Origin of the sequence: Janthinobacterium sp. 75 (assembly GCF_004365495.1) — a bacterium.
Classification (GTDB): domain Bacteria; phylum Pseudomonadota; class Gammaproteobacteria; order Burkholderiales; family Burkholderiaceae_D; genus Janthinobacterium.
The window spans coordinates 850,838-963,643 of sequence record NZ_SORD01000001.1 but is presented as its reverse complement, the minus strand read 5'-3'; the positions used below and the strand labels follow the sequence as shown (position 1 = coordinate 963,643).

The following is a 112,806-nucleotide window of genomic DNA, read 5'->3' as shown; positions in this document are numbered from 1 at the left end:
CGAAGCGTCGGCCGTGCAGGAACAAGTCGCCGAACGCGTGCTGTCCAAGCTCAGTGGTTTCTCCGAACGCCGCTTGCCGCAACTGGCACCCGCGTGGACCGCGCCGCAGGAAAACATCGTTAAAATTCCTTCGCAGGAAGCGCGCGACGACGAATTCGGCCTGCAATTTGCCTGGCTGATGGGCGAATCGAGCGACCCTATCGCCTATTACCACGCGCATCTGCTGTCGCACGGTTTGCTGGGTGAGTCGTCGGCGCCCGTCATGCGCGCCATGGAATCGGCCGGCTATGGCCGCCCATCGGACATGAATGGCCGCGACGCGGGCATCCGCCAGATGGTGTTCCACATCGGCATGGAAGGTTTGACCCAGGAACAGATCGCCGATGCGCACCAGCGCATCTGGACGGCCCTGGAAGAAACAGCGGAAGAGGGCATACCCGCCGCCGTGCTGCACGCGGCCTTGCGCGACATCAAATACAGCCAGCGCGAAATCAGCAGCGGCCGCATGCCTTACGGCCTGGGCCGCTTGCTGCACGCCTTGCCGCTGGCCATGTATGGCGGCGACGTGATGGACGCCTTCGACAATGCGGCCATCCTGGAAACCCTGGAACAGCAGATCGAAGACCCGGAATTCTTCAAGCAACTGGTGCGCGAGCTGATCGCCAATCCGACCCGTTTGACCACGCACGTGGTACCCGACAGCGCCTACTTCACGGACCGCGCCGCGCAGGAAGACGCCAAGCTGGCGGCCCTGCAAGCGCGCCTGACGGACGCCGAACGCGAACATATCGTGGCCGAGTCCGCCGCCCTGGAAGCGCATCAGCAACTGCCATCGAATTCCGAAGTCTTGCCGCGCATCCGCCCTGGCGACGTCAGCGCCTCGCCGCGCCCGGCCCTGCCGATTCCGCCCGCCGTCGATGGCGCCGTGGCGTTTTCCATCGCCTCGAACGGCATCAGCTATGCCAACGTGCTGTACGACGTGTCGAGCTTGCCGGAAGCATCGTGGCCCTGGTTGCGTTTGTACACGGACCTGGCGCCGGAACTGGGCGTGGGCGACATGTCGTTCGACGACGCCAGCGCCTGGCGCCAGAGCATGGTGCCTTCGTTCCACATCGGCCTGGAAGCCATTCCCCGCCCACAGCAAGCGATGCGCGTGGAACTGTCGTTCTCGGCCAGCGGCTTGCGCGAGGAACATGCGGCGATTGCCGCCGTGCTGTCGGCCTGGATCGCCAAGCCCCGCTTCGATGAAGAAGAGCGCCTGGCCTTCCTGATCGAAAGCCTGGTGCAAGACAAATTGAGCAGCCTGGCCGAATCGGGCAACCGCTACGCCATGCTGGCCTCGGCAGCACCGCTGTCGCCCACGCGCCGATTCGACGACATCGTCGGCGGCCCTGCGGCATTGCCGTTCTACCGCCGTTTGCAGCAACTGAGCAAGAGCTCGGCAGGCTTGCAGGAAATCGCCCGCGAACTCGACACCCTGCACGCGCACATCATCGCCCAGGCGCCAACCGTGCTGTGCGCGGGCCTGGAGCAGGATGGCATCGCCCTGGCCCGTTTGCTGGAATTGCCAGCGGCCAGCGTCGACACCGCTGTCCCTGCGGACACGGAAATGCCAGCGCCAGCAGCATTACCGCTGGCCAACACGGCCCTGCATGCGACGAGCCAGATCAACCATTGCTTCGTTTCGTGGGCCGTGCCCGGCGTGCACAATCCGGACGCCTCGGCCCTGGCTGTCGCCGCCGAACTGATGACCAACCAGGTGCTGCATACGGCCCTGCGCGAAAAAGGCGGCGCGTATGGCGGCAGCGCCAGCTATGCGGCCGGCGCCGGCACGTTTACCCTGAGTTCCTACCGCGATCCGCGCCTGGCCGGCACGTTTGCCGACTTCGGCACGACCCTGGATCAAATCCTCGACGGCGATTTCTCGCAAGAGCAAGTGGAAGAGGCCATCATCTGCGTCATCAAGGGCCTGGACAAGCCGCACTCGCCGTACGCGGAAGCGCTCACAGCGTGGAACATGCAGCAGCGGGGCACGACAGAAGCCGTGCGCCAGCAATTCCGCAGCGGCGTGCTCAATTGCACCCTGGCGCAGATCAAGGACGTGACGCGCACCTGGCTGAAAAACGGCCAGCAGAGCCGCGCCGCGTTTGCGGGCAACACGACGCAAGACCTGGCCGGGCTGGAAGTGGTCGATTTATTGGCGCTGGCCAGCTAAGGCGTGGGCTTAACAAGTGTTTTGACTTGGCTGTTGCAACGCCTGACAAAACCGTAGCGAGCGGCAGTGATTTGTGGCCGAGAAGCGCAACCGTACTCTGTACGGGGGCGCCGAGCCGGTGAGCATCGCCGGCTGCAAAGCGCGACCCGCAGTAGGTTTGGTCAGGCGTTTCCAGGTACGGCGCTCGGCTCCATGAACATCAACTCCCATTGATGACCATCGGGATCCTGGAAACTGTGGCCATACATGAAGCCGAAATCGATCGGCTCCTTGTAGATGCTGCCGCCCGCCTGGACGGCCTTCGCCACCAGGTCATCGACTTCGCCGCGGCTCTCGGCCGACAAACACACGAGCACTTCCGTCGCCACCTTGGTATCGCACAGCTGCTTGGGCGTGAATTGCTTGAATTTGTCGTGCGTCAACAGCATCACGAAAATGTCGTCGGTGACGATCATGCACGTCGCCGTTTCATCCGTGAAATGGGCATTGAAACTGAAGCCCAGCGCCGTGAAAAAGGCCACGGAACGCTCGAGCGACTGGACGGGCAGATTGACAAAGATTTTGCGGGCCATCATGTCTCCTTGAGTTGAGATGAAAAATGCTGCCCGCCGATTCTACACCGGCTTTTCAGCCCCTCGCGCGCGCCACGGTCTTGGGCGCGTAGCCGAAATGGCGGCTGAACGCGGCGCTGAAATTGGCCGGGTGACGGTAGCCCGTTTGCCAGCCCGCCTGCGCCACCTGGCAACCATTTTCCAATAACAACTTTGCCCGCTGCATGCGCAGCGCCAGCAAGGTGCGCTGGGGACTGTCGTTGTAGCGGTAGCGCCATCCCTGCTTGAACTTGAACAAACTCAGCCCCACTTGCGCGCACAGGTAATCGAGCGTGAGTGCCTGCGCCATCTGCTCCTGCATCAGCGCATACGCGCGCTCCAGTTTGACAATGTCGGCCTCGAACCAGCGCGGCGCGGACGCGGGCGCTGGCCGCAGTACCCGCAGCTGTTCCGCCAGCAGGCTGAGCACACCGATATGCACGGCCAGCGGGTCCGTCGCGCGCAGCAGCGACCGAGCGTGCAGGGCGGAGGCAGCCGTGGTGGCGGCATGCGCCAGCTGGCGCGCGCCGCCGTTGGGCAGCAGGGAAGTCAAGCCCGCCGGCCAGTAGCGCGCCAGCGCATCTTCGTCGACCAGCACGCGCAATTGCGCCGCCTTTTGATTCGCCTCAAAACGGCGCTCGCCGCTCGTATGGCGAAACGCCGTCACTGTCGTATGGCCGCCCCGGAAACGCAATTGTTCGCCATCGCGCGTGGTGTAGCCGGACGCGCCTTCCAGGCCAATGGTGATGACCATGCCGCCCGCATCGTCATGCTTCGATTGCTCGACAAGCGCGAGCCGCGGACGGTAATCGGAATGCACGAGCAGCAAGCCCTGGTCGACCTGCCTCTGGTCGGCGCGGCACTCGCCGATCCCGGGGTCCAGCTGGCGCCGCGTCCAGCCTGCCGCTTCCCTGTCCTGTTCCCTCATCGCTCCTCCCTGTCCTGGCGCACCGTCGCGCATACGAAATGCACCGTGTCGCATACAAATGCAAATGATAATTATTCTCATTGTTGCATAAAATAGCGTTCATGCACACCTCAATGCCCACCTCGCCGAAAGGAAGCACCATGACGTTCACATCGCAACACACTTTGCAGCCCTACTGGGACCTGGCCGTTGCGCCCGTCCAGGCAGATGGGCTGGCCGCCGCCCTGGAACTGGGCGTTTTCGAGGTACTGGCCACGCCGCACACGCCGGCACAGCTGGCCGCAGCCCTGTCTCTGCATGCGCCGCACACGGCCCTGCTGATGGAATTACTCTGGAGCATGCAGGTGCTGGAACGCGATGCGAACAATGACGAGACACAGCGCTACCGCTGCACAGCCGCCACCTTGCAGTACTTCTGCCGCAACTCTGTTTCTTATTGCGGCGACGCCTGGCTATACCGGCTGCATGCGCTGCGCCATTTCGCCACGCAGTTAGCTACCCTCGTGCGCGACGGCGGCAAAGCGGCGCCATACAACACGGCAAATGCGGTCAACTGGGCTGTTGCCGCGCAGCAGCAGATCGGCCAGGAACAACGCGCCGTCACCATGCGCGCGGCCCTGTCCGTGATGCAGCGCATTGCCCCATTTGCGGACGGCAACACACCGCTGCGCCTGCTCGACCTGGGCGGCGGGCCGGGCTGGGTTGCCATGGCGCTGGCGCAAGCCCATGCGGGCTTGCACGGCTGCGTTTTCGACTGGCCGGAAACGGTGGCCGTGGCAGCCGCGAACATCGCCCATGCGCAACTATCTGACCGCCTGGAAACCTTGGGTGGCGACCTGGACAGCGACGATATCGGCAGCGATTACGATCTGATCTGGTGCTCCTCCGTGCTGCATTTCGTGCCCGACATGGCAGCGGCCTTGCGCAAGATCCATGCGGCACTGAAACCCGGTGGCGTGTTCGTCTGCGTGCAGGCGGAAATCGCGTCAACGCCCTTTGATGCCGCGCGCGTGCTGCCGTATTACTTGCCGATGCGCATGCTGGGCCGGACGGTGACACGGCAGGGTGAACTGGCGCAACTGCTGCGCGACACGGGCTGGCGGCAAGTGGAACAATACAGCGCCAGCGATTTCCCCATGGCGCCCGTACAAGTGCTGATTGCGCGTAGCTAACGATTATCATTTAATAATTATCATTTTTATAGTGGATGGCAACACAAATGCGCTAAGCTATACCTGCAGCGTGGCCGCTGCCTGACGTGGCTCGCCAGCATTGATCGATGTCATCCGCAGCACTCCGCTGCCTCCACAGGGAATTCATCATGAGTCAAACAATTGCAGGGAAAGTCGTCGTCATCACCGGTGCCAGCAGCGGCCTGGGCGAAGCCACCGCGCGCCACCTGGCCGCGCTGGGCGCCTTTGTCGTGCTCGGTGCGCGGCGCATGGATTTGCTCAATACCATCGCCGAGGAAATCACGGCCGCCGGCGGCCAGGCCGCCATTGCCGATACCGACGTCACGGTGCCTGCCGACGTCAAGAATCTGATCGACACGGCGCTGGCCGTATTCGGCAAGGTCGACGTGCTGATCAACAACGCGGGGCTGATGGCCATCGCGCCGATGAGCGCCTTGAAGGTCGATGAGTGGAACAAGATGATCGATATCAACATCAAAGGCGTGTTGAATGGCATCGCCGCCGTCCTGCCATATTTCCAGGCGCAAAATAGCGGCCACTTCATCAACATCTCGTCGGTGGCAGGACAAAAAGTCTTCAGTCCGGGCGGCACCGTCTACAGCGGCACCAAGTTTGCCGTCAGCGCGATTTCGGAAGGCTTGCGCCATGAACTGGCCGCCAGCGGCGGCACCATCCGCACCACCACCATCCTGCCGGGCGCCATCGACACGGAATTGACGGGCGGCAGCAGCCACGCGGAAAGCGCGGCCGGCCTGAAAGAGTTTTACAAGCAAGCCATCCCCGCCGACGCCGTGGCACGCGCCGTGGCGTATGCGATCGGGCAGCCGGACAACGTGAGCATCAATGAAATCGTGCTGCGTCCCACGGTGCAGGAGTTTTAAGCCCCATCTTGCTGCAGCGCCTCGATGATCAGGCTAGAGAGCCGCTCGACGGGCGGCCTGGACACGCTGGAGGCGCGCAGCAGTTCCAGCGACAACGGGGGCAGGGCGGGCAAGCCCGCCGCCACGTGATCCAGCGCGCACACGGAAGAAGGCAAGCCCAGGCTGGTGCGTACCGTTACGCCCAGCCCGGCTGCGGCCGCTGCCCACAACCCTGCCAGGCTAGGACTGGTAAACGCCGTGCGCCAGGCGATGCCGGCCCCATCGAGCGCCTGCGTGGCGCAGCGCTGGAACAGGCAATCGCGGTCGAACGTAATGAGCGGCAAGGGCTCGCCCGATTCGGGACGCCAGGCCAGGCTGGATGAGGCGATCCAGCGCATGGACGGTTCGGCAATATGCTGGCGCTGCTGCAGCGGATACTCAGCCACGTCGGCGCTGCAGGCGCCACCCCACAGCAGGGCCAGGTCCAGCTGTCCCATGGACAGGCCTTGCATCAAGGCCGTGTTGCGCGCCACGTGCGCCTCGATGCGCACTTTCGGATGCGCGCGGGCAAAGCGCCCCAGCACGTCGGGCAGCAAGGCTTCGCCAAAATCCTCTTGCAAGCCGAGCCTGATCCAGCCTTCCAGTTCCGCGCCGCGCAGGGCGACGGCCGCCTCGTCATTGAGTTCCAGCAAGCGGCGCGCATAGCCAAGCAGCACTTCGCCGGCCGGCGTCAGCGCCAGCCCCCGTCCATCCTTGCGGAACAGGGGCATGCCCGCCTGTTCCTCAAGTTTTTTCAGCTGCGCGCTGACGGCCGAGGTGGAGCGGCCTACCTTGTCCGCCGCGCGGGCAAAGCTGCCCAGGTCGATGCCTGCCACATAGCTGCGCAGGAAGGCGATGTCGAAATTCAGCAGGCTCATGGCATCAATGCAATCGTCCGATTTTATGGGATTGTTTATCGTAAATTATCTGATATTCAGAATGATCGTAGCGCGCAACACTGTCAGGGTCAACCACTTTCCTTTCCCTGCCATGACCACCAGCTGCCCTGCCGTTTCCCTTCCTGTCACTCCGCCCGCGCTCGGCGATGCCCACCGCTGGAAAGTGCTGGCCGTGGGCGTGGCGGCCAACGCCAGCTTTTCTGCCGCCGCCAACGGCATGCCCACGACGGCCATCTGGCTACGCAGCGGCTATCACCTGAGCAATACAGAACTGGGCGTGGCGCTGGGCGCCATGGGCCTGGGAGTGGCCCTGACCGAATTGCCATGGGGCATGGCCACCGACCGCTGGGGCGACCGTCCCGTGCTGCTGACGGGCTTGCTTGGCACCATGCTGGCCTTGCTGGCCCTGCTGCTGTGGATTACGCCCGCTGGGGGCACGGTGCCGCCGTTATGGGCACTGGCGGCGGGGCTGGCATTGGTCGGCGTGCTGGGCGGCAGCGTGAACGGCGCCAGCGGCCGCGCCGTGATGCGCTGGTTCGGCACGGGCGAACGGGGTTTCGCCATGAGCATCCGCCAGACGGCCGTGCCGCTGGGCGGCGGCCTCGGCGCCCTCATCCTGCCCAGCCTGGCATCGCGCTACGGCTTCATGCCCGTGTTTGGCGCCCTGGCCCTCGTATGCGGCCTGTCGGCGTTTTTTACGTGGCGCTGGATGCATGAGCCCGATTTCTCTGCCGAGGCCGCCACGGCCCCGCAAAACGCATCCACGGGCCTGATTGGGGTCAAGCCTGCACCGCCCTTGCAAGGTCCACTCAAAAACCGCAAAGTCTGGCGCTTGGTGGCGGCCATCGGCTTGCTGTGCGTGCCCCAGTTTGCCGTGCTCAGCTACGCCACCGTATTCCTGCACGACCATGGCCACCTGGGCCTGGCCGCCATCACGGCCGTGATGGTGGCCCTGCAGGCGGGCGCCATGGTGATGCGCATCTGGAGCGGACGCCACACGGACCGCCACGCCAACCGGCCCGCCTACCTGCGCGGCTCGTCCCTGGTGGCGCTGGCCTCGTTCGTCTTGTTGGGATGCATCGCCTGGACGGATGCGCCGGGCTGGCTGTTGATGGCCGCCGTGGTGGCCGCCGGCATCGCCGTATCCGCCTGGCATGGCGTGGCCTACACGGAGCTGGCCACGGAAGCGGGCGGCGCCAATGCGGGTACGGCCTTGGGCATGGCGAATACGGCCGTCTACGTGGGCCTGTTCCTCACGCCGATGGCCATCCCGCACCTGCTGGCGGCCAGCAGCTGGCCCGTCGTGTGGTGGCTGGCAGGGCTGGTGGCGCTGTGCACGTGGCCCCTGTTTCCCAGGGCTCAGGGCAGCGGCGAAATCCGGTAGATGCACCGCATGGCGTTCGTCAGCAAATGCTGCTCGCGCACGATGCTCGCGCCCGGCCCCACCACTTCCTGGAACAGCTGCAGTTCGGAGCGGCAAAAGCCCTGGCAGGTACGCGCAGCGGCGCAGATGGGGCAGTGGTCTTCGATCAGCAGCCAGTCGTCGCCATCCGCTTCCACGCGCGCCATATAACCCTCTTCATCGCGCACGGCCGCCAGTTGCTGCAAGCGCGTGGGCAAGTCCGGTGCCGAGCACGCCAATGCATACGCGCTGCGGCTTTCCTCTTCGCGCTGGGTGATGAGTTTATCCAGCCCCGCTTCGCCGAACAGCTGGCGCACCGAACCGATCAGCTTGATCGTCAGCTGCGCATGCGTATCGGGAAAGCGCGCATTGCCCGCTTCCGTCAAGACCCAGTTCTGGCGCGGCCGGCCCGCGCCCGCCTGCGCTTCCTGGCGCCCCTCGATGAGGCCCGCCGCCACCAGCTTTTGCACTTGCTGGCGCGCCGCCTCGCCCGTCATGTCCAGGGTCTTGGCCAAGGTCGCCGTGGAGACGGGTCCCTTGGTCTTGATGAAATACAGAATGCGCTCCGTCGTTTGCGGCGCTTCGCTATTATCCAAACGTTTACTTGTGTAATTCATTTCGCTCAACTATCATGGGGCAAGTTAACCAACTAATCGCTTGCATAATAGGCCGCTAGCTCCCCGCTGTCGAGGAGTTTCCACGTCCGCATGCCGGCAAGACATTCTCTAGACTGGATTTCCCATGCAGCTGCAGCACTCCATCTGGCTGTTTCACGCCATTCTCGCCACCGGCCTGGCCATCTGGCTGACCCTCGCCACCGTCAACAACCTGCACGCCTTCCACGGCGCCGTCTGGGCCATCGGCAACACCATGCGCATGGACCCGCTGCGCCAGGATCCGACCATCCAGACGCCGCTGCTACGCCGCGCGCTCACCTCACTGGCCTTGCACCGGCTATCGCTGGGCGTGGTACTGGCACTGCAACTGCTGGCAGCCATCACCGCCTGGACGGGCGTGGCGCTGTTCTTTGGCGCGTCACTGGCCGATGCGCTGCCCTGGCTAAACCTGGCCTTGTGCGCCATGGCCGCCTTTTTGCTGCTGATGCACCTGGGCGGCCTGTGGTTCGGCTACTGGATCGTCCAGGAAGGCTTGCAGACGACGCACTTGGTGCTGCTGCTGTGGACCATCGGCCTGTTTGTACTCTTTAATTTTCACTTCTAATGCGCAGCGGACCTGACCAGCCTCCGCTGCGCCTCTTCTTCCCGTTGTCTTTATCCCTTTGATTGCTGTAAAGGACTTCATCATGAATACGAAACTCGTCGGCGCTTCCGCGCTGGCCATCACCCTGGCCGTCGCGGGCGCCGTGCTGACCCCGCGTGCTGATTCACAAGCCGCTGCGCATGCGGCCGATGCCGCCTATCCCGCCACCAAGGTGGCGCTGGTCCCCGTCGTGCTGGGCACGCAGGAGCGTTTCTTTGCGGGCGTGGGAGAACTGGAAGCGGCGCGCCAGGTGCAGGTGGCGGCCGAAACGGGCGGACGCGTCACGCATATCCGCTTCGAATCGGGGCAGAGCGTAGCGGCCGGCGCCGTGCTGGTGCAGCTCAATGACGCCACAGAACAGGCGGCCCTGCTGCGCCAGCGCGCGCAGCTGAAAAACGCGGAAAGCAGCCATGCCCGCACGGTGCAGATGGTCAGGGAAAAGGCGGCCACGCAGGAGCAATTGGATAGCGCCCTGGCCGCGCGCGACGCGGCCTTGGGCGACGTGCGTCAGACGGAAGCGCTGATCGCGCAAAAGACCATCCGCGCGCCATTCGCCGGGCAGCTGGGCATCCGCAAGGTCCACGCGGGCCAGTACCTGAATGCGGCCGACACGGTGTCCAGTTTGATCGACACGAAGTCGCTGCTGGTGAACTTCGCCCTCGATGAGCAGAGCAGCGCGAAGCTGGCGCCGGGCCAGGCCGTGCAAGTGCTGGTGGACGCCTACCCCGGCGAAGTTTTTACAGCCAGGATCAACGCCATCGACCCGCTGATCGCCCGCTCACGCATGGTGCAGGTGCAGGCGACGCTGACAAATCCGCGTGGCGCCTTGAAGGCGGGCATGTACGCCAATGTGCGGGTGGCGCGCGAAGCTGGCCAGCAGCTGACGGTGCCGGAAACGGCGGTGACCTACAGCGCGTATGGGGACACGGTCTTCGTGGCGCAGCAGGAGGGCAAGCAGCCGCTCACCGTCAAGCGCGTGGGCGTGAAACTGGGCGAGCGGGCTGGCGGCCGCGTGGCTATCGTTGAAGGCTTGCGGGAGGGCCAGCGCGTGGTCGCTTCAGGCCAGCTGAAACTGGCCGACGGCATGGCCGTGCAAGCGGTGGCCAATACACTGGACGAGGCCAAGCGCGCCGCGCCCAAGGCCGGTTCGTAAGGGAAGGCCGCCACCATGAAATTTACCGATTTATTCGTACGCCGCCCCGTGCTGGCGCTGGTCATCAGCACCCTGATATTGATGCTGGGCGTGATCGCCATCAAGCAGTTGCCGATCCGCCAATATCCGATGCTCGAATCGTCCACCATCACCGTCACCACCAATTATCCGGGCGCCTCGGCGGAACTGATGCAGGGCTTCGTCACGCAGCCGATCGCCCAGGCCGTGTCGTCGGTGGAAGGAATCGATTACCTGACGTCGTCGTCGGTGCAGGGCAGCAGCACGGTGACCGTGCGCATGGAATTGAACCGCGATTCCACGCAGGCCTTGACGGAAGTCATGGCCAAGGTCAACCAGGTACGCTACAAGCTGCCCGAAGGCGCCTTCGATCCTGTCATCGAGCGCTCGGCCGGCGATTCCTCGGCCGTCGCCTACGTCGGCTTTGCCAGCGAGAGCGTGTCCGCGCCGGCGCTGACGGACTACCTGGCGCGCGTAGTGCAGCCGATGTTCGCCACCATCGACGGCGTGGCGAAAGTGGACGTGTATGGCGGCCAGCAACTGGCCATGCGTCTGTGGATCGACCCGGCCAAACTGGCGGCGCGGAGCTTGACGGCGGCCGATGTGGCCGACGCCGTGCGGCGTAACAACTACCAGGCGGCACCCGGAAAAGTGAAGGGCCAATTCGTCGTCTCGAACATCAGCGTTAACACGGATCTGACCAGCGTGGCGGAGTTTCGCGACATGGTCATCACCAAGGGCGGCGATGCAAAAGACAGCGCCGCCCTCGTGCGTTTGAAAGACGTGGGCACGGTGGAACTGGGCGCGGCCGCGACGGAGACGAGCGGCATCATGGACGGCGTGCCGGCCGTGTACCTGGGCCTGTCACCCACGCCGGGCGGCAACCCGCTGGTGATCGTCGACGGCATCAAGAAGCTGCTGCCGGAAATCCAGAAAACCCTGCCACCGGGCGTCAAAGTCGAGCTGGCGTTCGAAACAGCGCGCTTCATCCAGTCCTCCATCGACGAGGTGGCGCACACCCTGCTCGAAGCGCTTCTCATTGTCGTCATCGTGATCTACCTGTGCATGGGTTCCTTGCGCTCGGTGCTCATTCCCGTCGTGACAATTCCGTTGTCGATGCTGGGCGCGGCGGCGCTGATGCTGGCCTTCGGCTTCAGCATCAATCTGCTCACTTTGCTGGCGATGGTGCTGGCCGTGGGCCTGGTGGTCGACGACGCCATCGTGGTGGTGGAAAACGTGCACCGCCATATCGAGGAAGGCAAGACGCCCGTGGCCGCCGCCCTGGTGGGCGCGCGCGAAGTGGCTGGTCCCGTGATCGCCATGACGATCACCCTGGCGGCCGTGTACGCCCCCATCGGCATGATGGGAGGATTGACGGGCGCGCTGTTCAAGGAATTCGCGCTGACGCTGGCCGGCGCCGTGGTGGTGTCGGGCGTGGTGGCGCTCACCTTGTCGCCCGTGATGAGTTCCTTGCTGCTGCAGCCGAAACAGGCGGAAGGGCGCATGGCGCGCGCCGCCGAACACTTCTTCGAAGGCTTGACCACGCGCTATGCGCGCCTGCTGGACCGTTCCTTGCACCACCGCTGGTGGAGCGCCGGCTTCGCCGCGCTGGTGATGGTAAGTTTGCCCTTTTTGTACCTGCTGCCGCAGCGCGAACTGGCGCCGGCGGAAGACCAGGCAAGTGTCTTGACGGCCATCAAGGCGCCGCAGCACGCCAATCTCGATTACGTCGAACGCTTCTCGTACAAGCTCGATGACATCTACAAAAATATCCCCGAAACGGCGTCGCGCTGGATCATCAATGGCGGCGAAGGCCCGGCGTCCAGCATCGGCGGCATCAACCTGACGCCATGGGCCGAGCGCACGCGCAACGCGGCCGTCATCCAGGCCGAATTGCAGCACGCAGTGGGCGACGTGGAAGGCACCAGCATCTTCGCCTTCCAGCTGGCGCCCTTGCCAGGGTCGAGCGGCGGCTTGCCCGTGCAACTGGTCTTGCGCAGTGCGCAGGATTACGCCACCCTGTTCCGCACCATGGAAGACGTCAAGCAGCGCGCACGCGATAGCGGCCTGTTCGCCGTCGTCGACAGCGACCTCGATTACAACAACCCCGTTGTGAAAGTGCGCGTGGACCGTTCAAAAGCCAATAGCCTGGGCATTCGCATGCAGGACATCGGCGAATCGCTGGCCGTGCTGGTGGGCGAGAATTACCTGAACCGCTTCGGCATGGATGGCCGCGCGTATGACGTCATCGCGCAAAGCCCGCGCGAACAGCGATTGACGGCGCAAGCCCTGACGCAGCAGTACGTGCGCGCCGACGATGGCAGCCTGCTTCCCCTGTCGGCCGTCGTGTCGGTGAGCGAGCAGATCGAGCCGAACATGCTGACGCAATTCAACCAGCAAAATGCGGCCACCTTCCAGGGCGTGCCGGCGCCCGGCGTGACCCTGGGCGACGCCGTGGCCTTCCTCGACGGCGTGGCCAAGACTCTGCCACCGGGCTTCAGCTACGACTGGCAATCGGATGCGCGCCAATTCGCCACGGAAGGCAATGCGCTGCTGCTGGCCTTCCTCGCGGCCGTCATCGTGATTTACCTGGTGCTGGCAGCCCAGTATGAAAGCCTGACGGATCCCTTGATCATCCTGATCACCGTGCCCCTGTCGATCTGCGGTGCGCTGATTCCGCTGGCGCTGGGCTACGCCACCGTCAACATCTACACGCAGATCGGCCTCGTGACCCTGATCGGCTTGATCAGCAAGCACGGTATTTTGATGGTGGAATTTGCCAACGAACTGCAGGCGCATGAACAGCTGGACCGCCTCAGCGCCATCCGCAAAGCGGCGCAGATCCGCTTGCGCCCGATTCTGATGACGACGGCCGCCATGGTGGTGGGCCTGGTGCCGCTGCTGTTCGCTTCCGGCGCGGGCGCCAACAGCCGCTTCGGCCTGGGCGTGGTGATCGTGTCGGGCATGTTGATCGGCACCTTCTTCACCCTGTTCGTGCTGCCCACCGTGTACACCTTTTTGGCCCGCCGCCATACGGCCGACCATGCCACGCCACGCGCCCGCGAGCTGTCGCAGGCGCTGAAGGAATCCATATGAAAAATTACCGCTATCTAGTTTCCCTTTTGCCCGTGCTGGCCGGCTGCGCCGTCGGTCCCGCCTACGTCACGCCGGGCACGCCGGCCATCCATCTGGCCAGCCCCCAGCAGGCACAGTTTGCGCCCGCTCAAACGGCGTCCATGAGTGCCGCCTGGTGGACGTTTTTCGATGATGCGCGCCTGTCGCAGCTGATCGCCAGCGCGCTCGAACACAACCTTGATATCGCGCAGGCGCAGGCGAATCTGCTGGCCGCACGCGCCATTTTCGACGAGCGCCGCCTCGACGAACTGCCTGCTGTCACGGGCCATGCGGACTGGCAGCGCCAAGTGCGGCAAGACACGCCCAACAGCCGCGCCGCCAGCGCCAGCACGCGCGTGGGTTTCGACGCGCAATGGGAGATCGACCTGTTCGGCCGCCTGGCGCACATGAGCCGCTCGGCGCAGGCGCGGGCCGACGCGGTGCAGGCGGACTTGCGCCAGGCGCAGCTGACGATCGCCGCCGAAGTGGCACGCAATTACTACGAGGCGCTGGGCTACCAGCAAAACCTGGCGCTGACGCAGGCGCAGGTGCACAGCTGGCGCGATACGGTGGCCCTCATCGATGCGCGCATTCGCGCCGGCAGCGGCTTGCCGGAAGAGCGCCACAACGCGCTGGCCAACCTGGCGCGCAGCGAGGCGGCCATTCCTCCCTTGCAGGCGGGCTTGCGCCAGGCGCAGTACCGGCTCGATGTCTTGAATGGCCAGCAACCTGGCACAGACACTGCGGGCGCCATCGCGCTGGCCACGACGGCACGGCAACAGGCGCCGCTGGCGGGCCAACTGCCCTTGGGCGACGTGAACCAGTTGATCAAGCAGCGCCCCGACGTGGTGCGCGCCGAACGCCTGCTGGCCGCTTCCAGCGAGGACGTGGGGGCCGCCACGGCGGACCTGTATCCGCGCCTGAGCCTCGGTGGCTTCCTGGGATTCTTTGCGTTGCGCGGCAGCGGCGTGTTCGACGGCGGCGCGCGCGCCTTCGAGGTGGCGCCTTCCGTCAGCTATCCGGCGTTTCGCCTAGGCAGCGTGAAGGCACGCTTGCGCGGTACGCAAGCCGAGGCCCAGGGCGCGCTGGCGCGCTATGAGCAAGCGCTGTTGGTGGCGCAGGAAGAGGTGGAAAACGCCGTCACGCAGCTGGCGGAAAACCAGACGCGCCTGGCCTCCTTGCTGCAGTCGGCGCGCCACGGCGATGCGGCTCTCGGCATCGCCAGCACGCGCTATCAGGGTGGCTCCGGCAGCTACCAGGCGGTACTGGAAAACCAGCGCGCCTTGTTCGATATCCGGCGCGAAGCGCTGCTGGCGGAGACAGCGTCCTACATCGATGCGATTGCCCTGTACAAGGCGCTGGGATGGGGGCAAACTATGTGATCTTTTTAGCTTGGAAAGGGGCGCGATGTTCACGCAAGGCAGCTGGCTGAATCCACCGGAAACATGGTCCGCCGACGACGCGCAATTGCGCGTGACGACGGATGAAAAAACCGACTTCTGGCGCAAGACTCAATATGGTTTTATACGCGACAGCGGCCACTTTTTCGGCACTGGCATCGATGGTGATTTCACGGCGCAGCTGCACGTGGCGGCGCAGTATTCGTCGCTGTACGACCAGGCCGGCATGATGGTGCGCATCGACGAACAGAACTGGATCAAATGCGGCGTCGAATTTTCCGATGGCCAGCTGTTATTGAGCACCGTGCTCACGCTGGAAAAATCGGATTGGGCCGTCAGCATCGCCCCCGCCATGCCGGACGGTTTCTGGCTGCGCGTAACGGTGGCGCAAGGCGTGATCCGCGTGCAGTATTCCACCGATGGCCAGCGCTGGCCGCTGCTGCGTCTGGCGCCATTTCCCGAGGCCGCTAGCTACCGCGTCGGCCCCATGTGCTGCACACCGGAACGCGGTGGCCTGGAAGTGGTTTTTTCCCGGTTTTCCATCGCTCCGGCGCAGCAAAAAGACTTGCATGATTTGAGCTGAATCAAGCCACCCAGGTCTCGTGCAAATGGCGCCACAGCAGGGCGCCAGCTGGTGTTTTTTCATATACGACGGTCGACAAACGCTCGGTATTTTCTGCGCTCGGCAGCGACTGGAATTCGCGGTAGGAGACGGTAGCGCCGGCGGCGCTTTCCTGGATTAAAACGAGGTCGGAAATTCGCATCTGCAAGCCCGGTCGGCTGCCGCCGGCTGCGCGGAAAAATGCCGTCAAGCCAGCGCTATCGAGCTGCTTGCCGCCTGGCGCCACCATCGTGAAAGCGGGTGAAAAACGCGCCAGCAATTCGGCGCAATGTGCTGGCGCCGCCGCCTCGCCAGAGAGCCATGCACGGATCAGTATATGCGTGGACAAGACGTCGTCAAAATAGGGGTTCGTTGCGTTCATTTTTTGCTTGCTTCATGGTGATGTAAAAGGTCGAGAACGGCACGGTTATCGATGCGCGAGCACAGTGCCAAAGGCAGCACGCACGAGGCTGCGGCGAGGGCAAAACACCAGTGAAAAACCTGGACCGCGCGCAGGTGCTGGGCGGGGTCGTCGAGCGACGCAATGCCCTGCGCCGCCAGCAAGCCATTCAGTAGTACGCTGAGCAGCGCCACGCCCAGGCAAAAGCCCAGCTGACGGTTGATATTCCACAAAGCGCTGGCCTGGCTCAGTTGCCCGTCCGGCGTGCGCAAGAAAGCCGTGCTTTGCGCCGTGCTGCTGCACAAGCCGCCGCCAAAACCCATCACGGCATATGCCCAGGCCAGCCAGAATACCTGGCCCGCAGAGTCCACCCGCAGCAGCATCAGCATGCCCGCCGCCTGCAGCAGGGCGCCAGCGATGAACAAGGGTTGCGGACCCACGCGGCGATAGCTCTTACCGGTGAGCGAAATGGCCGCAAACGAGGCCAGCGCCCACGGCAGCATCAGCGCGCCGGCCGTCGACGCCGGCATGCCCAGCACGCCCTGCAGGTACAGCATGGCCAGCAGGCTCACGCCCATGAAGACGCCCGGCACCAGCAAATACATGAGCATGGCAATGCGCAGCAGCGGTTCGGCGGCCAGGCGCAGCTTGAGCAGCGGCGTGGATTTGCGCAGCGCGCCACGCACATAGCCCCAGGCGCAGACGGCGCCCAGCGCCAGCACGCCCGCGCCGGCAGCCAGCTCGTCCGGCGTGCCCAGCATGGTCAGGCCCAGCAACAGCAGCAAAATCGCCGCGCTGCCCGCCACAAGGCCACCCGTGTCGAGCCGGGGTACGGCCGCGCGCGGCGGATCGGGGCGCAGCCAGCAGGCGGCCAGCAGCAGGGCCAGCGCGGCGAATGGCACGTTCAGATAAAAAATCCAGCGCCACGAGAGGCTGTCGACGATTACGCCACCCAAGGCGGGCGACAGCGCGGGCGCCAGCAAGCCCACCAGCATGATGACGGAGGACAGGCCGGGGCGCTCGGCCGGCTTGTATAACTGGTAGGTCATGCTTTGCCCCAGCGGAATGAGCAAGCCGCCGCCCAGGCCCTGCACGCAACGCCAGGCGATCAGTGCCTCGATGGACGGCGCCAGGCCGGCGCCGATGCTGGCGCATAAAAAAGTTAGCAACGATGCCATGAACACGGTTTTGCTGCCATAATAGGCAGCAAGCCAGGCGCTGGCGGGAATGACGATGGTCAGGCCGAGGATGTAGGCGGTGCTGATCCAGGCCAGCTGCGCCACCGAAGCGTGCAGGGCATGGCCGATGTCGGGGTAGGCGACGCTGGTGATGAACATGTTGATCAAGTCGACGAAAAAACCCAGCAGATAAATGGCCGCGACCTTTTTGCGATAGTCCATGGTGCTCCGAATGGCAAACGGCCAGCTTAAGCGTCTATCGCCATTTGCGTAACGGGCCAGCCCCGATTACACTGTCAAATTAATTTTGACAAACCTCTACAACCCGCATGCCTCCTCATTTTTATTTATGATCAGTCTTGACCGTTTGGGTATTTTCATCGCCATCGTCGACGCCGGTTCACTGACGGCCGCCGCCGCCGTGCTGGGCCAGAGCAAGGCCGTCGTCAGTTTTAATTTGAAACAGCTCGAGGCGGAGCTGGGCGTGTCGCTGCTCACGCGCAGCACGCGCAGCCTGGCGCTGACCGATGTGGGGCGGCGTTTTTACGAAGATTGCCAGCGCGTGCTGAGCGAGGCGCAGGGCGCCATCGAGACGGCGCGCCAGGGACACCAGGGCTTGCGCGGCACCCTGCGCCTGACCACCACCGTCGAATATGGCAGCCGCACGGTGATCCCCGCGCTGATCGCCTTTGCCGCCACCCATCCGCAACTGCAGATCCAGCATTCCTCGTCGTCCTCGCATGAAGACCTGATCTCTGGCGGCTATGATCTGGCCATCCGCATGGGTTCGCTCAACGATTCGAGCCACCGCGCCGCGCTGGTCGAGCCATATGCAATCTGGCCCGTCGCCTCGCCCGCCTACCTGGCCAGCCTGCCCGCCAGGGACATCGCCACCTTGCCCGACTTGCAGCGCGCGCGCTGGCTGGCGCACAGCCGACTCAGCACGCCGCTGCGCTGGGAGGTGCAAACGCCAGACGGCCCCGCCGCCTTTGCCGCGCAGGACGATGCCGCCATCCATTCCGACTCCGCCTCGGCCCTGCTGGGCTTTGCCCTGGGCGGCTGCGGCGTGGCCCTGCTGCCGCAGTGGCTGGTGGAAGGGGAAGTGCGCGCGGGACGCCTGCGCCGCCTGCTGCCCGATGTTGTCTTCCCGGAGCAGGGCGTGTATGCCGTGTATCCGAACACCCAGCATATTGCGGAAAAGGTGCGCGCCTTTATCGACTTTTTGCGCGCTTTCGTGGGCACGCCCGCCTGAGCATGCACCTTGCCCCACGGCGCACATATCACGTCGTCAATACTTGTTGAACAAAACGATTTCCAAGGGGCAAACGGGCGCCCCTTTCGTTTTTCACGGCCTACACTGAAAGGACGTTGTTCACCGATTGGAGACCATCATGACACATACATTGGCAGCAGTTTTCGTCCTGCGCGACATGGCCGAGCGGGCCCGGCACGACCTGATCACGGCGGGCTTCCCCGGCGCCAGCATCCGCCTGCACGATGCGGGCAGTGATGATATTTCCGCCACGGAAAACATCCGCCGCGACGACAGCGACAGCCTGCTCGACAACATCAAGCATTTCTTTACGGACCTGTTCGGCAGCCACGCCGACCGCCACATCTATGCGGAAGCCGTACGGCGCGGGCATGTCGTGCTGACACTGGAAGGGGCGAGCGACGCCGATATCCAGCGCGCCACCGACCTCGTCGAGCGCTATGCGCCGCTTGACATCGATGCGCACGCCGACCACTGGCGCGCTGGCGGCTGGCAAGGCGCGCCGCAAAGCGACAGCGCGATGCGCCAGGGCGCCAGCATGCAGTCAAGCGCGCCATCGCAGCAAGGCACGTTCGCCGGCAACCTGAACGAGGCGGCAAGGTCCCAGCAATTTGCAGGCGGCATGGCAGCGCCGCCACCCTCCGGCGTGGGCGCCAACGTGCGCCGCTATCCCGGCGCCGACAACCTGCCAGGCACCAGCGACGACGACGAGCAGTATTATCGCAACCACTGGAGCAGCCAGTATGCGTCCGGTGGCGGGCGCTTCGACGACTACGATCCCGCCTATCGCTATGGCCATTCGATGGCGGGCAGCGACAGCTACCGGGGGCAAAGCTGGGAGCAGGTCGAGCTTGAACTGCGCAGCACCTGGGAACACACGTATCCGCAGTCGGCGTGGGACGACTTCAAGGCGGCCGTCAAGCATGGCTGGGAACGTATGACGTCCTGAGCGCAGCGGGGCGCTGCGGGCTTTCCCCGGATCTTCAGCGCCCCTCGTGCGTCAGTTGCAGGAAGTGGTTCAGGATATGAAAGTGGTCTTCGAAGAATTGCTCTTCCATATCCGGCAGCGAGGCCACGGGCACCCACTGCGCCAGTGCCGCGTCGTCGGCTGCCGTCACGGCCGGCAGCTGGCGCGTCTTCAGGTCAAAATAGTGCGCATGCGTGATGGTGCGCCCGCGCTGGCTGCGGTCAGGATGGTCGAACACGGCCACGCCGACCAGCGCCTCGACGAGGGTGGGTGCCAGCACGCCCAGCTGGGTTTCTTCCGCCAGTTCGCGCAGGGCGCCCTGCAGCAAGCGTTCGCGCGGCTCCAGGAAGCCACCCGGCAAGGCCCACAAGCCCTTGCCCGGATAGCCGCCGCGACGCACGAGCAAGACGTGGCCCCCCGTCTGCACCAGCGCATCCACGGTGCAAAAGATGGGCGCATACGGCGCCGTGCGCCAGCGCGCCTTGTAGGCCTCGATGGCGCGGTATTCCTGCACCAGCGGCGCGTACCACGGCAGCAAGGTCCACGCCTTCAGATACTGGCCGATGGCCGCCGGCAGCAGCTGCGCCACGGCGCTCAACGACACATCGACGTCCTCGGCCTCGAACAGCACGTTGCGGATGGCCGTCGCGCCGATGGGCGCACCGGGATCGATCTCCAGATTGAGTAACTGCCAATGAGGGAAGTGGTGCAGGTAATAACTGGTGGCGTCCTTGAAGCAGGCCACCAGGGTCACGCGCTGCAGCGCAGGCACGGCGCCCGCCACGGCGCGCCGCACGGCATCGGCCCACAAGCCATCGTCGTAGTAATCGCGCACGGCCACGTAATGCACGCGCGCGCGCTGCGCCTCAGGCAGGGTGGCGGCGATCATGGCGGCCCGTTCCTGCCACGTAAACGGGTTCTTCGGACTGCGCGCATGGAAGGCGGAGCCGAGCACCACCACCACCTGGGCGGCGGTGGCCAGCGCCGTTTGCAGCAGGCCGGCATGGCCATTATGAAATGGCTGGAAGCGGCCGATCAGGATGGCCGCATCGGCGGAATAGGCGAGGGTCATGCGTCGTCTCCGGTAGGGTAGTGGGCGGCGATCGGCAATTGGCGCCCGCTGCCAAAAGCGCGCGAACGCACGCGGATGATGGGCGCCGCCTGGCGCCGCTTGTATTCGTTGCGGGCGACCATGCCGAGGATGCGCCGCACCAGGGTGCGCCCGTCGTCCGTCTCGCGCAGCTGGTCGACCAGGCTCAAAGCTTGCGCGCTTTCCGCCTCCGGCAGGCGCTTGCCCTCGATATGCCACTTTAAAATTTCATCGAGCACGGGATATGGCGGCAAGCTATCGGTGTCGCGCTGCCCCGGCGCCAGTTCCGCCGACGGGGGCTTGTCCAGCACGGCGACGGGTATCAATTCGCGCCCGGCGCTGGCGTTGATGTGGCGCGACAGGGCGAACACCTCGGTTTTATACAGGTCGCCGATCAGCCCCAGTCCCCCATTCGTGTCGCCGTACAGGGTGCAATAGCCGACCGAGATTTCGCTCTTGTTGCCGGTGGTGAGCAGCAGGGCGCCGAAGGCGTTCGAGTATTCCATCAGGATGGTGCCACGCACTCTGGCCTGCAGGTTTTCCAGCGGCAGTCCCTCGAGCTTGCCGTCGAAGGCCTCCGCGTAGCCAGCCTCGTACTGCGTCACGATGTCGCGTATCGGATGCGTGTGCAGGGCGATGCCCAGGTTGGCGCACAGGGCCACCGAATCGGTGACGGAACCGGCGCTCGAAAAGATGGACGGCATGGTAATGGCCACCACGTTGCAAGCGCCCAGCGCTTCAACGGCCAGGGCCAGGGTCAGCGCCGAATCGATGCCGCCCGAGCAGCCGACAACGACTTTCGTAAAACCGCAACGGCGCGCGTAGTCGCGCAAACCGAGCACGATTTGACGCCGCGCAAACTCCACGGCGGGGATGCCTTCCGGGTCCGGTACGGGAAACGCCGAGCCATCGGTCCGGGTAAAACGCCCATCGGCAAAGCGCAGCAGTTGACAGTCTTCGACGAAGCGGGCCGATTCGAATTGCACGCCGTCAACCGGTGAAATGGCGAACGAGGCGCCGTCGAACACGAGTTGATCCTGGCCGCCCACCTGGTTGACGAACAACAGGGGCAAGTGCACGCGCTTGCAGGCGGCGCCAAACACGGCGTGGCGCTGCGCGCGCTTGCCAATGTCGGAAGGGCTGGCGTTGATGCTGACGACCAGGTCGGGCCGCGCAGCGTGCAGGGAGTCGAAAGGGTTGACGGCGTAGGCGCGGCCGTCGTCGTTCCAGCCATCCTCGCAAATCATGAAGCCGACCTTGCAGCCGGCGATGGACAAGGTGCAGGCGCCGGACGGGCCAGGCTCGAAATGGCGGCCCTCGTCGAAAATGCCATACGTCGGCAGCAGCTGCTTGTAGTATTCGGCGACGATGCACCCGTTGCGCAGCGCCAGCAAGGCGTTGTACAGGGGCTTGCCGACGCCAGAGTTCGGCCGCGCCGTGCCGATGACGGTGACGAGTTCCGGCCAGCGCGTGGATGCTTGCAGCAGCTTATCGAGCGCCTGCTGCATGTCGCGCAGGAAGGCGGCATCCTCGAACAGGTCGCCAGGGTAATACGCGCACAGCGACAGTTCAGGGCATACCAGCAAGTCGGCGCCATCGCTGCTGGCGCGCTGCATGCGCGCGATGATGGCGGCGACATTGGCGTCGAAGTCGCCCACGGTAGGATTCATCTGGGCGAGGGCGATGGTCAGCATGGCGATCCTTTATTGCTTGCGCTTGAAACCACTATCCTGCCTGAAATTTTACGCATCGTACTGATGCAATCGTGCAAGCCCGCCGATCAGGGTGCTACAAGGTCTTGAGCCAGGCCCGCAAGCGCGTGCGCGCGTTCGCATACGGCGAGGAGGTATTGAACTGAATCATGCGTCCCATCGTGTAATGCGTGTACCAGGGCTGGCCATACAATTGCGCATCGTCATGCGCTTCGATCAGCGCCAGCAACTGGTTTTTCGCCTGTTCCAGGCGTTGCAGCAAGTCATCCACGCCCAGTTCAGCATAGTCCCCATAGAAGCGCTGCGCCAGGGCGCCCAGAGCGTTCCACGTGAAACCTTCGGCGGGAAAGGCGATGTCTTCGATGCGTTTGCCGTCGCGCAGCTGCGCGTGCCAGTGCAAGACCAGCTCGTTCCACCCCACCAGGTAGGCGAGCAAATCGCACACGCTCATGCGCGTGCCCTTGACCTGCCCTTCCAGCACGGGCTCACGCGCCAAGGCCGGTGGCACACGCGCCAGCTCCTGCGCCAGCTTGGCGTACGTGGTGCTAATCGCCTCGACCAGTTCCTGCTTGCTGTTGGGAATCGCCATCACGCCGCCTTGACGACAGGCAAGCCGGCCGCCTGCCAGTCGTCGTAACCGCTACCGAGACGGCGCGCATGCAAGCCCTGCTGGCGCAGGGCGGCAACGGCCTGCACGGACAGCACGCAATACGGGCCACGGCAGTAGGCGGCGATTTCTGCGTTCGCCGGCAATTCGCCCAAGCGGCGCTGCAAGTCATCAAAAGGAATATTGATCGCACCGGGCAGATGGCCGGCAGCAAATTCCTGCGCGGGCCGCACGTCGAGCACGGTGATGCTGGCTTCCTGCATGCGCCCCAGCAGCTCGTCGCCCGTGATCGCTTCCACATGATCGCCCCGGGTCAGCGCCTGCAACTCGCTGCGCTGATGCTGCGCATACACGTCCAGCGCGGCCAGCAGTTGCACGATGGGGCCGCTGCCCAGCCGGTACAGCACGCGCTTGCCGTCGCGTCGCGCCTGCACGAAACCGGCACGCCGCAACTGCTGCAAATGCTGGGAGGTATTTGCCACTGACAGGCCCGTCAACTCCACCAGCTGCTCCACCGCATATTCGCCCTGAGCGATCTGCTCTAGCAGGCGCAAACGCGGTGCGCTGCCTAAAATATGGGCAAACGCGGCGGAACCGGTGAGACATTCGATATCGGCATTTTTCATTGACACGATGCTAGCACCCTTATAACATTCAAGCAATCAATTGAATGTTATAAGGTGACAACGATGCAAATACTCTGGCTCGATGCCCTGGCGATCGGCGTGGGCGCGACGGCGGTGATGGATGTGTGGGCGGTGGCCTTGAAACGCTTCTGGTGCATACCCTCGCTGAACTTTGCGATGGTGGGACGCTGGCTGGGCCACCTGCCACGCGGCACCGTGAGCCACGTCAATATCGCCCAGGCGGCGCCCGTACGCGATGAAGCCATCCTGGGCTGGACCGCCCATTATGTGATCGGCGTGCTGTTTGCGGCCGTGCTGCTGGCGCTGGTGGGGCAGGAGTGGGTGCAAGGGCCAACGTTCGCGCCGGCCTTGCTGGCTGGCCTCGTGAGCGTGGCCGCGCCGTTCTGTATCTTGCAGCCGGGCATGGGCGCCGGCCTGGCCGCCAGCAAGACGCCGCATCCGACGGCCGCCCGCCTGCGCAGCCTGATGGCCCACACGGCGTTCGGCATCGGCCTGTACCTGGCGGCGTTGCTGTGGTCGACGGTGCGTTAAGACGTCAGCGGCGGCACGGGGGCGGGCGCCGGTGCGGGTACAGCCGCCGAGATGGCCGGCGTCTCCGGCTGCGCCGGCACGGTGCTCAGCACCATCGTGCTGGGCTTGGCAATCGCGATATGCGCCTCGTCCAGGCGCTTGAGCAGCTCGAACAGCAGGGCGCTGCGGATGCCCGACGTCAGGCGCGGCGACGAGGCATAGCCGGTAGCGTTGAACAGCAAAAAGCCGTTGTCGATACCGTCGAGCTGCACGCTGGGCGCCGGCGTCTCGAGCACGTCAGGATTGTCGACAAAGGTGGACAGGATCAGCGCGCGCGCCGCTTGCGCATCCGTGCCCAGCGGCAGCGGCAGCTTGACCTGCACCAGGCCCAGCGGATTGGCCAGGGTGACGTTGCGCACCGTCTTGGTGATGAATTCCGAGTTCGGTACGATCACCGTGGAACGGTCGCCCAATTGAATTTCCGTGGCGCGTACATTGATGCGGCGAATGTCGCCTTCCACGCCGCCCAGCGAGACCCAGTCGCCCACTTTCACAGGACGCTCGGCCAATAAAATCAGGCCGGACACAAAGTTCTGCACCACCGCCTGCAAGCCAAAACCGATACCCACCGACAAGGCCGACGCCACCCACGCGATCCGTTCCAGGCCGATGCCGGCCGCCGACAGGGCCAGTGCCACGGCCAGCACGCCGCCGATATAGCCAAACAGGGTAATGAACGACACTTGCATGCCGGAGTCGAGATTGGTGGTCGGCAAATAACTGTTTTGCAGCCAGCGCTTGAACAGGCCCAGCGCCACAAAGCCCACCACCAGCACCAGCAGGGCCTGGATCAGCGCGGCAGGGCGGATCGCTACCTCGCCGATGGCCAGGCCATCCTGCAGCTTGCCCACGCGCTGGAACAGCTCGCCCGGACCTTCGCCGAACGGCGCCAGCAGCAGCATCAGGGCCAGCAGCACGACGATGGCGCGGCCGATGCCCGACAGCAGCACGGCCGCCTGGTCGCGCGCCTTGGGCGTGGCCAGCACGGGATGGGCGGCGTCCGGTGGCGGCGGCGTGGAGGCCAGCAGCATGCAGATATCGTCGACCAGCACCGTCAGCAGATAGGTGCTGCCCACCACCACGATGACCCAGGCAATTTGCTTGGCGATAAAACTGCCGAACGCCACATAGCCGACCAGCAAACTGATGACGCTCGACGCCAGCGCCAGCCACAGCAGCACCGTGATGCAGCGCAGCCACAGCGGCGTGACCAGGGTGGCGGGATCGGCCTCGCGCAACAGGCGCCAGCAGCGCTCGGCGCGCATCAAGCCATAAGCGATGGTCGTGCTCATCACCAGGGCGACGATGCAATTGACGGCCACGGCCGTCGACAGGCCCGCATTAATGACGATGGTGACGCGTTCCGTGGCCCACACCAGCACCACGATGAAGGCAAACGTCGATGGAAAATGGCGCAAGCGATGCGCCAGCGCGTCGGGCAGGGGCAGCAAGCGCCACGACACGCGCCAGGGCGACAGCAGCGCGTGGCCCAGGCCCGCCGTAAAACCGGCAAAACAGATGATGCCGATCAAGCTGCCAAGGAAAGTCGAGGTTTTTTCAGACAGGCCGCCATCCCAGCGCAAACCCATGGCCAGCAATTCGGCCACCAGGCCCGGCGTGGCCGCCGCCAGCACCAGCACGGCCAGCGCATGCAAGGAGCGGCGCAAGCGGCCATGCGGCACGCGCGTGGCCGTGATCACCAGCAGATAGCGCGAAACCCAGACGCTGGCGCCGATCACGGCCACGATGCCGGCCAGCAAGCCACCCCAGGCCGACCACGGCGTGGCACGTGCCGCGTTGGCCAACTCCAGCTCCAGCGCCCGTAGGCGCTGCAAATTCTGCGGCAATTCCGCATGCAGCTGTTTCCAGAAGGAACCGGCCAGGATGGACGCAGTGCGCTCGCCCAGGCGCGCCTGCAGCTGCGCGCGGCGCGCCGTCGACACCTGCTCGGACGCCTGCGTCGCTTCCACGGCCAGCAAGCGCGCCAGCTTCACTTGCGCATCGAGCGCGCTGCTGGTGCGGTCCAGCTGGCTGCGCTGCGCCGCCACGTCAGGGGCCTCTTTCGTGCCCGCCGCCGGCTTGCCCAGCTCGGCCAGCCGCGCCTGCACGCTGGCGAGCGTGGGCGCGAGCGCATCGGCCACCTTGTCCGCTTCGGCGCTGGCCGCCAGCGCATCGGCGCGCATCTGCGACAGAGTCGCGTCATCGAGATCGGCATCGCCATCGAGCGCCTTCTGGATCGTGGTGATCTGCTTGCGCAAGCCATCGAGGCGCTGGTCGGCCGTGGCGGCATCATCGACGGGCTGCGCCCAGGCGGGCGGCGCCGATAGCGAGCACGCCAGCAGCAGGGTCAATAGCAGCGGCAATAGCCAGCCACGCCAGGGCTGGCGCGCGGAAAAGAAATGGGGGGTACGGAATGAAATCATGCGGTCCTATCGGCCAGGTCAATACGGGTGAAAGCGAGACGGCATCGCGCCAGCAGGCGCTGCGGCAAAGAGCAGCGGCGGGGCGATGGGTGTTACGGGAGTTGCTTAACTGTACGGCAAACAGCGACAGCCTAGCGCACTCAAGCGATAGATGGCGGAAATTTTCGTGCGGCAATAATGACGGCCAGGCACGCGCATGGCATCGGCGCTACGGCAGTTCGATTTGATGCACTTGCTTATCGGAAGCAATAGAACGCGGCCGCCATGGCGGATTGATGACGGTGATGTCCTTCACGCCCAGCTTGGCAAAGTCGTCAGCGGAAAAGGTCCACCCGATCACCTTGCTGTCGGCATCGAAGCGGCGGGCCAGTTCGGGCGTCTGGCCCATGGTCGTGATGCGCTGCTGGACACCTATCTGCGCAAAATACTGGCGTTCGGCCTCCCGCTGGGGAGCCAGCCATGTTTGTATCTCCGCCTGCAACTGCTGACGCATGGCTTGCCGCTCGGCTGCCGGCAAGGCCGCCAGCATGGCTTCCTGTTGCTCATCGACGGCAAACGTGGCGCTACTGAGGCCGCCGTGATAACCGACCACGGCAAAGTTGCTGACGATCTTGCGGGGCGCGGCGGTAAAAACGTAGTTGGCGCACGAGGAAAAACAATACTCGAGCACCTTGACCGTCAATGCCTGCGCCCGCACCCAGGTACCCAGCGCCATGCCGGCCTGCGTCGGGCCGCCCTTGCTGCGGATGGCCAGCACGCGCGGCTTGGTTTCCTCGGAGGCGAACAGTGCCAGCGCACGCTGATTCGCCTCGGCCGAAATGCTGCCGACATAGTTGAGCTCGCCGTTATCCAGATAAACCTGGGTACCGGTTTCTGCAAGCGCCAGCGGCGCATACAGTGTGGCAATAAGCAGAGGCGCGAGGCAGGCAGTCATGTGCATGGCAAATGGCGTGAGGAAATGGAATTACAAACCGCAGCAGGTCCGGCGGGTATCAGCTCATTGTAAGATATTTTGTAAATAAAATAAGGTTTGCCATTTCTTCCAGGCCAGCGTTCGCGCCGGCACCGTGTGAGAAATTGTAGAAGAGTGCGGTGGCGGCATCCTGGTTCCAGTTTATTCATGAACATAAGATTGGATAACGGAGCGCTTGCCGGTGATGCCGGGGCACTTGGGCAAGACACCGGCATAAAGCGACTGTTTAGAGCACCTTCTACAAGGGAAAACTCAGCTGTCCGGTATCTCAGCAGCCGGCTAGGTCGAGAGTTCTCCTCGAATGATTTCTGCGCCTGCACTGAGCGCATGCAATTTTCCTCTTGCTACCCGACGAGACAGGGGCGCCATGCCACAGTTAGTGCTCGGATAGAGTTTGTCGGCATCGACAAACCGCAGCGCTTTGCGCAGGGTGTTGGCGACTTCCTCCGGCGTTTCGATGGTATTGCTTGCCACGTCAATGGCCCCTACCATCACTTTTTTGCCACGAATGAGTTCAATCAGGTCAATGGGAACACGCGAGTTGTGGCATTCCAGCGAGATAATATCGATATTCGATTGCTGCAGCTTGGGAAAAGATTTTTCGTATTGACGCCACTCGGACCCCAGCGTATTTTTCCAATCCGTATTGGCTTTGATGCCGTAGCCATAGCAAATATGCACGGCAGTTTCGCATTTGAGCCCTTCGATCGCCCTTTCCAGGGTGGCAATCCCCCAATCATTCACCTCATCAAAGAACACATTGAATGCGGGTTCATCAAACTGGATGATGTCGACGCCGGCAGCCTCCAATTCTCTGGCTTCCTGATTGAGTATCTTGGCGAATTCCCAGGCCAGTTTTTCGCGGCTCTTGTAGTGGCTGTCATACAGCGTATCAATCATCGTCATCGGACCTGGCAGCGCCCATTTGATGGGTTGCTTGGTTTGCTGACGCAAAAACCTGGCGTCTTCCACAAAAACCGGCTTCGGGCGGCTCACGGCGCCAACGACGGTCGGCACGCTCGCATCATAGCGGTCACGAATTCTGACGGTCTCACGTTTGTCAAAATCAACGCCGCTGAGGTGCTCAATGAACGTGGTGACAAAGTGCTGACGGGTCTGCTCGCCATCACTGACAATATCGATGCCTGCCTGCTGCTGCTCCTGCAGTGACAAACGTAAAGCATCTTGTTTGCCCTCGATTAATTCCTCGTCCTGTAATTTCCAGGGCGACCAGAGTTTTTCGGGTTGCGCAAGCCAGGAAGGTTTGGGCAAGCTGCCGGCAGTGGATGTAGGCAATAATTTTTTCATGATAACTGGTTTCGTATTTTGATTAAGCGGAGAGCGTGGTCGCAGCCCATTGTTCAAGAATATTTTTGTATGGTTTGATGAAGTGCTCTTCCGTATATTTGCCCTGCTTGACTGCCAGCTGGCTGCGCTCTTCCCGGTCATAGACAATTTGCGTCAACGAATAATCCTGGTTCTTCAGGCTGGGTTGATAAAGTCTTCCCGCCGCAGAATTGGCGTTATAAATCTCGGGCCGGTAGATCTTTTGGAACGTTTCCATCGTGCTGATGGTGCCGATCAGCTCAAGATTGCTGTAGTCGCCCAGCAGGTCGCCGATAAAATAAAATGCCAAAGGTGCCGCACTGTTTGGCGGCATGAAATAGCGCACCTGCATCCCCATTTTCTCGAAATATTCATCCGTCGAGGAGAACTCATTTTGTTGATACTCAACGCCCAGGATGGGATGCTGGTTTTCAGTGCGCTGATAGGTCTTGCTGCTCGAGGCGCTGATGCAGATGACCGGCGCCTTGCTGAAGTGCGCTTTGTAAGTAGTTGATCTGACAAAGTGCTTGAACAGCTTGCCATGAAAATCGCCGAAATTGTCCGGTGTGCCAAAGGTGGATTTATTATTGTTGTGCTCTGGCAGCAGCACGCTGAAGTCGTAATCGCGCACATAGGACGAGAAGTTATTCCCAGCGATGCCGTCGATGCGCTCTCCTGTTTTTTTATCCAGGATATTCGGCTTCAATATCTCGATCAGTGGAATATTCCCGCCTGCGGCATCCATATTCAACGCGACGGAAATGATTTCAAGCTCGACTGAGTAGCGGTCTGCCTTCGGGTTATCCCAATGCGCCAGGTTGTTGAAGCGGCTGTCGATCATTTTCAGGGTGTTGCGCAAGTTCTCCTGGCGACGCTCTCCCCTGGCCAGATTGGCAAAGTTGGTCGTCAGGCGCGTATTGTCCGATGGATGATAGTTTTCATCGAAAACAATGCTCTTGATGCTGAATACAAAATCTTGGCTCATGGTGATCTGGTGTCCTGATTGCTGCGAAAAGATGAATGTGTTGATTGCTTGCTGAGCGTGGCGATGCGTATCAGGCCGCGACCAGCGCTTCAGCGGCGGCAGATTGCGCATGGCGCGTCAAGCCGACCAACGGCAATGCCCGTTGGACCGCCAGTGTGGCCCGCTGGATCAGGGCCGCGTCCTGCAGACGGTAGTCGGCGAAATCCTTGTCGGTCGCGTAGACGCCCAGCGGCAAGGTGCGTGCCTGGAAAAAGCTGAACAGCGGCCGCAATTGGTGGTCGATCATCAGGGCATGGCGCTCGCTGCCGCCGGTGGCCGCCAGCAAGACGGGCTTGTCGATCAAGGCATCCTGATGAATGAAGTCGAAGAAGTGCTTGAACAGTCCCGTGTAGGAACCGCGAAAGACCGGTGTTGCCACCACCAGGATGTCGGCTTGCTCGACCGCCGCAAGTTCCCGCTCCACCGTATCGGGCAGGTGGGAGCGCCAGGTCGCGCCGGCGAGCTGGGGGGCGAGCTGGCCCAGTTCGACCAGACGTTGTTCGCACAGCACTTCGTCGGCGATCAGGTCCATCAGGTGCTCTGCCAGGGCTGCCGCCTTGGAAGGGCGTTGCAGCCCGCCGGAGACGGCGACTAAACGCAGGGGACGTGTCATGTTTGCTTTCATAGGGATGGATGCGCCGGGGCCGAAAAATGCCAACAACAAGGACATCGATGATAGCGGCGGGAATCGATGAAGTATAATGGTCTTATTTCATACATCCATGAATGTGGCTCATTTCAATGCTTGAACGCATCCACCTCAGCATCGTCCAGCAGGTCGAAAAACAAGGGTCGTTGACGGCCGCCGCAGGCGTGCTGCACCTGACCCAGTCGGCCCTGAGCCACAGCATGAAGAAGCTGGAGCAGCAACTGGGCACCGACGTCTGGCTGCGCGAAGGGCGCAACCTGCGCCTGACGCAGGCCGGCCAGTATCTGCTGGCGGTGGCGAACCGGGTACTGCCGCAACTGGACCTGGCCGAAGAGCGCCTGGGTCAATTCGCGCAGGGCGAGCGCGGTGCGCTGCGCATCGGCATGGAATGCCACCCTTGCTACCAGTGGCTGCTCAAAGTGGTTTCCCCCTATCTGGCCGCATGGCCAGACGTGGATGTGGACGTCAAGCAAAAGTTCCAGTTTGGCGGGATCGGCGCGCTCTTCGGCTACGAGATCGACCTGCTGGTCACGCCCGACCCGCTGTACAAACCGGGGCTGACATTCGAACCCGTGTTCGACTACGAGCAGGTGCTCGTCGTGGCCAAGGGCCATGCCCTGGCTACCGCGGCCTATGTGCAGCCCCAGCAACTGACCCAGGAGGTGCTCATCAGCTACCCCGTGGATATCGAGCGCCTGGACATCTATAACCAGTTCCTGTTACCGGCCGGTGTCACGCCCAAGCGCCACAAAGCCATCGAAACCACCGACATCATGCTGCAGATGGTGGCCAGCGGACGCGGTGTGGCCGCCCTGCCGCGCTGGCTGGTCGAGGAATACGCGGCCAAGATGGACGTCGTGCCTGTGCGGCTGGGCGTGCGCGGCATCGCCAAGCAAATCTTCCTGGGGGCACGCGAGACGGACACCGCCATCGACTACGTGCGTGCCTTCATCGAACTGGCCCGCCAGCCTGCCATCGTCATGGCGCAAGGAAGCGATGCTAAAACCCTTGATGCATCCCGCTAAGCCCAGGCCCGCCAGCAGCATCACGCACGCCTATACCCTGGGGCCAGCCTGCTGCGCGCTTTCCATGGATTCCACTGCGTCGAAAATATGCGCCAGCGCGCTTTCCATGGCGCCGGCGGTAGCGTCGCCGCTCTGGTTGGTGATGATGAAGACCCCAAGCTGATATTTGGGAACGACGTAGGCGTAGCTTTGCGCACGTGGCACGCCGCCATGGTGTACATAATGCGTGCCCAACTGGCGATTGCTACCGATGTTCCAGAAATAGCCAATGCTGAAGTCATCCTGAAAGCGCGCCAAAGGCTTGTGCGATTCGACGACCGCAGGATGGGCGCCCAATTGCAGGCGCAGGTACTTCGCCATATCCGGCATAGTCGACTTCAGGTTGCCGGCTGCCCCCCAGGGCAGTTGTGGCATCGGCGTTGTTACGACGGGATTGTCGCTGTGGTAGCCGGGCGCTAGCCGGCCGGTATCCCTGGCCGTGATTCTCAGCTTGGTATCCTGCATGCCGGCTTCGCGCGCAAGGAATTGCGCGAGCAGGACTTCATAGGGTATTCCGTAGATTTTTTCGAGAGTGTGCGCAATGAGTTCGGTACCTGCGCTTGAATATGCATAGTCCTTGCCTAGCGGACCTTTGATGCTGACTGTGTGCAAGTCCTGCCAGAATTGCTGTTGTCCGTAGCTGGCGTAGGCTGCATTGAGCTTTGCCGGCGTGGCGTGTGCAGTGAAATCCTTCAATATGGTGTTCACCTGCAATGGCAGCATGCCCGGCATATTGCTGGTGTGCGTGATCAAATGGCGCAAGCGAACCGGCTGGCCCTGCGACTGCAGGTTCGGGTAGGCGGCCGCCAGGTACTTTTGTATGGGATCGTCGAGCGCCGCCTTCCCATCAAGCACAGCGTTCGCCAATAGCAGGCCAGCAAAAGTTTTGCTGACTGAGCCGATTTCATACAGCGTTGTATCGTTCGGCGGATTGGCTTTGCCCGTCTCCAGCTCGCCTTGATGCAGAATGAATTCCTTGCCGCGATACACGACAGCAATCGAGGTCGCGTGTAGAAACTTTGACTGCAGCAGCGCGGTCGCTGTCTGGCGCATTGCCGCAGGAATGTCATGCGCAGGTGCTGTGGCAGCGGGCTTGCAAGCTGCCAGCACCAGTGTCATTCCAGTTATGATTGCGGCGAATTTGCTCATCATGCGCACCATCCAGGGGGGAGGGGGCATTCTCGCACAATGGGTTCGGCGGTGACAAAAAAAGTCACTCGTATGGCTTTTCCAGATAGTGAACGGCGGTGCTGGATAAAAGAAAACGCCACCCGGAAGTGGCGTTTTCTTTGTATTCTTGGTGGCCCGGAGCGGCCCCCCGCCTGCTTATTCCACCGTCACCGACTTCGCCAGATTGCGTGGCTTGTCCACATCCGTGCCCCGCGCCAGCGCCGTGTGATACGCCAGCAATTGCAGCGCGACCACGTGCAGGATAGGCGACAAATCGCCGTAGTGCTCGGGCAGGCGGATGACGTGCAGGCCTTCGCCGGAGCTGATGCGCGAATCGACGTCGGCGAAGACGTAGAGCTGGCCGCCGCGGGCGCGCACTTCCTGCATGTTCGATTTCAACTTTTCGATCAGCGCGTCGTTCGGCGCGATGGTGACGACCGGCATTTCATTCGTCACCAGGGCCAGCGGGCCGTGTTTCAGCTCGCCGGCCGGATACGCTTCGGCGTGAATGTAGGAAATTTCCTTGAGTTTCAAGGCACCTTCCAGGGCGATCGGGTAGTGCATGCCGCGCCCCAGGAAGAGGGCGTTTTCCTTGCGCGCGAATTCTTCGGACCAGGCGATAATCTGCGGTTCCAGCGCCAGCACGGACGCGATGGCGACGGGCAGGTGACGCATGGCTTTCAGGTGCGCCGCTTCCTGTTCTTCGCTCAAGCGGCCATTGACTTGCGCCAGGCACAGGGTCAGCAGGAACAGGCCGGCCAGCTGCGTCGTGAACGCCTTGGTGGACGCCACGCCCACTTCCACGCCGGCGCGCGTGATGTAGGCCAGCGCGCATTCGCGCACCATGGCGCTGGTGGCCACGTTGCAGATGGTCAGGGTGTGCTGCATGCCCAGGCTGCGCGCATGCTTCAGGGCCGCCAGGGTGTCGGCCGTTTCGCCGCTTTGCGAAATGGTGACGACCAGGGTGTTCGGGTGCGGCACGCTGTCGCGGTAGCGGTATTCGCTGGCCACTTCCACGCTGACGGGCACCTTGGCAATCGCTTCGATCCAGTACTTGGCCGTCATGCCCGCATACGAGCTGGTGCCGCAGGCCAGGATCAGCACGCGGTCAATCTGCTTGAAGATGGCATAGGCGTTGTCGCCGAACAATTCCGGCATGATGCCCGTCACGCCTTCGAGCGTGTCACCGATGGCGCGCGGCTGTTCGAAGATTTCCTTCTGCATGTAGTGGCGGTATGGGCCCAGCTCGGCCGCGCCCGTATGCGCATGCACGGTTTTCACTTCGCGTTCGACAGGCTTGCCATCGACATCGACGATCCAGCAGCGCGACAGTTGCAGGTCGACCACATCGCCTTCTTCCAGGTAGATGATCTGGTCGGTCGTGCCGGCCAGGGCCATGGCATCGGAGGCGACAAAGTTTTCACCATTGCCCAGGCCGACGATCAGGGGCGAACCCTGGCGCGCGGCGACCACGCGGTGCGGCTCGTCGCGGCAGAACACGGCAATCGCATACGCGCCATCGAGGCGTTTCACGGCCTGCTGCACGGTCTCGAACAGGTCGCCGTTATACATGTGCTCGACCAGGTGGGCGATCACTTCCGTGTCCGTCTGGCTCTGGAAGACGTAACCGAGGGCCGTCAGTTCGGCGCGCAGTTCGTCATGGTTTTCAATGATACCGTTATGCACCAGCGCCACGCGGGCGTTCTCTTCCGTTGGGGAAAAGTGCGGGTGGGCATTGAAGGAAACAGGGGCGCCATGCGTGGCCCAGCGCGTGTGGGCGATGCCCGTAAAACCGCTCAAGCCTTCTTCGGCGATCTGCTTTTCCAGCTCGGCGACGCGCGAGGTGGAACGCGAACGCTGCAAACGGCCATCCGCATGCAGGGCGATGCCGCAGGAATCGTAGCCGCGGTATTCCAGGCGCTTCAGGCCTTCGACCAGGATGGGAGTGATGTTACGTTGCGCTACCGCGCCGACGATGCCGCACATGGAAACCTCTGTCTAAAATTTAATCAATGCAAGCATGCTAATGCAGAGTCAATGAAATATGCTTTCTAAATCTGTATATTTTTGACTAAATATTTCACCACTATTTTGCGGTGAAATATTATTTCATTTAGACTCAATATATTCTCCAATTCATCAAAATCATGATCCATAGCAATATTACTCTCGACGACATTGATCGTCGCATCCTGAACGCCTTGCAAATGGATGCATCGCAAACCAACAGTGAGCTGGCGCGATCGGTGCACGTCTCGGCGCCCACGTGTTTGCGGAGGGTCAAACATTTAATAGAAAGCGGTGTGATCGAGCGGCAAGTGGCCATCGTCGCGCCGCAGCTGGTGGGGGCGCGCCTGACGGCCATCGTGGAAATCACGCTCGATGTGCAGGCGGCCGAACGCATGGCGGAATTCGAGCAGCTGGTGGCGATGGAAGCGGCCGTGCTGCAGTGCTACCGCGTCTCGCCCGGGCCCGACTTCGTGCTGATGGTACAGGTGGCCGACATGCCCGCCTACCATGCGCTGGCGCACCGCCTGTTTGCCGCGCACGCCAATGTGCGCAATGTGAAAAGCTATTTTTCCACGTTTCGCAGCAAATTCGAGACGCGCATCGCTGTCTGATTTGCCATCAGCTGATTATCCACCGCTTGCCCACATGCTTATACGCGTCTTGCACACCGCTTATACGGCACTTTTACACAGGCTTATGCACAAGCTGGGCCACGCTCCATGAGCGATGGCACGGGGATTTTTCTCCAGTAATGTCCAGTCTGGATGACACCGTGCCCGACAAAGCAGTGCCGCTCACGCATGCCCTCAGAGCAAGGTATTGCCACGGTGACTTTTACACCGCTTTCACACAGCTTGCCAACAGGCTTACGCACCACTTATCGACAGATTTATCCACAGCCACCAACCGGTGGCGAGGATACGTTCAGAAATGCACTTGCACGTCGGCATGAAACCGGTAACCGGCATTGCGTGCGGTATTGATGGGCAAGGTCATGCCGGTGGCCAGCTCGGCCTTGCGGCGCAAACGGCTGATCTGGGTGTCCAGGCGGCGCTGCGCCAAGCACAGGGCACAAGCCGAGGCCAGCCTGCTGCGCGTGGCCCTGCGTAAGCTGCTCAGCAATGCTGACCGGCATGCGCCGCAGGCCCAGGCGATTCGCGTGCAAGACGCCACGCTCGATGACGGCCGCGTACACATCGTCGTCAGCAATGCGGGCGAACTCCTGCCTGCCGATGAAATCCCGCGCCTGCACCAGAAATACTGCCGCGGCCACATCGCCCAGCACAAGCCTGGTGCAGGATTGGGCCTGTACTGGGTACAGCGCATCGCCGTGTATCCCGGCGCCGGGGCAGGCGTGAACCGGGCGGGCCGCAGTGAAATGCCCGAGCAATATGTCGCCAGGCCTGTTCTGATCGACTGCAGCACTTGCCCACATGCTATCCACCGCCTATTCACGCGCTTTTCCACAGGTTTATCCACGGCAGCATATGGAAAGGCGGCGATGAAAAGCAGTTATCCCAACTTGTACCCAGACTATCCAGCGCTTGTCCGCAGGCTTACGCACAGACTTATCCACAATAGAGGAGTAAACGCCGCTGCGGCGCTGGCAGCGAGCTACAAATCGAAGGAAAAGGGAGTGAGGGGCGCATGCCAGGTGCCAGGGAGAAACTTGCCAACAGCTTATGCACGGGCTTGCACACAGGCTTATTCGCTACTTGTGCAGCGGCTTACCCACATAGTTATCCACAAAAAAAGGCAGGCCGCGAGGCCTGCCTGTGTGCAAAAGTGAACGGTACCGCTTACTTCTTGATTTTCACGGGGCGCGTCCAGCCGTCGATGGTTACTTGGCGCGCGCGCGAGACCGTCAGCTTGCCGGCCGGTGCATCTTTCGACAAAGTCGTGCCGGCACCCAGGGTAGCGCCTTTGCCGACGGTAACGGGCGCGATCAGCTGGCTGTCGCTGCCGATAAAAACGTCGTCTTCGATGACCGTGCGGAATTTATTCACGCCATCGTAGTTGCAGGTGATGGTACCGGCGCCGATGTTGACCTTCGAGCCGATGGTGGCGTCGCCGATGTAGGCCAGGTGGTTGGCCTTGCTGTGCGCGGCGACCTGGCTGTTCTTCACTTCAACGAAGTTGCCGATATGCACGTCTTCCGCCAGGACCGTTCCCGGGCGCAGGCGCGCGTAAGGGCCAATGATGGAAGCGCCGCCGACGACCGCGTCCTCAATATGGCAAAACGGCTTGATGTGCGCATCAGCGGCCACGGTGGCATTGATGATGACGTTGTTGGCGCCCACGCGCACGCCATCGCCCAGTTCCACTCTGCCTTCGAACACGCAGCCAACGTCGATGGTGACATCGCGGCCACAAATGAGTTCGCCACGCACGTCGATGCGGGCCGGGTCAAGCAAGGTCACGCCCCGTTCCAGCAGCGCTTGCGCGATATTGTTCTGGTGGATGCGTTCCAGTTGGGCCAGTTGCACCTTGCTGTTGACGCCCGCCACTTCCCACACGGCAGCCGGATGTGCCGAGGTGACGGCCACGCCATCGGCGACGGCCTGGGCGACGATATCGGTCAGATAGTATTCTCCTTGGGCATTGTCATTCGACAAGGCCGACAGCCATTGCTTCAGGGCCACGGTGGGCGCGACCATGATGCCGCTGTTGATCTCGCGGATGGCGCGCTCGCTTGGGGAAGCATCCTTTTCCTCGACGATGCGCACGATGGCGCCGTTGTCGCGCACGATGCGGCCCAGGCCAAACGGATCGTCCTGTTCCACGGTCAGGATGGCCAACTTGTCGTTACCGGCCGCCTGCACCAGTTGCTGCAGGGAGGCGGCGCTGGTCAGCGGCACATCGCCGTACAGGATCAGGGTGGGCACGCTGTCGTCCAGCAAGGACACGGCTTGCTGCACGGCATGCCCCGTGCCCAGCTGCTGCGTTTGCTCGGCAGCATCAATCGCCAGGCCATGGTTCGTCTTGTAGCCATCAAGCAACTTCAGCACCGCTGCGCCCCCATGCCCGTAAATCACGCATAATCGGGACGGCGCCAGGCCGCGCGCCGTGTCGATGACGTGCGACAACAGCGGCTTGCCAGCCAAAGGATGCAATACCTTGGGCAGTGCCGACTGCATGCGTTTGCCCATACCGGCAGCGAGAATGACAACGTTCATAGACGGTTATTTTTATAAGTTAAGAATATGAAAAAGTTTAACACGCAGGCCCCGTCTTCCACGCCCTTTGGCCGTTTTACTTATGCCGTGCTTGCCATCATGCTCGTCGTCATGGCCGGCTGCAGCGGCTTGCGCCTGGCCTATAACAATGGCGATACCGTGTTGTACTGGTGGCTGAACGCGTATGTCGACCTGGACCGCGATCAGAAGGGCTGGGTGCGCGATGATATCGACAAGCTGTTCGACTGGCACCGCAAGACGCAATTGAAGGACTATGTGGAAATCCTGCGCACGGGCCAGAAGCAGCTGCAAGGCAATATCACGCAGGCGGACCTGATGAGCGACTACAGCGAGATCAAGCAGCGCACCCAGGCGCTGCTGCTGAAGGCGGCGCCCGAGCTGGCCGACCTGGCGCGTTCGCTCAAGCCCGAGCAAATTGCGCAGATGGAAAAGAAGTTCAAGTCGAACAATGAGGATTACCGCAAGAAATACCTGAGTGGCGACCAGGAGAAGCGCCAGAAATTGCGCTACAAGAAAGCCATGGAGCAATTCGAACTGTGGTTCGGCAGCTTCAGCAGCGAGCAGGAGGCCATCATACGTAAAGCGTCCGACGCGCGTCCGCTGAACAATGACATCTGGCTCGACGAACGCATGCGGCGCCAGCAGAACGTATTGAACCTGGTCAAGAAAGTCCACCAGGAAAAACTCGGCAAGGAAGCGGCTGCGGCCTTGATCGCAAGCCTGATCAAGGACAGTTTCGAGCGCCTGGAACACTCGGAGCGCAAGGCATTTTTTGACAGCTACGAAGCGAGCACTGCGCAAATGGTCTTGACGGTGATCAAGATCGCCACGCCAACGCAAAAGGCCCACGCCGTCAAGCGCATGCAGGGCTGGATCGACGATTTCAATTCCCTGGCCACACAGCCCAAATAGACCGGCAGCGCCAGCAGGGGGGATGGGGCCATATGCTATAGTGGCCGCCATCGAATTGAAAAAATGGAACGCCTAGCAAAACCGTAGCGAGCGGCAGTGAGTTGTGGCTAAGAAGCGCAGCTGTGCGAATGCACAGTGAGCATCGCAGGCCGCAAATCGCGACGCACAGTAGGTTTTGTTAGGTGTTCTAAATGCCCATGCAAAAGAAAATTAAGAAACCCGCCAAAGTCCCCGTCCACCACGCGCCGCCACCGAACCAGGTACGCATCATCGGCGGCCAGTGGAAGCGCTCCGTGCTGCCTGTTTTGCAGGCACTGGGCTTGCGCCCGACGCCGGACCGCGTGCGCGAAACCGTGTTCAACTGGATCAACCACTTGCGCGATGGCAACTGGGCCAACGCCCAGGTGCTGGATCTGTTCGCGGGCAGTGGCGCACTGGGCTTTGAAGCGGCCAGCCGCGGCGCCGCCGCCGTCACCATGGTCGACACGCATACACCCGTGATCCGCCAGCTGGAAGAGAACAAGGCGAAGTTGCGCGCCGACAACGTGCAGCTGCTGCGCGGCGACGCCCTGCTGACGGCGCAAGGCCTGGCATCGCGCGGCCAGCGTTTCGACCTGATCTTCCTCGACCCGCCCTACCAGCAGGATTTTCTGGCCAAGGTATTGCCCTTGTGCGCCAACTTGCTCAAGGAAGGCGGCATGATTTACGCGGAATCGGGCTTGCCGCTGGTCTTCGACGACAGCAGCGAATTGGAAAAACCCGAGTGGATGGCGCCGTGGGAAGTCATCCGTGCCGACAAAGCGGGTACCGTTTATTATCATTTGCTAACTTACAACAAAGTGACGGCAACTGCCTGAATCTGCCTATAAATTAGGCAAAAAGGCTCCCTGGCCCGAGGCGCAGCACCAATTTCAGGCATAATGCCCGTCTATATTGGTGCATCGTTAGGGAGCCGCAATGGTTGTAGCCGTTTATCCAGGAACATTCGATCCACTCACACGCGGTCATGAAGATCTGGTGCGCCGCGCATCGGGTCTGTTTGACAAGCTGATCGTCGGTGTGGCCGACAGCAAGAACAAGCAACCGTTTTTCTCGCTCGACGAACGCCTGGAAATCGCCAACGAAGTACTCGGCCACTATCCGAATGTGCAAGTGGAAAGCTTTTCCGGCCTGCTCAAGGATTTCGTGCGCAAGCATGAAGCTAGGGTCATCGTGCGCGGCTTGCGTGCCGTCTCCGACTTCGAATACGAATTCCAGATGGCGGGCATGAACCGCTACCTGCTGCCCGATGTCGAAACCATGTTCCTGACACCGTCCGACCAGTACCAGTTCATTTCGGGCACCATCGTGCGCGAAATCGCGGCGCTGGGCGGCGATGTCTCCAAGTTTGTCTTCCCCTCGGTGAACCGCTGGCTGCAAAACAAGATTGCCGCCAACGCGGCATCATCGCAATAAGTAAGAGTGAAATCATGGCATTACTGATCACAGACGAATGCATCAATTGCGACATTTGCGAGCCCGAGTGCCCGAATGACGCGATCTACATGGGCGCAGAAATCTACGAAATCGATCCCAACAAGTGCACCGAATGCGTGGGGCATTTTGGCGAGCCGCAATGCCAGCAAGTGTGCCCCGTCAGCTGCATCCCCTTCAATCCCGCCTGGCGCGAAAGCCCGGAGCAATTGATGGCCAAGTACGAACGCCTGCAGGCGGAACTGCCTGCGGCCAAGGCCTAAGCGCTCTTCGTCCTCCTCACCGCCGCCCCGCGCGGCCCTCTTTTGCCAACTGTTCTACACTGTGTGCTGACTTATCCACAGCCCATGGTTTCCACGGAGGTAGAAGATGCAAATAAGCACATCCCGTTTGGGCCGCACCCTGGCTTGTGCCTGCCTGTGCGCCGGCCTGGCGCAAGCGGCGCTGGCCATTGAGGTAGGCGGCGTCAAGCTGGACGACACGGTGCAGCTGGCCAGCCGCGAATTGAAACTCAACGGCGCAGGCGTGCGCTACAAGGTCATCTTCAAGGTCTACACGATTGCGCTGTACCTGCCGGAAAAGAAAACCCAGCTGGCCGACATCCTGGCGCTGCCCGGGCCGCGCCGTCTCGAAATCGTCATGCTGCGCGACATCACTTCCGACGAGCTGGGTCTAGCCTTCATGCAAGGCTTGAAGCGCAGTTCCGACCAGGCCGACCGCACGCGCCTGCTGAGCCAGACGATGCAGTTCGGCGCCATGTTCGCCATGGTGCCCGGCCTGAAAAAGGGTGACATCCTGACGGTGGACTGGCTGCCGGAAGAGGGAACCCTGTGCAAGCTGAATGGCAAGCAGGTGGGCGACACGGTACCGGAACTGGCCTTTTACAATGCGCTGCTGAAGATCTGGATCGGCGCCCATCCGGCCGACACCTTGTTGCGCGCCCATTTGCTGGGCGACGTGGCCTGAACAAAAACGCGGGCGTAAAAAAAGCCGGCTCACGCCGGCTTGTCATGCTGCAACCGTTTATCGCTCAGGCGCGCGTCGACAGGGCGCGCAATTCGGCGGCATTGCTGGGCGACACGCCATCCATCTTGCCCAAGGTGCGTTTCAAAGCTTGCGCTTCGCGCATCTGCTGGCGCGCCAGGCGCTCTTCGCGGCTCAGCTTGGGACGCACCACCAGCACCATGGCGCGGGCGATACCCACCAGCAAAGGCTTGAACAGCAGGGCGAAGGCGCCCACGGCCACGATCACCAGCACGAGTTGCAGGGCGTTCAGCAGGGAAATCTCCAGCACGGGTGCGGATACTGCGTACAGGGCGGAGGCGAAGGTAGACATACTGTTCCAGTGCATTATAGAATTTGCCAGTACTATAGTGCAGTGCAACATATAAATCTAATTCCATTTCTTGATACCAATTATATGAATCGTGAATGGAAAACTGTAATATTTTTTGACGAGTGAAAATATTCGCGTCCGGCGCGGTTTACACTCTTAAGTAATCAATTCAACTTTTATCTTGGGCTTTCCATGAGTTTTCTGACGCTGGATCTGAACTTGCTGCGTGTTTTCGACGCCGTCATGACGGAACAAAACCTGACGCGCGCAGCCGGCCACCTGGCGATGACGCAGCCGGCGGTATCGAACGCCATCAAACGCCTGCGCGAGAGCCTGGGTGACGAATTGCTGATCCGCACGGCGTATGGCGTGAAACCCACGCCCCGTGCCGAAGCGCTGTGGCCGTCCGTGCGCTCGGCCCTGGCCAGCCTGGAAGCGGCCGTCACGCCGGAAACCTTCGACGTATCGAAGACGCATGCCACCTTCCGCATGGCCATGGCCGATGCGACGGCCGCCTTCTGGCTGCCCTCGCTGATGCGTTCGATCGAACGGGAAGCACCGGGCGTCAACGTGCGCATGATGCCGCTGACCACGCGTGAACCGCGGCCCATGTTGCTACGCGGCGATATCGACCTGGCCGTGGGCTTCTTTCCCGGCGTGGCGGCGCAATTGTCGAGCGAAACGGGTTCGCCCATCCGCCACGAGCGCTTGTATTCCGGCAAGTATGTATGCGTGATGCGGCGCGGTCACCCGCTGGCCGACAAGGAATTGACCTTGGATAACTATTGCGCGGCAAACCATTTATTGGTGAGCTTTTCCGGCCGCGCGCATGGCTTGATCGACGAGGCGCTGTCACAGATCCACCGCGAACGACGCATCTTGCTAACGGTCAACCAGTTCTTCACGGCCGGACGGGTAGTGGCCAATTCCGACCTGATCACCGTCTTGCCGCGCCACCTGATCGCCTCGACGGGCATGACGGAGTCCCTGCTGTACAAGGATTTGCCATTGACCCTGCCGGCCGTTCACCTGGACATGCTGTGGCACGAACGCGACGCGCGCAGCCCTGCCCACAAATGGCTGCGTAATCATCTGGAAAGCATGAACACGCCCACTCTGCGCACGGCCACGGCGGCAGGCGGCGGCGTAGCGCCCAAACCGCATATTGAATAAATTATCTGCCGGAACCTGAAAAAAACGCCTGATGAATCATCAGGCGTTTTTTTTCATGCGTGGCTGCTGGAGCGGTAACCAATTCTGAAGCCGCCCCAGTGCTTGCCATCGACGTGAATCGGCACGGATAAATCGTGCATGACTTCGCCCGTGTCGCGTTTATAGGTCTGCAACAGGAAGGGCTTGGTATTGCTGCCGCAGCGCGCCCCCGTGCGGTCGCTGAAGATGCGCTTGGTGCGGTTATTCACCATATCGGTCGCATAGTCGCCCGTCAGCGGCTGGGAAAACTTCTTGTTGTGCGTTGGAAAGTATCCATTGTTGTCGACGGCGCCCGCATACGCCAGATGGGGCAGGGCGGCCAGCAGGCCTTCCTGCAGATCGGGCAGCACCTTGTCCGTAAACGCGTCGAACTTCGTGTTGTGCTTGGGCGGATTGGTGTTCGGGATGGGGCGGTAGTGGCGGTCGAACAGGGCTTCGCGCGTAATGCGCCCCGATGCGATGGCTTGCTCGAACAGTTTGCCCACATCCCGCGCGGCGCGCTGGGCCGCCTCGCGGATCTCGTCGTGCGGCGTGGCCACGCTCGATTCACCAAGGGCGCTGGCGATTACTTCAGCGCGCTCGGCCAGGGCCATGGCCGACTGCGTGGCGCGTGGCAATTCGGCATTCGTCGACAGCATGCTGTCGCGGATTTGCAGGATGGCGTCGGCGATCAGCTGCGTGGTGTCGACATGTTCGCGCGAGGCGCGGGCAATTTGCCCGATAGCGTCTTCCGATACGCCCGACGATTCTTCGATGTGGCTGAGCGAGGCATGCACGCTTTCCACATTGCGCGCCGCTTCCGTCACGCCCGCCGCCAGCGAACTCATGCCACGCGCCGCTTTTTCTGACTGTTCATTGATTTCGCGCACCATCACGCTGATTTCATCGGAGGCTTCCTTGGTGCGCTGCGCCAGTTGCCGCACTTCACCGGCCACCACGGCAAAACCGCGTCCATGTTCACCGGCGCGCGCGGCCTCGATGGCGGCGTTCAGCGCCAGCAAGTTGGTGCGCGCGGAAATATCGGAAATGGCTTCCGTAAAGCCTGTGATGCGTTTGGATTTTTCCTGCAAGCTCAGCATTGTGCTGGAGGCGCCTTGCGCTTCTTCGCGTGCGTTATTGATGCGGCGCAAGCCCTGATCCACTTCGGCCCGTGCCGCCACGCTTTCCACGCGCACGCCAGCGGCTACCTTGGCGGCCCGTTCCGCGTTGGCGGCGATCTTTTCCGTCATCATGGCATTTTGTGCGGAACTGTCGGCGATGTCGCTTGCCGTGCGCACATCGAGTTCCACCTTCTGTTTGACGGAATCGACAAAATACGAGGTTTCCGCCGCGCCTATCATGATGGCATCGATGGCGTTGCCCACCGTATCGGCGAACTGGTGCAAGCCCGGCTCGCCGCGCCGACGGCTGGCGAACGCCAGCAGCGCGGCGCCAATGGCGGCCGCCACGCAGGCAATCAGATAAGGATGATCGCCGCCCGATAGCAGCAGCAGATAGGCCAGGCAGCAGGCAACGGCCATGGCCAGGATCGTGAATACAAAGAAACGCACCAGCTGATGCTGCAACTGCTTCATTTGTCCCCCGCTGCGCGAACCCGTCACGTCCCCGCGGGGACGTGCTGTAACCGTATGCGGGTGGGCACGATTGCCCACCTTGCACCCTGAACGTAACGTCTGCGCGGCGTTTCAGGCGGCTACCGGGTAGCAGAATTGTAGTTCCACCCTACAACATTTGTTCCGATAGCTCAATCAGAAAAGTGGGCTGGCTACACCGAGGTCACTTAATTGGCAATTTCGTGGTGTTTTTGACCTCTTCCATGACGGCATAAGTGTGGGTTTCCCGCACACCTTTCTGCAGCAAGGTCTTGCCGAGGAATTCGCGGTAGGCAGCCATGTCCTTGACACGTGCCTTGACCAGGTAATCGAAACCGCCAGCCACCATATGACATTCCAGTACCTCTGGAATGATTTGTACGCTATGCTTGAAGGCGTCGAACACTTCCGGCGTCGTGCGATCGAGCACCACTTCGATGAACACCAGCAGCGAGACGTCGAGCAGTTGCGGGTTCAACTGGGCCGTATAGCCCATGATGTAACCGGATTCGTGCAACTTGCGCACGCGCTCCAGGCAGGCGGCAGGCGACAGGTTCACGCGCGCGGCCAGCTCCACATTGCTGATGCGTCCATCACTCTGCAATTCCATCAAGATTTTCTTACTGATCTTGTCCAGCATTACCATCACCCCCAAATTAATATTATTTGGTTAAATTGTCGCATCAAAAACTATCTATTGCTAGCCCCCTGTATTACCAGAATTAATCCATAAGAATCCCCTTTACAATCGAATCATCTTAACGTCCGACTTTCTGTATTTTTTTGCACCAAAAAAGAGCAAGAATTACGTCAGTTTTCGTCCCCTTTTTCCTTGTAAAGAGCACTTATGCACCCTGCAGGCCCCTCGGCTTTTACCCCGATTCCTTTTGCTGCGTTCCAGGCGGAAATCCTGCCCGAAGCGACACCACAACGCGCCGCCATCACCGCCGCCTATAGGCGCGATGAGGTTTCAGCCGTGCAATGGCTGTTGCAACAAGTCCGCCCCAGCAGTACCGAAACGACGGCCGAGGGACAAGCGCTGGCGCACCGCCTGGTCTCGAACGTGCGCCAAAAACGCACGCGCGCATCGGGCGTCGATGCACTGATGCACGAGTTCTCGCTGTCGTCGGAAGAGGGTGTTGCATTGATGTGTCTGGCTGAAGCGCTGTTGCGTATACCCGACAGTCAAACGGCCGACCGCCTGATCGCCGACAAAATCAGCAAGGGCGACTGGCGCAAGCATCTGGGCGAATCGCCGTCACTGTTCGTCAATGCCGCCACCTGGGGCTTGCTGATCACGGGAAAACTGGTCAGTACCAGCAGCGAATCGGGCCTCGGTTCGGCCATGACCAAGCTCATCGCCAAGGGCGGCGAACCGCTGATACGCAAGGGCGTCGACCTGGCCATGCGCATGCTGGGCAACCAGTTCGTGACGGGCCAGACCATCGAGGAAGCGTTGAAAAACAGCCGCGAGAATGAAACGCGCGGCTACCGTTACTCGTACGACATGCTGGGCGAGGCTGCCCTGACACAGCAGGATGCGGCCAATTACTACGCCTCATACGAAACGGCAATCCATGCCATCGGAAAGGCCTCGAACGGGCGCGGCATCCGCAACGGCCCCGGCATTTCCGTGAAACTGTCGGCCCTGCACGCGCGCTACAGCCGCGCCCAGCGCGCCCGCGTCATGGAAGAATTGCTGCCGAAAGTCAAAGCGCTGCTGCTGCTGGCCAAACAGTACAACATCGGCTTCAACATCGATGCGGAAGAAACAGACCGGCTGGAACTGTCGCTCGACCTGATGGAAGCACTGGCCTTCGATGCGGACCTGGCCGGCTTCGACGGCATCGGCTACGTGGTGCAGGCGTATCAAAAGCGCTGCCCCTTCGCCATCGATTTCCTGATCGACCTGGCGCGCCGCAGCGGCCGCAAGTTCATGGTGCGCCTGGTCAAGGGCGCGTATTGGGATGCGGAAGTCAAACGTGCGCAAGTCGATGGCCAGGAAGGCTATCCCGTCTACACGCGCAAGGTTTACACGGACGTCTCTTACCTCGTGTGCGCGCAAAAACTGCTGGCTGCCAGCAGCCTGATCTATCCGCAATTTGCCACGCACAACGCGCAAACCCTGTCGACCATTTATACCTGGGCGAAGCGCGATGGCATTACCGACTACGAATTCCAGTGCCTGCACGGCATGGGCGAAACCCTGTACGACCAGGTCGTCGGCCCCGACAACCTGGACAAGCCGTGCCGCATCTACGCTCCCGTCGGCTCGCACGAAACCCTGCTGGCCTACCTGGTGCGCCGCTTGCTGGAAAACGGCGCCAACTCGTCGTTCGTCAACCAGATCGTCGACGAAAGCGTGGCCATCGATAGCCTGATCCGCGACCCCCTGGAGCTGGCGCGCCTGCAGGGCGGCTTGCCGCACCCCTCGATTCCACTGCCGCTGGACATGTTTGGCAGCGAGCGCAAGAACTCGGCCGGCCTGGACCTGTCGAATGAAGACACCTTGCGCACCCTGGCCACCGGCCTGGCGCAGCAGCAGCAATGGCAGGCAGCGCCGCTGATCGACGGCGCCGTCAGCCTGAATGGCCCCGCGCACATGCTGCACAATCCGGCCCAGCACGACGATGTCGTGGGCAAAGTCATGGAAGCCGGTCCGGCCGACGTGGAAACGGCGCTGGCCAGCGCCAGCGCGTACGCCATGGACTGGCAAACAACGGAACCGTCGATCCGCGCACAAGCATTACAACGCGCGGCCGACCTGTTCGAAGAGCACCATATCGAGCTGATGGCCCTGGCCGTGCGTGAGGCAGGCAAGTCCTTGCCGAACGCAATCGCCGAAATCCGCGAAGCCGTCGACTTCCTGCGCTATTACGCGGCGCAGGTGGAACATGCGCCGGCTACCCTGGCCCTCGGTCCCGTCACCTGCATCAGCCCGTGGAATTTCCCGCTGGCCATTTTTACGGGCCAGCTGGCCGCCGCGCTGGCGGCGGGCAACGTGGTGCTGGCCAAGCCGGCCGAGCAAACGCCGCTGATCGCCCACCGCGCCGTGCAACTGCTGCATGCGGCGGGCGTGCCGCGGGGCGCGCTGCAATTTTTGCCCGGTAGCGGCGAAATCGTTGGCGCCGGCCTGTGCAATGACGCGCGCGTGAAAGGCGTGATTTTCACGGGCTCGACAGAAGTGGCGCAATTGATCAACCGCAACCTGGCCGCGAGGGCCGTGGCTGAAAGTATCGACATTCCACTGATCGCCGAAACGGGCGGCCAGAATGCACTGATCGTCGATTCGTCCGCCTTGCCGGAACAAGTGGTCCAGGACGTGATGTCGTCGGCCTTTGACAGCGCCGGCCAGCGTTGCTCGGCCTTGCGCGTGCTGTTCCTGCAAACGGAAATCGCCGACAAGACCATCCACATGCTCAAGGGCGCCATGCAGGAATTGCGCGTTGGCAATCCTGACCGCCTGGCCACCGATATCGGTCCCGTCATCGATGCGGAAGCGCAAAGCAATCTGCTGGCGCACATCAACAAGATGAAAACCGTGGCCATCGACCATTATTCGCTCGATTTGCCCACCGTCAAAGGCACGTTCGTCGCCCCGACCGTGCTGGAAATCAAGTCGCTGGCGCAATTGACGCAAGAAGTTTTCGGTCCCGTGCTGCACGTGATCCGCTACAAGCGCTCCGAATTGCCGCAACTGGTGCAATCGATCAACGACAGCGGTTACGGTTTGACCCTGGGCATCCATACGCGCATCGATGAAACCATCGATTTCATCACCAAACGCGCGCACGTGGGCAATATTTATGTGAACCGCAACATCGTTGGCGCCGTCGTCGGCGTGCAGCCGTTCGGCGGCGAAGGCAAATCGGGAACTGGTCCCAAGGCGGGCGGGCCCCTGTACCTGAAACGCCTGCAGCGCAATGCGGCGCCCGGCACGCAGCACCAGCGTCATGCGCCGCCAGCACTCGACGCGCTGACCGTGTGGGCGAAGATGCATGGCCACGACAAGGTCGAGCAACTGGCGCAGGAATACGCACGCACCACCTTGCTGGGCAGCACCACTGTCTTGCCAGGCCCGACTGGCGAGCGCAATACCCTGAGCTTTGCCGCACGCGGCACGATTTTGTGCGCGGCGGCCACCTCCGGCACCTTGATGAACCAGCTGGCAGCAGTCCTGGCCACCGGCAACCTGGCCCTGGTGCTGGCGCAAGCGCTGGATCTGATCCCGGGCGACTTGCCGGCAGCGCTGAAGGACCGCATCCAGGTCGTCAGCAGCCTGGATGCGGTCCAGCATGATTTCCAGATCGCCATGATCGAGCCTGGCCTCGATGGCCAGCTCAAACCGCTGCTGGCGGCCCGGGAAGGGGCCCTGGTGAGCACTATCGCCACCACGCAGGAGGGTGTCATCCCCCTGTGGCGCCTGGTCGCTGAGCGCGCGCTGTGCGTGAATACAACGGCAGCAGGCGGAAATGCAAGTTTAATGATGCTGAGTGTCTAAAGGATCCTGAGAAAAAGTCCATGGCGTTGTTGCCTTGCCTGGCCGTACATTCGTACTGCCTGCGGCAATGCGCCTGTCCCTGAACATTTTTCAGGCTCCTTTGTTTTGAAATAAGAAGGGCAGAACCAGTGGTTCTGCCCTTTTTTTATGCACCGCCAGTTCAAGGATCAAGCAGCCAGGCGCTGGCATAGCTGCTGAATCACCGTAAACGCGTACGGCGAGGCGACGGTCTGCACGAAACGCATGAAGTCGACGGCGGCCTCTTCGTTGGCGTTGTCGGAAATGGTGCGCATGACGGTAAATGGCACGCCCAGTTCAAAACACACTTGCGCCACGGCGGCGCCTTCCATTTCGACGGCCAGCAAATCGGGAATATCCGCTTTCAGCTGGTTCATATGCGCGGCGCTGCTGATGAACTGGTCGCCGCTGGCGATCAGACCACGGTGGACTTGCGCATGCTGCAAGCCAAATTGCACGATATCGGACGCCTTCAGCACGCTGGAAACATCATCACGCAGGAAATCTTCCGCAGCAGCTGCCATTTGCGTGCTCAGTTCCAGGTCCGTGGCGAAGCGCTGCAGTCCCGTCAACGGCACTTCGAAGCGGGGGAACAAGGGACGGGCGTCCATATCGTGTTGCAACAATGCTTCGGCCACCACGATATCCCCGACTTTCACCTGTTTATCCCCGCTGCCGGCCACGCCGGTAAAGACGATGTGGGTAACTCCGTACTTTTCCACAAGGATGGAAGCTGTCATGGCAGCGGCAACCTTGCCCAGACGCGACAGGACGCACACAGCGTCGATATTCCACAGGGTCCCCAGGGTGTAGTCGCGCATACCGTGCGAACGCCTCTGGGGGCCTTGCATGGCTTCTACCAGCCCCTGCTGTTCTTCGAGCAAGGCACTGATGATGCCTAAACGCATTTTTTTGTGTGAATTCATGCTGTTTTTACAGCTTTCTTGGGATTGCAAGACGGTTTGTACGGTGAAAACAGCCATTTCGGTGACTTTTCCACCGTTCGCGTTTGTCTCTGTGTTTTAAATAAAGATGTATACATAAAAATAGTAGTGATAGTAAACGGCCATTTTTTTGTGGATAAGTCGGTATACCATCGAAAAATCATCGACTTAGCGTACAAAAAAGTAGGCGCACAAGCATTGTATCCAGCGAGGACTTGTTTGGGATAAAAATTGAGCTGTGGACAAAGATCGACTTTTCCCACATCTCATCCTGTGGATATGCAGGCACTTATCCACAGTGGCTAACAGAAATCACGGATTTTCTTGCTGTAGTGGCATGGTTAACGTGCTGTGCATGCATTGTTCTTGGTTTGCCAATCAAACTTGAGCGACCACGAATGTTGTTCTTTCGCGCATGCTGGCATCGAGGTGATTCCTGGCAGACGGTTTGGCAGTGGGTCTTGATGTCGTCGTTGGCTTTTTTTTGACGCTTCATGCATGCTTTTTTGGAAATATCTCCGAACTTCCGCTTTTTTTATCGGTTTACAATAGATCTATATATAAAAATAGTAGTAATAGTAAACGCGGTTTTTTCTGTGGATAACTCCCTTTTTTTCAACAGGATCAACCGTTTACGCGCAAAATAAAGCGTGCATAATCGCTGTATCACGCGAGGAGCAAAATTGTATAAAATGCAGGCCTGCGCATAACTTCGTGTTTACTCACAAGTCATCCTGTGGATATCAAGTGACTTATCCACAATCGTTGTAAATTTCCCCTTTTTCGACATCGAATCGCCTGCTGGCCCTGTGCCTGATCAGGTTTGTTGACGTTTGTATTTTGCACAACGGTTTGGCAGTGCTGTGTGCGTGATGCCGACCGTGCCGGTTTTCGTCGCTCAGTTGTTGGCTGGATTTTTTTTTTGACAGCATGAGCAGCTTGCCGGCTTTTTTTTGACGAGAGGCTTGCCGATGTTGTTGACGGTGAACGGCAAGCAAAGGGCGTGTTGTCGGGTTTACCTTAATAAGTTCGTATACAAGAATAGTAATAGTAGTTAACGGTGACATCTTCTGTGGATAAGTCCTGATTTGTCCTTGTAAACAATCGCTTGGCGTACGGATAAGCGCTGAGTAAGCGTTGTATCTGCCTGGGATGGTTTCTGGACAAAAAAACGTCGCTGAAAAATTTTTTCGTTTACGCACATATCGTCCCTGTGGATATCCATACGGTTATCCACAGCTTGCAGCCCCTGTTTTACCCTGCTTTTTAGCGTGCCGCGACGCTTGCTCGTACCGCTTGCCACGATTAATGTCGCCCTGGTCCGGCACTGGTGGTAATCTCAATGTGGCTCAACAGCAATGCATGCGTGAAGAAAGACAGACTCTGGTAACGGGACGCGGTGGGGAGACACACCGCGCGACAGCTTGATGGCATACCGAAAGGAGCTTCATTGGAATCAGCAGGCGAATACGACTACATCATCGTGGGCGGCGGCACGGCAGGTTGCGTGCTGGCCAACCGGCTCACACGCGACAAGGATGCCAACGTTTTGCTCGTGGAAGCGGGCGGCAAGGACGATTACGTGTGGATCCACATCCCCGTCGGCTATCTGCATTGCATCGGAAATCCCCGCACGGACTGGCTGTATTCCACGCAGGCAGACGCGGGATTGGGCGGGCGCAGCTTGATGTATCCGCGCGGCAAAGTGCTGGGAGGCAGTTCTTCCATCAACGGCATGATCTATATGCGGGGCCAGGCCGGCGATTACGACCACTGGGCCGACCTGACGGACGATGTGTCCTGGCGCTGGGACAAAGTCTTGCCGTTATTTAAGCAAAGCGAGGATTACTACGGCGGCGCCTCGGAAAACCATGGTGTTGGCGGGGAATGGCGCGTGGAAAAACAGCGGCTGTCCTGGGATATTTTGAATGCTTTCCGCGATGCGGCGCAGCAGGTCGGCATTCCGAAAACCAGCGATTTCAATGGAGGCGACAATAGCGGCAGCGCGTATTTCGACGTCAATCAACGCCGCGGCATACGCTGGAATACCTCGAAAGCGTTTTTGAAACCGGCCGCGCGGCGTCCGAATCTGACCATCATGACGGGTTGCCACGTGGAACGTCTGCTGCTGGAAACGACGGAAACGGGACCGCGCTGCACGGGCATCGTGTTTACGGGCGGCGGTACACAGTGGCAGGCGACGGCCAAACGGGAAACCTTGCTGACGGCGGGGGCCATCGGTTCTCCCCAATTGCTGCAATTGTCCGGCATCGGCCCGGCCGCCTTGCTGCAGCAGCATGGCATCTTTCCCGTGCTCGATGCCGCCGGCGTGGGCGGCAATTTGCAGGATCATTTGCAGCTGCGCATGGTCTTTAAGGTACAGGGCGTCAAGACCTTGAACGTGATGGCCAGCAATATCGTCGGCAAGATGCAGATAGGCTTGCAATACGCGCTGTTCCAGAGCGGGCCCATGTCAATGGCGCCGTCGCAGCTGGGCGCGTTTGCCAAGTCCGACCCGCAGCAAGCCACGCCGAACCTGCAATACCATGTGCAACCGCTGTCGCTGGACAAATTCGGCGAGCCGCTGCACGCGTTTCCCGCATTTACGGCCAGCGTCTGCAACCTGCGCCCCACCTCGCGTGGCCACGTGCACATCGCGTCGGCCAACAGCTATGCGGCGCCTGACATCGTGCCCAATTACCTCAGTACGCAGCAGGACCGCGCCGTCGCAGCTGACGCCCTGCGCCTGACGCGGGCCATCGCCGCCGCGCCGGCCCTGAAAAAATTTGCGCCGCAGGAATACAAGCCTGGCGTGCAATTCCAGAGCGAGGAAGAACTGGCGCAGGCGGCCAGTCAGATTGGCACCACCATTTTTCACCCCGTGGGTACCTGCCGCATGGGCCTGGCCAGCGATGCATCGAGCGTCGTCGACAGCCAGCTGCGCGTGCTCGGCGTGGCCGGCTTGCGCGTCGTCGATGCCTCCATCATGCCCTACATTACTTCTGGTAATACGAACTCGCCCACCGTGATGATCGCGGAAAAAGCGGCGCAAATGATACATGCGGCCTGGAAATGACTGCGTCAAAGCCCAGGTTTGCGCCATTCTGGCTGGCGAAAAATCCCCGTAGTTATACTGTATTGTGCGTTAAATTTAAGTTGTGTATTATAAAAATGACTAAGTAGTACAAAAAGTACAACTAGGAGACACGATGTCAAACGTAATCTTGGAAACAAGAAATTTGACCAAGGAATTCAAGGGTTTCACCGCAGTGAGCGAGGTGAACCTGCAGGTAGAGCGGGGCCATATCCACGCCTTGATCGGTCCTAACGGCGCCGGCAAGACCACGTGTTTCAACTTGCTCACCAAATTCCTGGTCCCCACTTCCGGGCAGATCCTGTTCAATGGAAAAGACATCACGGCCGCCAAACCGGCCCAGATCGCCCGCATGGGCGTGATCCGTTCCTTTCAGATTTCCGCTGTCTTCCCGCATTTGTCCGTGCTGCAAAACGTGCGCATCGGCTTGCAGCGCCAATTGGGCACCTCCTTCCATTTCTGGCAAAGTGAGCGTTCCCTGAACCAGCTCAACGACCGTGCCATGGCCTTGCTGGCCGAAGTCGACCTGACGGAGTTTGCCGACACCATCACGGTCGACATGCCGTATGGACGCAAGCGGGCGCTGGAAATTGCCACCACTTTGGCGATGGAGCCGGAAATGATGCTGCTTGACGAGCCGACGCAGGGCATGGGCCACGAAGACGTGCACCGTGTGACGGAACTGATCAAGAAGGTCTCGGCTGGCCGCACGATTTTGATGGTGGAACACAATATGAGCGTGGTCTCCGGCATCTGCGACAAGATTTCCGTCCTGCAGCGCGGCGCCATGCTGGCCGAAGGCAGTTACGCGGAAGTGTCGCGCAACCCGCAAGTGATGGAAGCGTACATGGGCACCACCCACGCCGAGTTGGAAGGGGCGCATTGATGACGACACAAGTGAATGGCAGCGCACCCGCGCTGGAAATTGCACAACTGCACACCTGGTATGGCGAATCGCACATCCTGCATGACGTGAATTTGAAAGTGGAGCAGGGCGAAGTGGTAACTTTGCTGGGCCGCAACGGCGCCGGACGCACGACCACCTTGCGCGCCATCATGGGCTTGACGGGGGCGCGCACGGGCTCCATCAAAGTCAACGGCGTCGAAGCGATAGGTTTGCCCACGCACAAAATCGCCCACCTGGGCATCGGGTATTGTCCCGAAGAGCGTGGCATTTTTTCATCGCTGTCGACGGAGGAAAACCTGATGCTGCCACCGACCCTGGCCAGCGGCGAGAAGGGCATGTCAGTGGAGGAAATCTATGCCATGTTCCCGAATTTGCAGGAACGTCGCCATAGCCAGGGCACGCGATTGTCGGGCGGGGAACAGCAGATGCTGGCCGTGGCGCGCATCCTGCGCACGGGCGCGCGCCTGCTGCTGCTCGATGAAATTTCCGAAGGCCTGGCGCCCGTCATCGTGCAAGGGCTGGCGCGCATGATTACCACCCTGAAAGCAAAAGGTTACACCATCGTCATGGTGGAACAGAATTTCCGGTTTGCCGCACCGCTGGCAGACCGGTTTTATGTGATGGAGCACGGTCAGATCGTCGAGACTTTTGCTGCATCCGAACTGGAAGCCAAGATGCCGGTATTGACCGAGCTGCTTGGCGTGTAATGCCCATGTAGTTCCGTATCGTCGTCGAGCAATCGTTTAAATAGCAAACAATAATCCCAACGGAGACTCTATGAAACGTAACGCTATCGCCATTGCCACCGCCACTCTTTGCGCACTGGGCTTTTCCGCTGCCGCGCACGCCCAGGTGTCGGGCGACACCATCAAGATCGGTTTTATCTCCGACATGTCGGGCGTGTATTCCGACGTCGACGGCCTCGGTGGCGCGGAAGCCATCAAGATGGCGATCGCCGATGCCGGCGTGGTACTGGCCGGCAAGAAGGTGGAATTCATTTCCGCAGACCATCAAAATAAGGCCGACATCGCTGCCTCGAAGGCGCGTGAATGGTTCGACCAGCAAGGCGTCGACATGCTGATCGGCGGCACCAATTCCGGCGCCAGCCTGGCCATGGCCAAGGTGGCGGCGGAAAAGAAGAAAATTTTTATTGCCATCGGCGCCGGCTCCTCGCGCCTGACAAATGAAGAATGTACGCCTTACACCGTGCATTACGCCTACGACACTGTGGCGCTGGCGCGCGGTACGGGCGGCACCATCGTCAAGCAGGGCGGCAAGAGCTGGTATTTCATGACGGCCGACTACGCGTTTGGGCATTCGCTGGAAAAGGACACGGCCGAGGTCGTCAAGGCGGCTGGAGGCAAGGTGCTGGGCAGCGTCAAGCATCCGCTGGGCGCCTCGGATTTTTCTTCCTTCCTGCTGCAGGCGCAGGCAGCCAAGCCGCAAATCCTGGGCCTGGCCAATGCGGGCGGCGACGCCATCAACAGCATCAAGGCGGCCAACGAGTTCGGCCTGACGAAATCGATGAAGCTGGCCGGCTTGCTGATCTTCATCAACGACATCCATTCGCTGGGCTTGAACCTGACGCAAGGCATGTACCTGACCGACGGCTGGTACTGGGACTTGAATGCGGAAACGCGCGCCTGGTCGAAACGCTATTTCGCCAAGATGAAGAAAGAGCCGTCGATGCTGCAGGCAGCCGACTATTCGGCCGCGGCGAACTACCTGAAAGCCGTCAAGGCGATCGGCACGGATGACACCGAGAAAGTCATGGCGTATCTGAAAAAGACCAAGATCAACGACATGTTTACCCAGAATGGCGAAGTGCGCCCTGATGGCCGCATGGTGCACGATATGTATTTGATGGAAGTGAAGAAGCCATCCGAGTCGAAATACCCATGGGATTACTACAAGGTGGTTGCCACCGTGCCCGGTACGCAAGCGTATGTGACCAAGGCTGAATCGAAGTGTTCGCTGTGGAAGTAACGCTGTAGCCATACCTGCGGATAGCCCGCCGCTGCGCGGGCGCTCTGTCCTGCATGCTCTTCGCTTGCAGGGTTCGCCTTGCGCCGCCGCACCAGTCTGGTCTGCGGTGGCGTGTTTCCCTTGATACCACACCGCTACCCGGCGGTGCTTTTTATACTGTGATGCCATGGAAATTTTCGGCGTTCCATTACAAGCGATGATGAGCCAGCTGCTGCTGGGTCTCGTCAACGGCTCGTTCTATGCCATGTTGTCCCTCGGTCTGGCCGTCATCTTCGGCTTGCTCAATGTCATTAATTTCTCGCACGGCGCCATGTATATGATGGGCGCCTTCCTGGCCTGGATGGGCCTCAGCTATTTCGACATCAATTACTGGGCCATGCTGGTCATCGCCCCTATCCTCGTTGGCCTGGTCGGCATCCTGATCGAAAAGACCATGCTGCGCTGGTTGTATAAACTCGACCACCTGTATGGCTTGCTGTTGACCTTCGGCATCACCCTGATCATGGAAGGCGTGTTCCGCTCCTTCTATGGCGTTTCGGGCCAGCCGTATGCCGTGCCGGAAGCGCTGGCCGGCGCGACGGACCTGGGCTTCATGATTTTGCCGAACTACCGCGCCTGGGTGGTGATCGCCTCGCTCTCCGTGTGCCTCGCCACCTGGTTCGTCATCGAAAAAACCAAGCTGGGCGCCTATCTGCGGGCCGGCACGGAAAACCCGAAACTGGTGGAAGCGTTCGGCATCAACGTGCCGCTGATGGTGACGTTGACGTTTGGCTTCGGCGTGGCGCTGGCCGGTTTCGCCGGTGTGCTGGCCGCGCCCATCATTCAGGTTTCGCCGCTGATGGGCTCGAACCTGATCATCGTCGTGTTTGCCGTAGTGGTGATCGGCGGCATGGGTTCCATCATGGGCTCCATCCTGACGGGCTTGGGCCTGGGCGTGATCGAGGGCCTGACCCGCGTGTTCTACCCGGAAGGCTCGGCCACCGTGGTTTTCGTGGTGATGGTCATCGTGCTGCTGCTGCGTCCCGCCGGCCTGTTCGGCAAAGAAAAGTAATCCTCATCAGTCATGTATTGGAGCTACCACGATGAATAAGAATGTAGGCTACGCCATTGCCTTGCTGCTGGCGTTGGCGGCCCCGTTTTACGGCTATCCCGTCTTCCTGATGAAGTTGCTGTGCTTTGCCCTGTTTGCCTGTGCCTTTAACTTGCTGATCGGCTACACGGGCTTGCTGTCGTTTGGCCATGCGGCCTTCTTTGGCGGCGCCGGCTATGTCACCGGCTACGCGCTGCGCACCTGGGGCTGGCCAACGGAATTGGGTCTGCTGGCCGGCGTCGCCACGGGTGCCTTGCTGGGCCTGGTGATCGGCGGCCTGGCGATCCGCCGCCAAGGTATCTACTTTACGATGATTACCCTGGCGCTGGCGCAGATGGTGTACTTCCTTGCCTTGCGTCTGCCGTTCACGGGCGGCGAGGATGGCTTGCAGGGTGTTCCACGTGGAACCTTGCTGGGCATGATAGACCTGGGCAATGACACGGTGCTGTACTACGTGGTGCTGGCCATCTTCATCGCCGGCTTCGCCCTGATCGTGCGCACCATCCACTCGCCGTTCGGCCAAGTGCTCAAGGCCATCAAGGAAAACGAACCGCGCGCCATCTCGCTGGGCTACGACGTCAACAAGTACAAGCTGATGGCCATCGTGCTGTCCGCTTCGCTGGCCGCCCTGGCCGGCGCCACCAAGACCCTGGTGCTGGGCTTTGAAACCCTTACCGATGTGTACTGGGGCATGTCTGGCCTGGTCGTGTTGATGACACTGGTGGGCGGCATGGGCACGATGGCGGGCCCCATCCTCGGCGCCGTGCTGATCATCGCCCTGGAAAACAAGCTGGGCGATGTCGGTACCTATCTGGCCACGCACACGGGCATCGAATGGTTCGGCACCTTGGGCGAATCGGTGGGCATGGTCACTGGCGTGATTTTCGTCATCTGCGTGCTGCTGTTCCGGCGCGGCATTGTCGGCGAAGCCATCGCGCGCTTCGGCGGCAGGGCCGCCAAGGCCGCTGTCTGATTTTCAAGCAACGCCGGACGGATAGTCCGGCGTTTTTCATTGTGCGTCCACTGTTACCTCAACGGAGAGAACCACCATGCAAATGACGATCACGCGCACGGGGAGCGGCCTGTGCACCCTGCTGGCGTTGGCAGCCTGCGGCAGCAACCATGCACCGGAAGAACTGAATCAGATACCCAGTTATCTGGGCACGATCGCGCGCGCCGACTACGACGGCAAGACCAATGATTTACTCACGGCCGGCCTGGGCAAGACGGGGCTGGCGGGCGTCGCGCCCGCGTATGCGAATGCGGAGCAGCCGACGCCGGCAGAACTGCGCCGCAATGCAATCTACGCCAATTACCGTGCCGTGCTCGACATTGCCGCCAACAGCGGCTATGGCACCCTGTACGGACCGAACGTCGATGCGTCGGGGAACGTGGGCACGGGCGAGGGCCTGGTAGCTGGCAGTGAATACATTGCCTATGCGGATGACGGCACGGGCAAGAAGAATGTCACCTTGATGGTGCAGGTGCCGGCCAGCTTCGATCCCGAGCATGCCTGCATTGTCACGGGCACGTCGAGTGGCTCGCGCGGCATCTACGGCGCCATCGGCAGCTCGGGCGAATGGGGCCTGAAGAAGGGCTGCGCCGTGGCATATGCGGACAAGGGTTCCGGCACAGGGCTGTATGTGTTTGAAGACGACAGCGTCAATCTGCAGAACGGCGTGCGCGCGGGCAGGGTGGCTGCCGGCAAGAGCGCGCTCTTCGTGCCCGACTTGAACGACGCGGACCGGCTGGCCTGGGCCGCCGCTTATCCGAACCGTATCGCCTTCAAGCATGCGCACTCGCAGCAGAACCCGGAGAAGGATTGGGGCAAGGTGACCTTGCAGGCGGTCGAGATGGCGTATTACGTCTTGAACGAGCGCTATGGCATGCTGGCCCGCGACGGCAGTTCGCGCATCGTGCGGCTGACGCCGAAGAACACCATCACGATCGCGTCGAGCATTTCCAACGGTGCCGGCTCGGCCTTGCTGGCGGCGGAGCAGGATAGCAAGGGCTTGATCAGTGGCGTGGCCGCCAGCGAGCCGCAGGTCCAGCCTGCGGCATCGAGTGCCTACAGCGTGCGGCAGGGCGGGGTGCAGTTGGCCAATCCGGGCCGCGCGCTATACGACTACGCCACCTATGCGGCGCTGTACCAGCCGTGCATCGCTTCCGTGGCCGGCAATGCGGGACGCTGCACGGCGCTGGTCGCCAAGGGCTTATTGAATGGCGCCGACCTGGCGGCGCAGCAGGCGGATGCGAAGCAGCGCTTGCGCGCGTATGGCTGGTTGCTTGACTCCGATCCGCTGCAAGCCGCGCACGCGGGCACGAATATCCTGGTGGCCGTCACGTATGCCTATGCCTATGGGAAATTTTCCGTGACGGACAAGGTGTGCGGTTTCACGTTTGCGCAGACGGATGGCAGCGGCAATCCGGTCGCTTTCACTTCGGCGCAAAAGGCGGCCAGCTTTGCGGCGCAAAACGGCATCCTTGGCAGTGTCGTGTACGAGAACAGCGTGGGCGGCGCCAAGGGCTACACGGCCGGCGTGTCACCCTCGACCGGTCTGGCGGACCAGTCGCTCGATGGCTTCCTGTGTCTGCGCAGCCTGGCGACGGGCAAGGATGCCGTCAGCGGCGCCAACTTGCAGGGCACCCTGGACGGGCAGAGCGTGCGCGTGCGGGCGGGCATGGCCGAGGTAGCGGCCAGCGGAAAACTGCAAGCCAAACCGGCCATCATCGTGCAGGGACGCAGCGATACTCTGATTCCCGTCAATCATGCCTCGCGCGCCTACCTGGGATTGAACGCAGCGGTGGAAGGGACGAATAGCAAACTGCGCTATATCGAGGTGACCAACGCCAACCACTTCGATTCCTTCAGCAGCGCCTTGCCGACCCTGATCGTGCCCTTGCATGTGTACCTGAACCGGGCACTCGACGCAATGTATGCGCATTTGTCTGCCAAGCAAGCCTTGCCGCCCTCGCAGGTGGTGCGCACAGTGACGCGTACCGATGCGTCGACCTTGATCACGAATGTCAACGTGCCGGCGATAGCGGCAACGCCTGCGGCTGGCAATGCGATCAGCGTGACGGGCACGGTAGTGGATGTGCCCAACTAGCGTCAGTTTGCATATCGCCCGAGAGCCACGTCGAGTACGTGGCTTTTTTTTGAGCGCTTACAGCGCGGCCGCATAGATGGCGCGGGCATCAAGACGCGTGACGGGCCGAGGATTGTTGCCTAGCAAGCGCGTCTGTAGCATGGCCTCGTCGGCCAGGCGATCCAGGTCGCTGGCCGCGATGCCCACCTCGCGCAGGGTGCGCGCGATCCCTGTCGCCAGGGCGATGTCATGCATGGCGTCGATCAGGGCCACGGCGCGCGCTTCCTCGCTGCCCGTGATGCCGGGTTGCACGACGGCCGCCAGTTGCGCATACAGGGGCGCCGCGTGGGACAGATTGAAGCGCAGCACGTGTGGCAACACCAGCGCATTCGACAGGCCATGTGGCACGTGGAACATGCCGCCAATGGGATAAGCGAGCGCGTGCACGGCCGCCACGGGGGCATTGGCAAACGCCTGGCCGGCCAGCATGGCGCCGAGCAACATGGCCTCGCGCGCCGGCAAGTTGCTGCCATCGCGGCAGGCCGTGAGCAGATTGCCGGACAGCAGTGACAGCGCCTGCATGGCCAGCATATCGGACAATGGATTTTTCAGCAGGCGGCTGGTGTACGCTTCGATGGCGTGCACCATGGCATCGATGCCGGTGGCGGCTGTCACGGCGGGTGGCAAGCCCAGGGTCAGGCTGGCGTCGAGGATGGCCAGGTCTGCATACAGTTGCGGCGCGACCACGCCCATCTTGCTGGTGGCACCCGTGGTGACGATGGCGATCTGCGTCACTTCCGAGCCCGTGCCGGCCGTGGTCGGCAATTGCACCAGGGGCAGGCGCTGGCCGTTGACATTGCCGATGCCATACAGTTGCGCCAAATCATGGTGGCCGGGAGCCAGTACAGCCACCAGCTTGGCCACATCCAGCGAGCTGCCGCCACCGAGACCGATAATCAGTTCCACGTGAAACATCCGGGCCTGGGCGACGCCGGCCAGCACGATCGCTTCGGGCGGATCGGCTTGCACCTCGGAAAAGACACGCACGTCGATACCCGCCGTTCGCAAGCTATGCAGCGGAGCATCGGCGAGTCCCGTGCGCAGAAAACCTGCATCGGTGACGAGCAGGGCACGGCGCACTGTGGGGAATTGATGGGCAATATGGGCGCCCAGTTGGGCGGCGGCGCCCGCTTCAATGATCAGATGCGGCACGGTGCGGAACTGGAAGGCGGGCATGCAGACTCCTGACAACAAGGACAGAAGCCAAGCTTACTCCGCTTTTCCGCCCTGCGCATGTTTCACGTGGAACCAGACGCCGCGGGCTATTCCCATTCCAGCGCGCCGCGTTTCCATTCATACGCCAGGCCGATGGCCAGTACGCTCAAAAAACCCATGACAGCCCAGAAGCCGGGCAAGCCGAGTTCGTTCACGTTGGCCGCCCACGGCATCAGGAAGATCACCTCGATATCGAACAGGATGAAGAGGATGGCGACCAGGTAGAAGCGGATGTCGAACTTCATGCGCGCATCGCCGAACGCTTCGAAGCCGCATTCGTACGGCGACAGCTTGTGCGGATCGGGCTTGTGCGGACCCAGCACGCGTCCCAGCAGCATGGGCACGATGCCGACCAGGATGCCTATCAGAATGAACAGGAGGACGGGAAAATAGTTTTCGAGGAGCATGGGGGTTCCTCTCAGTGGCTGGAAGACAGCTTCATCAGCACGATGCCGCACACGATGAGGACGGCGGCGCACACGCGCATGGTGCTGATTTGCTCGCCCAGAAACACGATACCGACGATGAAGGCGCCGACGGCGCCGATGCCGGTCCAGATGGTGTAAGCCGTGCCCAAGGGGAGGGTGCGCATGGCAATCGACAGCAAGCCGAAGCTGGCGATCATCATGACCACGGTAATCACGGAGGGAGTCAGTTTGGTGAAACTCTCGGAGAGTTTCATCGAGTATGCCCACACAACTTCAAGCATGCCGGCAATGAGTAAAAGTATCCAGGCCATGGCGGCTCCTTATACAGAGCGGGCCGTCCCGGTGTGTGCCCATGATGGGGGAGGCCGTCCTCCTGGATGATCGTCCCGATGGCCACTGGCGTGACTACGGTTGCGGACGATGCGGCAATTGTAGCAAACATTGCAGGACACTGCAGCCCCATCCTGGAGCTTGTTGAGTGTTCCACGTGAAACAGAAATCGCCGTTTACTCGCCCGTGCTGAGTAAAAATTAAGCAAAAATTGGCCCGACGAAGGTTGCGCTAGCAAAAAGACTCTATAATCGGAGCTCTCTTCCCGCATTTTTACTTGCACTGTTACCTATTTATCATGTTATTTCCTACAGAATTCGACGTCATCGTTGTCGGTGGTGGTCACGCCGGTACAGAGGCGGCCCTCGCTTCCGCCCGCATGGGGCAGAAGACGCTATTGCTCACGCATAATATTGAGACATTGGGCCAGATGTCGTGCAATCCCTCCATCGGTGGCATCGGCAAGGGCCACCTGGTCAAGGAGGTCGATGCCATGGGCGGCGCGATGGCGATTGCCACCGACGAATCCGGCATCCAGTTCCGCATCCTGAACTCGTCGAAAGGCCCGGCAGTACGCGCCACGCGCGCTCAGGCTGATCGTCTTCTCTACAAAGCCGCCATCCGCACGCGCCTGGAAAATCAGCCTAATTTATGGCTGTTCCAGCAAGCCGTCGATGATTTGATCGTCGAAGGCGACCGGGTCGTCGGCGCCGTGACGCAGATCGGCTTGAAGTTTCTGGCCCGTGCCGTGGTGCTCACGGCCGGTACCTTCCTCGATGGCAAGATCCACGTGGGCTTGAATAACTACTCGGCCGGCCGCGCCGGCGACCCGCCTGCCATTTCGCTTTCGGCTCGGTTAAAAGAGCTGAAACTGCCGCAGGGTCGTTTGAAAACGGGCACGCCGCCGCGCATCGATGGCCGCACAATCGACTTTTCCGTCATGCAGGAACAGCCGGGCGACCTCGATCCCGTACCCGTCTTTTCCGTCATGGGCAACACGGCCATGCACCCGCGCCAAGTGCCGTGCTGGGTCACGCATACGAATAGCCAGACGCACGACATCATCCGTGCCGGCCTGGATCGCAGCCCCATGTACACGGGCGTCATCGAGGGCGTGGGTCCCCGGTATTGCCCTTCCATCGAAGACAAGATCCACCGTTTCTCGGGCAAGGAATCGCACCAGATCTTCCTCGAGCCGGAAGGTTTGACGACGCATGAGTTCTATCCGAATGGCATCTCCACGAGCCTGCCGTTCGACGTACAGATCGCCCTGGTGCAATCGATGAAGGGCATGGAAAACGCCCACATCCTGCGTCCCGGCTATGCCATCGAATACGATTACTTCGACCCGCGCGGCTTGAAGGCCTCGCTGGAAACGAAGGCCGTGGCTGGCCTGTTCTTTGCCGGCCAGATCAACGGCACCACCGGCTACGAAGAAGCGGCCGCGCAAGGCATGCTGGCGGGCCTGAATGCGGCCTTGCTGACGCAGGACAAGGAAGCCTGGGTACCGGGCCGCTCCGAGGCGTATCTGGGCGTGCTGGTCGACGATCTGATCACCCAGGGCGTGCAGGAACCGTACCGCATGTTCACCAGCCGCGCGGAGTACCGCCTGAGCCTGCGCGAAGACAATGCCGACATGCGCCTGACGGAAATCGGCCGTACTTTGGGCTGCGTGGGCGACGCCCAATGGCAAGCCTTCGAAACGAAGCGCGAAGCGGTGGCGCTGGAACTGCAGCGCCTGCGTTCCACTTGGGTCAATCCGCGCATCCTGGCGGCCGCCGAATCGGAACGTATCGTCGGCCAAGCCATCGAGCGCGAATACTCGCTGGCGGACCTGCTGTGCCGCCCGAACGTGGCCTACGATACCCTGATGAGCATGACGGGCATGGAAGGTCAGGCCCTGGCCGGCCCCGGCGTGGAAGACCCCGCCGTGCGCGAACAGGTGGAAATCCAGCTCAAATACGCGGGCTACATCGAGCGCCAGAGCAAGGAAATCGAGCGACACGAACACTATGAAAACCTGGCCCTGCCGGCCGGTTTCAACTACCTCGATATCGGCGCGCTGTCGGTCGAAGTGCGGCAAAAACTCGACAAGCAGCGCCCTGAAACCCTGGGCCAGGCATCGCGTATTTCCGGCGTGACGCCGGCGGCGATTTCGCTGCTGCTGGTGCATTTGAAAAAGCGCGGCTTCGGTGCCGCGCAGACCACCACTTTAAAGGATGAGGTTGTTGAATGAAGCAGTTTGACCGGGCCGCACTGGCCCCCATTTTGAATGAAGGCATCGCCGCGCTGGAGCTGGACCTGAGCGCGGATCAGACGGAAAAACTGCTCGATTACCTGGCCTTGCTGGCCAAATGGAATAGCGTGTACAACCTGACGTCGGTGCGCGATCCGCTGCAGATGCTGACCTTGCACGTACTCGATTCGCTGGCGGCCGTGCCGGCGTTCGCTCATGCAAAAAATGTACTCGACGTGGGCGCCGGCGGCGGCTTGCCGGGCATGGTACTGGCCATCGCGCGGCCCGATATCCAAGTGTCGATGATCGACACCGTGCATAAAAAGACGGCATTTTTGACGCAGGTGAAGGCCGAACTGGGCTTGAGCAACGTCACCGTGTACACGAAGCGTGTGGAGCAGCTGGAAGTGCAGCAGAAATTCGACGTGATTACCTCGCGCGCCTTTGCCGACCTGTCCGACTTCGTCAACTGGTCGAACCATGTGCTGGCCGAGGGCGGGCAATTCATCGCCTTGAAAGGGGTGGCACCGCCAGACGAGCGCGAGCGACTGCCGGCAGACTGGCAAGTGACACAATTACGGCCTATCCAGGTGCCAGGGCTAAATGCAGAGCGTCATCTGGTCTTTATAGCAAGAATTTAAAGGCCGCTGAATTAAATGGTATAAACCATATAAACATTTTATACGGTATAAATAATATAAACCGTATAAACGATTTATATCGTATAAATGAAATAAATAGTATAAATCGTTTCGGCGGGATGCCGGGGCGCACGATGAAGTTTGCATCTCTTTACAACTAGAAGATACATGGCCAAAATTTTTTGTGTAGCAAATCAAAAGGGTGGTGTTGGTAAAACCACAACAAGCGTCAACCTCTCCGCCGGTCTGGCCAAGTTGAACCAGCGCGTGCTGCTGGTCGACCTCGACCCGCAGGGCAATGCGACCATGGGCGCCGGCATCAACAAGGCCGGCTTGAAGGCGTCCACCTATGAAGTCATGTTGGGCGAGTCCGATGTCAAGACGGCACGCCAGCGTTCGGAAGCGGGGCGCTTCGATGTCTTGCCGTCGAACCGCGAACTGGCAGGTGCCGAAGTCGAGATGGTGGAACTTGACAACCGCGAACGCCGCCTGAAGGATGCGCTGGCCGAAGTCGACAGCGAATACGATTTCATCCTCGTTGATTGCCCGCCGGCATTATCGATGCTGACCCTGAACGGCCTGTGCGCCGCACATGGCGTGATCATCCCGATGCAGTGCGAGTACTACGCGCTGGAAGGCTTGTCCGACCTGGTCAACACCATCAAGAAGGTGCATGCCAACCTGAACCCGGATCTGAAGATCATCGGTCTCTTGCGCGTGATGTTCGATCCACGCATGACATTATCGCAACAAGTATCGGCCCAGCTGGAACAGCACTTTGGCGACAAGGTCTTCAATACCATCATCCCGCGCAATGTCCGCCTGGCCGAAGCGCCATCGTACGGCCTGCCCGGAGTGACCTTCGACCCGAGCTCGAAAGGTGCCCAGGCGTATATCGCCTTCGGCGCCGAGATGGTCGAACGTATCAAACATATGTAAACAAAGGGCGAGCGACTCCCATGAATAATGTGAGCGCTTACTCCGAAAACACGATTAGGACAGCATGGCTACGAAAAAATTAAAAGGACTGGGTCGCGGACTCGACGCCCTCCTGGGTGGCGGCGGCGACTTCGCCAGTCCGGACACGCATCAACCCTCCAGCTTGCCCGTATCACAAATGCAAGCTGGCAAGTACCAGCCGCGCACGCGCATGGACGAGGGGGCCCTGAACGAACTGGCCGCCTCGATCAAGGCGCAAGGACTGATGCAGCCCATCCTGGTGCGTCCGATCGGGCAAGACACCCTGAGCGGACTTGTTAAATATGAAATAATTGCCGGTGAGCGCCGTTTCCGCGCCTCGCAGCTGGCCGGCCTGACGGAAGTACCGGTGCTGGTGCGCGATGTGGACGACCTGGCCGCCGCCGCGATGGCGCTGATCGAGAACATCCAGCGCGAAGACCTGAACCCGCTGGAAGAAGCGCAAGGCATACACCGCCTGATCGCCGACTTCAATTTTACGCATGAGCAAGCGGCCACTGCGCTGGGACGCTCGCGCAGCGCGGTGTCGAACCTGTTGCGCCTGATGAACCTGGCAAGTCCCGTGCAGACCATGCTGATGGCTGGCGATATCGACATGGGCCATGCGCGTGCCTTGCTGGCGGTCGATGCGGCCAGCCAGATCAACCTGGCCAACCAGGTCGTGGCCAAGCGCCTGTCGGTACGCGAAACGGAAAAGCTGGTGACGCGCACGGCCGAAGAAGCGGCCAACCCCGTCGAACCGCGGCAAAAGGAAAAGTCCGGCGACATCGCGCGCCTGGAAGAAGAGTTGTCCGATGCGCTGGCCACGCCCGTGGTGTTCAAGATGGGCAACAAAGGCCGTGGCCAATTAGTGATCGATTTTGCCGATCTTGACGTGCTCGATGGTTTGTTGACCCGCTTGCGTGGTTAAATAGCAAGCTGCAAAGACATGGGAAGTGTGGGTGTGGACAATCCGGCCATGCTTTCCAGATGCACCACGTGATTCCTTGATAACACGGCTGGAAGCGGCCAGACAAGCGACTTTGCCATATAGTGGTGCAAATGGCGGCGAATAGTCGGTAAAGCGTCAGTTTCACGCAGCAATCGCCCTGCTGCGGTGCAGCAACGTTTGACTCTATAGAACAAAGCCAACTATAATCCCGTGTCTTTGCGTGTGTAGATTTTTCTGGGAACTTGGCAATTGAGTGATTCACAACAAAGTATTGCCAAGCCAGTCTACAAAGTAGTTGCCTTGCAGCTAGCAATCGTAATCAGTTTTGCCACGCTCACCTTGTTTTTCGGTGGCAGTGTCAGAGGCTGGTCAGCCGCATGCGGCGGTGCGATCGCCGTTGCCGGCAGTCTAGCGTATGCCTTGCTGGTGGTTCGCGGTAGTAGCGACGCCAAAAAGGCTTTTCGCGCGCACTTGCGTGCGGAAATGGTGAAAATATTTATTACAGCGGTGCTGTTTATATTGGCACTGGTGTTGTTTCAGTCGGCCGCCTGGTTATGGCTGATCTTGGGTTTCGCGGTGGCAACCTTAGCATACTGGTTTTCATTGCTCGCTGTTTAATCATTGGTTTTGGGGCCTGTTGTGCTCTGAAACGACAAATCTAAATTCATTATGACCACAGAACACGCTATTGAAGCGGGCCATGCTGCCCCGGCCAACGCCACAGAATACATCAGCCACCATTTGGCCCACTTGAAAAGCGCCGATGGCGCCTTCAACCTGGACACATTCTGGGTGTCTGCCATCATGGGCTTTGTTTTCCTTGCCGTTTTCTACATGGCTTCGCGCCGTGCGACGGCCGGTGTTCCTGGCAAATTGCAAAACTTCGTCGAAATGATCATGGAAATGGTCAATGAGACTATTAATGGGGCCTTCCACGCAAAAAGCAAGATCATCGCGCCGCTGGCCATCACGATTTTCGTGTGGGTCTGGTTGTTGAACGCAATGGACTTCTTGCCGGTTGACCTGCTGCCGACAGTGTTGAGCTGGTTTGGCGTGCACAAGCTGCGCGTGGTGCCGACCGCCGACGTGAACCATACTTTTGCTATGTCGTTCTCGGTAGTTCTGTGCATTATCGCGTTTTCCGTCAAGGCCAAGGGCCTGGGCGGCTGGATCAAGGAATTGTTTACCGCGCCTTTCCATGCAAGTGGCATCATCGGCACGATCTTGTTGGCACCAGTTAATTTCTTGCTGCAAATGGTTGAGTTGGTTGCAAAACTGATCTCCCTGTCGCTGCGACTGTTCGGCAATATGTATGCCGGTGAGCTGATTTTCATCTTGATCGCGTTGTTGCCTTGGTGGGCACAGTGGGCGTTGGGTGGTCCATGGGCAATTTTCCATATCTTGATTGTAACTTTGCAAGCTTTTGTGTTTATGGCGTTGACGGTTGTGTATCTGAGCCTCGCGGTTGAGAAACATTAATCATTAACTTTATATTTTGTTTTTTTAGTATCTTTCGTTTTTAAATTTAGGAGAATTTTATGCAAGCTCTGATCGCACAAGTACAAAGCATGACCGTTCTGGCAGCAGCAATCATCATCGGCCTGGCCGCAATCGGCACCGCTCTGGGCTTCGCTATCTTGGGTGGCAAATTCCTGGAAGCTTCGGCACGTCAACCAGAACTGATGCCACAACTGCAAACCAAACTGTTCGTTATCGCTGGTCTGCTGGATGCTATCTCGATGATCGGCGTTGGTATCGCTCTGCTGTACACGTTCGCTAACCCGTTCCTGTCCGCTCTGACGGCTGTTGCTCAGTAATTCGCTCCAACCCTAGGAGAAACTTTTAGTTAGGAGCAAAGGTATGGACATCAATATGTCGCTCATCGGCCAGATGATCACCTTCGCGGTGTTGGTCTGGTTCTCGATGAAGTTCGTATTTCCAGCGCTGAACACAGCGCTGGATGAGCGTGCCAAACGAATCGCGGATGGATTGGCTGCGGCCGATCAAGGTCAAGCTTCGATGGCTGTCGCTGAAAAGCGTGCGCAAGAGGCATTGAACAGTGCACGTGAAGAAGCGTCGCAACGCGTTGCGGACGCTGAAAAGCGCGCGCAGCTGGTTGCTGAAGAGATCAAGCAAAATGCACAAGCTGAAGCTGCGCGTATCATTGCGCAAGCCCAGTCGGACGCCGAACAGCAACTGTCGAAAGCACGCGAACAATTGCGCGCTCAGGTGGCTGACCTGGCTGTCAAGGGTGCCGAGCAGATCTTGAAGCGTGAAGTCAACGCTACGGCTCACGCCGAAATGTTGCAGCGTCTTGCTGTCGAGCTGTAATCATGGCAGAACTCGCAACCGTCGCCCGTCCCTACGCGGAAGCTTTGTTCCGCGTAGCCCAAGCTGGTAAGGAGTCAAGCAACCTCGCGGCGTGGTCCGAACTGGTGTCCGAACTGGCACAGATCGGTAGCCACCCCGAGGTACAGGCGTACGCGCGCAATCCGAAAGTTTCGGAAAGCGACGTTGCCGCCACCATCCTGTCGTTGTTGAAATCGCCGCTCAATGAGGAAGTGAAAAACTTCGTCACGTTGTTGATCGAAAATGGCCGCATCAGCCTGCTGCCGGAAATCGGCGCGCAATTCCATACCTTGAAAAATGGTCTGGAAGGTGCGGCTGACGCCGAGATCACGAGCGCTTTCGATCTGAGCGAAGGCCAAACGGCCGAGCTGGTCGCAACGCTGGAAAAGAAATTCAGTCGTAAGCTCAACCCTGCCGTCACAGTGGATCCATCGCTGCTCGGCGGCGTGCGCGTGGTTGTTGGCGACCAAGTGCTCGATACCTCGGTGCGCGCCAAGCTGCAGCAACTGCACGCTGCATTGGTGTCGTAAGACACGCGCTTCGGCAGGCCAGCTAAGACAGACCCTTACCCCTCGCGCAAGCTGAGAGAAACACTTTTAGGAGTTAGTATGCAACTCAACCCATCTGAAATCAGCGAGTTGATCAAGAGCCGGATCCAAGGTCTTGACGGCGGCGCTGAAGTGCGTAATCAAGGCACGGTTATTTCCGTCGCCGACGGTATCTGCCGCATCCACGGTTTGTCGGACGTGATGCAAGGCGAGATGCTGGAATTCCCAGGCAACACGTTTGGCCTGGCAATGAATCTGGAACGCGACTCCGTCGGTTCCGTGATTCTGGGTGCCTACGAGCACATCTCCGAAGGCGACACGGTGAAATGCACCGGCCGCATTCTGGAAGTGCCAATTGGTCCTGAGCTGCTCGGCCGCGTTGTCAACGCGCTGGGTCAGCCAATCGACGGCAAAGGCGCCATCGACACGAAACTGACGGCCGCGATTGAAAAAATCGCTCCGGGCGTTATCGCCCGTGAGTCCGTTTCGCAACCAATGCAAACCGGCCTGAAGTCGATCGATGCGATGGTTCCAGTTGGCCGCGGCCAGCGCGAACTGATCATCGGCGACCGTCAAACCGGCAAGTCGGCTGTGGCGATTGATGCGATCATCAATCAAAAAGGCCAGGGCATGAAATGTATCTACGTCGCGATTGGCCAAAAAGCCTCGTCGATCAAGAACATCGTGCGCTCGCTGGAACAGCACGGCGCGATGGAATACACCATCGTTGTCGCCGCTTCCGCTTCGGAATCGGCCGCCATGCAATACATCTCCCCGTACTCCGGTTGCGCCATGGGCGAATACTTCCGTGACCGCGGTGAAGATGCACTGATCGTCTACGATGATCTGTCCAAACAAGCTGTTGCATACCGTCAAATCTCGCTGCTGCTGCGCCGTCCACCAGGTCGTGAAGCGTACCCAGGCGACGTGTTCTACCTGCACAGCCGCCTGCTGGAACGCGCAGCACGCGTGAACGCCGACTACGTCGAGAAGTTCACCGACGGCGCCGTCAAAGGCAAGACCGGTTCCCTGACGGCACTGCCGATCATTGAAACGCAAGCTGGCGACGTGTCCGCATTCGTTCCAACCAACGTGATTTCGATTACCGACGGTCAGATCTTCCTGGAAACCTCGCTGTTCAACGCCGGTATCCGTCCTGCAATTAACGCCGGTATTTCCGTATCGCGCGTCGGTGGCGCCGCCCAGACCAAGGTCATCAAAAACCTGTCCGGCGGTATCCGTACCGACTTGGCGCAGTACCGTGAACTGGCCGCGTTTGCGCAGTTCGCTTCGGACCTGGATGAATCGACCCGCAAGCAGCTGGACCGTGGTGCCCGCGTAACGGAATTGCTCAAGCAAGCCCAGTACTCGCCACTGTCGATCTCGCTGATGGCCGTATCGCTGTTCTCGGTGAACAAAGGCTTCATGGACGACGTGCCAGTCAAGCAAGTGCTGTCGTTCGAAGCTGGTGTCCACGCTTACATGAAGACCAAGCAAGCTGCTCTGCTGGCCAAGATCGAAGAAACCAAGCAACTCGACAAAGACAGCGAAGCAACTCTGTCGGCGGCCATTGCTGATTTCAAGAAATCCGGCGCATATTAAGCGGCCAGGCGGCGCCCACCTTGAGTGAGGCGCCGCCCTACGCGCAGAAGGAGTAAGGACTCATGGCATCAAGCAAAGAGATACGAGGCAAGATCAAGAGCGTAGAGAATACGAAGAAGATCACCAAGGCGATGGAAATGGTCGCCGCGTCCAAAATGCGCAAGGCGCAAGACCGGATGCGGGCAGCCCGTCCCTACAGTGACAAGATTCGGAATATCGCCGCCAATCTGGCGACCGCCAATCCGGAATACACGCACCCGTTCCTGGCAGCTGCCCAGGGTACGCAAGCGAAGGCAGTGGGTTTCATTGTTGTCACGACCGACAAGGGTCTGTGCGGCGGCATGAACACCAACATCCTGCGCCAGGTGACGTCGAAGTCGCGCGAGCTGGAAGCAGCTGGCAACCGGATTGAAGCAGTTGCCATCGGTAACAAGGGTTTGGGTTTTTTGAATCGCATCGGCGTCAAGATCATTGCGCACGCCATTCAAACCGGTGATACGCCCCACCTGGACAAATTGATCGGACCCGTCAAGGTCATGCTCGAAGAGTTCCAGGCAGGCAAGATCGATGCAGTGTACCTGTGCTACACCAAATTCATCAACACGATGAAACAGGAACCAGTCGTGGAGCAATTGCTGCCTCTGACGGCCGACAAGATGGTTGCCGACAAGGGCGCCCACACGTGGGATTACATCTACGAGCCGGATGCGCAAAGCGTGATCGACGAATTGCTGGAGCGCTATGTAGAAGCGCTGGTGTACCAGGCAGTCGCGGAGAATCTGGCGTCCGAGCAATCGGCACGGATGGTCGCGATGAAAGCTGCAAGCGACAACGCGGGTAGTGTGATCGGCGAATTGAAGCTGATCTACAACAAGACCCGCCAAGCTGCGATTACCAAAGAACTCTCCGAAATCGTCGCCGGTGCGGCTGCGGTTTAAACGAATTTAACTATATTGAAGGAACGAACATGGCTGATGGCAAAATCGTTCAGTGTATCGGCGCTGTGGTGGACGTTGAGTTTCCCCGCAACGCGATGCCTAAGGTATTTGATGCCTTGAAGATGGCAGGCTCGGAACTGACCCTGGAAGTACAACAGCAGTTGGGCGACGGCATTGTCCGTACCATTGCACTCGGCACGTCCGATGGCTTGCGTCGCGGCATGATGATCCAGAACACCGGCAAACCTATCATGGTGCCAGTCGGTAAAGCTACGCTGGGTCGCATCATGGACGTGCTGGGCAACCCGATCGACGAATGCGGCCCAGTGTCGCACGAGCAGATCGCGTCGATCCACCGCACCGCTCCTGCATACGACGAACTGTCGCCATCGCAAGAACTGCTGGAAACCGGCATCAAGGTGATCGACCTGGTTTGCCCGTTTGCAAAAGGCGGTAAAGTTGGTCTGTTCGGCGGCGCTGGCGTAGGCAAGACCGTCAACATGATGGAACTGATTAACAACATCGCCAAAGCGCACAGCGGCGTGTCCGTGTTCGCCGGTGTGGGTGAGCGTACGCGTGAAGGTAACGACTTCTACCACGAGATGGCTGACGCAAAAGTGGTCGATCTGGAAAATCCAGAGAACTCCAAAGTTGCGATGGTCTACGGTCAGATGAATGAACCGCCAGGTAACCGTCTGCGCGTTGCGCTGACCGGCCTGACGATCGCTGAATCGTTCCGTGATGAAGGCAAGGACGTTCTGTTCTTCGTCGACAATATCTACCGCTTTACGCTGGCTGGTACCGAAGTATCGGCACTGCTGGGCCGTATGCCGTCGGCTGTGGGTTACCAACCGACCCTGGCTGAAGAAATGGGCCGTCTGCAAGAGCGTATCACGTCGACCAAAACCGGTTCGATCACCTCGATCCAGGCCGTCTACGTTCCAGCCGATGATTACACCGATCCATCGCCTGCTACCACGTTTGCTCACTTGGATTCGACCGTTGCGCTGTCGCGTGACATCGCTTCCCTGGGTATCTACCCAGCAGTGGACCCACTGGATTCGACCTCGCGTCAGCTGGATCCGTTGATCGTTGGTCAAGAGCACTATGACACCGCGCGTGCCGTGCAAACGACCCTGCAACGCTACAAGGAATTGCGCGACATTATCGCGATTCTGGGTATGGACGAGCTGGCACCGGAAGACAAACTGCTGGTGGCCCGCGCACGTAAGATGCAGCGTTTCCTGTCGCAGCCTTTCCACGTCGCTGAAGTCTTTACCGGCGCGCCTGGTAAATACGTTTCGCTCAAAGACACGATCAAGGGCTTCAAAATGATCGCTTCGGGCGAACTCGATCACCTGCCGGAACAAGCGTTCTACATGGTCGGCACGATCGAAGAAGCAATCGAAAAAGCCAAGAAACTTAACTAAGTTAAGTCTGGGCCTAACCCCGCCCCTTACCAGGCGGGGTTCTTCAACCCGATAGGACACACATGGCACACACAATTCACGTTGACGTGGTTTCCGCTGAAGAACTGATTTTTTCAGGCGAAGCAGAATTCGTCGCGTTGCCGGGTGAACAGGGCGAGCTGGGTATCTACCCACGCCACACGCCTTTGATTACCCGCATCCGTCCGGGCGCGGTCCGCATCAAGGTAGTCGGCCAGGCTGAAGAAGAATTCGTCTTCGTTGCTGGCGGTCTGCTGGAAGTGCAACCGGACACCGTGACCGTCCTGGCCGATACCGCGATCCGCGGTCACGACCTGGATGAAGCGAAAGCGCTGGAAGCGAAGAAGTTGGCGGAAGAAAATATCCACAACAAGGATTCGGGCATCGACTACGCGCAAGCGCAAGCCGAGCTGGCCAGCGCGATTGCGCAGCTGGCAGCGATCCAGAAGCTGCGCAAGCATTAATTCGCTTGCAAGCAGCAGCAAGAAAGGCAGCCTCCGGGCTGCCTTTTTTTTTGCAAAACTCATTTCAGTAAAGCTGATTTCAGTACAAGTTAACGGCGCTTGTCCTTTCCCCGTTTCAGTCCCGCCTTCAATATTGTCTTCCACTTGGCGCGGGCGGCAATGCGTTCGAGCGGCGTCTCGTCAATACGGCGCGCGTCGCGCAGGAGCTTGTGATAGTTGCGCAAGCGGTCCCCATCGACGGCGCCGCGCACGGCGCAGCCGGGTTCGCTGGCATGCTGGCAATCGCGGAACTGGCAGGTGGATGCCAGTTTCGCGATGTCATCAAACGTGGCGGCCAGGGTGTCCGCATCGGCATCGGCCTGCCAGCTGCGCAAGCCCGGCGTGTCGATGATGCAGGCGCCGCCCGCGCACAGGTGCAGCGAGCGCGCCGTCGTCGTATGGCGGCCACGCCCATCGCCATGGCGCACGCCGTTGGTCGCTTGATTCGCCGCGCATAGCGTATTGGTCAGGCTGGACTTGCCGGCGCCCGATGACCCGAGCAGCACCAGGGTCTGGCCGGCACCTAGCCAGGGTTCCAGGATGGCCACGTCATACGCATGGCGCGTATCGACGGCAAACAGGGGCACGTGCTGCGGCAGACGGTGTTTCAGCTGCGCCAGCTTGCCGCCCACGTCGTCGGCCACGTCAGCCTTGCTCAGCACCACCACGGGGCTGACTTGGGCCGCCAGCACGATGGCAAGGTAGCGTTCCAGGCGGCGCGGGTTGAAGTCCTCGTCCAGCCCCATCACCAGCAAGGCCGTGTCGACATTGCTGGCAAGTACCTGGCGCCGGCCGTCATTGCCGCGCCGGGCGATTTGCGTGACGGGGGATAAGTGCGCCCTTATCCACAAGGTGCCGTGAAGATCGGGTTCTGCGGCGATCCAGTCGCCGACCGTGAGCATGGTGTTCTGCGTCAGCAGCTCGTGCAGCAGGCACGGCAGGAGCTGCGCCGGGTGTTCCTGGATGCCGTCGTGCACGAGGATGCTGTCGCGGTGCACAGCGCTCACGCGCATCAGCTGCGCGGCGGGAGAGGATACGTCGAGCTGGGTGGCTGCGCCGGCGATGGCCTGCTGCAGCCCGATAAGGCGTAGTTGCGCAAAATCGAATGCGATCATGGTAGCGTGATTCCAGATTCTGTCGTCCGCGTGCGGACATGTAGCCTGCGCGTGCAGGCACCGCCAGTCGCCATGACTGGCACGAAAGAAAGGGGAGGTCGGCTACGCGATCACGCGTATGAAGAACAGCGGGCTAAGGGTCTTAGCCGGGAAAGACCGTGATCAGGTAGCCGACAGCACGGCAGTATCCGAATGGCGCATGTTGTCTACTCCTGTTGTGTGATGGAAAACGCCAGTGTGCCAGCGGCGTGCGCCGGCGTCAACCTCAGCTGCACATGCCGTAAGCCTGGCGCTCGGGGAAATAGCGGTACGTAAACGTGCGCACGGGATAGCGCTTGCCGGCGACGAGCATGTCGGGCATCGACAGATCAAAGCGCTGCGGCAGCTGGCGCGGCAGTTGCAGGCGCAAGCGCCACTGGGTTTCGGCGCTCGAACCCACGGCGGAAAACATGATGGGCAGTGTTTCGATGACGTCGACCATCTCCGCCTTGCGGCTCACGCCGCGCTGGTAAATGGTGAGTATCTTGGCTTCGGCGAACGGTGCTTGTTTCGGTTCTTCCAGCAGGAAGGACAGGCGCGTAAAACTGGCTTGGGTACCGACGGGCAAGGTAAAAATCAGCGCCAGCTCCGTTCCCCCTTCCTTCAAGGTGACGGGGGGCGTGGCATACACGCTGATACCGCGCGGCAGCTCGAAACGCGAGCCCTCCGTCCAGGTCTTGCACTCGGGCGTGGTAGCCTGGTACAGGCTGGGCGCCGTGTAGTCGTCGCAGGCGGAAACCAGCAGTAGCAGGGGCAGGGCGAGGAGGGCGGAACGGCGCATGGGAGTCACGGTTGGAGGATCAGCCGACAGTGTAAGCGATCGCCACGCGATCCACCAGCGACGCTAGGAGTGCTCCGGCGGGGCGCGCCTCACGGATTGCGGCTGGCAGTGCGCCGCCTGCAGCGCATCCTTGATGACGTCCAGCGCCAGCTGCGGCCGGGCCGCGCCGCACATGAAGATGTCGACGGCGGCAAAGCTGCATTCCGGCCAGGTGTGGATGGAAATGTGCGATTCGGCCAGCAGCAGCACGCCCGTGACGCCCTGGCCCGGGCCAAAGCTGTGGAAATGGCCGTGCAGCACTTGCGCGCCGGCCGCGATGGCCGCTGCGCGCAGCAGGCGTTCGAGCGCGGCGCAGTCGCGCAGGCGTTCCGGCGCGATGCCGGACAAGTCGGCCAGCAGATGGATGCCCAGGGGCAGATGCGGTGTGGCGGTCATGCTTATTTGTGGCTGCCGCCGCTGGAGCCGCCACCATAGCTGCCGCCGCCGCTGCCCGTGCGCGAACTCCAGCTGCTGCCGCTGCTGCTGCCGGCTACCTTGAACATGCGCACCCAATTGGCGGCCGTGACACTGAAGGTCACCATCAGGGCATAGATCACATATTTACTCATGGAGGATTCTTTGCATTCTTGTCGAGGAAAACGGCGGGCAGGAACAGCGCCAGGCAGCCCAGCAAACTCCACATCAAGGTGCTGGAGAACGAGACAAACATGGGGATCGCATTCAAGACCAGCACGATGACGATGAAGACCTTGGCGATGCCTCGGTGGCTCAGCTGGATATTCTGCACCTTGGCGCCGCCATGGAAGGCGGCGCCGAACCAGGCTGCCATCTGGTCATAGGCAACGGGTACGGAGCGCGACCAGGTCATTTCCTCGCTGGTGAGCTCCGCCGCCAGCTTGGTCTGTCCCTGCTCGAATTCATAGACGCGCGTGCTGTCGCCGACGGCCACCTTCCAGTTGAAGGCGCCTGCCGCGTACACGACCTGCGAGCCGTAGTCATACAGTTTGCGGTAGCTTGCGCCATCGAGCTTGCAGGTATCGGCGTCCAATGACGCCCAGTTGGGCCAGTTCGGCAGCACGTTCGAGCGCGACCAGCCATCGTCCGTTTCCACCAGCCAGAAGAAGCCGGCGCGCGCGTTGTACAGCAGGTACTCGTTCCACTCGCTGCCTTCATCGTCGGCGCGGCGCATCATGCCGATGACCGTGAAATCGACATTGCTGATCTTCGCGCTGGCGCCCAGCTCCAGCGTGATGTCAGCGTTGTCGTGCACCTGCTTGCCGATGGCCAGCACCTGCGCCTCCGGACCGCTGGCGTCGAGCTGCGCGTGGCAGGCAGGACACACCAGCTGCGCCGCCGCGCCAGGCACATATTGGATGCCGCTGCCGCAGGACGGGCAGTCGAGCGCGTCGAGCTTGCCGCGGTACTTGCCAGCGCTTTTGGCGATGGCGTCATCGTCGCGCAGCAGCTGGCACTGCAAGCCGTCCAAGGTGACGGCGACGCCCTGGTAGACGACGGGTTGCGGGCCATCCGTGTAGTCAAGCGTGACAAAGCTGGCGTAGTTGCGGAAGTCCGCCACCTGGATGCGCCAGCCGGCGCCCACCTTGAACGGCAATTCACCCTGGCCGGCGATGCATTCGGCATTGCGGATCTCGGCCGCCGTATAAGGCTCGCCGCAGATCGTGTAGCGCTTGCCCGGCGCCAGTTCGCCAAAGACGGGCAGGGCGTCTTGGGTCGCGCGTACCCGCGTCAGTGTGTACAGGCCGGACGAGTCGCCCAGCCAGGCCGTGCTGGCGTCGTCGAACAGCAGATACCACTCGTTCCACGTGCCGGCGCTGTAGCGCTGCTGGATGCGGCCGACGACGGTAAAGTGCAAGCCATCGTGCACGCCGGCCGTGCCGATCTGGATCGGTGAATAGTCTTCCAGGACGGCCGACATCTTGCCCACGTCCCTGACGGAATCGGCGTCCTTGAGGATGGTGCTGTGGCAGTACTCGCACACGGCGAGCACGGAAGCGTGCGAGCGGAAGTGAACTTCCGCGCCGCAGCTGGGACAGGAAACAGTTTGCATGCAGTCGCGCTTAGCCGATCAGTTTTTTCAGCAGTTCAGCCTTGGCGCCGTCGTAGTCGGCTGGCGAAATGAGGCCCTTGTCGAGCAAGCCTTTGAGTTTTCCCAGGCGCGCCTCGATCGGTTCCTCCGCGGGGGCCGGTGGCGCCGCAGGCGGTGCGGCCGGGGCAGGTGCCGGCTGCTGTAGCGCTCCGCCCATGCTTTGCGCCATCACCTGGCCGATCGACAGCCCTGCACCGAGACCGGCGCCGATGCCGGCCATGCCGCCCTCGTTTTGCGCCGCCAGCGGGATCGCGTTGGCCACCTGGAATTTGGTAAAGCCGCTCATCTTGTCGGCGCCCAGGCCGCCCTTCATGCCGGCCGAGATGCGCTCGTCGAGCGCCGCCTGCAATTCCTCGGGCAGGCTGATGCTGGCCACGTTGAATTCATCGAGGCCCACGCCATAGCGGGCAAACGCGTGCGCCAGGCCATCCTTGACTTCCTGCGCCATCAGCGCCTGGTTGGCCGCCATGTCGAGGAAGGGCACGTTGGCGCCGCCCAGCGAGCTGGCCATGCTGGACATCAAGATACCGCGCAGCTGGTCTTCGACCTCGTCGCGCGTATAGACCTCGCGCGTGCCGCTGATCTCGGTGAAGAAGGTGCGGGCGTCGGCGATACGGTACGAGTACATGCCGAAGGCGCGCACGCGGATCATGTCGAAATCCTTGTCGCGGATGGTGATCGGCTGCGGCGTGCCCCATTTGCGGCCTGTCTGCACGCGGGTGCTGAAGTAATACACATCCGATTTGAAGGGCGAGTCGAACAGCTTGTCCCAGTTTTTCAGGTTGGTCAGCAAGGGTAATGTTTGCGTCGTCAGCTTGTGCGTGCCGGGACCGAAGACGTCGGCGATCTTGCCTTCGTTGACGAAGACGGCGACCTGCGATTCGCGCACATTCAGGATGGCGCCATTCTGGATCTCGAAATCCTGCATGGGAAAGCGCCATGCCAGCACGCCCTCCGTCTCTTCGTTCCATTGCAGTACGTCGATAAACTGCTTCTTGATAAAGCTGCCGAGGCTCATGATGGATCTCCTTGAATAAGATAAAGCGGTGTCAGGAAATGCAGGCGGCGTTGATGGCGCCGATCGACAGGGAAACGGCGCCCAGCAGGCCGCCGAAGGCGCTGTTGTTCGATTCGATCTGGTCCTTCGACATGCGCAGCAAGCGCGTGGTGACCACATAGGCGAGCAATTGCACCACCATGGCGCCGAAGGCCCAGGCGAAGAATTGCTGGTAATCGGCCGTGTGCATCAGGGACGAGGCGATGGTGGCGGAAAAGCCCAGCAGGGCGCCGCCCAGCGACAGGGCCGCCGCGTGGTTGCCCTGGCGGATCAGCAGCACCTCGTTATACGGCGTGACGCGCGTGTAGATGATAAAAAATACAATCAGCAGCCCGGCGGCCAGTAAAAGATGGATCAGATAGTTTAGGATGGCGGGCACGGCATTCCTTGCAATGAGCATTTGATAACGTCAACGCATATTAGAACAAAAAAAGTCCAATGAACAAAAAGATTCTGATTTTGTCCGTCTTCGTGGTCGCCTCCTGCGGCCTCGCGTATGAGCTGATCGCCGGCGCCATGTCCAGCTACCTGCTTGGCGACTCCATCCTGCAGTTTTCCACCATCATTGGCTGTTACTTGTTTGCCATGGGTGTGGGTGCTCACTTTTCAAAGTATGTGCGGGACGATGACGTGCTCTCTCGCTTCGTCGACATCGAACTGGCCGTGGGCCTGATCGGTGGCCTGTCGGCCGCCATCCTGTTCATGACGTTTTCGTGGATGGCCGCGCCATTTCGCACCTTATTGTATGTGATGGTGTTCCTGATCGGCGCACTGGTCGGTATGGAAGTGCCACTGGTGATGCGCGCCTTGAATTCGCGCCAGACGGAATTTTCTGAACTGGTCAGCCGCGTGCTCACCTTCGATTACCTGGGCGCGTTGGCCGTCTCGCTGCTGTTCCCGCTGGTGCTGTCACCGTACCTGGGACTGGTACGCACGGGCTTTTTGTTCGGCATGCTTAATGTTGGCGTGGGCCTGTGGACAATCTATGTGTTTCGCGCGGAGCTGAAGAACCTCACGGGGCGCTTCCTGCGCGCCTGCGCCGTGATGCTGGTGCTGATCGCCGGCTTTGCCATGTCGGACCGCATGGTGGCCTGGGGCGAACACGGCCTGTTCGGCGACCAGATCGTGTATTCCACCACCACGCCCTACCAGCGTCTGGTGATCACGCGCTGGAAGGACGATACGCGTTTATACATCAATGGCAACCTGCAGTTTTCCTCGCGCGACGAGTACCGCTACCACGAGGCGCTGGTGCATCCCGTGCTGGAAGCCTTGCCGTGGGCACGCCGCGTGCTGGTGCTGGGCGGCGGCGATGGCCTGGCGCTGCGCGAGATCCTGCGCTATCCGAATATCGAACACGTCACCGTGGTCGACCTCGACCCCGCCATGACGGGCGCGTTTACTACGCGCCCGGAACTGGCCAAGTTGAATAACAGCTCGTTCTCGGACAAGCGTGTCACCGTCGTCAATGCCGATGCCGCCGTCTGGCTGCGCAACAACGCCGACATGTTCGATGCGGCCATCGTCGATTTCCCCGATCCGTCCAGCTTCGCGCTCGGTAAACTGTACTCTGTTCCCTTCTATGACCTGGTGAAAAAGCACTTGGCGGCCAAAGGCCTGATGGTGGTGCAATCGACGTCGCCCTTCTTTGCTCCGCATGCCTACTGGACCATCAATTCGACCTTGCGCGAAGTGGGCATGCGCACCTGGCCTTACCACGCCTATGTGCCCTCGTTCGGCGAATGGGGGTTTATCCTGGCTTCACCCCAGCTCGACTACACACCGCCGACGAAGTACCGCCTGCCGATGCGCTACCTGAATGCGGACACCACGCGCGAAATGTTCATCTTCCCCCCTGACATGCAGCCGCTGCCGATGGCGCCGAATCGCTTGAATACCCAGTCGCTCGTGCATGAATTCGAGCAGGACTGGAACCGGGTGATCCGCTGATGCAGCGCCGTTCCTTCATGCTGTGGGCCGCCGGCGGCACGGCGGCAGCCGCAGCTGGCATCGGCAGCATCACCGCGTATCTGCGCTGGCAGGAAATCACGCCGACAGTGCTGTATCCGGGCCGCAGCGAAGGACACTATCTTCGCGATCGCAAGGCATTGCCAGCGCCTACCCGAACGTTGACGACCGATGTGGCCATCCTTGGTTCCGGCATCGCCGGCCTGACGGCTGCCTGGCGCCTGAACAAGCTTGGGCACCGGGATTTCCTGATGATCGACGGCCCCCAGCCCTACGGCAACGCGGCCGGAGGCCATTTCGGCGACCTGGCCTATCCGACCGGTGGCCATTATTTGCCGTTGCCCTCGCCCGAATCGATCCATGTGCGTGAGATCCTGTTCGACCTGGGGATCATTCAACGCGACCCGATGGCGGAAAAGCCGACCTACGACGAGCGCTATATTCTGCACGCGCCCGAGGAACGATTGCTGTTCAATGGACAGTGGCAGGATGGCTTCATTCCCACCGAAGGCGTGCCGCCGGCGGAACTGGCGCAGCACCAGCGCTTCTTTGCGCAGGTGGCGCAGCTGCGCCAGGCGCGCGGCAACGATGGCAAGCGCGTGTTTGTCTTTCCCACCGTGGAATCGTCGCAAGACCCTGCCTGGCAGGCGCTCGACAACATCAGCTTGAAGACCTGGATGGAGCAGCACGGCTATACCTCGCCCACCCTGCACTGGTATCTGAATTACTGCTGCCGCGACGACTACGGCACGCGCTACGACCAGGTCTCGGCCTGGGCCGGCCTGCATTACTACTGCAGCCGCTGGGGGCAGGCGGCCAATGCCGGTAACGGCGCCTGGCTGACCTGGCCCGGTGGCATGCAACCCGTGGCCACGGCCATGGAAAAGACCTCCGGCGTCGAACGCCATGCGGGTACGGTGATCTCCGTCACCACCACGACTGATGGCGTGGAAGCGCTGTGTTTTGAACTGGTCGACGGCCAGCCGCGCACTTACCTCGTCAAGGCACGCAAGGCCATCTGCGCCATGCCACTGTATGTGGCGGCGCGCGTGGTGAACAACATCGCCGACTACGGCTTCGACGCGAAACGCCATACGCCCGCCTATGCGCCATGGATGGTGGCCAATTTCCTGCTCAAGCGCTTTCCTGACGAACTGCCGCATGCGCCGCTCTGCTGGGACAACGTGGTGTACCAGGAACCTGGCCTCGGCTATGTCGTCTCCACGCACCAGGATATCCGCGTGCGCCCGCCTGAGAAAACTGTCTTCAGCGCCTACGTGGCCCTGTCCGACCGCACGCCGCAGGAAGCGCGCAAGTGGCTCGACACGGCCAGTTCCGAGGAATTGCTGGCGCTGGCCAGCGTCGACCTGAAAACGGCGTATGGGCGCGATTTTGCCAGCTGCGTCGAACGCGTCGACATTACCGTGCGCGGCCATGCGATGGCCGCGCCGTTGCCGGGATTTCGCAGCAATGCGGGGCTGAAGGCGCTGCGTGAACACGACGGCGCGATCCTGTTCGCGCATGCCGATTTGTCCGGCTTTTCCGTGTTCGAGGAGGCGGCGTGGTGGGGTGACAGGGCGGCGCGGCTGGCGGTGAAATGAAAAAAGGCCGGCGCAAGCGCCGGCCAGAGCCCCCTAAGGCTCGAACCGGTCTACTTGTTCTTGTTGATCACGTCGATAAAGACGGCGGCCAGCAGCACCAGCCCCTTGATCACCTGCTGGTAGTCGATGCCGATGCCCATGATGGACATACCGTTGTTCATCACGCCCATGATGAAGGCGCCGATGACGGCCCCCATCACCTTGCCCACGCCACCCGAGGCCGAGGCGCCGCCGATGAAGCAGGCGGCGATCACGTCCAGCTCGAAACCCGTGCCTGCCTTCGGTGTGGCCGTGTTCAGGCGCGCTGCGAAGATCAGGCCCGCCAGCGCGGCCAGCATGCCCATGTTGACGAAAGTGTAGAAGCTGACCCGTTCCGTCTTGATGCCGGACAGGCGCGCCGCCTTTTCGTTGCCGCCCACGGCATATACGCGGCGGCCCAGCACGGTGCGGTTGGTAATGAAGGTGTAGGCGACGATGAGCAGGGACATCACGGCCAGCACGTTGGGGAAACCGCGGTACGATGCCAGCAGGTAGCTGAAATACACCATCACGGCGGCGAAGATGCCGTTTTTCAGCAGGAAGAAGGCGCGCGGCTCGTTCTCCATGCCGTGCCTGAGTTGCTTGGCGCGGCTGCGCAGCGAGGTGATGATCAGCGCCGCGGCGGCGATCACGCCCAGCAGCAGCGATAGGCCGCGCAGATTCTCTCCGCCGAACGGGTCGGGCAGGAAGCCCGAGCTGAGCATCTGGAAGCCTTCCGGGAAGGGACCGACCGACTGGCCAGCCAGCAGCGCCAGGGTCAGGCCCTTGAATACCAGCATGCCGGCCAGGGTGACGATGAAGGACGGGATTTTAAAGAAGGCGACAAAATATCCTTGCGCGCCGCCGATCACGGCGCCAGCCAACAGACAGAGTATGCTGGCGGCGACAAAATTCATGTGGTAGTTGACGATCAGGACGGCCGCCAGCGCGCCGACGAAGCCGACCACCGAGCCAACGGACAAATCGATATGGCCGGCCACGATAACCATCAGCATGCCCAGCGCCATGATGACGATGTAGCTGTTTTGCAGCACCAGGTTGGTGAGATTGAGCGGCTGCATCAGGGTGCCGTCGGTCATGTACTGGAAAAAGCCCATGATGACGATCAGGGAGAGCAGCATGCCGTAGTCGCGCATATTGTTCTTCAAAAAACCAGCATAGCTCTTGCCGGCCGGCGCGGTGGTGGTGCCTGCCGCTGCCCCCGCTGTCAGTTTATTGTCCATTGTTTTCTCCGTGTGTAACGATTGCGCGCATGATTCGCTCCTGCGATGCTTCTGCTGCGCTGAGTTCTGCCGCAAAGCGGCCTTCGTTCATGACATAGATCCGGTCGCACATGCCCAGCAATTCCGGCATTTCCGAGGAAATCATGATGATGCATTTGCCTTCGGCAGCCAGCTCGCTGATGATGCTGTAGATCTCGTATTTGGCGCCCACGTCGATGCCGCGGCTCGGTTCATCGAGGATGAGGATGTCGGGACGCGAAAACAGCCACTTCGCCAGCACCACTTTCTGCTGGTTGCCGCCGGACAGGTTGACCACCTTTTGCAGAATGCTCGAGCAGCGGATTTTGAGCTTGCGGCGGAACTCGTCGGCCACGCCAAACTCGCGCGCCTCGTCGATGACCGTGCGCGTCGACACCGCGTCCAGGTTGGCCAGGCTGGTGTTTTTCTTGATGTCTTCCTCGAGGATCAGGCCCAGGCCCTTGCGGTCTTCCGTGACATACGCGAGGCCGTGGGCGATGGCCTTGCCGATGGTGCTGACGTCGATTTCCTGGCCATTCTTGAGCACCGTGCCGCTGATGCGCTGGCCGTAGGCGCGCCCGAAAATGCTCATCGCCAGTTCCGTGCGCCCGGATCCCATCAAGCCGGCGATGCCGATGATTTCCCCCTTTTTGGCATGCATGCTGATGCCCTTGATGACGGGGCGGTCGGCATGCTCGGGATGGAAGACGCGCCAGTCGCGCACTTCGAAAATGGTCTCGCCGATGGTGGGCGTGCGCGGGGGATAGCGGTCGGCCATCTCGCGCCCGACCATTTTTTCGATGATGCGGTCTTCGCTGACCGGTTCGACTCGGCAGTCGAAACTGTCGACCGTGTTCCCGTCGCGCAGCACCGTGATGGCATCGGCGACCCGTGAAATTTCATTGAGCTTGTGCGAAATCAGGATCGATGCGATGCCCTGGCGTTTCAGCTCCAGCAGCAAATCGAGCAGGGCCGCGCTGTCGCTTTCATTCAGGCTGGCAGTCGGTTCGTCGAGGATCAGGAGCTTGACGTCCTTGCACAGCGCCTTGGCGATTTCAATCAACTGCTGCTTGCCCACGCCCAGATTGGTGATCAGGGTGTCGGGCGACTCCTTCAGGCCGACCTTGTGCAACAGTTCGCGCGTCTTCGTTTGCGCGTATTCCCAGTCGATGACGCCCATGCGGGCCGGCTCGTTGCCGAGAAAGATATTCTCGGCAATCGATAGCAGGGGCACTAGCGCCAGTTCCTGGTGGATGATGATGATGCCGATTTCTTCGCTGTCCTTGATGCCGCGGAAGTGCCGCGTCTGGCCCAGGTAATCGATGTCGCCCGTATAGCTGCCATGGCCGTAGACGCCGCTCAGCACTTTCATCAGGGTCGATTTGCCGGCGCCGTTTTCGCCGACGATGGCGTGGATCTCGCCGCTGCGTACCCGCAGGTTGACATTGTCGAGCGCAACGACGCCCGGGAATGTTTTGCGTATCCCGCGCATTTCCAGGATAGTGTTCGTCATATAACCTCTCTGGCACGGCCGCACGTTTTCGTCATCGGTCGTGCGGCAGTCTTGTTCTGGATATTGCATGAAGCGAAAGGCCCGGCAGCGCCGGGCCTTCAGTACCGTCGATGCTTATTTCACTTGCGCTTCCGTGTAGTAGCCGCTGCCGGTGACGAGCACCTGCTTCCAGTTCGCCTTGTCGACGGTGACGGGTTTGAGCAGGTACGATGGAACCACCTTGACGCCGTTGTTATAGGTCTTGGTATCGTTGACGGTCGGCGTCTTGCCGCCCATCATCGCGTCGACCATATTCGCCGTCACCTTGGCCAGTTCGCGCGTGTCCTTGAACACGGTCGACGCCTGTTCGCCCCGGATAATCGATTTTACCGACGGGATTTCCGCATCCTGGCCCGTCACGACGGGGAAGGGCTGTTTCGGCGTGCCGTAGCCGACCCCCTTGAGCGAGGACAGGATGCCGATGCTCAAGCCGTCATACGGCGACAGCACAGCATCGACACGCGCATTGCCATAGTAGGCGCTGAGCAGGTTATCCATGCGGGCCTGCGCCACGGCGCCATCCCAGCGCAGGGTGGCGACCTTTTCCATGCCCATCTGCTTCGAGCGCACCACCAGCTTGCCGCTGTCGATGTAGGGTTTCAGGACAGACAGCGCGCCGTTGTAGAAGAAGTGCGCATTGTTGTCGTCAGCCGAACCGCCGAACAGTTCGATATTGAACGGACCCTTGCCTTCCTTGAGTTTCAGCGCCGATTCGATATAGCCCGCTTGCAGCACGCCGACCTGGAAGTTGTCGAAGGTGGCGTAGTAATCGATGTTTTTCGTGCCGCGGATCAGACGGTCATATGAGATGACCTTGATGCCCTTGTCGGCCGCCTTTTGCAGCACGTTCGACAAGGTGGTACCGTCGATGGCGGCGATCACCAGCACCTTGGCGCCCTTGGTGATCATGTTTTCCACTTGCGCCAGCTGGTTCGGGATATCGTCGTCGGCAAACTGCAAGTCTGTCTTGTAGCCGCGCTCCTTGAATACCTTGACCATGTTGTCGCCGTCGGCGATCCAGCGCATGGACGACTTGGTCGGCATCGAGATGCCGATCGCGCCCTTGTCGGCGGCGCTTGCCACAGGCATTACTGCCATGCCGGAGATGGCCAGCGCCAGGCTCGCGGTCAGCATTTTCATTGTTGTTTTCATTTCAGGTCTCCACCGTCTTCGATAGTTGAATGTGCCAGGGCCGTCGTCCAGTGGGGCGGGCTCTGTGCGAATGGCCGATTGCAGGCCACGGCTGATACTAGTTTGTCCATCCATCCCTCACCAATCACTTTTTTCGCATTGGCGATATCCAAAACGATATCGATGAGCCAATTGATGCAATGCGCCATCAGCCCCTTCCCGCCTGCTGACAGGGCGGAAACGGAGGCTGGCCGGCGGCTTTTTTTGGTGCGCCGCAATACCAATAATCATCATTCAATTTGGTGATTTTCGTAATTGCGGCGACACAGGGCGGCGCGCAGAATCGGTCCGAACTTGAAGAGCAGCCATCCCGTCATGAACTTTTGAAAGCTTGCCATGCAGCCGATTTCCCCCGCTTCCCTGTTGCCCGCCGACCTGGCGCAGGCCCTCCTCATCGGCCGCATCTGGCGTGACGGCCCTTGCATCGTCGCCGTGCGCGCCGGCGAAGTGGTCGATATCACGCGGACGGTGGCGACGGTGGCCGAGCTGTTCGAGCGCGGCGATGCGCTCGATATCGCCCGCCATGCGCCCGGTATTGCGCTCGGCCCCGTGCAGGCGCTGATGGCGCAGGCGCTGGCCGCGCCTGCCGGCGAGCCGCTGTTGCTGGCGCCGTGCGACCTGCAGGCCGTCAAGGCCTGCGGCGTGACCTTCGCCGTCAGCCTGCTGGAACGGGTGATCGAGGAACAGGCGGGGGGCGACGCGGCGCGCGCGGCGAGCCTGCGCGCCGCGCTGCAAACGACATTGGGCAGTGACTTGTCTGCATTAAAACCCGGCTCGGATGCGGCCCAGCGCCTGAAACAGCAGCTGCAGCAGCGCGGCGCCTGGTCGCAATACATGGAAGTGGGTATCGGCCCCGATGCGGAAGTGTTCACCAAGGCGCAGCCGATGTCGTCGGTGGGCTGCGGCGCGCAAGTGGGCTTGCTGCCATCGTCCGCCTGGAACAACCCCGAGCCGGAGATCGTCCTGGCCGTCAACAGCCGCAGCGAGGTGCTGGGGGCGAGCTTGGGCAACGACGTCAACCTGCGCGACATCGAAGGGCGCAGCGCCCTCTTGCTGGGCAAGGCCAAGGATAACAACGGTTCCTGCGCCATCGGCCCCTTCATCCGCCTGTTTGACGAGGGCTTTACGCTCGATACCGTGCGCCAGGCGGAAGTGTCGCTGCTGATCGAGGGCGCGGACGACGGCTTTGTGCTCGAAGGCGCCAGCTTCATGCGCGAGATCAGTCGCGACCCGCTCGACCTGGTGCGCCAGACGGCAGGTCAGTACCACCAGTATCCGGACGGCTTCATGCTGTTCCTGGGAACCATGTTCTCGCCCGTGAAAGACCGCGGTGCGCGGGGCGGCGGCTTTACGCACCACCTGGGCGACCGCGTCACCATCGCCAGCGCCGCGCTGGGCGCGCTGGTCAACGAAGTGCAGCGCTGCGATGCGATCCCTCCCTGGACGTTTGGCGTGCGCGCGCTGTACCAGAACCTGGCCCAACGCGGCTTGCTTTGATCCGTTTTTTTTAAGAGAGAGACACCATGCAGCACGCAATCTATCCCAGCCTGGCCGGCAAGCACGTCGTCATCACGGGCGGCGGCACCGGTATCGGCGTGGCCATCGTCGAAGCGTTCGCACGCCAGGGCGCCCACGTCACCTTTCTCGACATCGCCCGTGTAGCGTCGCTGGCGCTGCAAGAGAAACTCGCCCACTTGCCGCAGCGGCCCGTTTTTCGCTATTGCGACCTGACCGACCTGGGCGCCCTGGCCGCCACTTTCGCCGAGATCGAACACAGCGCGGGCGCCACGGATATCCTCATCAACAACGCAGCCAATGACGACCGCCACCAGCTGCAGGATGTCACGCCCGCCTACTGGGACGAGCGCATCGCTGTCAACCTGCGCCACCAGTATTTCTGCGCTCAGGCAGTGGCGCCGGCCATGCGCGCCAAGGGCAGTGGCGTAATCCTCAACCTGGGCTCGATTTCCTGGCACCTGGCGCAAGCGAACCTGTCAATCTACATGACGGCGAAAGCCGGGATCGAGGGCCTGACGCGCGGCCTGGCGCGCGACCTGGGCGTGCATGGCATCCGCGTCAACTGCATCATTCCCGGCGCCGTGCGTACGCCGCGCCAGGAAAAGCTGTGGCATACGCCGGAAGCGGAAGCCGTGATCCTGCAGGGACAATGCCTGCAGTTGCGCGTGGAGCCGGAGGACGTGGCGGCGCTGGCATTGTTTCTGGCGTCGGACAACGCGGCCAAGTGCGCCGGACGCGAATACTATGTCGACGCAGGCTGGTACGGCGCATGAACATTCCAGCCCAACGCCAGGCGCGGCGCTTCCGCTCGCAGGACTGGTTCGACAATCCCGACCACATCGACATGACGGCGCTGTACCTGGAGCGCTTCATGAACTACGGGATCACGGCCGAGGAGCTGCGTTCGGGCCGGCCCATCGTCGGCATTGCGCAAAGCGGCAGCGACATCAGTCCCTGCAACCGCATCCACCTGGAACTGGCGCAGCGCGTGCGCGACGGCATCCGCGACGCCGGCGGCATCCCGATGGAATTTCCGCTGCACCCGATCTTCGAGAACTGCCGCCGTCCTACGGCCGCGCTGGACCGCAACCTGGCGTATCTGGGCCTGGTGGAAATCCTGCATGGCTACCCGATCGACGCCGTGGTGCTGACCACCGGCTGCGACAAGACCACGCCGGCCCAGCTGATGGCTGCCGCCACGGTCGATATTCCCGCCATCGTGCTGTCGGGCGGTCCCATGCTCGATGGCTGGATGGACGGTGAACTGGTGGGTTCCGGAGCCGCCATCTGGAAGGGCCGCCGCCAGCTGTCTGCCGGCTTGATCGACAACGACAAATTCCTGCAAATCGCCGCTGCCTCGGCGCCGTCGGCCGGCCACTGCAACACCATGGGCACGGCATCGACCATGAATGCGCTGGCCGAGGCGCTGGGCATGTCGCTGACTGGCTGCTCGGCCATTCCCGCGCCGTACCGCGAACGGGGCCAGATCGCCTACGAAACGGGGCGGCGCATCGTCGACCTGGCGTTCGAGGACGTGCGTCCGTCGAGCATCCTCACGCGTGGAGCGTTCCTGGACGCTATCATCGTCAACGCGGCCATCGGCGGCTCCACCAATGCCCAGCCGCATCTGATGGCCATGGCCCGCCATGCGGGCGTGGAACTGCACTCGAGCGACTGGATGGAGCACGGCTACGACGTGCCCCTGCTCCTGAACATGCAGCCGGCCGGGAAATACCTGGGCGAGCGCTTCCACCGCGCCGGCGGCGTGCCTGCCGTGATGTGGGAGTTGCAGCAGGCGGGCTTGCTGCACACGCAGCGGCCCACCGTCACGGGCCAGAGCATGGCGGTGAACCTGGCCGGGCGCGAGAGCGCGGACCGCGAGATGATTCGTCCGTTTGCCGCGCCATTGAAGGAAAAGGCCGGTTTCATGGCCTTGCAGGGCAACCTGTTCGACTTCGCCATCATGAAGACCAGCGTGATCTCGCCCGCTTTCCGCGAGCGTTACCTGTCGCGTTCCGGCAGCGAAGGTGTGTTCGAGGCGCGCGCCATCGTCTTTGACGGTTCTGCCGACTACCACGCGCGCATCAACGACCCGGCATTGGCCATCGACGACAGCTGCATGCTGGTCATGCGCGGCGCCGGCCCCGTGGGCTGGCCCGGTTCGGCCGAAGTGGTCAACATGCAGCCGCCCGATGCCTTGCTCAAGGCGGGCATCCTGAACTTGCCAACCCTGGGCGACGGGCGCCAGTCGGGCACGTCGGACAGCCCTTCGATCCTGAACGCGTCGCCGGAAAGCGCGGTCGGTGGCGGCCTGGCGCTGCTGCGCACGGGCGACATCATCCGCGTGGACCTGAACGCGGGCCGCTGCGACATGCTGGTCGATGCCATAGAGCTGGCGCGCCGCGCACAGGAACTGCCGCCGCCCGTCAACGACAGCGCCACGCCGTGGCAGGAAATCTACCGCGCCAGCGTGGGCCAGCTGGAAACGGGCGCCTGCATGGAGCTGGCGCTGAAATACCGTGCCGTGGGCCAGACCCTGCCGCGCCACAACCATTAGCAGCACGTAGGTCGGGTTAGCCGGTATGGCGTAACCCGACGTGATTTTAGAAGTACCCCGCAGTGAAAAAACGTTGTTAATAAAATCCACAAGGAGACACACAATGAACAAGATCATCAGCGCAGCCATCATGACCGCCATGCTGGCATTGACCAGCAGCGCCGCCCTGGCCGATGCGAAAAACCCGAAGATCGGTTTTTCCATCGACGATTTGCGCGTGGAACGCTGGACGCGCGACCGCGATTTCTTCATCGCCGCCGCCGAAAAGCAGGGCGCCAAGGTCTTCGTGCAATCGGCCGACGCCAGCGAGCAGCGCCAGATTTCGCAGATCGAGAACCTGATCTCGCGCGGCGTGGACGTGCTGGTGATCGTGCCGTTCAACGCCACAGTCCTCAACAACACCGTCAAGGAGGCGAAAAAGGCCGGCATCAAGGTGCTGTCGTATGACCGCCTGATCCTGAACGCCGATATCGACGCGTATATCTCGTTCGACAACGAGAAAGTGGGCGAAATGCAGGCCGAAGGCGTGACCAAGCTGCAGCCGAAGGGCAATTACTACCTGCTGGGCGGCTCGCCGACCGACAACAACGCCAAGATGCTGCGCGAAGGCCAGATGAAGGTACTGAAACCGTTCATCGACAAGGGTGACATCAAGATCGTTGGCCAGCAGTGGGTGAAGGACTGGAGCGCCACCGAAGCGCTGTCCATCGTGGAAAACGCGCTGACGGCCAACGGCAACAAGATCGACGCCATCGTCGCCTCGAACGACGGCACGGCCGGCGGCGCCATCCAGGCGCTGGCCGCGCAAAAGCTGGCCGGCAAGGTGCCGGTCTCGGGCCAGGACGCCGATCTGGCGGCGGTGAAACGCGTGATCGCCGGCACGCAATCGATGACGGTCTACAAACCGTTGAAAACCATCGCTTCGGAAGCGGCCAAGCTGGCCATCCAGCTGGCGCGCAATGAAAAGCCGGCCTACAACTCCAGCTATGACAACGGCCTGAAAAAAGTCAGCACCGTGCTGCTGAAACCAACGCCGCTGACCAAGGCGAATGTGAACATTCTCGTCGATGACGGCTTCTATACCAAGGCGCAGCTGGGTAATTGATCACCCGCTTGATGTCGGCTTACGCGCTGCGCGCTAAGCCGACCTACGATTGCCCGCATCGGCCGTTATCCGACAATCGCCGGCTCCGGAAACGCCGGTTGTGGTGTCGGCCGTCCGCATCGATCGTAGGTCGGATTAGCGACGCCTTGGCGTCGCGTAATCCGACATTTCCCCCCCCGTATCCGCAACGAGAGTGAGCATGTCCGACTATCTGCTTGAAATGAAAGGCATCGTCAAACAGTTTGGCGGTGTCCGCGCGCTTGACGGCATCGACCTGCAGGTGCGGGCCGGCGAGTGCATCGGCTTGTGCGGCGAGAATGGCGCCGGCAAGTCAACCCTGATGAAGGTGCTGTCCGGCGTGTACCCGCACGGCACCTGGGATGGTGACATCCTGTGGGATGGCCAGCCCTTGCGCGCGCAATCGATCCGCGATACGGAAGACGCGGGCATTATCATCATCCACCAGGAACTGATGCTGGTGCCGCAGCTGTCCGTGGCCGAGAATATCTTCATGGGCCGCGAGCTCACCCTGCCGGGCGGGCGCATGCATTATGCGGCCATGTACAAGCGCGCCGACGAGCTGCTGCGCGAACTGAAAATTCCCGAACTGAACGTGGCGCAGCCCGTGATGAACTACGGCGGTGGCCACCAGCAACTGGTGGAAATCGCCAAGGCGCTGAACAAGAATGCGCGCTTGCTGATTCTCGACGAGCCGTCGTCGTCGCTGACGGCGTCGGAAATCGCCGTGCTGCTCGATATCCTGCGTGCTCTGAAAGCCAAGGGCGTCACCTGCATCTACATTTCGCACAAGCTCGATGAAGTGGCGGCCATCTGCGACACCATCGTCGTCATCCGCGACGGCAAGCATATCGCCACCACGCCGATGGCGCAGATGAATGTGGAACGCATCATCGCGCAGATGGTGGGCCGCGAAATGAACCAGCTGTATCCGCAGCGCACAAAAAAAGATGCGATCGGCGAGGTGCTGTTCGAGGCACGCCACGTGAGCTGCATCGACGCCGACAATCCGCAGCGCAAGCGCGTCGACGACGTCTCGTTCACCCTGCGCAAAGGCGAGATCCTCGGCATCGCCGGTCTCGTCGGGGCGGGGCGCACGGAGCTGGTCTCTGCCCTGTTCGGCGCCTATCAGGGGCCGTGCCAGGCCGAAGTCTGGCTCGATGGCCGCAAGATCGATACCCGCTCGCCGCAAAAGGCGATTGCCATGGGCCTGGCCATGGTGCCGGAAGACCGCAAGCATCACGGCATCGTGCCCGATCTCGACGTGGGGCAGAACATCACCCTGGCTGTGCTGGAGCAATTCGCGCGCGCCACGCGCATCGATGGAGAGGCTGAATTGAAGGCCGTGCGCGGCGAGATCGCCCAGCTGGAACTGAAGGCGGCCAGCCCGTCGCTGCCCATTACGAGCTTGTCGGGCGGCAACCAGCAAAAAGCCGTGCTGGCGAAGATGCTGCTGACGCGCCCGCGCGTGCTGATCCTCGACGAACCCACGCGTGGCGTCGATGTGGGCGCCAAATATGAAATCTACAAATTGATGCTGGCGCTGGCCGACCAGGGCGTGGCCATCATCATGGTCTCGTCGGAACTGGCAGAAGTGCTGGGCGTGTCCGACCGCGTGCTGGTGATGGGCGAGGGCCGCCTGCGCGGCGACTTTATCAACGATGGCCTGAGCCAGGAAACCGTGCTGGCGGCGGCGCTGGACCAGCGCCCGGTGCCAGCCGCCCATACCGACAACAAGGAACCCGCAGCATGAAACCGCACAGTATCAAACAGCTGTTCACCCAATACAAGATGCTGGCCCTGCTGATCGCGGTCGCCTTGATCTGGGCCTTCTTTTCGTGGAAGACGCAGGGCAGTTTCCTCACACCGCGCAACCTGTCGAACCTGCTGCGCCAGATGTCTGTCACCGGCATCCTCGCCTGCGGCATGGTGCTGGTGATTATCGCCGGCGAGATAGACCTGTCGATCGGCTCCCTGCTGGGCCTATTAGGCGGCATCGCCGCCGTGCTGGACGTGACGCAGCACTGGCCGCTGGCGCTGAACCTGGCGGCAGTACTCGGCTGCGGCCTGGTGATAGGTTTGCTCAATGGCTACCTGACGGCGTACCGGGGCATCCCCTCCTTTATTGTCGGACTGGGCGGCATGCTGGCGTATCGCGGCATCCTGTTGGGCATCACGGGCGGTATCACGATCGCGCCCGTCTCTGAGCCTATGGTCTACCTGGGGCAAGGCTACCTGCCCGCGATGCCCGGCATTGCGCTGGGCATCGGCCTGTTCCTGCTGGCCGCCTTCCTGACGTGGCGCGCGCGCGCCAGCCGCGCGCAGCATGGCTTGCCGCAGACGGCGCCCTGGGCCGATGGCTTGCGCCTGGCCGTCATCGGCGCCGTGCTGTATGCCTTCGTGCAAACCCTGAACGGTTATGAAGGCATCCCGCTGCCCGTGCTGTTGCTGCTGGCCTTGCTGGGACTGTTCAGCTACATCACCAGCCAGACCGTGTTTGGCCGCCGCATCTACGCCGTGGGCAGCAATATGGAGGCGACGCGTTTGTCCGGCATCAACGTGAAAGCCGTCAAGCTGTGGATCTTCGGCATTATGGGCCTGATGTGCGCGCTGGCTGGCCTGATCAACACGGGCCGGCTGGCGGCCGGGTCGCCGTCAGCCGGCACCTTCAGCGAACTCGATGCCATCGCCGCCTGCTTCATCGGCGGCACTTCGATGCGCGGCGGCTCGGGCACGGTGTATGGCGCCTTGATCGGCGCGCTGGTGATGGCCAGCCTGGATAACGGCATGTCCATGCTGGACGTCGACACTTACTGGCAGATGATCGTGAAAGGCAGTATCCTCACCCTCGCCGTGTGGGTCGATGTCAGCACGCGGGCAGGGCGCAGATAGCCGTGAAAAAATCTGGCACGGGAGGAGACACCATGAAGATGCCGACCGCGCACCGGATCGCGCTGCTGTTTAACGGGAATAAAATCTACGACCGCGACATCATCGCGGGCATCGCCGCCTACCTGAATACCACGCGCGTGTCGTGGGACCTGTTCCTGGAAGAGGATTTTCGCTGCCGCCTTCCCGGCATCGAACGCTGGCAAGGCGACGGCATCATCGCCGATTTCGACGATCCCGCCGTCTGCGCTGCGCTGGCCCACAGCCGTCTGCCCGTGGTGGCCGTTGGCGGCTCGTATGCGCGCACGGACGATTACCCGGCCGGCATTCCGTATGTGGCAACCGATAATTTCAAGATCGTCAAGCTGGCCTATGAGCACCTGGTGGAAGCGGGCCTGACGCGCTTTGCCTGTTTCAGCCTGCCCGAGGCGGACGTCAACCGCTGGGCGCAGGAGCGCGAAACGGCTTTTTGCGCATTGATGGAGCGCGACCACATGCGCGCCGACGTGTACCGGGGCGTCGCCACCAGCGCGCCCGCGTGGGATGAAGCGGTGGAGCAGCAGATCGCCTGGCTCAACAGCCTGGAAAAACCCGTCGGCATCATCGCCGTCAGCGACGCGCGCGCGCGCCAGCTGCTGCAAGCCTGCATGCATGCGGGCATCGCCGTGCCGGAGCAAGTGGCCCTGATCGGCATCGACAACGATCCGCTGGCGCGCATGCTCACGCGCATTCCGCTCAGTTCCGTGATCCAGGGAACGGAGGAAATGGGCCGCACGGCGGCGCATTTGCTGCACCAGATGCTGAATGGCGCGCGCCTGTCCGGCACGCGCATCCTGGTACCGCCGGCCGGCCTGAACGTGCTTGCCTCCACCCGCCACCAGCCCTTCCAGCATCCGCAGGTGATGCAGGCGCGCCACTTCATCCGCCAGTATGCGTGCCAGGGCATCAAGACGGAGCAGGTGGCCGATTACGTGGGGGTGTCGCGCTCCTCGCTCGAATCGCACTTTCGCCATGAGCTGGGGCGCAGCGTGCACGACGAGATCCTGCATTTCAAGCTCGATGCGGCCAAGACCCTGCTGGCGCGCGGGCCGGGGCAGGTGGCCGAGGTGGCTGTGCGTTGCGGCTTTACCACGGTGCAGTACATGCATGCCGTCTTCAAGCGCGAACTCGGTTGCACGCCGCGCGAATTCCAGCAACGCAGCCGGCCACCGCCAGCCCCCGGACAGGCGCCATGATGCACCTGCTGCGCAATGCGCGCGGCATGCGCGTGGCCATCGACGCGCACGATGCCAGTGTGCGGGCCTGGTGGGCGCCCGACCGCTATGGCCGCCTGGCCGATGTGCTGGGAGCGGTGCCCCCTGCGGGGCGTGCTTCCACGGGCTGGCAGTGTGCATCGCCGGACGGCGGCCACTTGCTGTTGCGCCTGGCACAAGACGGCCTGTCGGTGCACCTGGCTTACCGGCTCGACGACGATGGCAGCCTGCACCTCGATTGCACTGCCACGGCCGATACTGTTTCCCGGTTTGCGCTTGCTGCGCCCCTGTTCAATCTGCAGGGCCGCCGCGCTAGCGTGGGCGACCATGTGCTGCGCCTGGCCGCCGATCGCTACTGGCCCGGCGGCGGCGCGGGCGGCGCTCTTCTCGATGTGGCCGGCAGCGCGTTTGACTTCCGCCAGCCGGCGCCGCTCGCTTCGCGCCTGGCCTGGCCCGCGCTGGTGCACTTGCCGGGATTCCGGCATGACTTTTACTGGACGGGCTGCGGCCAGCTGCGCGAAGCGGCGCGGGTTGCCGACCCCGCTTCCGGCCGGGTCTTGCGTTTTTCCAGTACCCAGGATAGCTGCCGTCTGTACTCCGATGCGCGCTGTTTTTCCCTGCTGGCGCAGGGCGTGCAATTGCAGCCGGGACAGGTGAAGCAGTTCAAGCTCGCCTACCGATTGGGCGTGCAGGATATCGACGCGTTTGACATATCAGAACCGGTATCAATGATGTCAAATAAGTGATTGGTCAGATATGCGTGGCAGTTCTACCATGGGGTGGTTTTTCCCTCATTTATTTTTGCCCTTACCAACGCTGCGAACCTGCCCATGAACATACTCACCATCGATGCCGGCACCACCAATACGCGTACCTTGCTGTGGCGCGCGGGCGCCGTCGTCGCCCAGGCGCAGCTGGAAACGGGCGTGCGCAATACCGCCATCGACGGTCATAACGGTGCGCTGAAACAGGCGCTGCGCGACACCATCGCCAGCGTGCTGGCCAGCGCGGGCATTGCGCCGTCCGAGGTTGACCTGGCGCTGGCCTCGGGCATGATCACCTCACCCATGGGGGTGCAGGAAGTGCCGCATTTGCCGGCGCCCGCCGGCCTGGCCCAGCTGGCGCAAGGCATGCTGGCGGTGGACTTGCCCGACGTGCTGGCGCAGCCCCTGTGGCTGATCCCCGGCGTGCGCAACCAGCATGGCGCCGTCGGCCTGCATAACGTCGAAGCGATGGACATGATGCGCGGCGAAGAGACGGAAGTTATCGCGCTGCTCGAGCGCCTGCAACTGCGGGGCGCGGCGACCCTGATCATGCCCGGTTCGCATACCAAATTGATCAGCGTGGACGAGCAGCGCCGCATCCTCGGCTGCAGCACCACCATCGCTGGCGAGCTGCTGCAGGCAATCACGCAGCACACGCTGATCAAGCAATCGGTCGATGGCGGTTTTGCCCAGACCCTGGTGCCGAAAATGCTGCTGGCCGGCGCGGCTGCGGCGCAAAAAACAGGGCTGGCGCGCGCCTGCTTCAGCGTGCGCACCCTGGGCCAGTTCAGCGCCGTCGAATGCAATGAGCGGGCCAATTTTTTGATGGGCGCCGTCCTCAGCGGCGACTTGCTGGCACTGCGCAACAGTACCGCCATCCAGATGCGGCCCGATACACCGCTCGTCATTACCGGCAAGCCCATGTTGCGCCAGGCGCTCGGGCTGCTGATCGAAGAACACGGATTTTTTTATGGCAAGCGCATCATCGTCGACGACCAGCAGCAGGATTATCTGGCCGGTCACGGTGCGCTGCTGATCGCCGCTGCGCGCGGCTTGATTTCCCCGCAGGAGACAGTATGAGTGACAACAAGAACAAGCGTCCCTTGCGTTCGCAAGCGTGGTTTGGCGGCGACGACAAGGACAGTTTTATTCACCGCAGCTGGATGAAGAACCAGGGCTATCCCAGTGACGCTTTCGATGGCCGTCCCGTCATCGGCATTTGCAATACCTGGTCCGAGCTGACACCTTGCAATGGCCATTTCCGCGACCTGGCCGAGATGGTCAAGCGTGGCGTGCTCGAGGCGGGCGGCTTTCCTGTCGAATTCCCCGTGATGTCGCTGGGCGAGACGAATCTGCGCCCGACGGCCATGCTGTTCCGTAACCTGGCCAGCATGGATGTCGAGGAATCGATACGCGCCAACCCGATCGACGGCGTGGTGCTGCTGACGGGCTGCGACAAGACCACCCCGGCCTTGCTGATGGGCGCGGCCAGCGTGGACTTGCCCACCATCGTGCTGTCGGGCGGCCCCATGTTGAACGGCAATTACCGCGGAAAACCGATCGGCTCGGGCACGGATGTGTGGAAGTTTTCCGAAGACGTGCGCGCCGGGCGCATGACATCAAACGAATTCAAGCAGGCCGAATCGTGCATGTCGCGCTCCGCCGGCCACTGCATGACCATGGGCACGGCGTCCACCATGGCCAGCATGGTCGAGGCGCTGGGCGTGACCTTGCCCGGCAACGCCGCCATCCCCGCCGTCGATGCGCGCCGCAAGCTGCAGGCGCAGCTGACGGGGCGGCGCATCGTCGACATGGTGCATGAAGACCTGAAACTGTCGCAGATCCTCACGCGCGACGCGTTTGAAAACGCCATCATGGTCAACGGCGCCATCGGCGGCTCGACCAATGCCGTGATCCACCTGCTGGCCATTGCCGGGCGCATCGGCGTGGACATGCGACTGGGCGACTGGGACCGCCTGGGCCGCGACATTCCTTGTTTGCTGAACCTGATGCCGTCGGGCCAGTACCTGATGGAAGATTTTTACTATGCGGGCGGCCTGCCGGTGATCATCCGCGACCTGCTGGGCAAATTGCATGGCGAGGCGCTTACCGTCACGGGCGCCAGCATGGCCGTCAACGTGGCCGAGGCGGAAAATTTCAATCCCGAAGTGATCACGCCGCTGGCGCAGCCTTTCAAGGACGAGGGCGGCATCGCCGTCCTGCATGGCAACCTGGCCCCGCGCGGCGCCGTCATCAAGCCGTCCGCCGCCTCGCCGGAACTGATGCAGCACCGTGGCCGCGCCGTCGTCTTCAACAGCATCGAGCATTACAAAAAGCGCGTCGACGATCCTGCGCTCGATATCGATGCCAGCTGCGTGATGGTGCTGCAGAATTGCGGCCCGCAGGGCTATCCGGGCATGGCTGAAGTGGGCAATATGGGACTGCCGAAAAAACTGCTGGAGCAGGGTGTCCGCGACATGGTGCGCATTTCGGATGCGCGCATGAGCGGTACTGCCTACGGTACGGTGGTACTGCACGTGGCGCCGGAAGCGGCCGTGGGCGGCCCGCTGGCACTGGTGCGCGATGGCGACATGATTGAACTGGACGTGGCGGGACGGCGTTTGCATCTGGACGTCGACGAGGCCGAGCTGGCGCGCCGGCGTGCAGAATGGAGCGCACCTCAGCCGGCCATGAAGGGCGGCTACCAGGCTATGTACATCAAGCACGTGACGCAGGCCGACGAAGGCGCGGACCTCGACTTCCTCGTCGGTTGCCGCGGTTCTGCAGTGCCGCGTGAGTCACATTGAAAGAAGGAGCAGATATGGGGACACGGGCCCAATTACTGGTCGATGCGCAGAACTTCCTGGGCGAGGGCGTGCGCTGGTGCGAACGCAGCGGTCGCGTTTTCTGGACGAATATCGAAGGCTGCCAGCTGCATGCGCTGGTGCTGGCCACGGGAGAGCGCCGGAGCTGGGCCATGCCCGAGCGCCTGGCGTGCTTTGCGCTGACGGACAGCGACGACGTGCTGCTGCTGGGACTAGCCTCCGGACTGGCCTGGTTTGACGCGCGCAGCGGCGCCGTCACGCTCCTGCACACGGTGGAGGCGGACTTGCCCATGACGCGCCTGAACGATGGCCGCTGCGACCGCCAGGGACGCTTTGTCTTTGGCACGCTCGATGAGCGCCCGTGCCGCGATGCCATCGCCAGCTTCTACCGCCTCAACCTGGACCTGAGCCTGGAATGCTTGCCGCTGCCGCAGATCGCCATCTCGAACAGCATTTGCTTCAGTGTCGATGGCACGGCCATGTACTTTTGCGACTCGATGAAGAAGGCGATCTACCGCTGGGATGATTACCTGGGGGGCGATGCCAGCCGGGTGCGCGTGTTTGCCGTGCTCGAGCCGGGGCCCGGCGCCGCCGACGGCGCCACCATCGATGCGGATGACCACCTGTGGAGCGCGCAATGGGGCGCCGGCACGGTCTTGCGCTTCGCGCCGGACGGCAGCGTCGAGCGCGCGATCACCTTGCCCGTGTCGCAGCCCAGCTGCGTGAGCCTGGGTGGGCCCCACTACGACGAATTGTTCGTCACCACCGCTCAGGAGAGTTTGACGCCGGCGCAGCTGGCGAGCGAACCGCTGGCCGGTGGATTGTTTCATGCGCGCCAGGTGGATGTGCGCGGTTTGCCGGAAGTGCGCTTTGGCGCCCTGCCGGCCTGACAGGAGATAGCATATGCAAAAGCACACGGTTTTTGAGGGCATTATTGAACGGGGCATGGTGGGCATCGTACGCGCACCTTCGGCGCAGGCGGCCGTGCAGATCGCCGAGGCATGCATCGCCGGCGGTATCACGGCGCTGGAAGTGGCCTTCACGACGCCAGATACCCTGGGCGTGTTGCGCACCCTGCGGGAACGCCATGGTCATGACGTGCTGCTGGGTGCGGGCACGGTGCTTGATACCGAGACGGCGCGCGCCGCCATCCTGGCCGGCGCCCAGTTCATCATCTCGCCCGGCGTGAACGTGGAAACCATCGCGCTGTGCCAGCGCTACCAGGTGCTGGCCATGCCGGGGGCGATGACGCCGACGGAAATCGTCACGGCCCTGCAGGCGGGCGCCGACATCGTCAAGGTTTTCCCCGCCGAGATGTTCGGCCCCGCCTACATCAAGGCCCTGCGCGCCCCCTTGCCGCAAGCGCCATTGATGCCGACCGGCGGCGTGACGGTGGAGAACCTGCAGGAATGGTTTGCCAGCGGTGCCGTGGCCGTGGGTATCGGCAGCAGCCTGAGTGGACCGGGCGCTACGGGAGACTATGCGGCAGTGACGGCGCGCGCACAGGCCTTCGTGGCGAAGATGGCGTTGGTGCGCACGGCTAGATCTTCTGGCTAGCTCCCGCAGCGGGATAATTCTGCTACGCTAGGCGGGCAATGTCGCACGCCTAACCACGACCAGAATATGCCCAACATCGCCCGCATCCTGCAAGAGAGCCGCATCATCGCCATCGTCGGCATGTCCGACAAGCCCGAACGCGCCAGCCATGAAGTGGCAGATTACCTGTTGCAGCATGGCTACCGCGTGTTGCCCGTCAATCCTGCACTCGCAGGGCACGACGTGCTGGGGCAGCGCGCTTACGCCACCCTGACGGAGGCCGCGGCGGCTGTCGCGCCGGCGCGCATCGACATCGTCGACTGCTTCCGCAAGTCGGCAGATATTTTGCCCATCGCCGTGGAAGCCGTTGCCGTCAAGGCCGGCTGCCTGTGGCTGCAGCTCGACGTCGTCAATGAAGAGGCGGCGCAGCTGGCGCGGGCGGCGGGCCTGGACGTGGTGATGGACCATTGCACAAAAATCGAGCACCGCAAGCTGGCGGTGGCGGCATGAAGGCGCGCACGCAATTTCGTGCCGGGCAGGGCTTTGAGCTGAACGAGAAATTCGCCGGCAAGCGCCTGCTGGGCGCCGCCACCAAGGCGGCGAACAAGAAGCTGACGCCAGCCCAGTGCAAGGCCCTGGACCGCGAGGAAACCGTGGCGCTGACGGCGCAGATCGCCGAGTGCCAGAGCATGCTGTATGCGCAGCACAAGAAAAAGGTGCTGCTGGTCCTGCAGGGCATGGACACGTCGGGCAAGGATGGTACCGTCAAGGCCATCTTCAGCAATATCAACCCGATGGGCATTCGCGCCGTGGCGTTCAAGGGCCCCACCGATATCGAACTGGCGCACGATTACCTGTGGCGCGTGCACCAGCAGGTGCCCGTCAAGGGCGAGATCGCCATCTTCAATCGCAGCCATTATGAAGATGTACTGATCACGCGCGTGCAGGACATGATAGACAAGGCCGAATGCCAGCGCCGCTACGCGCAGATCCGCGATTTCGAGCGCATGCTGAGCGAAACGGGCACCGTCATCCTGAAAGTCTTCCTGCATATCTCCAAGGACGAGCAACGCGGACGGCTGCAGGAGCGGCTCGACGATCCAGACCGCCAGTGGAAGTTCGATCCCAACGATATCGCCCAGCGCAAGAAGTGGGATGGCTACCAGCGCGCCTATGAAACGGCGATCCGCGAGACGGATGCCGATCACGCGCCGTGGTACGTGGTGCCGTCCAATTCCAAGACCCAGCGCAACCTGGTGGTCGCCTCCCTGCTGCTGGAAACCCTGCAGGGCATGAAGCTGGAATACCCGGCGCCGGACCCGAAACTGTCGTCTTTCAAGGTCGAGTAGAGCTGAGGGCAGTTCAGCGCTGCGCCTGCGGAATCGGCCGCGCTGTGGCATAGTATCCCTCGTCGATAATTCAAACCAGACCGGAGATCCATATGCTGCAGTTGAAAGATCCTACCTTGTTGCGTCACCAGGCTTACCTGAATGGAGCCTGGGCAGATGCCGATGGTGGCCAGACGATTAATGTGAGCAATCCCGCCACCGGCGAGCATATCGGCACGGTGCCCCTGATGGGCGCAGCCGAGACGCGCCGCGCCATCGAGGCGGCCAATGCCGCCTGGCCTGCCTGGCGCAAGAAGACGGCCAAGGAGCGCGCGGCCGTGCTGCGCCGCTGGCATGACCTGATCCTGGAAAACGCCGACGACCTCGCGCTGATCATGACCACCGAGCAGGGTAAGCCGTTGCCGGAGGCGAAGGGCGAAGTGCAGTTCGGCGCCTCCTTCATCGAGTGGTTTGCCGAAGAAGGCAAGCGCGTCGCGGGCGATACCCTGCAATCGCCATGGCCTGACCGCCGCCTGGTCATCACCAAGGAGCCGATCGGCGTGTGCGCCGCCATCACGCCATGGAATTTCCCCGCCGCCATGATCACCCGCAAAGTCGGTCCGGCCCTGGCCGCCGGCTGCCCGATGGTCTTGAAACCGGCTGAAGCAACGCCGTTTTCGGCGCTGGCGCTGGCCGTGCTGGCCGAGCGCGCGGGCGTGCCTGCAGGCGTGTTCAGCATCGTCACGGGTGCGCCGAAAGACATCGGCGGCGAAATGACGTCGAACCCTATCGTGCGCAAGCTGACGTTTACGGGCTCGACTCAGGTGGGCCGCTTGCTGGCAGAGCAATGCGCGCCGACGATAAAGAAGCTGTCGCTGGAACTGGGCGGCAATGCGCCGTTCATCGTCTTTGACGACGCCGACCTGGACGCGGCCGTGGAAGGCGCCATCGCCTCGAAATACCGCAACGCGGGCCAGACTTGCGTCTGCGCCAATCGCCTGTACGTGCAGGACAGCGTGTATGACGCGTTTGCCGAAAAGCTGGTGGCCGCCGTGGCCAAGCTGAAGGTCGGCAATGGCATCGAGGCGGGCGTGACGCAAGGCCCGCTGATCGATGGCAAGGCCGTCGCCAAGGTGGAAGAGCACGTGGCCGATGCATTGGCCAAGGGCGGCCGCCTGCTGGCTGGCGGCAAGCGTCATGCGCTGGGCAACGGCTTTTTCGAGCCGACCATCATCGCCGATGTGACGAACGACATGCGCGTGGCGACGGAAGAAACCTTCGGCCCGCTGGCGCCCCTGTTCCGTTTCAAGACGGACGATGAAGTCATCGCCCTGGCCAATAACACGGAATTCGGCCTGGCCGCCTACTTCTATTCGCGCGACATCGGCCGCATCTGGCGCGTGGCAGAAGGCCTGGAAACGGGTATGGTTGGCGTCAACACGGGCCTGATCTCGAACGAGATCGCGCCCTTCGGCGGCGTCAAGCAATCGGGCCTGGGCCGTGAAGGGTCGACCTACGGTATCGAGGATTATCTCGTTATCAAGTACATCTGCATGGGCGGCATCTAAGGCATCCTAGCGTGAGCCGCGGCGCGCGGCGAGGCGGTCCAGCATGCCCTTGACCGCCTCCATCTGCGTGCCGCTCTTGCGGTAAAAATCCGGGTCGATCGGATTGATGCTGGTGTAGCCCCAGAAATCCCAGCAGCCTTTCGGGTTGTACGGGTAGACGGGGCTCGGTTCGGCTTGCGGATACAGCACGATGATCTTGTTGGCATCCGCCACCTGGTTGTAGCCGGTGCTGGTATAGAAACGGTCGCCGATCGCTTGCGTCGTTTGCAGGCAGCCGTGGAAGACCACATGCACGCGGCAGCTCTCGCTGTCGCAGGCTTTCGGGATGTAGGCGTAGCCTGTATTGTTCATGCTGGAGTACGCGTTCTGGATGAAGCTGCGCTGATTGAAGGCGATCAGCTTGCCCCTCAGGGTGCTCGACGAGGGCTGCAGGTCCGGGTACAGGTGCTGCAGGATGTCGCGCGCCTGCACGTAGTCGCAGTCGTTGATGAAGGGCGACTCCGTCACGGCGCAGGGCTTGTCCTGCTGGCTGTCGGTCAAGATGGCGTGGCCTGCGACTAGCGTGTCGACGAAGCGGATCTGCGCCGCCGGCGTGCCCGCCAATGCATAGAATTTTCCCACCTGCTCCACTACCGGCCGCGTCACGGTCTGGTCTTTCGTTCCGCTGAAAAGATAGATGCGCTGGCGTTTCAGGTTGGCCGTGTCGTCGATGAGACGGGCGCGCGCGAAGTCGTTGGCCGCGCGCAGCAATTCGCTGGCGACAGGCGGCGCCACCTGCGCGCTGCCGGGATTCATGCAGGTGCTCAGGGCATTCGTCAGATAGGGAATGTAGGGGAAGCGGCCCGGCTGGCCCGAACAGAAATACGGGCCGCCCGCGATGATGCCGGCACCGGCGACGGTGGCCGAGTAGGCGACGGCAAATTGCGCCGCCATGAAGCCGCCCGAGGACAGGCCCGATACGGTGGTCTGGCTCAGGTCAGCCTGGTAGGCGGGCAGGGCGGGGGCGTCTTTGCTCGCGGTGCCCGTCTTGACTGTCTTGACGGCCGTGGCGGCGGATGCGCCGTCTGGCGCCAGGATGAGCAGGCTGGCGGCCAGCAGGGTGGTGGGTAATGCGGTCAGTTGCGGGAAGGGCATGGCTACTCCACAGGGCAAGGGCAGGAAGGCCGAGCATAGGTAAAAAAACTGTGTGTTGGGCAAGTACTGCACCGTTCTTGATGCCGGTCAAGCAATCGCAGTGGTTGTGGCCATCATACGCGTGCGCGGCGTTTGACATAGAATGGTTTTTTTCCTTTTCGACCATGGTGCCCTTCATGTCCAAGACCCTTGCCCAGCTCTTCGCGCTGACCACCCTTGCCGCCAGTTCCGCCCTGGCCGTGCCAGCCCATGCTGCTGAAACCGCTGCTGCCACGAGTGCTTCAGCGGCCGCTTGTCCTGCCATCCTCAAGCAGACATTCAAGCGCTTGCAGGATGAAGTACCGCAAAATCTGTGCCAGTACGCGGGCAAGGTCGTGCTGGTCGTGAATACGGCCAGTTATTGTGGTTTTACTAATCAATACGAAGGGCTCGAAGCGCTGTACGCGAAGTACGGCAGCAAGGGCCTGGTGGTGCTGGGTTTCCCGTCGAACGATTTTGGCAAGCAGGAACCCGGCAATAGCAAGGAAATCGCCGATTTCTGCTACAACACCTACGGCGTGAAGTTCCCCATGTTCGCCAAATCGGTGGTCTCCGGCCCCACGCCGAATCCGCTATACGTGGATCTGATCAAGCAAACGGGCAAGACGCCGGCCTGGAATTTCCATAAATACCTGATCGACCGCCATGGCAAGGTCGTCGACAGCTTCCCCAGCAAGGTGACGCCGGACGACAAGAAGCTGGTTGGCGCGGTGGAAAAAGCGCTGGCGATGTAAGTTGCCGATACACAAGCAGGCTTGAATGCCTGCTTTTTTTTAATGCCGTGCTTGTCGCCTTCCCATCATTGTCCTAAGCTGGTTGTTCGTGTTTGTCAAAACAACCATCAAGGAGAACATCATGGCGTATGTCGATGGATTTGTGGTGCCCGTACCGAAAGCCAAGCTCGATGCTTACCTGGCCATGTCGCGCGCCTGCGGCGCCGTCTGGCGCGAATATGGCGCGCTTGAATTTCGCGAATGCGTGGGCGACGACGTCAAACCCGGAAAGCTGACCTCGTTCCCGCAGGCGGTGGACTTGCAGGATGGCGAAGTGGTGGTGTTTTCATGGATCGTGTATGAGTCGCGCGCGAAGCGCGATGAAATCAACGACAAGGTCATGAAAGACCCCCGCCTGGCCGAGATGATGGATCCGGCCAAGCTGCCGTTCGATGGCAAGCGGATGATCTATGGTGGTTATGAAATGCGTGTGGATCTTTAAATAATTTCTGCCGGCAACGCCCCGCGTAGCGCATTGCACACGACAATCGCCTCTGCCTGCGCCAGCATGGCGCGCGTAATGATGGTTTCCTGCGCATCCCAGGCGGGATCGGCCAGCATGGCCGCGCGTTGCACGCCAGGCAGCAGGCCGCAGGACAGGGGCGGCGTATGCCAGCGGCCATCGAGCCGGATGAAGACATTGCTGCGTCCGCCCTCGGTCAGCTCACCCCGCTCGTTAAAGAACAGCATGTCGAAGCCGCCTTGCGCCTCGGCCGCGCGCCAGGCTGCATCGTAGTGCGCGCGCACGCTGCTCTTGTGGCGCAGGAACAGGTCGTTTGCCATCGTAGGGTCAGGCGCCAGCATGACATTGACCGTGGCTGGCAAAGGGGCCAGCGTGCCGCTTTGCACCGTAAACTGGCCATCCTGGCGCAGCGCCAGGCGCAGGCGGAAAGGGGCATCGTCGGGGCGTGCCGCGCAGGCCGCCTGCAGCGCGATGCGGGCAGCGTTGTCATCCCAGGCAAAACCGAAGTAGGCGCTGGAGGTGGCCAGGCGTGCCAGATGGCGCTCCTGCTGGCGGCAGCCACCGGCACGGCTGGCATGCAGGGTCTCGAACAGTTCGAAGTCGTTGCTCAGCCCCGTCAGGAAGCGGGCCTTGAGCTGACACTCCGCAAATTCCTCCTGCGGGTCGCTGTCGAGCACGATGCCGGCGCCCACGCCCATCTCGCCGCGCCGGATGCCGTTCGTCCCGGGTGCCTGCAGCGCCAGCGTGCGGATCGGTACGGACATGCAGAAGTTGCCTACCGCGTGGACAGCGCCGGCGGCGGGAGGATCGAACCAGCCGATGGCGCCCGTGTAGATACCGCGTGGCGCCCCCTCCAGTTCGGCGATGATTTCCATGGTCCGCCGTTTCGGCGCGCCCGTGATTGAGCCGCATGGATACAATGCCTGGAAAATATCGGCCAGGCTGGCATCCTCGCGCAAGCGCGCCTGCACGGTGGAGGTCATTTGCAGCACGCTGCTGTAGCGCGTGACTTCGAACAGGGCCGGCACCTTGACGGAGCCCGTGACGGCGATGCGGCCGATGTCGTTGCGCAGCAGGTCAACGATCATCAGGTTTTCCGCGCGATTCTTTGGATCATTGGCTAGGGCGCTGGCGCGGCGCGCGTTCTCTGCCACTTGATCCGCAGGGGCGGCCGGCGCCGTGCCTTTCATGGGACGCGCCTTCAACTCGCCTTGCGCATGGCGCACGAACAGCTCCGGCGACAGTGACAGCAGTGCGCTGCCATCGGGCAGCATCACCAGCGCGCCGTAGGGTACGGGCTGGCGCGCACGCAGCCGCGCATACAGGGCCAGGGGCGAGCCGAAGGCGTCGAAGCGCAAACGATACGTATAGTTGACCTGGTAGGTGTCGCCGGCCACGATGTAGTCGTGGATGCGGTGCAGCGCGCGGGTGAATTCGGCTTGATCCACATTCGCGTGTATATCGGCCACGCCGGCCGGCGCGGCGTCCGCGCGGACGCGTTCGTCCAGCCACCGTGCCACCTCGTCCTGCGACAGCTGCGTGCATTGGTCAAAGACGAGTACTTGCGCCAGCGGCGGCGCGCCGGAGATGGCCGCGCGTGGCGGCATGGCCAGCAAATGCGCACCCAGCTCGTAGCTGCACACGCTGACGGCGTATTGGCCGCGTTCTAACGCCCCTTGCAGCCCCTGGAGCAGGGCCGGCCAATGTTCCCCCTCGGTGCACCGCAAGACCGCCGCCAGGCCCGTGTACAGGCGCGAACCGGCGCCCGGGGTGCTGGCGTCGTCGAGCAGGGCGAAACAGTCGGTATGCATGGTGACAGCCGCGGCGGTGACTTACCCCAGCAGCATGGCGATTTGCAGCGCCGCTTCCTGGGATGGATTGATCTTGAAGCCGCTCTTGGCGTAGCGGTGCCAGCGTCCGATGACGAAGCTGACGATCAGGGTGGCGCGCGCCGCCACTTCGCTTTCCTTGCCATGGCCTTCGGCGGCGGCCACGCGCAAGGCCTGCTTGAGAGCCAGTTCCACGCGGTCGTAGAACTGGTTCATGCGTACTTGCAGGCGCTCGTCCTCATTGACCAGCGCATCGCCGATCAGCACGCGCGTCATGCCCGGATTGCTGATGGCAAAATTGAGCAGCATGCCGATGATGTCGCGCGTCTGCGTCATGCCGTCGCTGTGCTTGTCCGCGATCTGGTTGATCAGCCCGAAGACGCTCGACTCGATGAATTCGATCAGCCCTTCGAACATTTGCGCCTTGCTGGCGAAATGTCGGTACAGGGCCGCTTCCGACACGGCCAGTCTGGCCGCCAGTGCGGCAGTAGTGATCTTTTCGCCTTTCGGCTGCTCCAGCATTGCGGCGAGGGCCTGAAGAATTTGTAGCCTGCGTTGGCCCGGCGGTGTGCTTGCCATATTTTCTCTTGTCGTTAAAAAAAATGCTGCCTTGATGGGGAGTCCGTCACCGCCGCTAGCGGTGTGGCTTCCGGCGTCAACCGGAAGCGCAGGAGTCCCCTTCAACGCAGACGGTGAAGGCGGCGTGCCAAATGCCGGACAGATTTTACTTTGACATCGACGTAAGCGGGGCGATTTAACGCCTTGGGCAACTTCGCCACGCCGATCGGATCGGCCATTTTCAGGTATTGCGTTACCCAGGCCGTACGCAGGCCCAGTCTTTTTGCGCCCTTCAGGTTGGCCAGGGTGTCTTCCACCAGGATGCAGCGGCCAGGGCGGATCTGGTGCTTGCGCATCAGTTTGCGCAGCATCAGGGTCGATGGCTTGGGCCGCAGCTGGCGGTGCACATGCATCGCCTCGATGGCGATATGCTGCGCAAAGTGCTGACGCAGGCCCAGGTGGCGCATCACGTCGCTCGAATAGCGCAGCGGCGCGTTGGTGAGTAAAATTTTACGGCCTGGCAGGCGTTTGAGTAAAGCCCCCAACCCCCGCTCTGCGCGTATCATGGCGCGCAAATCGTCGAAGGTATGCGTCTCGTGGAGGAAGTGCGCGGCCTGCACCTGATGGTGCTTGACCATGCCCAGCAAGGTGGCGCCATAGCGGCGCCAGTAGGCCGCGCGCGCCGCATTGACGATGGCGTCGTCGGCTGGCGTCACGCCGTCGCCCAGTACGCGGGCAATATACGTGTTCATATTGGCCGTGATGGTGGGGAAAATGGCATGCGAGGCATTGTGCAGCGTGTTGTCGAGGTCAAACAGCCACACCGGCGACGAGCGGTTAAGATGGGACACAGGCACAAGAGTCTTTGCTAGCGAGAGTAGATGAAAAATTCAACAATCAGGAAAACCATGCGACGCCAGATTATAGTGATGTTTTGCGGATTATTCTTGCTGCCGTTGCAGGCGGCCTTGGCGGAAGCGCCGCCCGTGGCGCAAAACCGGGGCGCCCTGTTCAAGGTGCAGGATGCCAGCCACACCCTGTATTTGTTCGGTACCATCCATGTGGGCGCGCCCGATTTTTATCCGCTGGAGCCGACCGTAACGCAGGCATTGGAAGGCGCCGGGGCGCTGGCGCTGGAGATCGATCCCGGCGCCGATCCGCGCGCCGCACTGGGCGCCGTGCTGAAATACGGCATGGAGGCACCGGGTAGCAAAGTACCGATTGACTGCCGCCAGACCCTGGCGCCGCGCTTGGCGCCGCTGTTGCAAAAATACGGCATTGCAGCCGAATCGGTGGCGCCGATGAAGCCGTGGATGCTGGCCAGCATGCTGGCCATCGGCGAATTTTCCAGCCTCGGCTACCGCTCCGACCTGGCGGTGGACAATTATCTGTCGCAGCAGGCCAAGGCGCGCAAGATCCCCGTGGTGGAACTCGAATCGATGGAAGGCCAGATGGCGCTGTTTGGCGCCATGTCGCCGGTCGACCAGTGCCGCTTCCTGGAAGACGGCGTGGCGTCGATCGAAGATCAGGAACAAAGCCAGGAAGCGCGCGAGATCGCCAACGCCTGGCGCACGGCCGACGCGGCCGCCTTTGACAAGCTGGCTGCGAAAGCGGCAACAGACCCTTCGTTCGCCGCGCAATTCGTGCAAAAAGTGCTGCTCGATGGCCGCAACCCGGCCCTGGCCGACGGCATCGCCAAGCTGCTGGCGCGCGAAAAGAACAGCCTGGCCGCCATCGGCGTGCTGCATCTGGTCGGAACGAAAAGCGTGCCGGATCTGTTGCGTCAGAAGGGTTTGAAGGTCGAGCGGGTGTATTGAAACGCGCAGTAGATGCGGGCTACAGATAGCAGAGCAGATGGAAAAGTGTTCAGGACAACGCCGCCATGGACAGTTTTTCAGCTGCGGGGAAAGGATACTGGTGCCCTTGACGTGGATCGAACACGTGGCCTCTCCCTTACCAAGGGAGTGCTCTACCACTGAGCTACAAGGGCAAATTAAAAGCGGCGCCAGGTGATCTGCGCCGCCAAACTACTCGCTGTGATGCATTGCGATTTTTTTAGTGCGAACGGATCATAGTACCAAAAGCCTGTTCGGTCAACACTTCCAGCAATAATGAGTGTTCGATGCGGCCATCGATGATGTGCACCGTGTTCACGCCGGACTTGGCGGCGTCGAGCGCGGACGAGATCTTTGGCAGCATGCCGCCCGAGATCGTGCCATCGGCGAACATCTCGTCGATTTCACGCGCCGACAGATCGGTCACCAGGTTGCCCTGCTTGTCCTGGACGCCGGCGATGTTGGTCATCATGATCAGCTTTTCCGCTTTCAGGATTTCCGCGATTTTTCCCGCCACGACGTCGGCGTTGATGTTGTAGGCCTGGCCGTCCTGGCCGAAACCGATCGGCGAGATGATGGGGATGAAGGCGTCGTCCTGCAGCGCCTTGACGACCGCCGGGTTGATCGCGTCGATCTCGCCCACAAAGCCGATGTCGAGGAATTCGCCCGGATGTTCGCGGTCCGGCATCTGCATCTTGCGCGCGCGGATCAAGCCGCCATCCTTGCCCGTCAGGCCGACCGCCTGGCCACCGTAATGGTTGATCAGCATGACGATATCCTGCTGTACTTCGCCGCCCAGCACCCACTCCACCACTTCCATGGTTTCTTCATCGGTGATGCGCATGCCTTGCACGAAGGTGCCTTGCTTGCCGATCTTTTTCAGCGCGTTGTCGATCTGCGGTCCGCCGCCGTGTACCACGACCGGGTTCATGCCGACGAGCTTGAGCAGAATGACGTCGCGCGCGAAGCCGTGCTTCAGGCGTTCGTCCGTCATGGCATTGCCACCGTATTTGATGACGATGGTCTTGCCATGGAAATTGCGAATGTAGGGAAGGGCCTCGGCCAGAATCTGCGCCTTGATTTGCGGCGACACCGCCGTCAAGTCGTCATTCATGTCCAGGTTCAAGTTAGCTAGTTGATTCATGGCGAGTCCGGAAAATAGATTTGTGAGATTTTACAGGGAAGAAGAAAATCTTGGAGGCATTATAGGGCGATCTTGTTGTATTTTCCCTGATGATCCTATAGTCTGGTCCGATATGTTCGCCAGCCAGCCCTTTTACTGCCAGTTACATCTGCGTCGCACCCCGGTGCAGCATGACACACACTTGCCAATTCAAACACAGTCATGAGCCAGTGCACTCTCTGCGGCGCCACCTTCCAGTGTGGCCAGACTGCCCCGCAGACCAGCGAACCATGCTGGTGCACGGCCTTGCCGCCCGCCATGCCCGTGCCCGGTAGTCGCGCCATCGGCTGCTGGTGCCCGGCCTGCCTTCAAGCGCATATTGCCACCCTGACACCGCCTCTAAAAGCGGTCACGTCGACCAATTAAGCGCTTCGGTACAAATTGCTTTGCAATAAACCTTGCTTTCCGTAGGGGAATACGGTCAGACTTCGATTCTAAAGAATTTCTGACAGGAAAGTCATGCGCTTCAGGGATATCCGCATCGGCGTGCGCATCAATGCCGGTTATGCCATCTTGATCATGTTGATGCTGGTCGTCATTGTCCTGGCGGGCAGCCGCATCTATGCCATCCGCGCCGAGACCGACGATATCCTGCAGCGCGACTGGGTCGCCGCCAAGGCCACCAGC

General features: G+C 61.5%; 104 protein-coding genes and 1 tRNA gene (2 of these 105 only partly in view). 64 read left to right on the top strand and 41 right to left on the bottom strand.

Going from position 1 to position 112,806, the window contains the following annotated elements:
- Positions 1–2,215: the 3' portion of an insulinase family protein gene (locus C8C89_RS04530; protein ID WP_133989000.1), read on the top strand. Its footprint begins 662 nt before the window's first position; 2,215 of the gene's 2,877 nt are visible here — the last part of the coding sequence; its start codon lies off the left edge, out of view; it ends in the stop codon at positions 2,213–2,215.
- A 161-nt stretch (positions 2,216–2,376) separates the two neighbouring features.
- On the opposite strand, the gene C8C89_RS04525 is transcribed toward C8C89_RS04530, so the two are convergent.
- Positions 2,377–2,787: a VOC family protein gene (locus tag C8C89_RS04525; protein ID WP_101483317.1), complete on the bottom strand. Its 411-nt coding sequence runs from the start codon at positions 2,785–2,787 to the stop codon at positions 2,377–2,379.
- A gap of 55 nt (positions 2,788–2,842) precedes the next feature.
- Positions 2,843–3,733 (bottom strand): AraC family transcriptional regulator, encoded by an 891-nt coding sequence (locus tag C8C89_RS04520; protein ID WP_133988999.1) that lies wholly within the window; start codon positions 3,731–3,733, stop codon positions 2,843–2,845.
- 140 nt (positions 3,734–3,873) lie between these two features.
- Here C8C89_RS04520 and C8C89_RS04515 point away from each other — a divergent pair, with 140 nt between their 5' ends.
- Positions 3,874–4,905, top strand: coding sequence for a class I SAM-dependent methyltransferase (locus tag C8C89_RS04515; protein WP_133988998.1), 1,032 nt, complete (start codon positions 3,874–3,876; stop codon positions 4,903–4,905).
- Positions 4,906–5,054: 149 nt separating this feature from the next.
- Positions 5,055–5,807, top strand: a complete 753-nt coding sequence (locus C8C89_RS04510; protein WP_101483320.1) for an SDR family oxidoreductase — start codon at positions 5,055–5,057, stop codon at positions 5,805–5,807.
- Here C8C89_RS04510 and C8C89_RS04505 read toward each other — a convergent pair.
- Positions 5,804–6,703, bottom strand: a complete 900-nt coding sequence (locus C8C89_RS04505) for a LysR substrate-binding domain-containing protein (protein WP_133988997.1) — start codon at positions 6,701–6,703, stop codon at positions 5,804–5,806. The genes C8C89_RS04510 and C8C89_RS04505 overlap by 4 nt on opposite strands.
- Positions 6,704–6,815: 112 nt before the next feature.
- Here C8C89_RS04505 and C8C89_RS04500 point away from each other — a divergent pair, with 112 nt between their 5' ends.
- Positions 6,816–8,108: an MFS transporter gene (locus tag C8C89_RS04500; protein ID WP_133993137.1), complete on the top strand. Its 1,293-nt coding sequence runs from the start codon at positions 6,816–6,818 to the stop codon at positions 8,106–8,108.
- Here C8C89_RS04500 and C8C89_RS04495 read toward each other — a convergent pair.
- The gene (locus tag C8C89_RS04495; protein ID WP_133988996.1) at positions 8,084–8,743 is read right to left on the bottom strand and encodes a MarR family transcriptional regulator; all 660 of its coding nucleotides are present in this window, start codon (positions 8,741–8,743) and stop codon (positions 8,084–8,086) included. The genes C8C89_RS04500 and C8C89_RS04495 overlap by 25 nt on opposite strands.
- Positions 8,744–8,867: 124 nt before the next feature.
- On the opposite strand from C8C89_RS04495, the gene C8C89_RS04490 reads away from it, so the two are divergent.
- The 5 genes from C8C89_RS04490 (at position 8,868) to C8C89_RS04470 (ending at position 15,654) form a co-directional block, all read left to right on the top strand.
- Entirely contained in the window at positions 8,868–9,347 is a 480-nt protein-coding gene (locus C8C89_RS04490) for a DUF2165 family protein (RefSeq protein WP_101483322.1), read from the top strand.
- A gap of 82 nt (positions 9,348–9,429) precedes the next feature.
- The gene (locus C8C89_RS04485) at positions 9,430–10,539 is read left to right on the top strand and encodes an efflux RND transporter periplasmic adaptor subunit (RefSeq protein ID WP_133988995.1); all 1,110 of its coding nucleotides are present in this window, start codon (positions 9,430–9,432) and stop codon (positions 10,537–10,539) included.
- Between the two features lie 15 nt (positions 10,540–10,554).
- Complete coding sequence (locus tag C8C89_RS04480) at positions 10,555–13,653, top strand: MexW/MexI family multidrug efflux RND transporter permease subunit (RefSeq protein ID WP_133988994.1); 3,099 nt, start codon at positions 10,555–10,557, stop codon at positions 13,651–13,653.
- Positions 13,650–15,053 carry a TolC family protein gene (locus C8C89_RS04475; RefSeq protein WP_133988993.1) on the top strand — a complete coding sequence of 468 codons (1,404 nt, stop codon included), beginning with the start codon at positions 13,650–13,652 and terminating at the stop codon, positions 15,051–15,053. The genes C8C89_RS04480 and C8C89_RS04475 overlap by 4 nt, the downstream gene beginning before the upstream one ends.
- A 25-nt stretch (positions 15,054–15,078) precedes the next feature.
- Complete coding sequence (locus C8C89_RS04470; protein WP_101483326.1) at positions 15,079–15,654, top strand: DUF1349 domain-containing protein; 576 nt, start codon at positions 15,079–15,081, stop codon at positions 15,652–15,654.
- A 1-nt stretch (position 15,655) separates the two neighbouring features.
- On the opposite strand, the gene C8C89_RS04465 is transcribed toward C8C89_RS04470, so the two are convergent.
- Positions 15,656–16,054 carry a DUF4440 domain-containing protein gene (locus C8C89_RS04465; protein WP_133988992.1) on the bottom strand — a complete coding sequence of 133 codons (399 nt, stop codon included), beginning with the start codon at positions 16,052–16,054 and terminating at the stop codon, positions 15,656–15,658.
- A complete protein-coding gene (locus tag C8C89_RS04460) occupies positions 16,051–17,472 on the bottom strand; it encodes an MFS transporter (protein WP_133988991.1) in 1,422 nt (473 codons plus the stop codon). Before C8C89_RS04460 ends, C8C89_RS04465 begins: the two co-directional genes overlap by 4 nt.
- 127 nt (positions 17,473–17,599) lie before the next feature.
- Between C8C89_RS04460 and C8C89_RS04455 the strand changes: the two genes are divergently transcribed.
- Together C8C89_RS04455 and C8C89_RS04450 are read left to right on the top strand one after the other, a co-directional pair.
- The gene (locus C8C89_RS04455) at positions 17,600–18,502 is read left to right on the top strand and encodes a LysR family transcriptional regulator (RefSeq protein WP_133988990.1); all 903 of its coding nucleotides are present in this window, start codon (positions 17,600–17,602) and stop codon (positions 18,500–18,502) included.
- Positions 18,503–18,641: 139 nt separating this feature from the next.
- The gene (locus C8C89_RS04450) at positions 18,642–19,472 is read left to right on the top strand and encodes a hypothetical protein (RefSeq protein WP_133988989.1); all 831 of its coding nucleotides are present in this window, start codon (positions 18,642–18,644) and stop codon (positions 19,470–19,472) included.
- Between the two features lie 34 nt (positions 19,473–19,506).
- On the opposite strand, the gene C8C89_RS04445 is transcribed toward C8C89_RS04450, so the two are convergent.
- The 4 genes from C8C89_RS04445 to C8C89_RS04430 form a co-directional block, all read right to left on the bottom strand.
- Positions 19,507–20,562 carry a bifunctional nicotinamide-nucleotide adenylyltransferase/Nudix hydroxylase gene (locus tag C8C89_RS04445; RefSeq protein WP_133988988.1) on the bottom strand — a complete coding sequence of 352 codons (1,056 nt, stop codon included), beginning with the start codon at positions 20,560–20,562 and terminating at the stop codon, positions 19,507–19,509.
- A complete protein-coding gene (locus C8C89_RS04440) occupies positions 20,559–22,274 on the bottom strand; it encodes an NAD+ synthase (protein ID WP_133988987.1) in 1,716 nt (571 codons plus the stop codon). Before C8C89_RS04440 ends, C8C89_RS04445 begins: the two co-directional genes overlap by 4 nt.
- 94 nt (positions 22,275–22,368) lie before the next feature.
- Positions 22,369–22,881, bottom strand: coding sequence for a ClbS/DfsB family four-helix bundle protein (locus C8C89_RS04435; RefSeq protein WP_133988986.1), 513 nt, complete (start codon positions 22,879–22,881; stop codon positions 22,369–22,371).
- Positions 22,881–23,525: a metalloregulator ArsR/SmtB family transcription factor gene (locus C8C89_RS04430; RefSeq protein ID WP_133988985.1), complete on the bottom strand. Its 645-nt coding sequence runs from the start codon at positions 23,523–23,525 to the stop codon at positions 22,881–22,883. The genes C8C89_RS04435 and C8C89_RS04430 overlap by 1 nt, the downstream gene beginning before the upstream one ends.
- 63 nt (positions 23,526–23,588) lie before the next feature.
- On the opposite strand from C8C89_RS04430, the gene C8C89_RS04425 reads away from it, so the two are divergent.
- Positions 23,589–24,077, top strand: a complete 489-nt coding sequence (locus C8C89_RS04425; protein WP_101483335.1) for a DUF2938 domain-containing protein — start codon at positions 23,589–23,591, stop codon at positions 24,075–24,077.
- Here C8C89_RS04425 and C8C89_RS04420 read toward each other — a convergent pair.
- The 5 genes from C8C89_RS04420 to msuE all read right to left on the bottom strand — a co-directional run bounded on the left by C8C89_RS04420 (position 24,074) and on the right by msuE (position 30,475).
- Positions 24,074–26,539, bottom strand: coding sequence for a DUF3772 domain-containing protein (locus C8C89_RS04420; RefSeq protein ID WP_243857894.1), 2,466 nt, complete (start codon positions 26,537–26,539; stop codon positions 24,074–24,076). The two genes, C8C89_RS04425 and C8C89_RS04420, sit on opposite strands and share 4 nt — an antisense overlap.
- A 208-nt stretch (positions 26,540–26,747) precedes the next feature.
- Positions 26,748–27,473, bottom strand: coding sequence for a peptidase (locus C8C89_RS04415; RefSeq protein WP_133988984.1), 726 nt, complete (start codon positions 27,471–27,473; stop codon positions 26,748–26,750).
- Positions 27,474–27,791: 318 nt separating this feature from the next.
- On the bottom strand, positions 27,792–28,820 hold the full coding sequence (locus C8C89_RS04410; protein WP_133988983.1) for a methionine synthase: 1,029 nt from the start codon (positions 28,818–28,820) through the stop codon (positions 27,792–27,794).
- A gap of 22 nt (positions 28,821–28,842) precedes the next feature.
- Positions 28,843–29,823, bottom strand: a complete 981-nt coding sequence (locus C8C89_RS04405; protein WP_133993133.1) for a DUF1852 domain-containing protein — start codon at positions 29,821–29,823, stop codon at positions 28,843–28,845.
- 70 nt (positions 29,824–29,893) lie between these two features.
- Entirely contained in the window at positions 29,894–30,475 is a 582-nt protein-coding gene (msuE, locus tag C8C89_RS04400) for an FMN reductase (protein WP_133988982.1), read from the bottom strand.
- Between the two features lie 128 nt (positions 30,476–30,603).
- Between msuE and C8C89_RS04395 the strand changes: the two genes are divergently transcribed.
- Positions 30,604–31,536 (top strand): LysR family transcriptional regulator, encoded by a 933-nt coding sequence (locus C8C89_RS04395; protein ID WP_133988981.1) that lies wholly within the window; start codon positions 30,604–30,606, stop codon positions 31,534–31,536.
- Positions 31,537–31,566: 30 nt separating this feature from the next.
- On the opposite strand, the gene C8C89_RS04390 is transcribed toward C8C89_RS04395, so the two are convergent.
- Both C8C89_RS04390 and glmS read right to left on the bottom strand, forming a co-directional pair.
- Positions 31,567–32,727: a serine hydrolase domain-containing protein gene (locus C8C89_RS04390; RefSeq protein ID WP_208327673.1), complete on the bottom strand. Its 1,161-nt coding sequence runs from the start codon at positions 32,725–32,727 to the stop codon at positions 31,567–31,569.
- A gap of 174 nt (positions 32,728–32,901) precedes the next feature.
- Complete coding sequence (gene glmS, locus C8C89_RS04385; protein ID WP_101483340.1) at positions 32,902–34,731, bottom strand: glutamine--fructose-6-phosphate transaminase (isomerizing); 1,830 nt, start codon at positions 34,729–34,731, stop codon at positions 32,902–32,904.
- Between the two features lie 161 nt (positions 34,732–34,892).
- Here glmS and C8C89_RS04380 point away from each other — a divergent pair, with 161 nt between their 5' ends.
- Both C8C89_RS04380 and C8C89_RS04370 read left to right on the top strand, forming a co-directional pair.
- Positions 34,893–35,366, top strand: coding sequence for an Lrp/AsnC family transcriptional regulator (locus C8C89_RS04380; protein ID WP_101483341.1), 474 nt, complete (start codon positions 34,893–34,895; stop codon positions 35,364–35,366).
- A gap of 371 nt (positions 35,367–35,737) precedes the next feature.
- Entirely contained in the window at positions 35,738–36,544 is an 807-nt protein-coding gene (locus tag C8C89_RS04370; RefSeq protein ID WP_133988980.1) for an ATP-binding protein, read from the top strand.
- 10 nt (positions 36,545–36,554) lie between these two features.
- Here C8C89_RS04370 and glmU read toward each other — a convergent pair whose 3' ends face one another.
- On the bottom strand, positions 36,555–37,931 hold the full coding sequence (gene glmU / locus C8C89_RS04365; protein WP_133988979.1) for a bifunctional UDP-N-acetylglucosamine diphosphorylase/glucosamine-1-phosphate N-acetyltransferase GlmU: 1,377 nt from the start codon (positions 37,929–37,931) through the stop codon (positions 36,555–36,557).
- Between the two features lie 27 nt (positions 37,932–37,958).
- Between glmU and C8C89_RS04360 the strand changes: the two genes are divergently transcribed.
- The 5 genes from C8C89_RS04360 (at position 37,959) to C8C89_RS04340 (ending at position 41,303) form a co-directional block, all read left to right on the top strand.
- Positions 37,959–38,864, top strand: coding sequence for a DUF6279 family lipoprotein (locus tag C8C89_RS04360; RefSeq protein ID WP_180338547.1), 906 nt, complete (start codon positions 37,959–37,961; stop codon positions 38,862–38,864).
- Between the two features lie 197 nt (positions 38,865–39,061).
- Positions 39,062–39,721: a 16S rRNA (guanine(966)-N(2))-methyltransferase RsmD gene (gene rsmD, locus C8C89_RS04355; RefSeq protein ID WP_208327672.1), complete on the top strand. Its 660-nt coding sequence runs from the start codon at positions 39,062–39,064 to the stop codon at positions 39,719–39,721.
- A gap of 100 nt (positions 39,722–39,821) precedes the next feature.
- Entirely contained in the window at positions 39,822–40,319 is a 498-nt protein-coding gene (gene coaD, locus C8C89_RS04350; protein WP_034752633.1) for a pantetheine-phosphate adenylyltransferase, read from the top strand.
- A 14-nt stretch (positions 40,320–40,333) separates the two neighbouring features.
- A complete protein-coding gene (locus C8C89_RS04345) occupies positions 40,334–40,600 on the top strand; it encodes a YfhL family 4Fe-4S dicluster ferredoxin (RefSeq protein WP_133988977.1) in 267 nt (88 codons plus the stop codon).
- Between the two features lie 106 nt (positions 40,601–40,706).
- Positions 40,707–41,303 (top strand): chalcone isomerase family protein, encoded by a 597-nt coding sequence (locus C8C89_RS04340; RefSeq protein ID WP_101483345.1) that lies wholly within the window; start codon positions 40,707–40,709, stop codon positions 41,301–41,303.
- A 64-nt stretch (positions 41,304–41,367) separates the two neighbouring features.
- Here the strand turns inward: C8C89_RS04340 and C8C89_RS04335 are convergent, their stop codons facing one another.
- Positions 41,368–41,673, bottom strand: a complete 306-nt coding sequence (locus tag C8C89_RS04335; RefSeq protein ID WP_101483346.1) for a hypothetical protein — start codon at positions 41,671–41,673, stop codon at positions 41,368–41,370.
- 192 nt (positions 41,674–41,865) lie between these two features.
- Between C8C89_RS04335 and C8C89_RS04330 the strand changes: the two genes are divergently transcribed.
- Entirely contained in the window at positions 41,866–42,846 is a 981-nt protein-coding gene (locus tag C8C89_RS04330; protein WP_034752642.1) for a LysR family transcriptional regulator, read from the top strand.
- A 53-nt stretch (positions 42,847–42,899) separates the two neighbouring features.
- On the opposite strand, the gene C8C89_RS04325 is transcribed toward C8C89_RS04330, so the two are convergent.
- Complete coding sequence (locus C8C89_RS04325; protein ID WP_133988976.1) at positions 42,900–44,459, bottom strand: methyl-accepting chemotaxis protein; 1,560 nt, start codon at positions 44,457–44,459, stop codon at positions 42,900–42,902.
- Between the two features lie 202 nt (positions 44,460–44,661).
- Positions 44,662–45,117 (bottom strand): Lrp/AsnC ligand binding domain-containing protein, encoded by a 456-nt coding sequence (locus C8C89_RS04320; RefSeq protein ID WP_010393827.1) that lies wholly within the window; start codon positions 45,115–45,117, stop codon positions 44,662–44,664.
- Between the two features lie 207 nt (positions 45,118–45,324).
- Here C8C89_RS04320 and putA point away from each other — a divergent pair, with 207 nt between their 5' ends.
- Positions 45,325–48,978 (top strand): trifunctional transcriptional regulator/proline dehydrogenase/L-glutamate gamma-semialdehyde dehydrogenase, encoded by a 3,654-nt coding sequence (gene putA / locus C8C89_RS04315; RefSeq protein ID WP_133988975.1) that lies wholly within the window; start codon positions 45,325–45,327, stop codon positions 48,976–48,978.
- 167 nt (positions 48,979–49,145) lie between these two features.
- Here the strand turns inward: putA and C8C89_RS04310 are convergent, their stop codons facing one another.
- Positions 49,146–49,922 carry a 5'-methylthioadenosine/adenosylhomocysteine nucleosidase gene (locus tag C8C89_RS04310; RefSeq protein ID WP_133988974.1) on the bottom strand — a complete coding sequence of 259 codons (777 nt, stop codon included), beginning with the start codon at positions 49,920–49,922 and terminating at the stop codon, positions 49,146–49,148.
- A gap of 1,468 nt (positions 49,923–51,390) precedes the next feature.
- Between C8C89_RS04310 and C8C89_RS04305 the strand changes: the two genes are divergently transcribed.
- The 7 genes from C8C89_RS04305 (at position 51,391) to C8C89_RS04275 (ending at position 60,127) form a co-directional block, all read left to right on the top strand.
- Complete coding sequence (locus tag C8C89_RS04305) at positions 51,391–53,016, top strand: GMC family oxidoreductase N-terminal domain-containing protein (protein ID WP_133988973.1); 1,626 nt, start codon at positions 51,391–51,393, stop codon at positions 53,014–53,016.
- 133 nt (positions 53,017–53,149) lie between these two features.
- The gene (locus C8C89_RS04300; RefSeq protein WP_101483351.1) at positions 53,150–53,920 is read left to right on the top strand and encodes an ABC transporter ATP-binding protein; all 771 of its coding nucleotides are present in this window, start codon (positions 53,150–53,152) and stop codon (positions 53,918–53,920) included.
- Positions 53,920–54,648: an ABC transporter ATP-binding protein gene (locus tag C8C89_RS04295; protein WP_101483352.1), complete on the top strand. Its 729-nt coding sequence runs from the start codon at positions 53,920–53,922 to the stop codon at positions 54,646–54,648. The genes C8C89_RS04300 and C8C89_RS04295 overlap by 1 nt, the downstream gene beginning before the upstream one ends.
- 70 nt (positions 54,649–54,718) lie before the next feature.
- A complete protein-coding gene (locus C8C89_RS04290; RefSeq protein ID WP_101483353.1) occupies positions 54,719–55,927 on the top strand; it encodes an ABC transporter substrate-binding protein in 1,209 nt (402 codons plus the stop codon).
- 166 nt (positions 55,928–56,093) lie between these two features.
- The gene (locus C8C89_RS04285) at positions 56,094–56,978 is read left to right on the top strand and encodes a branched-chain amino acid ABC transporter permease (RefSeq protein WP_070288905.1); all 885 of its coding nucleotides are present in this window, start codon (positions 56,094–56,096) and stop codon (positions 56,976–56,978) included.
- Between the two features lie 31 nt (positions 56,979–57,009).
- A complete protein-coding gene (locus tag C8C89_RS04280) occupies positions 57,010–57,990 on the top strand; it encodes a branched-chain amino acid ABC transporter permease (RefSeq protein WP_101483354.1) in 981 nt (326 codons plus the stop codon).
- A gap of 76 nt (positions 57,991–58,066) precedes the next feature.
- A complete protein-coding gene (locus C8C89_RS04275; protein ID WP_133988972.1) occupies positions 58,067–60,127 on the top strand; it encodes a 3-hydroxybutyrate oligomer hydrolase family protein in 2,061 nt (686 codons plus the stop codon).
- A 57-nt stretch (positions 60,128–60,184) separates the two neighbouring features.
- Here the strand turns inward: C8C89_RS04275 and C8C89_RS04270 are convergent, their stop codons facing one another.
- The 3 genes from C8C89_RS04270 to sugE all read right to left on the bottom strand — a co-directional run bounded on the left by C8C89_RS04270 (position 60,185) and on the right by sugE (position 62,120).
- On the bottom strand, positions 60,185–61,342 hold the full coding sequence (locus tag C8C89_RS04270) for an iron-containing alcohol dehydrogenase (protein ID WP_133988971.1): 1,158 nt from the start codon (positions 61,340–61,342) through the stop codon (positions 60,185–60,187).
- A gap of 86 nt (positions 61,343–61,428) precedes the next feature.
- Entirely contained in the window at positions 61,429–61,788 is a 360-nt protein-coding gene (locus C8C89_RS04265) for an NADH-quinone oxidoreductase subunit A (RefSeq protein WP_101483357.1), read from the bottom strand.
- 11 nt (positions 61,789–61,799) lie between these two features.
- Complete coding sequence (gene sugE, locus C8C89_RS04260; RefSeq protein WP_101483358.1) at positions 61,800–62,120, bottom strand: quaternary ammonium compound efflux SMR transporter SugE; 321 nt, start codon at positions 62,118–62,120, stop codon at positions 61,800–61,802.
- Positions 62,121–62,437: 317 nt separating this feature from the next.
- Between sugE and mnmG the strand changes: the two genes are divergently transcribed.
- The 13 genes from mnmG (at position 62,438) to C8C89_RS04195 (ending at position 74,274) form a co-directional block, all read left to right on the top strand.
- Positions 62,438–64,375 carry a tRNA uridine-5-carboxymethylaminomethyl(34) synthesis enzyme MnmG gene (gene mnmG, locus C8C89_RS04255; protein ID WP_101483359.1) on the top strand — a complete coding sequence of 646 codons (1,938 nt, stop codon included), beginning with the start codon at positions 62,438–62,440 and terminating at the stop codon, positions 64,373–64,375.
- Positions 64,372–65,016, top strand: a complete 645-nt coding sequence (gene rsmG / locus C8C89_RS04250) for a 16S rRNA (guanine(527)-N(7))-methyltransferase RsmG (protein ID WP_101483360.1) — start codon at positions 64,372–64,374, stop codon at positions 65,014–65,016. Before mnmG ends, rsmG begins: the two co-directional genes overlap by 4 nt.
- 168 nt (positions 65,017–65,184) lie before the next feature.
- Positions 65,185–65,955, top strand: coding sequence for an AAA family ATPase (locus C8C89_RS04245; protein WP_046681849.1), 771 nt, complete (start codon positions 65,185–65,187; stop codon positions 65,953–65,955).
- Positions 65,956–66,019: 64 nt separating this feature from the next.
- On the top strand, positions 66,020–66,904 hold the full coding sequence (locus tag C8C89_RS04240) for a ParB/RepB/Spo0J family partition protein (RefSeq protein WP_101483361.1): 885 nt from the start codon (positions 66,020–66,022) through the stop codon (positions 66,902–66,904).
- A 270-nt stretch (positions 66,905–67,174) separates the two neighbouring features.
- Positions 67,175–67,543: an ATP synthase subunit I gene (locus tag C8C89_RS04235; RefSeq protein ID WP_101483362.1), complete on the top strand. Its 369-nt coding sequence runs from the start codon at positions 67,175–67,177 to the stop codon at positions 67,541–67,543.
- A 51-nt stretch (positions 67,544–67,594) separates the two neighbouring features.
- Positions 67,595–68,404 carry a F0F1 ATP synthase subunit A gene (gene atpB / locus C8C89_RS04230; protein ID WP_071080010.1) on the top strand — a complete coding sequence of 270 codons (810 nt, stop codon included), beginning with the start codon at positions 67,595–67,597 and terminating at the stop codon, positions 68,402–68,404.
- A 59-nt stretch (positions 68,405–68,463) separates the two neighbouring features.
- Positions 68,464–68,742: a F0F1 ATP synthase subunit C gene (atpE, locus tag C8C89_RS04225; protein WP_071080009.1), complete on the top strand. Its 279-nt coding sequence runs from the start codon at positions 68,464–68,466 to the stop codon at positions 68,740–68,742.
- Positions 68,743–68,785: 43 nt separating this feature from the next.
- A complete protein-coding gene (locus C8C89_RS04220; protein ID WP_099761157.1) occupies positions 68,786–69,256 on the top strand; it encodes a F0F1 ATP synthase subunit B in 471 nt (156 codons plus the stop codon).
- 2 nt (positions 69,257–69,258) lie between these two features.
- Entirely contained in the window at positions 69,259–69,804 is a 546-nt protein-coding gene (locus C8C89_RS04215) for a F0F1 ATP synthase subunit delta (protein ID WP_010393786.1), read from the top strand.
- Positions 69,805–69,882: 78 nt separating this feature from the next.
- Positions 69,883–71,424: a F0F1 ATP synthase subunit alpha gene (gene atpA, locus C8C89_RS04210; RefSeq protein WP_071080007.1), complete on the top strand. Its 1,542-nt coding sequence runs from the start codon at positions 69,883–69,885 to the stop codon at positions 71,422–71,424.
- Between the two features lie 62 nt (positions 71,425–71,486).
- Positions 71,487–72,362, top strand: coding sequence for a F0F1 ATP synthase subunit gamma (gene atpG, locus C8C89_RS04205; protein ID WP_101483363.1), 876 nt, complete (start codon positions 71,487–71,489; stop codon positions 72,360–72,362).
- Positions 72,363–72,391: 29 nt separating this feature from the next.
- Positions 72,392–73,792 (top strand): F0F1 ATP synthase subunit beta, encoded by a 1,401-nt coding sequence (gene atpD, locus C8C89_RS04200; RefSeq protein ID WP_101483364.1) that lies wholly within the window; start codon positions 72,392–72,394, stop codon positions 73,790–73,792.
- Between the two features lie 62 nt (positions 73,793–73,854).
- On the top strand, positions 73,855–74,274 hold the full coding sequence (locus C8C89_RS04195) for a F0F1 ATP synthase subunit epsilon (protein ID WP_065307860.1): 420 nt from the start codon (positions 73,855–73,857) through the stop codon (positions 74,272–74,274).
- 89 nt (positions 74,275–74,363) lie between these two features.
- Here the strand turns inward: C8C89_RS04195 and rsgA are convergent, their stop codons facing one another.
- The 7 genes from rsgA to C8C89_RS04165 all read right to left on the bottom strand — a co-directional run bounded on the left by rsgA (position 74,364) and on the right by C8C89_RS04165 (position 79,791).
- A complete protein-coding gene (gene rsgA, locus C8C89_RS04190; protein ID WP_133988970.1) occupies positions 74,364–75,428 on the bottom strand; it encodes a ribosome small subunit-dependent GTPase A in 1,065 nt (354 codons plus the stop codon).
- 265 nt (positions 75,429–75,693) lie between these two features.
- Complete coding sequence (locus tag C8C89_RS04185) at positions 75,694–76,248, bottom strand: hypothetical protein (protein WP_071080003.1); 555 nt, start codon at positions 76,246–76,248, stop codon at positions 75,694–75,696.
- A gap of 63 nt (positions 76,249–76,311) precedes the next feature.
- The gene (gene speD, locus C8C89_RS04180; RefSeq protein ID WP_101483366.1) at positions 76,312–76,683 is read right to left on the bottom strand and encodes an adenosylmethionine decarboxylase; all 372 of its coding nucleotides are present in this window, start codon (positions 76,681–76,683) and stop codon (positions 76,312–76,314) included.
- Between the two features lie 2 nt (positions 76,684–76,685).
- Positions 76,686–76,856, bottom strand: coding sequence for a hypothetical protein (locus C8C89_RS26895; protein ID WP_157814714.1), 171 nt, complete (start codon positions 76,854–76,856; stop codon positions 76,686–76,688).
- Positions 76,853–78,316 (bottom strand): DUF4178 domain-containing protein, encoded by a 1,464-nt coding sequence (locus C8C89_RS04175; protein ID WP_133988969.1) that lies wholly within the window; start codon positions 78,314–78,316, stop codon positions 76,853–76,855. The genes C8C89_RS26895 and C8C89_RS04175 overlap by 4 nt, the downstream gene beginning before the upstream one ends.
- Before the next feature lie 10 nt (positions 78,317–78,326).
- On the bottom strand, positions 78,327–79,373 hold the full coding sequence (locus C8C89_RS04170) for an SPFH domain-containing protein (RefSeq protein ID WP_133988968.1): 1,047 nt from the start codon (positions 79,371–79,373) through the stop codon (positions 78,327–78,329).
- A 31-nt stretch (positions 79,374–79,404) separates the two neighbouring features.
- Complete coding sequence (locus C8C89_RS04165) at positions 79,405–79,791, bottom strand: DUF350 domain-containing protein (RefSeq protein ID WP_101483369.1); 387 nt, start codon at positions 79,789–79,791, stop codon at positions 79,405–79,407.
- 59 nt (positions 79,792–79,850) lie between these two features.
- On the opposite strand from C8C89_RS04165, the gene C8C89_RS04160 reads away from it, so the two are divergent.
- Both C8C89_RS04160 and C8C89_RS04155 read left to right on the top strand, forming a co-directional pair.
- Complete coding sequence (locus tag C8C89_RS04160; RefSeq protein WP_101483370.1) at positions 79,851–81,362, top strand: polyamine aminopropyltransferase; 1,512 nt, start codon at positions 79,851–79,853, stop codon at positions 81,360–81,362.
- Positions 81,362–82,981, top strand: coding sequence for an NAD(P)/FAD-dependent oxidoreductase (locus tag C8C89_RS04155; protein ID WP_101483371.1), 1,620 nt, complete (start codon positions 81,362–81,364; stop codon positions 82,979–82,981). Before C8C89_RS04160 ends, C8C89_RS04155 begins: the two co-directional genes overlap by 1 nt.
- 50 nt (positions 82,982–83,031) lie before the next feature.
- Here the strand turns inward: C8C89_RS04155 and mmsB are convergent, their stop codons facing one another.
- The 3 genes from mmsB to chvE all read right to left on the bottom strand — a co-directional run bounded on the left by mmsB (position 83,032) and on the right by chvE (position 86,965).
- Positions 83,032–84,243, bottom strand: coding sequence for a multiple monosaccharide ABC transporter permease (gene mmsB / locus C8C89_RS04150; RefSeq protein WP_101483372.1), 1,212 nt, complete (start codon positions 84,241–84,243; stop codon positions 83,032–83,034).
- Complete coding sequence (gene mmsA / locus C8C89_RS04145; protein WP_133988967.1) at positions 84,233–85,774, bottom strand: multiple monosaccharide ABC transporter ATP-binding protein; 1,542 nt, start codon at positions 85,772–85,774, stop codon at positions 84,233–84,235. Before mmsA ends, mmsB begins: the two co-directional genes overlap by 11 nt.
- A 114-nt stretch (positions 85,775–85,888) precedes the next feature.
- Positions 85,889–86,965 (bottom strand): multiple monosaccharide ABC transporter substrate-binding protein, encoded by a 1,077-nt coding sequence (chvE, locus tag C8C89_RS04140; protein ID WP_101483373.1) that lies wholly within the window; start codon positions 86,963–86,965, stop codon positions 85,889–85,891.
- Between the two features lie 375 nt (positions 86,966–87,340).
- Between chvE and C8C89_RS04135 the strand changes: the two genes are divergently transcribed.
- The 15 genes from C8C89_RS04135 (at position 87,341) to gabD (ending at position 104,365) form a co-directional block, all read left to right on the top strand.
- On the top strand, positions 87,341–88,501 hold the full coding sequence (locus C8C89_RS04135) for a fumarylacetoacetate hydrolase family protein (RefSeq protein ID WP_133988966.1): 1,161 nt from the start codon (positions 87,341–87,343) through the stop codon (positions 88,499–88,501).
- Positions 88,502–88,527: 26 nt separating this feature from the next.
- Positions 88,528–89,295, top strand: coding sequence for an SDR family oxidoreductase (locus C8C89_RS04130; RefSeq protein WP_133988965.1), 768 nt, complete (start codon positions 88,528–88,530; stop codon positions 89,293–89,295).
- Positions 89,292–91,079 (top strand): IlvD/Edd family dehydratase, encoded by a 1,788-nt coding sequence (locus C8C89_RS04125; protein ID WP_133988964.1) that lies wholly within the window; start codon positions 89,292–89,294, stop codon positions 91,077–91,079. The genes C8C89_RS04130 and C8C89_RS04125 overlap by 4 nt, the downstream gene beginning before the upstream one ends.
- A gap of 103 nt (positions 91,080–91,182) precedes the next feature.
- Positions 91,183–92,184 carry a D-xylose ABC transporter substrate-binding protein gene (xylF, locus tag C8C89_RS04120; RefSeq protein WP_208327671.1) on the top strand — a complete coding sequence of 334 codons (1,002 nt, stop codon included), beginning with the start codon at positions 91,183–91,185 and terminating at the stop codon, positions 92,182–92,184.
- Between the two features lie 199 nt (positions 92,185–92,383).
- A complete protein-coding gene (xylG, locus tag C8C89_RS04115; RefSeq protein ID WP_133988963.1) occupies positions 92,384–93,955 on the top strand; it encodes a D-xylose ABC transporter ATP-binding protein in 1,572 nt (523 codons plus the stop codon).
- Positions 93,952–95,094, top strand: coding sequence for a sugar ABC transporter permease (locus C8C89_RS04110; protein WP_101483378.1), 1,143 nt, complete (start codon positions 93,952–93,954; stop codon positions 95,092–95,094). Before xylG ends, C8C89_RS04110 begins: the two co-directional genes overlap by 4 nt.
- 32 nt (positions 95,095–95,126) lie before the next feature.
- Entirely contained in the window at positions 95,127–96,326 is a 1,200-nt protein-coding gene (locus tag C8C89_RS04105) for a DNA-binding transcriptional regulator (RefSeq protein WP_101483379.1), read from the top strand.
- The gene (locus tag C8C89_RS04100; RefSeq protein ID WP_133988962.1) at positions 96,323–97,090 is read left to right on the top strand and encodes a hypothetical protein; all 768 of its coding nucleotides are present in this window, start codon (positions 96,323–96,325) and stop codon (positions 97,088–97,090) included. The genes C8C89_RS04105 and C8C89_RS04100 overlap by 4 nt, the downstream gene beginning before the upstream one ends.
- Positions 97,091–97,174: 84 nt before the next feature.
- Positions 97,175–98,188, top strand: a complete 1,014-nt coding sequence (locus C8C89_RS04095) for a 2-dehydro-3-deoxygalactonokinase (protein ID WP_133988961.1) — start codon at positions 97,175–97,177, stop codon at positions 98,186–98,188.
- A complete protein-coding gene (gene araD, locus C8C89_RS04090; RefSeq protein ID WP_101483382.1) occupies positions 98,185–99,915 on the top strand; it encodes an L-arabinonate dehydratase in 1,731 nt (576 codons plus the stop codon). Before C8C89_RS04095 ends, araD begins: the two co-directional genes overlap by 4 nt.
- 14 nt (positions 99,916–99,929) lie before the next feature.
- Positions 99,930–100,823 (top strand): SMP-30/gluconolactonase/LRE family protein, encoded by an 894-nt coding sequence (locus C8C89_RS04085; protein WP_133988960.1) that lies wholly within the window; start codon positions 99,930–99,932, stop codon positions 100,821–100,823.
- Between the two features lie 13 nt (positions 100,824–100,836).
- On the top strand, positions 100,837–101,490 hold the full coding sequence (locus tag C8C89_RS04080) for a bifunctional 2-keto-4-hydroxyglutarate aldolase/2-keto-3-deoxy-6-phosphogluconate aldolase (RefSeq protein ID WP_101483384.1): 654 nt from the start codon (positions 100,837–100,839) through the stop codon (positions 101,488–101,490).
- A 66-nt stretch (positions 101,491–101,556) separates the two neighbouring features.
- The gene (locus C8C89_RS04075) at positions 101,557–101,979 is read left to right on the top strand and encodes a CoA-binding protein (RefSeq protein WP_133988959.1); all 423 of its coding nucleotides are present in this window, start codon (positions 101,557–101,559) and stop codon (positions 101,977–101,979) included.
- A complete protein-coding gene (locus C8C89_RS04070; RefSeq protein WP_133988958.1) occupies positions 101,976–102,818 on the top strand; it encodes a PPK2 family polyphosphate kinase in 843 nt (280 codons plus the stop codon). The genes C8C89_RS04075 and C8C89_RS04070 overlap by 4 nt, the downstream gene beginning before the upstream one ends.
- Before the next feature lie 92 nt (positions 102,819–102,910).
- On the top strand, positions 102,911–104,365 hold the full coding sequence (gene gabD / locus C8C89_RS04065; protein ID WP_133988957.1) for an NADP-dependent succinate-semialdehyde dehydrogenase: 1,455 nt from the start codon (positions 102,911–102,913) through the stop codon (positions 104,363–104,365).
- Between the two features lie 6 nt (positions 104,366–104,371).
- Here the strand turns inward: gabD and C8C89_RS04060 are convergent, their stop codons facing one another.
- Positions 104,372–105,499: a poly(3-hydroxybutyrate) depolymerase gene (locus C8C89_RS04060; RefSeq protein ID WP_101483388.1), complete on the bottom strand. Its 1,128-nt coding sequence runs from the start codon at positions 105,497–105,499 to the stop codon at positions 104,372–104,374.
- A 176-nt stretch (positions 105,500–105,675) separates the two neighbouring features.
- Here C8C89_RS04060 and C8C89_RS04055 point away from each other — a divergent pair, with 176 nt between their 5' ends.
- A complete protein-coding gene (locus C8C89_RS04055) occupies positions 105,676–106,272 on the top strand; it encodes a glutathione peroxidase (RefSeq protein WP_133988956.1) in 597 nt (198 codons plus the stop codon).
- Between the two features lie 121 nt (positions 106,273–106,393).
- Positions 106,394–106,753 (top strand): DUF1428 domain-containing protein, encoded by a 360-nt coding sequence (locus C8C89_RS04050; protein WP_076565604.1) that lies wholly within the window; start codon positions 106,394–106,396, stop codon positions 106,751–106,753.
- On the opposite strand, the gene pabB is transcribed toward C8C89_RS04050, so the two are convergent.
- From pabB to C8C89_RS04035, 3 genes are all read right to left on the bottom strand, one after another.
- Positions 106,750–108,585, bottom strand: coding sequence for an aminodeoxychorismate synthase component I (gene pabB / locus C8C89_RS04045; protein WP_133988955.1), 1,836 nt, complete (start codon positions 108,583–108,585; stop codon positions 106,750–106,752). The genes C8C89_RS04050 and pabB overlap by 4 nt on opposite strands.
- 21 nt (positions 108,586–108,606) lie before the next feature.
- Positions 108,607–109,182 carry a nucleoid occlusion factor SlmA gene (gene slmA, locus C8C89_RS04040; RefSeq protein ID WP_092798863.1) on the bottom strand — a complete coding sequence of 192 codons (576 nt, stop codon included), beginning with the start codon at positions 109,180–109,182 and terminating at the stop codon, positions 108,607–108,609.
- 101 nt (positions 109,183–109,283) lie between these two features.
- Positions 109,284–110,018 carry a pyrimidine 5'-nucleotidase gene (locus C8C89_RS04035; RefSeq protein ID WP_133988954.1) on the bottom strand — a complete coding sequence of 245 codons (735 nt, stop codon included), beginning with the start codon at positions 110,016–110,018 and terminating at the stop codon, positions 109,284–109,286.
- Positions 110,019–110,108: 90 nt separating this feature from the next.
- Between C8C89_RS04035 and C8C89_RS04030 the strand changes: the two genes are divergently transcribed.
- Positions 110,109–110,978 (top strand): TraB/GumN family protein, encoded by an 870-nt coding sequence (locus C8C89_RS04030; protein ID WP_243857893.1) that lies wholly within the window; start codon positions 110,109–110,111, stop codon positions 110,976–110,978.
- 98 nt (positions 110,979–111,076) lie between these two features.
- On the opposite strand, the gene C8C89_RS04025 is transcribed toward C8C89_RS04030, so the two are convergent.
- Both C8C89_RS04025 and argB read right to left on the bottom strand, forming a co-directional pair.
- Positions 111,077–111,151, bottom strand: a tRNA-Thr gene (locus tag C8C89_RS04025).
- Between the two features lie 65 nt (positions 111,152–111,216).
- Complete coding sequence (gene argB / locus C8C89_RS04020; protein WP_010393729.1) at positions 111,217–112,110, bottom strand: acetylglutamate kinase; 894 nt, start codon at positions 112,108–112,110, stop codon at positions 111,217–111,219.
- A 231-nt stretch (positions 112,111–112,341) separates the two neighbouring features.
- Between argB and C8C89_RS04015 the strand changes: the two genes are divergently transcribed.
- Both C8C89_RS04015 and C8C89_RS04010 read left to right on the top strand, forming a co-directional pair.
- The gene (locus C8C89_RS04015) at positions 112,342–112,545 is read left to right on the top strand and encodes a cysteine-rich CWC family protein (RefSeq protein ID WP_101483392.1); all 204 of its coding nucleotides are present in this window, start codon (positions 112,342–112,344) and stop codon (positions 112,543–112,545) included.
- Between the two features lie 93 nt (positions 112,546–112,638).
- Positions 112,639–112,806 carry the start of a response regulator gene (locus tag C8C89_RS04010; protein ID WP_133988952.1) on the top strand. 2,880 nt of this gene lie beyond the right edge of the window, so the window shows 168 of its 3,048 coding nt (coding positions 1–168); it begins with the start codon at positions 112,639–112,641; its stop codon lies off the right edge, out of view.

What these genes read in the sequence shown, in the direction of transcription:
- C8C89_RS04525 (WP_101483317.1), bottom strand. Translation starts at nt 2,787, where the DNA reads ATGGCCCGCAAAATCTTTGTCAATCTGCCCGTCCAGTCGCTCGAGCGT.
- C8C89_RS04520 (WP_133988999.1), bottom strand. Translation starts at nt 3,733, where the DNA reads ATGAGGGAACAGGACAGGGAAGCGGCAGGCTGGACGCGGCGCCAGCTG.
- C8C89_RS04515 (WP_133988998.1), top strand. Translation starts at nt 3,874, where the DNA reads ATGACGTTCACATCGCAACACACTTTGCAGCCCTACTGGGACCTGGCC.
- C8C89_RS04510 (WP_101483320.1), top strand. Translation starts at nt 5,055, where the DNA reads ATGAGTCAAACAATTGCAGGGAAAGTCGTCGTCATCACCGGTGCCAGC.
- C8C89_RS04505 (WP_133988997.1), bottom strand. Translation starts at nt 6,703, where the DNA reads ATGAGCCTGCTGAATTTCGACATCGCCTTCCTGCGCAGCTATGTGGCA.
- C8C89_RS04500 (WP_133993137.1), top strand. Translation starts at nt 6,816, where the DNA reads ATGACCACCAGCTGCCCTGCCGTTTCCCTTCCTGTCACTCCGCCCGCG.
- C8C89_RS04495 (WP_133988996.1), bottom strand. Translation starts at nt 8,743, where the DNA reads ATGAATTACACAAGTAAACGTTTGGATAATAGCGAAGCGCCGCAAACG.
- C8C89_RS04490 (WP_101483322.1), top strand. Translation starts at nt 8,868, where the DNA reads ATGCAGCTGCAGCACTCCATCTGGCTGTTTCACGCCATTCTCGCCACC.
- C8C89_RS04485 (WP_133988995.1), top strand. Translation starts at nt 9,430, where the DNA reads ATGAATACGAAACTCGTCGGCGCTTCCGCGCTGGCCATCACCCTGGCC.
- C8C89_RS04480 (WP_133988994.1), top strand. Translation starts at nt 10,555, where the DNA reads ATGAAATTTACCGATTTATTCGTACGCCGCCCCGTGCTGGCGCTGGTC.
- C8C89_RS04475 (WP_133988993.1), top strand. Translation starts at nt 13,650, where the DNA reads ATGAAAAATTACCGCTATCTAGTTTCCCTTTTGCCCGTGCTGGCCGGC.
- C8C89_RS04470 (WP_101483326.1), top strand. Translation starts at nt 15,079, where the DNA reads ATGTTCACGCAAGGCAGCTGGCTGAATCCACCGGAAACATGGTCCGCC.
- C8C89_RS04465 (WP_133988992.1), bottom strand. Translation starts at nt 16,054, where the DNA reads ATGAACGCAACGAACCCCTATTTTGACGACGTCTTGTCCACGCATATA.
- C8C89_RS04460 (WP_133988991.1), bottom strand. Translation starts at nt 17,472, where the DNA reads ATGGACTATCGCAAAAAGGTCGCGGCCATTTATCTGCTGGGTTTTTTC.
- C8C89_RS04455 (WP_133988990.1), top strand. Translation starts at nt 17,600, where the DNA reads ATGATCAGTCTTGACCGTTTGGGTATTTTCATCGCCATCGTCGACGCC.
- C8C89_RS04450 (WP_133988989.1), top strand. Translation starts at nt 18,642, where the DNA reads ATGACACATACATTGGCAGCAGTTTTCGTCCTGCGCGACATGGCCGAG.
- C8C89_RS04445 (WP_133988988.1), bottom strand. Translation starts at nt 20,562, where the DNA reads ATGACCCTCGCCTATTCCGCCGATGCGGCCATCCTGATCGGCCGCTTC.
- C8C89_RS04440 (WP_133988987.1), bottom strand. Translation starts at nt 22,274, where the DNA reads ATGCTGACCATCGCCCTCGCCCAGATGAATCCTACCGTGGGCGACTTC.
- C8C89_RS04435 (WP_133988986.1), bottom strand. Translation starts at nt 22,881, where the DNA reads ATGGCGATTCCCAACAGCAAGCAGGAACTGGTCGAGGCGATTAGCACC.
- C8C89_RS04430 (WP_133988985.1), bottom strand. Translation starts at nt 23,525, where the DNA reads ATGAAAAATGCCGATATCGAATGTCTCACCGGTTCCGCCGCGTTTGCC.
- C8C89_RS04425 (WP_101483335.1), top strand. Translation starts at nt 23,589, where the DNA reads ATGCAAATACTCTGGCTCGATGCCCTGGCGATCGGCGTGGGCGCGACG.
- C8C89_RS04420 (WP_243857894.1), bottom strand. Translation starts at nt 26,539, where the DNA reads ATGATTTCATTCCGTACCCCCCATTTCTTTTCCGCGCGCCAGCCCTGG.
- C8C89_RS04415 (WP_133988984.1), bottom strand. Translation starts at nt 27,473, where the DNA reads ATGACTGCCTGCCTCGCGCCTCTGCTTATTGCCACACTGTATGCGCCG.
- C8C89_RS04410 (WP_133988983.1), bottom strand. Translation starts at nt 28,820, where the DNA reads ATGAAAAAATTATTGCCTACATCCACTGCCGGCAGCTTGCCCAAACCT.
- C8C89_RS04405 (WP_133993133.1), bottom strand. Translation starts at nt 29,823, where the DNA reads ATGAGCCAAGATTTTGTATTCAGCATCAAGAGCATTGTTTTCGATGAA.
- msuE (WP_133988982.1), bottom strand. Translation starts at nt 30,475, where the DNA reads ATGACACGTCCCCTGCGTTTAGTCGCCGTCTCCGGCGGGCTGCAACGC.
- C8C89_RS04395 (WP_133988981.1), top strand. Translation starts at nt 30,604, where the DNA reads ATGCTTGAACGCATCCACCTCAGCATCGTCCAGCAGGTCGAAAAACAA.
- C8C89_RS04390 (WP_208327673.1), bottom strand. Translation starts at nt 32,727, where the DNA reads ATGATGAGCAAATTCGCCGCAATCATAACTGGAATGACACTGGTGCTG.
- glmS (WP_101483340.1), bottom strand. Translation starts at nt 34,731, where the DNA reads ATGTGCGGCATCGTCGGCGCGGTAGCGCAACGTAACATCACTCCCATC.
- C8C89_RS04380 (WP_101483341.1), top strand. Translation starts at nt 34,893, where the DNA reads ATGATCCATAGCAATATTACTCTCGACGACATTGATCGTCGCATCCTG.
- C8C89_RS04370 (WP_133988980.1), top strand. Translation starts at nt 35,738, where the DNA reads ATGGGCAAGGTCATGCCGGTGGCCAGCTCGGCCTTGCGGCGCAAACGG.
- glmU (WP_133988979.1), bottom strand. Translation starts at nt 37,931, where the DNA reads ATGAACGTTGTCATTCTCGCTGCCGGTATGGGCAAACGCATGCAGTCG.
- C8C89_RS04360 (WP_180338547.1), top strand. Translation starts at nt 37,959, where the DNA reads ATGAAAAAGTTTAACACGCAGGCCCCGTCTTCCACGCCCTTTGGCCGT.
- rsmD (WP_208327672.1), top strand. Translation starts at nt 39,062, where the DNA reads ATGCAAAAGAAAATTAAGAAACCCGCCAAAGTCCCCGTCCACCACGCG.
- coaD (WP_034752633.1), top strand. Translation starts at nt 39,822, where the DNA reads ATGGTTGTAGCCGTTTATCCAGGAACATTCGATCCACTCACACGCGGT.
- C8C89_RS04345 (WP_133988977.1), top strand. Translation starts at nt 40,334, where the DNA reads ATGGCATTACTGATCACAGACGAATGCATCAATTGCGACATTTGCGAG.
- C8C89_RS04340 (WP_101483345.1), top strand. Translation starts at nt 40,707, where the DNA reads ATGCAAATAAGCACATCCCGTTTGGGCCGCACCCTGGCTTGTGCCTGC.
- C8C89_RS04335 (WP_101483346.1), bottom strand. Translation starts at nt 41,673, where the DNA reads ATGTCTACCTTCGCCTCCGCCCTGTACGCAGTATCCGCACCCGTGCTG.
- C8C89_RS04330 (WP_034752642.1), top strand. Translation starts at nt 41,866, where the DNA reads ATGAGTTTTCTGACGCTGGATCTGAACTTGCTGCGTGTTTTCGACGCC.
- C8C89_RS04325 (WP_133988976.1), bottom strand. Translation starts at nt 44,459, where the DNA reads ATGAAGCAGTTGCAGCATCAGCTGGTGCGTTTCTTTGTATTCACGATC.
- C8C89_RS04320 (WP_010393827.1), bottom strand. Translation starts at nt 45,117, where the DNA reads ATGCTGGACAAGATCAGTAAGAAAATCTTGATGGAATTGCAGAGTGAT.
- putA (WP_133988975.1), top strand. Translation starts at nt 45,325, where the DNA reads ATGCACCCTGCAGGCCCCTCGGCTTTTACCCCGATTCCTTTTGCTGCG.
- C8C89_RS04310 (WP_133988974.1), bottom strand. Translation starts at nt 49,922, where the DNA reads ATGAATTCACACAAAAAAATGCGTTTAGGCATCATCAGTGCCTTGCTC.
- C8C89_RS04300 (WP_101483351.1), top strand. Translation starts at nt 53,150, where the DNA reads ATGTCAAACGTAATCTTGGAAACAAGAAATTTGACCAAGGAATTCAAG.
- C8C89_RS04295 (WP_101483352.1), top strand. Translation starts at nt 53,920, where the DNA reads ATGACGACACAAGTGAATGGCAGCGCACCCGCGCTGGAAATTGCACAA.
- C8C89_RS04290 (WP_101483353.1), top strand. Translation starts at nt 54,719, where the DNA reads ATGAAACGTAACGCTATCGCCATTGCCACCGCCACTCTTTGCGCACTG.
- C8C89_RS04285 (WP_070288905.1), top strand. Translation starts at nt 56,094, where the DNA reads ATGGAAATTTTCGGCGTTCCATTACAAGCGATGATGAGCCAGCTGCTG.
- C8C89_RS04280 (WP_101483354.1), top strand. Translation starts at nt 57,010, where the DNA reads ATGAATAAGAATGTAGGCTACGCCATTGCCTTGCTGCTGGCGTTGGCG.
- C8C89_RS04275 (WP_133988972.1), top strand. Translation starts at nt 58,067, where the DNA reads ATGCAAATGACGATCACGCGCACGGGGAGCGGCCTGTGCACCCTGCTG.
- C8C89_RS04270 (WP_133988971.1), bottom strand. Translation starts at nt 61,342, where the DNA reads ATGCCCGCCTTCCAGTTCCGCACCGTGCCGCATCTGATCATTGAAGCG.
- C8C89_RS04265 (WP_101483357.1), bottom strand. Translation starts at nt 61,788, where the DNA reads ATGCTCCTCGAAAACTATTTTCCCGTCCTCCTGTTCATTCTGATAGGC.
- sugE (WP_101483358.1), bottom strand. Translation starts at nt 62,120, where the DNA reads ATGGCCTGGATACTTTTACTCATTGCCGGCATGCTTGAAGTTGTGTGG.
- mnmG (WP_101483359.1), top strand. Translation starts at nt 62,438, where the DNA reads ATGTTATTTCCTACAGAATTCGACGTCATCGTTGTCGGTGGTGGTCAC.
- rsmG (WP_101483360.1), top strand. Translation starts at nt 64,372, where the DNA reads ATGAAGCAGTTTGACCGGGCCGCACTGGCCCCCATTTTGAATGAAGGC.
- C8C89_RS04245 (WP_046681849.1), top strand. Translation starts at nt 65,185, where the DNA reads ATGGCCAAAATTTTTTGTGTAGCAAATCAAAAGGGTGGTGTTGGTAAA.
- C8C89_RS04240 (WP_101483361.1), top strand. Translation starts at nt 66,020, where the DNA reads ATGGCTACGAAAAAATTAAAAGGACTGGGTCGCGGACTCGACGCCCTC.
- atpB (WP_071080010.1), top strand. Translation starts at nt 67,595, where the DNA reads ATGACCACAGAACACGCTATTGAAGCGGGCCATGCTGCCCCGGCCAAC.
- atpE (WP_071080009.1), top strand. Translation starts at nt 68,464, where the DNA reads ATGCAAGCTCTGATCGCACAAGTACAAAGCATGACCGTTCTGGCAGCA.
- C8C89_RS04220 (WP_099761157.1), top strand. Translation starts at nt 68,786, where the DNA reads ATGGACATCAATATGTCGCTCATCGGCCAGATGATCACCTTCGCGGTG.
- C8C89_RS04215 (WP_010393786.1), top strand. Translation starts at nt 69,259, where the DNA reads ATGGCAGAACTCGCAACCGTCGCCCGTCCCTACGCGGAAGCTTTGTTC.
- atpA (WP_071080007.1), top strand. Translation starts at nt 69,883, where the DNA reads ATGCAACTCAACCCATCTGAAATCAGCGAGTTGATCAAGAGCCGGATC.
- atpG (WP_101483363.1), top strand. Translation starts at nt 71,487, where the DNA reads ATGGCATCAAGCAAAGAGATACGAGGCAAGATCAAGAGCGTAGAGAAT.
- atpD (WP_101483364.1), top strand. Translation starts at nt 72,392, where the DNA reads ATGGCTGATGGCAAAATCGTTCAGTGTATCGGCGCTGTGGTGGACGTT.
- C8C89_RS04195 (WP_065307860.1), top strand. Translation starts at nt 73,855, where the DNA reads ATGGCACACACAATTCACGTTGACGTGGTTTCCGCTGAAGAACTGATT.
- rsgA (WP_133988970.1), bottom strand. Translation starts at nt 75,428, where the DNA reads ATGATCGCATTCGATTTTGCGCAACTACGCCTTATCGGGCTGCAGCAG.
- C8C89_RS04185 (WP_071080003.1), bottom strand. Translation starts at nt 76,248, where the DNA reads ATGCGCCGTTCCGCCCTCCTCGCCCTGCCCCTGCTACTGCTGGTTTCC.
- speD (WP_101483366.1), bottom strand. Translation starts at nt 76,683, where the DNA reads ATGACCGCCACACCGCATCTGCCCCTGGGCATCCATCTGCTGGCCGAC.
- C8C89_RS26895 (WP_157814714.1), bottom strand. Translation starts at nt 76,856, where the DNA reads ATGAGTAAATATGTGATCTATGCCCTGATGGTGACCTTCAGTGTCACG.
- C8C89_RS04175 (WP_133988969.1), bottom strand. Translation starts at nt 78,316, where the DNA reads ATGCAAACTGTTTCCTGTCCCAGCTGCGGCGCGGAAGTTCACTTCCGC.
- C8C89_RS04170 (WP_133988968.1), bottom strand. Translation starts at nt 79,373, where the DNA reads ATGAGCCTCGGCAGCTTTATCAAGAAGCAGTTTATCGACGTACTGCAA.
- C8C89_RS04160 (WP_101483370.1), top strand. Translation starts at nt 79,851, where the DNA reads ATGAACAAAAAGATTCTGATTTTGTCCGTCTTCGTGGTCGCCTCCTGC.
- C8C89_RS04155 (WP_101483371.1), top strand. Translation starts at nt 81,362, where the DNA reads ATGCAGCGCCGTTCCTTCATGCTGTGGGCCGCCGGCGGCACGGCGGCA.
- mmsB (WP_101483372.1), bottom strand. Translation starts at nt 84,243, where the DNA reads ATGGACAATAAACTGACAGCGGGGGCAGCGGCAGGCACCACCACCGCG.
- mmsA (WP_133988967.1), bottom strand. Translation starts at nt 85,774, where the DNA reads ATGACGAACACTATCCTGGAAATGCGCGGGATACGCAAAACATTCCCG.
- chvE (WP_101483373.1), bottom strand. Translation starts at nt 86,965, where the DNA reads ATGAAAACAACAATGAAAATGCTGACCGCGAGCCTGGCGCTGGCCATC.
- C8C89_RS04135 (WP_133988966.1), top strand. Translation starts at nt 87,341, where the DNA reads ATGCAGCCGATTTCCCCCGCTTCCCTGTTGCCCGCCGACCTGGCGCAG.
- C8C89_RS04130 (WP_133988965.1), top strand. Translation starts at nt 88,528, where the DNA reads ATGCAGCACGCAATCTATCCCAGCCTGGCCGGCAAGCACGTCGTCATC.
- C8C89_RS04125 (WP_133988964.1), top strand. Translation starts at nt 89,292, where the DNA reads ATGAACATTCCAGCCCAACGCCAGGCGCGGCGCTTCCGCTCGCAGGAC.
- xylF (WP_208327671.1), top strand. Translation starts at nt 91,183, where the DNA reads ATGAACAAGATCATCAGCGCAGCCATCATGACCGCCATGCTGGCATTG.
- xylG (WP_133988963.1), top strand. Translation starts at nt 92,384, where the DNA reads ATGTCCGACTATCTGCTTGAAATGAAAGGCATCGTCAAACAGTTTGGC.
- C8C89_RS04110 (WP_101483378.1), top strand. Translation starts at nt 93,952, where the DNA reads ATGAAACCGCACAGTATCAAACAGCTGTTCACCCAATACAAGATGCTG.
- C8C89_RS04105 (WP_101483379.1), top strand. Translation starts at nt 95,127, where the DNA reads ATGAAGATGCCGACCGCGCACCGGATCGCGCTGCTGTTTAACGGGAAT.
- C8C89_RS04100 (WP_133988962.1), top strand. Translation starts at nt 96,323, where the DNA reads ATGATGCACCTGCTGCGCAATGCGCGCGGCATGCGCGTGGCCATCGAC.
- C8C89_RS04095 (WP_133988961.1), top strand. Translation starts at nt 97,175, where the DNA reads ATGAACATACTCACCATCGATGCCGGCACCACCAATACGCGTACCTTG.
- araD (WP_101483382.1), top strand. Translation starts at nt 98,185, where the DNA reads ATGAGTGACAACAAGAACAAGCGTCCCTTGCGTTCGCAAGCGTGGTTT.
- C8C89_RS04085 (WP_133988960.1), top strand. Translation starts at nt 99,930, where the DNA reads ATGGGGACACGGGCCCAATTACTGGTCGATGCGCAGAACTTCCTGGGC.
- C8C89_RS04080 (WP_101483384.1), top strand. Translation starts at nt 100,837, where the DNA reads ATGCAAAAGCACACGGTTTTTGAGGGCATTATTGAACGGGGCATGGTG.
- C8C89_RS04075 (WP_133988959.1), top strand. Translation starts at nt 101,557, where the DNA reads ATGCCCAACATCGCCCGCATCCTGCAAGAGAGCCGCATCATCGCCATC.
- C8C89_RS04070 (WP_133988958.1), top strand. Translation starts at nt 101,976, where the DNA reads ATGAAGGCGCGCACGCAATTTCGTGCCGGGCAGGGCTTTGAGCTGAAC.
- gabD (WP_133988957.1), top strand. Translation starts at nt 102,911, where the DNA reads ATGCTGCAGTTGAAAGATCCTACCTTGTTGCGTCACCAGGCTTACCTG.
- C8C89_RS04060 (WP_101483388.1), bottom strand. Translation starts at nt 105,499, where the DNA reads ATGCCCTTCCCGCAACTGACCGCATTACCCACCACCCTGCTGGCCGCC.
- C8C89_RS04055 (WP_133988956.1), top strand. Translation starts at nt 105,676, where the DNA reads ATGTCCAAGACCCTTGCCCAGCTCTTCGCGCTGACCACCCTTGCCGCC.
- C8C89_RS04050 (WP_076565604.1), top strand. Translation starts at nt 106,394, where the DNA reads ATGGCGTATGTCGATGGATTTGTGGTGCCCGTACCGAAAGCCAAGCTC.
- pabB (WP_133988955.1), bottom strand. Translation starts at nt 108,585, where the DNA reads ATGCATACCGACTGTTTCGCCCTGCTCGACGACGCCAGCACCCCGGGC.
- slmA (WP_092798863.1), bottom strand. Translation starts at nt 109,182, where the DNA reads ATGGCAAGCACACCGCCGGGCCAACGCAGGCTACAAATTCTTCAGGCC.
- argB (WP_010393729.1), bottom strand. Translation starts at nt 112,110, where the DNA reads ATGAATGACGACTTGACGGCGGTGTCGCCGCAAATCAAGGCGCAGATT.
- C8C89_RS04015 (WP_101483392.1), top strand. Translation starts at nt 112,342, where the DNA reads ATGAGCCAGTGCACTCTCTGCGGCGCCACCTTCCAGTGTGGCCAGACT.